At 64.5% G+C, this 113,468-nt stretch carries 102 protein-coding genes, 1 tRNA gene and 2 pseudogenes (1 of these 105 running past the window's edge); 63 read left to right on the top strand and 42 right to left on the bottom strand.

The annotated features are described in order from the left end of the window. Window positions 1-138, bottom strand: the start of a protein-coding gene (locus ACVWW6_RS11425; RefSeq protein ID WP_456680750.1) for a 3-hydroxyacyl-CoA dehydrogenase NAD-binding domain-containing protein. The gene continues 1,959 nt to the left of window position 1, outside the view; 138 of the gene's 2,097 nt are visible here — the first part of the coding sequence; it begins with the start codon at window positions 136-138; its stop codon lies off the left edge, out of view. A gap of 130 nt (window positions 139-268) precedes the next feature. On the opposite strand from ACVWW6_RS11425, the gene ACVWW6_RS11420 reads away from it, so the two are divergent. The 9 genes from ACVWW6_RS11420 (at window position 269) to ACVWW6_RS11380 (ending at window position 10,176) form a co-directional block, all read left to right on the top strand. Continuing rightward, the gene (locus ACVWW6_RS11420; RefSeq protein WP_028173799.1) at window positions 269-1,135 is read left to right on the top strand and encodes an IclR family transcriptional regulator; all 867 of its coding nucleotides are present in this window, start codon (window positions 269-271) and stop codon (window positions 1,133-1,135) included. Window positions 1,136-1,201: 66 nt separating this feature from the next. Further along, a complete protein-coding gene (locus tag ACVWW6_RS11415; RefSeq protein ID WP_011090547.1) occupies window positions 1,202-1,999 on the top strand; it encodes an ABC transporter ATP-binding protein in 798 nt (265 codons plus the stop codon). Then, window positions 1,996-2,709 carry an ABC transporter ATP-binding protein gene (locus ACVWW6_RS11410; protein ID WP_011090548.1) on the top strand — a complete coding sequence of 238 codons (714 nt, stop codon included), beginning with the start codon at window positions 1,996-1,998 and terminating at the stop codon, window positions 2,707-2,709. The genes ACVWW6_RS11415 and ACVWW6_RS11410 overlap by 4 nt, the downstream gene beginning before the upstream one ends. A gap of 12 nt (window positions 2,710-2,721) precedes the next feature. Next, entirely contained in the window at window positions 2,722-3,600 is an 879-nt protein-coding gene (locus tag ACVWW6_RS11405; protein ID WP_011090549.1) for a branched-chain amino acid ABC transporter permease, read from the top strand. Between the two features lie 2 nt (window positions 3,601-3,602). Then, entirely contained in the window at window positions 3,603-4,622 is a 1,020-nt protein-coding gene (locus ACVWW6_RS11400; RefSeq protein ID WP_011090550.1) for a branched-chain amino acid ABC transporter permease, read from the top strand. 25 nt (window positions 4,623-4,647) lie between these two features. Then, window positions 4,648-5,877, top strand: a complete 1,230-nt coding sequence (locus tag ACVWW6_RS11395) for an ABC transporter substrate-binding protein (RefSeq protein WP_211434044.1) — start codon at window positions 4,648-4,650, stop codon at window positions 5,875-5,877. 121 nt (window positions 5,878-5,998) lie between these two features. Then, on the top strand, window positions 5,999-7,225 hold the full coding sequence (locus ACVWW6_RS11390) for an ABC transporter substrate-binding protein (RefSeq protein ID WP_456680749.1): 1,227 nt from the start codon (window positions 5,999-6,001) through the stop codon (window positions 7,223-7,225). A 240-nt stretch (window positions 7,226-7,465) separates the two neighbouring features. Then, window positions 7,466-8,695, top strand: a complete 1,230-nt coding sequence (locus ACVWW6_RS11385) for an ABC transporter substrate-binding protein (RefSeq protein ID WP_011090553.1) — start codon at window positions 7,466-7,468, stop codon at window positions 8,693-8,695. 197 nt (window positions 8,696-8,892) lie between these two features. After that, entirely contained in the window at window positions 8,893-10,176 is a 1,284-nt protein-coding gene (locus tag ACVWW6_RS11380) for a glycerate kinase type-2 family protein (protein WP_456680748.1), read from the top strand. Window positions 10,177-10,530: 354 nt separating this feature from the next. Here ACVWW6_RS11380 and ACVWW6_RS11375 read toward each other — a convergent pair whose 3' ends face one another. Further along, window positions 10,531-11,064 carry a MarR family winged helix-turn-helix transcriptional regulator gene (locus ACVWW6_RS11375; RefSeq protein WP_011090555.1) on the bottom strand — a complete coding sequence of 178 codons (534 nt, stop codon included), beginning with the start codon at window positions 11,062-11,064 and terminating at the stop codon, window positions 10,531-10,533. A 177-nt stretch (window positions 11,065-11,241) separates the two neighbouring features. Between ACVWW6_RS11375 and ACVWW6_RS11370 the strand changes: the two genes are divergently transcribed. From ACVWW6_RS11370 to ACVWW6_RS11360, 3 genes are read left to right on the top strand one after another with little or no spacing between them, the layout of a single operon-like run. Beyond that, on the top strand, window positions 11,242-12,282 hold the full coding sequence (locus ACVWW6_RS11370) for a branched-chain amino acid ABC transporter permease (protein WP_028173794.1): 1,041 nt from the start codon (window positions 11,242-11,244) through the stop codon (window positions 12,280-12,282). 7 nt (window positions 12,283-12,289) lie between these two features. After that, a complete protein-coding gene (locus ACVWW6_RS11365; protein WP_011090557.1) occupies window positions 12,290-14,059 on the top strand; it encodes a branched-chain amino acid ABC transporter ATP-binding protein/permease in 1,770 nt (589 codons plus the stop codon). After that, a complete protein-coding gene (locus ACVWW6_RS11360; protein ID WP_011090558.1) occupies window positions 14,056-14,787 on the top strand; it encodes an ABC transporter ATP-binding protein in 732 nt (243 codons plus the stop codon). Before ACVWW6_RS11365 ends, ACVWW6_RS11360 begins: the two co-directional genes overlap by 4 nt. 153 nt (window positions 14,788-14,940) lie before the next feature. Here ACVWW6_RS11360 and ACVWW6_RS11355 read toward each other — a convergent pair whose 3' ends face one another. Beyond that, a complete protein-coding gene (locus tag ACVWW6_RS11355) occupies window positions 14,941-15,567 on the bottom strand; it encodes a pyridoxamine 5'-phosphate oxidase family protein (RefSeq protein WP_456680747.1) in 627 nt (208 codons plus the stop codon). Between the two features lie 121 nt (window positions 15,568-15,688). Between ACVWW6_RS11355 and ACVWW6_RS11350 the strand changes: the two genes are divergently transcribed. Then, the gene (locus tag ACVWW6_RS11350) at window positions 15,689-16,573 is read left to right on the top strand and encodes a LysR family transcriptional regulator (protein WP_161536847.1); all 885 of its coding nucleotides are present in this window, start codon (window positions 15,689-15,691) and stop codon (window positions 16,571-16,573) included. Window positions 16,574-16,659: 86 nt separating this feature from the next. On the opposite strand, the gene ACVWW6_RS11345 is transcribed toward ACVWW6_RS11350, so the two are convergent. Together ACVWW6_RS11345 and pobA are read right to left on the bottom strand one after the other, a co-directional pair. Further along, window positions 16,660-17,079, bottom strand: a complete 420-nt coding sequence (locus ACVWW6_RS11345) for a PaaI family thioesterase (RefSeq protein ID WP_271552628.1) — start codon at window positions 17,077-17,079, stop codon at window positions 16,660-16,662. Window positions 17,080-17,306: 227 nt separating this feature from the next. Further along, window positions 17,307-18,477, bottom strand: a pseudogene (gene pobA / locus ACVWW6_RS11340) (4-hydroxybenzoate 3-monooxygenase). A gap of 265 nt (window positions 18,478-18,742) precedes the next feature. On the opposite strand from pobA, the gene ACVWW6_RS11335 reads away from it, so the two are divergent. The 10 genes from ACVWW6_RS11335 (at window position 18,743) to ACVWW6_RS11290 (ending at window position 28,778) form a co-directional block, all read left to right on the top strand. Beyond that, on the top strand, window positions 18,743-19,759 hold the full coding sequence (locus ACVWW6_RS11335; protein WP_011090563.1) for a TRAP transporter substrate-binding protein: 1,017 nt from the start codon (window positions 18,743-18,745) through the stop codon (window positions 19,757-19,759). A gap of 284 nt (window positions 19,760-20,043) precedes the next feature. Continuing rightward, entirely contained in the window at window positions 20,044-20,553 is a 510-nt protein-coding gene (locus ACVWW6_RS11330; RefSeq protein ID WP_011090564.1) for a TRAP transporter small permease, read from the top strand. A gap of 2 nt (window positions 20,554-20,555) precedes the next feature. After that, on the top strand, window positions 20,556-21,875 hold the full coding sequence (locus tag ACVWW6_RS11325; protein ID WP_028173789.1) for a TRAP transporter large permease: 1,320 nt from the start codon (window positions 20,556-20,558) through the stop codon (window positions 21,873-21,875). 229 nt (window positions 21,876-22,104) lie between these two features. Beyond that, window positions 22,105-22,563 (top strand): DUF3237 domain-containing protein, encoded by a 459-nt coding sequence (locus ACVWW6_RS11320; protein ID WP_161536849.1) that lies wholly within the window; start codon window positions 22,105-22,107, stop codon window positions 22,561-22,563. Window positions 22,564-22,642: 79 nt separating this feature from the next. Further along, complete coding sequence (locus ACVWW6_RS11315; protein ID WP_456680746.1) at window positions 22,643-23,323, top strand: DUF2270 domain-containing protein; 681 nt, start codon at window positions 22,643-22,645, stop codon at window positions 23,321-23,323. A gap of 129 nt (window positions 23,324-23,452) precedes the next feature. Beyond that, entirely contained in the window at window positions 23,453-24,262 is an 810-nt protein-coding gene (locus ACVWW6_RS11310) for a crotonase/enoyl-CoA hydratase family protein (RefSeq protein ID WP_011090568.1), read from the top strand. Beyond that, window positions 24,259-26,142 (top strand): feruloyl-CoA synthase, encoded by a 1,884-nt coding sequence (locus ACVWW6_RS11305; RefSeq protein WP_456680745.1) that lies wholly within the window; start codon window positions 24,259-24,261, stop codon window positions 26,140-26,142. Before ACVWW6_RS11310 ends, ACVWW6_RS11305 begins: the two co-directional genes overlap by 4 nt. A gap of 25 nt (window positions 26,143-26,167) precedes the next feature. Continuing rightward, window positions 26,168-26,929, top strand: coding sequence for an SDR family NAD(P)-dependent oxidoreductase (locus ACVWW6_RS11300; RefSeq protein WP_011090570.1), 762 nt, complete (start codon window positions 26,168-26,170; stop codon window positions 26,927-26,929). Window positions 26,930-27,112: 183 nt separating this feature from the next. Continuing rightward, a complete protein-coding gene (locus ACVWW6_RS11295; protein ID WP_011090571.1) occupies window positions 27,113-27,532 on the top strand; it encodes an acyl-CoA thioesterase in 420 nt (139 codons plus the stop codon). 94 nt (window positions 27,533-27,626) lie between these two features. Continuing rightward, window positions 27,627-28,778, top strand: coding sequence for an ABC transporter substrate-binding protein (locus tag ACVWW6_RS11290; protein ID WP_011090572.1), 1,152 nt, complete (start codon window positions 27,627-27,629; stop codon window positions 28,776-28,778). Between the two features lie 76 nt (window positions 28,779-28,854). Here the strand turns inward: ACVWW6_RS11290 and ACVWW6_RS11285 are convergent, their stop codons facing one another. Next, window positions 28,855-29,583 (bottom strand): glutathione S-transferase family protein, encoded by a 729-nt coding sequence (locus ACVWW6_RS11285; protein WP_011090573.1) that lies wholly within the window; start codon window positions 29,581-29,583, stop codon window positions 28,855-28,857. Window positions 29,584-29,619: 36 nt separating this feature from the next. Further along, complete coding sequence (locus tag ACVWW6_RS11280) at window positions 29,620-29,883, bottom strand: hypothetical protein (protein ID WP_456680744.1); 264 nt, start codon at window positions 29,881-29,883, stop codon at window positions 29,620-29,622. Window positions 29,884-30,007: 124 nt separating this feature from the next. On the opposite strand from ACVWW6_RS11280, the gene ACVWW6_RS11275 reads away from it, so the two are divergent. Together ACVWW6_RS11275 and ACVWW6_RS11270 are read left to right on the top strand one after the other, a co-directional pair. Then, window positions 30,008-30,706: a helix-turn-helix transcriptional regulator gene (locus ACVWW6_RS11275; RefSeq protein ID WP_011090575.1), complete on the top strand. Its 699-nt coding sequence runs from the start codon at window positions 30,008-30,010 to the stop codon at window positions 30,704-30,706. A gap of 5 nt (window positions 30,707-30,711) precedes the next feature. Continuing rightward, window positions 30,712-31,035 carry a YkgJ family cysteine cluster protein gene (locus ACVWW6_RS11270; protein WP_028173786.1) on the top strand — a complete coding sequence of 108 codons (324 nt, stop codon included), beginning with the start codon at window positions 30,712-30,714 and terminating at the stop codon, window positions 31,033-31,035. Here the strand turns inward: ACVWW6_RS11270 and ACVWW6_RS11265 are convergent. Both ACVWW6_RS11265 and ACVWW6_RS11260 read right to left on the bottom strand, forming a co-directional pair. After that, entirely contained in the window at window positions 31,032-31,430 is a 399-nt protein-coding gene (locus ACVWW6_RS11265; RefSeq protein ID WP_028173785.1) for a hypothetical protein, read from the bottom strand. The two genes, ACVWW6_RS11270 and ACVWW6_RS11265, sit on opposite strands and share 4 nt — an antisense overlap. A gap of 221 nt (window positions 31,431-31,651) precedes the next feature. Next, the gene (locus ACVWW6_RS11260; protein WP_049832502.1) at window positions 31,652-31,999 is read right to left on the bottom strand and encodes a DUF3307 domain-containing protein; all 348 of its coding nucleotides are present in this window, start codon (window positions 31,997-31,999) and stop codon (window positions 31,652-31,654) included. A gap of 405 nt (window positions 32,000-32,404) precedes the next feature. On the opposite strand from ACVWW6_RS11260, the gene ACVWW6_RS11255 reads away from it, so the two are divergent. The 4 genes from ACVWW6_RS11255 to ACVWW6_RS11240 all read left to right on the top strand — a co-directional run bounded on the left by ACVWW6_RS11255 (window position 32,405) and on the right by ACVWW6_RS11240 (window position 36,289). After that, the gene (locus tag ACVWW6_RS11255) at window positions 32,405-33,850 is read left to right on the top strand and encodes a TAXI family TRAP transporter solute-binding subunit (RefSeq protein ID WP_456680743.1); all 1,446 of its coding nucleotides are present in this window, start codon (window positions 32,405-32,407) and stop codon (window positions 33,848-33,850) included. Window positions 33,851-33,973: 123 nt separating this feature from the next. Continuing rightward, entirely contained in the window at window positions 33,974-34,192 is a 219-nt protein-coding gene (locus tag ACVWW6_RS11250) for a hypothetical protein (protein WP_271552643.1), read from the top strand. 189 nt (window positions 34,193-34,381) lie between these two features. After that, window positions 34,382-35,491, top strand: a complete 1,110-nt coding sequence (locus tag ACVWW6_RS11245; protein WP_011090580.1) for a cyclic nucleotide-gated ion channel — start codon at window positions 34,382-34,384, stop codon at window positions 35,489-35,491. A gap of 12 nt (window positions 35,492-35,503) precedes the next feature. Next, window positions 35,504-36,289: an enoyl-CoA hydratase/isomerase family protein gene (locus tag ACVWW6_RS11240; RefSeq protein WP_456680742.1), complete on the top strand. Its 786-nt coding sequence runs from the start codon at window positions 35,504-35,506 to the stop codon at window positions 36,287-36,289. Here ACVWW6_RS11240 and ACVWW6_RS11235 read toward each other — a convergent pair whose 3' ends face one another. Both ACVWW6_RS11235 and ACVWW6_RS11230 read right to left on the bottom strand, forming a co-directional pair. Beyond that, entirely contained in the window at window positions 36,290-36,718 is a 429-nt protein-coding gene (locus ACVWW6_RS11235) for a DUF6157 family protein (protein ID WP_011090582.1), read from the bottom strand. Between the two features lie 17 nt (window positions 36,719-36,735). Further along, complete coding sequence (locus tag ACVWW6_RS11230; protein WP_456680741.1) at window positions 36,736-37,380, bottom strand: glutathione S-transferase family protein; 645 nt, start codon at window positions 37,378-37,380, stop codon at window positions 36,736-36,738. Window positions 37,381-37,466: 86 nt separating this feature from the next. Between ACVWW6_RS11230 and ACVWW6_RS11225 the strand changes: the two genes are divergently transcribed. Then, the gene (locus ACVWW6_RS11225; protein WP_456680740.1) at window positions 37,467-38,447 is read left to right on the top strand and encodes a helix-turn-helix transcriptional regulator; all 981 of its coding nucleotides are present in this window, start codon (window positions 37,467-37,469) and stop codon (window positions 38,445-38,447) included. 136 nt (window positions 38,448-38,583) lie between these two features. Continuing rightward, window positions 38,584-38,817 carry a hypothetical protein gene (locus tag ACVWW6_RS11220; protein WP_027543365.1) on the top strand — a complete coding sequence of 78 codons (234 nt, stop codon included), beginning with the start codon at window positions 38,584-38,586 and terminating at the stop codon, window positions 38,815-38,817. Window positions 38,818-38,873: 56 nt separating this feature from the next. Here the strand turns inward: ACVWW6_RS11220 and ACVWW6_RS11215 are convergent, their stop codons facing one another. From ACVWW6_RS11215 to ACVWW6_RS11200, 4 genes are all read right to left on the bottom strand, one after another. Continuing rightward, window positions 38,874-39,821 carry a fatty acid desaturase gene (locus tag ACVWW6_RS11215; protein WP_060908893.1) on the bottom strand — a complete coding sequence of 316 codons (948 nt, stop codon included), beginning with the start codon at window positions 39,819-39,821 and terminating at the stop codon, window positions 38,874-38,876. Between the two features lie 15 nt (window positions 39,822-39,836). Then, window positions 39,837-40,853 (bottom strand): alpha/beta fold hydrolase, encoded by a 1,017-nt coding sequence (locus ACVWW6_RS11210; RefSeq protein ID WP_456680739.1) that lies wholly within the window; start codon window positions 40,851-40,853, stop codon window positions 39,837-39,839. Between the two features lie 157 nt (window positions 40,854-41,010). Next, window positions 41,011-41,814, bottom strand: coding sequence for an MBL fold metallo-hydrolase (locus tag ACVWW6_RS11205; protein WP_456680738.1), 804 nt, complete (start codon window positions 41,812-41,814; stop codon window positions 41,011-41,013). Window positions 41,815-41,901: 87 nt separating this feature from the next. Next, a complete protein-coding gene (locus tag ACVWW6_RS11200; protein ID WP_456680737.1) occupies window positions 41,902-43,515 on the bottom strand; it encodes an acyl-CoA synthetase in 1,614 nt (537 codons plus the stop codon). 153 nt (window positions 43,516-43,668) lie between these two features. Between ACVWW6_RS11200 and ACVWW6_RS11195 the strand changes: the two genes are divergently transcribed. From ACVWW6_RS11195 to ACVWW6_RS11150, 10 genes are all read left to right on the top strand, one after another. Beyond that, window positions 43,669-44,874 carry an ABC transporter substrate-binding protein gene (locus ACVWW6_RS11195; protein WP_011090589.1) on the top strand — a complete coding sequence of 402 codons (1,206 nt, stop codon included), beginning with the start codon at window positions 43,669-43,671 and terminating at the stop codon, window positions 44,872-44,874. Between the two features lie 216 nt (window positions 44,875-45,090). Further along, entirely contained in the window at window positions 45,091-45,843 is a 753-nt protein-coding gene (locus ACVWW6_RS11190; protein ID WP_456680736.1) for a TetR/AcrR family transcriptional regulator, read from the top strand. A gap of 20 nt (window positions 45,844-45,863) precedes the next feature. Next, window positions 45,864-46,835 (top strand): ABC transporter permease, encoded by a 972-nt coding sequence (locus ACVWW6_RS11185; RefSeq protein WP_011090591.1) that lies wholly within the window; start codon window positions 45,864-45,866, stop codon window positions 46,833-46,835. A gap of 43 nt (window positions 46,836-46,878) precedes the next feature. Then, complete coding sequence (locus ACVWW6_RS11180) at window positions 46,879-47,895, top strand: sugar ABC transporter substrate-binding protein (RefSeq protein WP_011090592.1); 1,017 nt, start codon at window positions 46,879-46,881, stop codon at window positions 47,893-47,895. Between the two features lie 80 nt (window positions 47,896-47,975). Then, window positions 47,976-50,099, top strand: a complete 2,124-nt coding sequence (locus ACVWW6_RS11175; RefSeq protein WP_456680735.1) for an ABC transporter permease — start codon at window positions 47,976-47,978, stop codon at window positions 50,097-50,099. Further along, window positions 50,096-51,193 (top strand): hypothetical protein, encoded by a 1,098-nt coding sequence (locus tag ACVWW6_RS11170; protein ID WP_456680734.1) that lies wholly within the window; start codon window positions 50,096-50,098, stop codon window positions 51,191-51,193. The genes ACVWW6_RS11175 and ACVWW6_RS11170 overlap by 4 nt, the downstream gene beginning before the upstream one ends. Then, complete coding sequence (locus tag ACVWW6_RS11165; RefSeq protein ID WP_456680733.1) at window positions 51,190-52,686, top strand: sugar ABC transporter ATP-binding protein; 1,497 nt, start codon at window positions 51,190-51,192, stop codon at window positions 52,684-52,686. The genes ACVWW6_RS11170 and ACVWW6_RS11165 overlap by 4 nt, the downstream gene beginning before the upstream one ends. A 208-nt stretch (window positions 52,687-52,894) precedes the next feature. Next, entirely contained in the window at window positions 52,895-53,962 is a 1,068-nt protein-coding gene (locus tag ACVWW6_RS11160) for an HlyD family secretion protein (RefSeq protein ID WP_456680732.1), read from the top strand. Further along, complete coding sequence (gene rbbA / locus ACVWW6_RS11155) at window positions 53,959-56,733, top strand: ribosome-associated ATPase/putative transporter RbbA (RefSeq protein ID WP_456680731.1); 2,775 nt, start codon at window positions 53,959-53,961, stop codon at window positions 56,731-56,733. Before ACVWW6_RS11160 ends, rbbA begins: the two co-directional genes overlap by 4 nt. Window positions 56,734-56,735: 2 nt before the next feature. Further along, entirely contained in the window at window positions 56,736-57,848 is a 1,113-nt protein-coding gene (locus ACVWW6_RS11150) for an ABC transporter permease (protein WP_011090598.1), read from the top strand. Window positions 57,849-57,881: 33 nt separating this feature from the next. On the opposite strand, the gene ACVWW6_RS11145 is transcribed toward ACVWW6_RS11150, so the two are convergent. The 3 genes from ACVWW6_RS11145 to ACVWW6_RS11135 all read right to left on the bottom strand — a co-directional run bounded on the left by ACVWW6_RS11145 (window position 57,882) and on the right by ACVWW6_RS11135 (window position 63,012). Continuing rightward, window positions 57,882-58,370 carry a DUF2059 domain-containing protein gene (locus tag ACVWW6_RS11145; RefSeq protein ID WP_028173764.1) on the bottom strand — a complete coding sequence of 163 codons (489 nt, stop codon included), beginning with the start codon at window positions 58,368-58,370 and terminating at the stop codon, window positions 57,882-57,884. A gap of 40 nt (window positions 58,371-58,410) precedes the next feature. Beyond that, window positions 58,411-59,616, bottom strand: a complete 1,206-nt coding sequence (locus ACVWW6_RS11140) for an OpgC domain-containing protein (protein ID WP_161536864.1) — start codon at window positions 59,614-59,616, stop codon at window positions 58,411-58,413. 339 nt (window positions 59,617-59,955) lie between these two features. Next, window positions 59,956-63,012 carry an ATP-binding protein gene (locus ACVWW6_RS11135; protein WP_456683149.1) on the bottom strand — a complete coding sequence of 1,019 codons (3,057 nt, stop codon included), beginning with the start codon at window positions 63,010-63,012 and terminating at the stop codon, window positions 59,956-59,958. Window positions 63,013-63,296: 284 nt separating this feature from the next. Here ACVWW6_RS11135 and ACVWW6_RS11130 point away from each other — a divergent pair, with 284 nt between their 5' ends. The 3 genes from ACVWW6_RS11130 (at window position 63,297) to ACVWW6_RS11120 (ending at window position 69,264) form a co-directional block, all read left to right on the top strand. Next, window positions 63,297-63,791: a hypothetical protein gene (locus tag ACVWW6_RS11130; protein ID WP_028173761.1), complete on the top strand. Its 495-nt coding sequence runs from the start codon at window positions 63,297-63,299 to the stop codon at window positions 63,789-63,791. Window positions 63,792-64,026: 235 nt separating this feature from the next. Next, a complete protein-coding gene (locus ACVWW6_RS11125) occupies window positions 64,027-65,064 on the top strand; it encodes a thermonuclease family protein (RefSeq protein WP_456680730.1) in 1,038 nt (345 codons plus the stop codon). Window positions 65,065-65,376: 312 nt separating this feature from the next. After that, entirely contained in the window at window positions 65,377-69,264 is a 3,888-nt protein-coding gene (locus ACVWW6_RS11120) for an AAA family ATPase (protein ID WP_456680729.1), read from the top strand. A 195-nt stretch (window positions 69,265-69,459) separates the two neighbouring features. Here ACVWW6_RS11120 and ACVWW6_RS11115 read toward each other — a convergent pair whose 3' ends face one another. Next, window positions 69,460-70,212 carry an SDR family NAD(P)-dependent oxidoreductase gene (locus tag ACVWW6_RS11115; protein WP_456680728.1) on the bottom strand — a complete coding sequence of 251 codons (753 nt, stop codon included), beginning with the start codon at window positions 70,210-70,212 and terminating at the stop codon, window positions 69,460-69,462. A gap of 95 nt (window positions 70,213-70,307) precedes the next feature. Here ACVWW6_RS11115 and ACVWW6_RS11110 point away from each other — a divergent pair, with 95 nt between their 5' ends. Further along, window positions 70,308-70,619, top strand: coding sequence for an ArsR/SmtB family transcription factor (locus ACVWW6_RS11110; RefSeq protein WP_456680727.1), 312 nt, complete (start codon window positions 70,308-70,310; stop codon window positions 70,617-70,619). 9 nt (window positions 70,620-70,628) lie between these two features. On the opposite strand, the gene ACVWW6_RS11105 is transcribed toward ACVWW6_RS11110, so the two are convergent. Then, window positions 70,629-73,592 carry an autotransporter domain-containing protein gene (locus ACVWW6_RS11105; RefSeq protein ID WP_456680726.1) on the bottom strand — a complete coding sequence of 988 codons (2,964 nt, stop codon included), beginning with the start codon at window positions 73,590-73,592 and terminating at the stop codon, window positions 70,629-70,631. A 244-nt stretch (window positions 73,593-73,836) separates the two neighbouring features. Here ACVWW6_RS11105 and ACVWW6_RS11100 point away from each other — a divergent pair, with 244 nt between their 5' ends. Beyond that, window positions 73,837-74,097 (top strand): hypothetical protein, encoded by a 261-nt coding sequence (locus ACVWW6_RS11100; protein WP_456680725.1) that lies wholly within the window; start codon window positions 73,837-73,839, stop codon window positions 74,095-74,097. A gap of 142 nt (window positions 74,098-74,239) precedes the next feature. Here ACVWW6_RS11100 and ACVWW6_RS11095 read toward each other — a convergent pair. Continuing rightward, window positions 74,240-74,316 (bottom strand) — tRNA-Met (locus ACVWW6_RS11095). A 311-nt stretch (window positions 74,317-74,627) separates the two neighbouring features. Here ACVWW6_RS11095 and ACVWW6_RS11090 point away from each other — a divergent pair. Continuing rightward, window positions 74,628-76,097 (top strand): coniferyl aldehyde dehydrogenase, encoded by a 1,470-nt coding sequence (locus tag ACVWW6_RS11090; protein ID WP_456680724.1) that lies wholly within the window; start codon window positions 74,628-74,630, stop codon window positions 76,095-76,097. A 96-nt stretch (window positions 76,098-76,193) separates the two neighbouring features. After that, window positions 76,194-77,792, top strand: a complete 1,599-nt coding sequence (locus ACVWW6_RS11085; protein WP_456680723.1) for a GMC family oxidoreductase — start codon at window positions 76,194-76,196, stop codon at window positions 77,790-77,792. A gap of 78 nt (window positions 77,793-77,870) precedes the next feature. Here the strand turns inward: ACVWW6_RS11085 and ACVWW6_RS11080 are convergent, their stop codons facing one another. Next, a complete protein-coding gene (locus ACVWW6_RS11080; RefSeq protein ID WP_011090610.1) occupies window positions 77,871-78,632 on the bottom strand; it encodes an SDR family oxidoreductase in 762 nt (253 codons plus the stop codon). 121 nt (window positions 78,633-78,753) lie between these two features. On the opposite strand from ACVWW6_RS11080, the gene ACVWW6_RS11075 reads away from it, so the two are divergent. After that, window positions 78,754-79,266 carry a CvpA family protein gene (locus tag ACVWW6_RS11075; RefSeq protein WP_011090611.1) on the top strand — a complete coding sequence of 171 codons (513 nt, stop codon included), beginning with the start codon at window positions 78,754-78,756 and terminating at the stop codon, window positions 79,264-79,266. 128 nt (window positions 79,267-79,394) lie between these two features. Beyond that, window positions 79,395-80,177: an SDR family oxidoreductase gene (locus tag ACVWW6_RS11070; RefSeq protein WP_456680722.1), complete on the top strand. Its 783-nt coding sequence runs from the start codon at window positions 79,395-79,397 to the stop codon at window positions 80,175-80,177. Between the two features lie 119 nt (window positions 80,178-80,296). Here the strand turns inward: ACVWW6_RS11070 and ACVWW6_RS11065 are convergent. Beyond that, window positions 80,297-80,772, bottom strand: a pseudogene (locus tag ACVWW6_RS11065) (DUF3775 domain-containing protein). Between the two features lie 255 nt (window positions 80,773-81,027). On the opposite strand from ACVWW6_RS11065, the gene ACVWW6_RS11060 reads away from it, so the two are divergent. From ACVWW6_RS11060 to ACVWW6_RS11025, 8 genes are all read left to right on the top strand, one after another. Further along, window positions 81,028-81,876 (top strand): MBL fold metallo-hydrolase, encoded by an 849-nt coding sequence (locus ACVWW6_RS11060; protein ID WP_456680721.1) that lies wholly within the window; start codon window positions 81,028-81,030, stop codon window positions 81,874-81,876. A gap of 201 nt (window positions 81,877-82,077) precedes the next feature. Next, window positions 82,078-82,920 (top strand): fumarylacetoacetate hydrolase family protein, encoded by an 843-nt coding sequence (locus ACVWW6_RS11055; protein ID WP_060908911.1) that lies wholly within the window; start codon window positions 82,078-82,080, stop codon window positions 82,918-82,920. Window positions 82,921-83,033: 113 nt separating this feature from the next. Then, window positions 83,034-83,645 (top strand): glutathione S-transferase family protein, encoded by a 612-nt coding sequence (locus tag ACVWW6_RS11050; RefSeq protein WP_028173749.1) that lies wholly within the window; start codon window positions 83,034-83,036, stop codon window positions 83,643-83,645. Between the two features lie 16 nt (window positions 83,646-83,661). Then, window positions 83,662-84,531 carry an MBL fold metallo-hydrolase gene (locus ACVWW6_RS11045; RefSeq protein ID WP_456680720.1) on the top strand — a complete coding sequence of 290 codons (870 nt, stop codon included), beginning with the start codon at window positions 83,662-83,664 and terminating at the stop codon, window positions 84,529-84,531. A 114-nt stretch (window positions 84,532-84,645) separates the two neighbouring features. After that, the gene (locus tag ACVWW6_RS11040; protein ID WP_161532372.1) at window positions 84,646-85,788 is read left to right on the top strand and encodes an alpha/beta hydrolase; all 1,143 of its coding nucleotides are present in this window, start codon (window positions 84,646-84,648) and stop codon (window positions 85,786-85,788) included. A gap of 87 nt (window positions 85,789-85,875) precedes the next feature. Further along, window positions 85,876-86,847, top strand: coding sequence for an iron exporter MbfA (gene mbfA / locus ACVWW6_RS11035; RefSeq protein WP_011090619.1), 972 nt, complete (start codon window positions 85,876-85,878; stop codon window positions 86,845-86,847). A gap of 163 nt (window positions 86,848-87,010) precedes the next feature. Next, window positions 87,011-88,483 carry an amidase gene (locus ACVWW6_RS11030; RefSeq protein WP_456680719.1) on the top strand — a complete coding sequence of 491 codons (1,473 nt, stop codon included), beginning with the start codon at window positions 87,011-87,013 and terminating at the stop codon, window positions 88,481-88,483. Between the two features lie 34 nt (window positions 88,484-88,517). Further along, entirely contained in the window at window positions 88,518-88,871 is a 354-nt protein-coding gene (locus tag ACVWW6_RS11025) for a nuclear transport factor 2 family protein (protein WP_456680718.1), read from the top strand. Between the two features lie 146 nt (window positions 88,872-89,017). Here ACVWW6_RS11025 and ACVWW6_RS11020 read toward each other — a convergent pair whose 3' ends face one another. Both ACVWW6_RS11020 and ACVWW6_RS11015 read right to left on the bottom strand, forming a co-directional pair. Continuing rightward, entirely contained in the window at window positions 89,018-90,106 is a 1,089-nt protein-coding gene (locus ACVWW6_RS11020) for a Zn-dependent alcohol dehydrogenase (protein ID WP_028173744.1), read from the bottom strand. Window positions 90,107-90,150: 44 nt separating this feature from the next. Beyond that, window positions 90,151-91,935: an acyl-CoA dehydrogenase family protein gene (locus ACVWW6_RS11015; RefSeq protein WP_161532374.1), complete on the bottom strand. Its 1,785-nt coding sequence runs from the start codon at window positions 91,933-91,935 to the stop codon at window positions 90,151-90,153. A gap of 233 nt (window positions 91,936-92,168) precedes the next feature. Here ACVWW6_RS11015 and ACVWW6_RS11010 point away from each other — a divergent pair, with 233 nt between their 5' ends. Together ACVWW6_RS11010 and ACVWW6_RS11005 are read left to right on the top strand one after the other, a co-directional pair. After that, on the top strand, window positions 92,169-92,870 hold the full coding sequence (locus ACVWW6_RS11010) for an SDR family oxidoreductase (RefSeq protein WP_456680717.1): 702 nt from the start codon (window positions 92,169-92,171) through the stop codon (window positions 92,868-92,870). A 129-nt stretch (window positions 92,871-92,999) separates the two neighbouring features. After that, window positions 93,000-93,830 (top strand): enoyl-CoA hydratase, encoded by an 831-nt coding sequence (locus ACVWW6_RS11005; protein ID WP_456680716.1) that lies wholly within the window; start codon window positions 93,000-93,002, stop codon window positions 93,828-93,830. 233 nt (window positions 93,831-94,063) lie between these two features. Here ACVWW6_RS11005 and ACVWW6_RS11000 read toward each other — a convergent pair whose 3' ends face one another. Further along, a complete protein-coding gene (locus ACVWW6_RS11000) occupies window positions 94,064-94,687 on the bottom strand; it encodes a GNAT family N-acetyltransferase (protein ID WP_011090626.1) in 624 nt (207 codons plus the stop codon). Between the two features lie 68 nt (window positions 94,688-94,755). Then, the gene (locus tag ACVWW6_RS10995) at window positions 94,756-94,959 is read right to left on the bottom strand and encodes a DUF1127 domain-containing protein (RefSeq protein WP_027543408.1); all 204 of its coding nucleotides are present in this window, start codon (window positions 94,957-94,959) and stop codon (window positions 94,756-94,758) included. A gap of 110 nt (window positions 94,960-95,069) precedes the next feature. On the opposite strand from ACVWW6_RS10995, the gene ACVWW6_RS10990 reads away from it, so the two are divergent. Continuing rightward, the gene (locus ACVWW6_RS10990; protein WP_011090628.1) at window positions 95,070-95,969 is read left to right on the top strand and encodes a transcriptional regulator GcvA; all 900 of its coding nucleotides are present in this window, start codon (window positions 95,070-95,072) and stop codon (window positions 95,967-95,969) included. Window positions 95,970-96,112: 143 nt separating this feature from the next. Further along, window positions 96,113-97,444: an MFS transporter gene (gene tcuC, locus ACVWW6_RS10985; RefSeq protein WP_011090629.1), complete on the top strand. Its 1,332-nt coding sequence runs from the start codon at window positions 96,113-96,115 to the stop codon at window positions 97,442-97,444. 113 nt (window positions 97,445-97,557) lie between these two features. Here the strand turns inward: tcuC and ACVWW6_RS10980 are convergent, their stop codons facing one another. Genes ACVWW6_RS10980 through ACVWW6_RS10970 form a run of 3 tightly spaced genes read right to left on the bottom strand, consistent with a single transcriptional unit; the run spans window position 97,558 to window position 100,162 of the window. After that, on the bottom strand, window positions 97,558-97,971 hold the full coding sequence (locus ACVWW6_RS10980; protein ID WP_011090630.1) for a Rieske (2Fe-2S) protein: 414 nt from the start codon (window positions 97,969-97,971) through the stop codon (window positions 97,558-97,560). Then, window positions 97,971-99,080 (bottom strand): amidohydrolase family protein, encoded by a 1,110-nt coding sequence (locus ACVWW6_RS10975; protein ID WP_028173738.1) that lies wholly within the window; start codon window positions 99,078-99,080, stop codon window positions 97,971-97,973. Before ACVWW6_RS10975 ends, ACVWW6_RS10980 begins: the two co-directional genes overlap by 1 nt. 23 nt (window positions 99,081-99,103) lie before the next feature. Beyond that, entirely contained in the window at window positions 99,104-100,162 is a 1,059-nt protein-coding gene (locus ACVWW6_RS10970) for an amidohydrolase family protein (RefSeq protein WP_038966124.1), read from the bottom strand. Between the two features lie 167 nt (window positions 100,163-100,329). Between ACVWW6_RS10970 and ACVWW6_RS10965 the strand changes: the two genes are divergently transcribed. Continuing rightward, entirely contained in the window at window positions 100,330-100,812 is a 483-nt protein-coding gene (locus ACVWW6_RS10965; protein ID WP_011090633.1) for a CinA family protein, read from the top strand. Between the two features lie 187 nt (window positions 100,813-100,999). On the opposite strand, the gene ACVWW6_RS10960 is transcribed toward ACVWW6_RS10965, so the two are convergent. From ACVWW6_RS10960 to ACVWW6_RS10905, 12 genes are all read right to left on the bottom strand, one after another. Beyond that, complete coding sequence (locus tag ACVWW6_RS10960) at window positions 101,000-101,275, bottom strand: DUF1488 family protein (protein ID WP_028173735.1); 276 nt, start codon at window positions 101,273-101,275, stop codon at window positions 101,000-101,002. Between the two features lie 135 nt (window positions 101,276-101,410). Further along, window positions 101,411-102,031: a tetratricopeptide repeat protein gene (locus tag ACVWW6_RS10955; protein WP_456680715.1), complete on the bottom strand. Its 621-nt coding sequence runs from the start codon at window positions 102,029-102,031 to the stop codon at window positions 101,411-101,413. A gap of 120 nt (window positions 102,032-102,151) precedes the next feature. After that, on the bottom strand, window positions 102,152-103,621 hold the full coding sequence (locus ACVWW6_RS10950) for an AMP nucleosidase (RefSeq protein ID WP_456680714.1): 1,470 nt from the start codon (window positions 103,619-103,621) through the stop codon (window positions 102,152-102,154). Window positions 103,622-103,726: 105 nt separating this feature from the next. Beyond that, entirely contained in the window at window positions 103,727-105,061 is a 1,335-nt protein-coding gene (locus ACVWW6_RS10945; RefSeq protein WP_028173732.1) for an HlyD family type I secretion periplasmic adaptor subunit, read from the bottom strand. A 24-nt stretch (window positions 105,062-105,085) separates the two neighbouring features. Further along, the gene (locus ACVWW6_RS10940) at window positions 105,086-106,834 is read right to left on the bottom strand and encodes a type I secretion system permease/ATPase (protein WP_456680713.1); all 1,749 of its coding nucleotides are present in this window, start codon (window positions 106,832-106,834) and stop codon (window positions 105,086-105,088) included. Window positions 106,835-107,087: 253 nt separating this feature from the next. After that, entirely contained in the window at window positions 107,088-107,357 is a 270-nt protein-coding gene (locus ACVWW6_RS10935) for a GlsB/YeaQ/YmgE family stress response membrane protein (RefSeq protein WP_011090639.1), read from the bottom strand. A gap of 471 nt (window positions 107,358-107,828) precedes the next feature. Next, complete coding sequence (locus ACVWW6_RS10930) at window positions 107,829-108,803, bottom strand: ABC transporter ATP-binding protein (RefSeq protein ID WP_456680712.1); 975 nt, start codon at window positions 108,801-108,803, stop codon at window positions 107,829-107,831. After that, entirely contained in the window at window positions 108,800-110,215 is a 1,416-nt protein-coding gene (locus ACVWW6_RS10925; protein ID WP_456680711.1) for an amidase, read from the bottom strand. Before ACVWW6_RS10925 ends, ACVWW6_RS10930 begins: the two co-directional genes overlap by 4 nt. Further along, complete coding sequence (locus ACVWW6_RS10920) at window positions 110,212-110,409, bottom strand: hypothetical protein (RefSeq protein WP_028173728.1); 198 nt, start codon at window positions 110,407-110,409, stop codon at window positions 110,212-110,214. The genes ACVWW6_RS10925 and ACVWW6_RS10920 overlap by 4 nt, the downstream gene beginning before the upstream one ends. Next, on the bottom strand, window positions 110,406-111,467 hold the full coding sequence (locus ACVWW6_RS10915) for an ABC transporter ATP-binding protein (protein WP_456680710.1): 1,062 nt from the start codon (window positions 111,465-111,467) through the stop codon (window positions 110,406-110,408). The genes ACVWW6_RS10920 and ACVWW6_RS10915 overlap by 4 nt, the downstream gene beginning before the upstream one ends. A 3-nt stretch (window positions 111,468-111,470) precedes the next feature. After that, the gene (locus ACVWW6_RS10910) at window positions 111,471-112,373 is read right to left on the bottom strand and encodes an ABC transporter permease (protein ID WP_011090643.1); all 903 of its coding nucleotides are present in this window, start codon (window positions 112,371-112,373) and stop codon (window positions 111,471-111,473) included. Between the two features lie 3 nt (window positions 112,374-112,376). After that, the gene (locus ACVWW6_RS10905; RefSeq protein ID WP_456680709.1) at window positions 112,377-113,330 is read right to left on the bottom strand and encodes an ABC transporter permease; all 954 of its coding nucleotides are present in this window, start codon (window positions 113,328-113,330) and stop codon (window positions 112,377-112,379) included. Window positions 113,331-113,468 lie beyond the last annotated feature (138 nt).

Raw genomic sequence — 113,468 nt, 5'->3', positions numbered from 1 at the left:
CGCGGGATCGGCGACCGCGGCCTTGATGCACTCCAAAATGCCACCGCGGACTGCGGCACTCAGCGCATTGACCGGAGGGCTGTCGACCGTGACGATCCCGACTTCGTCATGACGCTCAAGCTTGACCACTTCGCTCACGGTTTCCCTCCTTGGTGGGGATTTACTTTTGTTCGATTTCGCGGTGCGGAATTTAATTCCGCATCTTGACGGCAGGGTTATTTTGAAGCACGGACGTTGTCAACGACTCCGCGCAAGAAGCAGATCAGGGATGAAGCGTACAGGAAAGAAGACTGCGACCGATCGGAATTTCGTCGTCGCGCTTTCCCGCGGACTTGATGTATTGCGCGCATTCCAACCCAGCGACGGCCTTCTCGGCAACCAGGAGATCGCGGCCCGCACCAATCTGCCCAAGCCGACCGTTTCGCGCCTGACCTACACGTTGACGAAGCTCGGTTATCTGACGCCGGTTCCCCGTTTCGAGAAGTACCAGCTCGCGCCGGCCGCGATGGCGCTCGGCTATGCGGCGTTATCCAATCTCGGCGTTCGGCATTTGTCCGAACCGTTTCGCGAGGAAGTGATGCGCGCGACCGGCGGCGCGGTCGCGATCGGGGGCCGCGACCGTCACAGCATGATCTATTTCGGGCAGAGCCGCGGCAGCGAGACGGTCGGCGTTCAACTTGACGTCGGCTCCCGCGTGCCGATTGCAACCAGCGCCATGGGCCGCGCCTATTTCTGGGCGCTGGCTGACGAAGATCGCGCCGAGCTGTCGCGCGTCCTGCGCGAGCATTACGGCAGCCGCTGGCCGAAGATGCGCGATGGCCTCGAACGTTCCGGCGAGACCGTCGCGAAATACGGCTTTGCGATTTCCGTCGGCGACTGGCACGACGACATCGGCGCCGCCGGCGTCGCGCTCAAGCTCAACGATGGAACCGGACCTTACGCATTCAATTGCGGCGCGCCCGCATTCCGCTTCACGGAAGAGCGTTTGATCAACGACATTGGACCGCGTCTCTTAGCGATGGTAAGGAACATCGAAGCGGCACTCGGGGGTCTGATGCCGCATTCCAAAAAAGAAGTCAGCAAAAAGCTGAAATCAGGAGGAAAAGTTGCGCGTGTGGCCGAGGGGTTCAGATAGCCTTTGTCATGATCGGGAGCGGTTCGCATCGCCCCGTCGCCCACTGAAATTTGTGGGCGAGACGAGATGACGCAGGCACAGCTCGCGCAGGGGACATCGCCCCTGCTCGCGGTTCGCGACGTCAGCGTCGTGTTCGGCGGCATCATCGCGCTCAACGGTGTGTCCTTCGACATGCACAAGGGCCAGATCCTCGGATTGATCGGCCCCAACGGCGCCGGCAAGACGACGCTCTTCAACTGCCTCTCGCGGCTCTACCAGCCGTCGTCCGGCGACATCCTGATGGAGGGCGCGAGCATCCTGTCGCGGCCGCCGCACCGGATCGCCGAGATCGGCATCGGCCGCACCTTCCAGAACGTGGCGCTGTTTCCGAACCTCTCGGTGATGGACAACGTCCGCGTCGGCGCCCATTCGAAGACCTCCAGCGACATCATCAGCGACTCCCTGAGACTGGCCTGGGTCCGGCGCAGCGAGAACGACGTGAACAAGAAGGTGTACGAGATCCTCGCCTATCTCGACCTCGAGGAGGTCGCGCACACCGTCGTGTCCGGCCTGCCCTTCGGCACGCAGAAGCGCGTCGAGCTGGCGCGCGCACTGGCGGCCGATCCGAAGATCCTGCTGCTCGACGAGCCGGCCGGCGGCCTCAATCACGAGGAAGTCTACGTGCTTGGCGACCTCATCCGCCGCATCCGCGACGACCGCCACATGACCGTGCTGCTGGTGGAGCACCACATGGGCCTCGTGATGTCGATCGCCGACCACGTCGTCGCGCTCAATTTCGGCAAGAAGCTCGCGGAAGGCACCCCCGCCCAGGTGCAGGCGGACCCCGACGTCATCAAGGCCTATCTCGGGAGCAAGGACCAATGACGACACTGCTCAACGTCAAGGACCTGCGCGCCTATTACGGCCAGGTCCAGGCGCTCCATGGCCTGTCCTTCTCGCTCAACGAGGGCTCGCTGACGACGCTGCTGGGCGCCAACGGCGCCGGCAAGACCACCACGTTGCGCGCGATCTGCAACATGGTGCGCTCGACCGGCGGAATCGAGTTCGACGGCAAGCCGCTCAACAACCGCTCCACCGAGAGCATCGTGCGGTTCGGCATCGCCCATGTGCCGCAGGGCCGCGGCACCTTCACCAACATGACGGTGGAGGAGAACCTCCAGCTGGGAGCGATCACCCGCAAGGACGGCGCCGGCATCGTCTCCGACATCGAGCGCATGTATGCGCATTTCCCGGTGCTCAAGCAGCGCCACACCCAGCAGGCCGGCACCCTCTCGGGCGGCGAGCAGCAGATGCTCGCGGTCGCCCGCGCCCTGATGCTGCGGCCGCGCCTGATGCTGCTGGACGAGCCGTCCTTCGGCCTCGCCCCTCTCGTCGTGCGCGACCTGTTCGGCATCCTCGGCAAGATCAACCGCGAGGACAAGGTGTCGATCCTGGTGGTCGAGCAGAACGCCCAGCTCGCGCTCGAACTCGCCGACCAGGCCTACGTGATCGAGACCGGCCGCATCGTGATGTCGGGCAACGCCAAGGACATCGCGAACAACGAAGAAATCCGCAAATCCTATCTGGGTTACTGAGGAGCCGGCACGATGGAGCTTTTCACCAATCAAGTGCTGGCCGGCATCGCCACGGGCGCGATCTATGCCTGCATGGCGCTCGCCGTGGTCATGATCTACCAGGCCATCGACCATCTCAACTTCGCGCAGGGCGAGATGGCGATGTTCTCGACCTTCATCTCCTGGCAGCTGATGCAGTGGGGCATCCCCTACTGGGCCGCTTTCGTCATCACGCTGGCGCTCTCCTTCGTCGGCGGCATCGCGATCGAGCGCATCCTGTTCAAGCCGCTGGCGAAGGCGCCCGTGCTGACCAACGTCGCCGGCTTCATCGCGCTGTTCGCGATCATCAACTCCTCGGCCGGCCTGATCTGGGACTTCACCATCAAGCAATATCCGACCCCGTTCGGCTCTTCGCCGTTCCTCGGCAGCCAGCTGATCTCGACCCACCAGGCCGGCATGATCGGCGTCACCGTGCTGCTGCTGCTCGGCCTGTATTTCTTCTTCCAGTACACGCGGATCGGCCTTGCCATGCGCGCGGCCGCCTCGGTGCCTGAATCGGCGCGCCTCGTCGGCATCAACACGAGCTGGATGATCGCGCTCGGCTGGGGCATGGCGTCCGCGATCGGCTCGATCGCCGGCATGCTGATCGCGCCCGTGGTGTTTCTCGAGCCCAACATGATGGGCGGCGTGTTGATCTACGGCTTTGCCGCCGCGGTGCTGGGCGGACTGACCAGCCCGTTCGGCGCCGTGGTCGGCGGCTTCCTGGTCGGCATCTTCGAGAATCTCGCCGGCACCTACATCCCCGGCGTCGGCAACGAGCTGAAACTCCCGATCGCGCTCGCGCTGATCATCTCCGTCCTGGTCGTCAAACCCGCTGGTCTGTTCGGCCGGCACATCGTCAAGCGAGTTTGATCATGAGCGCAGCAGAAGAAGTCGTCGCCGAAGGCCATCAGGCGGTCGAGGCCGTTCCGAAGCGCGCCATGACGCTGGGCACCGGCACCTCGCTGGTGGTGCTGGCTGCGCTGCTGATCGCACCCGTCTTCGTCAAGAACTTCATCATCTTCCAGATGACGATGCTCCTGATCTACGGGCTCGCGGTGCTGGCGCTGAACATCCTGACCGGCGGCTCGGGCCAGTTCTCGCTCGGCCAGAGCGCCTTCTACGCCGTCGGCGCCTATACGACGGCGGTGCTGATGGAGCACTTCAACATCAACTATGCGCTGACACTGCCGGTCGCCGGCGTGGTCTGCTTCGGCTTCGGCTTCCTGTTCGGACAGCCGGCACTGCGGCTCTCCGGCGTCTATCTGGCGCTCGCGACCTTCGCGCTCGCCACCGCCATGCCGCAGCTTCTGAAGCTGAACTTCCTCGAGCACTGGACCGGCGGCGTGCAGGGCCTCGTCGTCACCAAGCCCGACGCGCCGTTCGGCCTGCCGATGTCGCAGGACATGTGGCTGTACTACTTCACGCTCGTCGTCGTGATCGCGATCTACATCTTCTCGGTGAACCTGCTGCGCTCCCGTTCGGGCCGCGCCTTCATGGCGATCCGCGACAACGAGATCGCGGCCTCCGCCATGGGCGTGGACGTCGCGCTGTACAAGACCCTGGCCTTCGGCGTCTCCGCGGCCATCACCGGTATCGCCGGCTCGCTCGGTGCCATCGCGGTGCAGTTCGTGGCGCCCGACAGCTACACCATCACGCTCGCGATTTCGCTGTTCCTCGGCATGGTCGTCGGCGGCGTCGGCTGGCTGCCCGGCTCGATCGTCGGCGCCGCCTTCATCATCTTCGTGCCGAACATCGCGGAAGGCATCTCGAAGGGCCTCTCCGGCGCCGTGTTCGGCGTGCTCCTGTTCGCCGTCATCTACCTCGTGCCGCATGGCGCAAGGCAAATCGCAATCCTGGGCCAGCAACTCGCCGGAAGGCTCAGAAAGAACTGAAACCCTCTTAAGGAAGGAGACCAAATTGTTTCTTGGAAGAATATTGCGAACCACCGCGCTCGTAACGGCGGTCGCGACCCTCAGCTCCGGCGCAGCACTTGCTCAGAAGAAATACGACACCGGCGCGTCCGATACCGAGATCAAGATCGGCAACATCATGCCGTACAGCGGTCCGGCGTCGGCCTATGGCATCATCGGCAAGACCGAAGAAGCCTATTTCAAGATGATCAACGACAAGGGCGGCATCAACGGCCGCAAGATCAACTTCGTCACCTATGACGACGGCTATTCGCCGCCGAAGGCCGTGGAGCAGGTCCGCAAGCTGGTCGAGAGCGACGAGGTGCTGGCCGTGTTCAACCCGCTCGGCACGCCCTCGAACAGCGCGATCCAGAAATACCTGAACGCCAAGAAGATCCCGCAGCTGTTCGTCGCCACCGGCGCCACCAAGTGGAACGACCCGAAGAACTTCCCCTGGACCATGGGCTGGCAGCCCTCCTACCAGAGCGAAGCGCAGATCTACGCGAAATGGCTGACGAAGGAAAAGCCCGACGCCAAGGTCGCGATCCTCTACCAGAACGACGATTTCGGCAAAGACTACCTCAAGGGCACCAAGGACGGGCTCGGCGCCAAGGCGGCGTCGACCATCATCATGGAGGAGAGCTACGAGGTATCCGAGCCGTCGATCGACGGTCACATCGTCAAGATCAAGGCCGCCAATCCCGACGTGCTGCTGATCTATGCGACCCCGAAGTTCGCGGCCCAGACCATCAAGAAGACCGCCGAGCTCAACTGGAAGCCGCTCCAGATCCTCACCAACGTGTCGATCTCGGTCGGCAGCGTGATGAAGCCGGCCGGCTTCGAGAACGCGCAGGGCGTGCTGTCGGCGGCCTATGCCAAGGACTCGACGGATCCGCAGTGGGCCAACGACCCCGGCATGAAGAAGTGGAACGAGTTCGTCGACAAGTACATGCCGGGTGCCGACAAGTCCGACACCAGCATGGTCTACGGCTATGGCGCCGCGTCGACCCTGGCCAAGGCGCTGGAAATGTGCGGTGACGATCTCACCCGCGCCAACCTCATGAAGCAGGCGGCGAGCATGAAGGATTTTGTACCGGACACGCTGCTGCCCGGCGTCAAGATCAACACCAGCGCCACCGACTTCGCCCCGATCGCGCAGCTCCAGATGCAGCGCTTCAAGGGCGAGAGGTGGGAACTGTTCGGCGAGATCATCAGCGGCGACGTCGCCTCCGAGTGACACGCTGACGCAATAAGCCGACCGTAAAGAAGCCCCCGCGGGCGACCGCGGGGGCTTTTTGTTGACGGCGGGCGTCAATCTTGTTCAATGCGGCGCTGATCCAGCCCGGGGTAGGAGAACAATGACTGCGGTTCGTTTTCAGGTTGCGGCCCTCGCGGCCGCACTCGCGTTGTGCACTGCGATGACTGGCCCGGTGCTGGCGCAAAAGAAATACGACAGCGGCGCTTCCGATACCGAGATCAAGATCGGCAACATCATGCCCTATAGCGGGCCGGCCTCCGCCTATGCCGTGATCGGCAAGACCGAGGAAGCCTATTTCAACAAGATCAATGCCGAGGGGGGCATCAACGGCCGCAAGATCAAGTTCATCTCCTATGACGACGGCTATTCGCCGCCGAAGACGGTGGAGCAGGCGCGCAAGCTGGTCGAGAGCGACGGGGTGCTCCTGATCTTCGGCCCGCTCGGCACCTCGACCAACGGCGCGATCCGCAAATACATGAACGAGAAAAAGGTGCCGCAATTATTCGTGGCGAGCGGCGCCTCGAAGTGGAACGATCCCAGGCAATATCCCTGGACCATGGGCTGGCAGCCGAGCTACGCGAGCGAGGCGCGCATCTATGCCAAATACGTCATGAAGGAGAAGCCGGACGCGAAGATCGGAGTGCTCTACCAGAACGACGATTTCGGCAAGGACTATCTGAAGGGGCTGAAGGGCGGCCTGGGGGCCAAGGCGTCGATGATCGTGGTGGAAGAGGCCTACGACACCTCGGAGCCGGCCGTCGACGAACACGTCGTGAAGCTGAAGGCCTCGGGCGCCGACGTCTTCATCAGTATCACCACGCCGAAATTCGCCGCGCAGGCGATCAAGAAGGCGGCCGAGATCAACTGGCATCCGATGCAGATCATCTCCAACGTCTCGGCCTCGGTCGGCGGCGTGCTGGAGCCGGCGGGAATCGAGATCTCGCAAGGCATCCTCTCGGCCAGCTACACCAAGGACGGCTCGGACCCGCAATGGAACGCCGATGAGGGCATGAAGAAGTTCTATAACTTCCTCGCGCAATTCGATCCCAAGGCGAACAAGCTCGATGCCGGCGTGGTGTTCGGCTATGCCGCCGCCCAGACCATGGTGAAGGTGCTGCACATGTGCGGCGACGACCTCACCCGCGAGAACGTCATGAAGCAGGCCGCTTCCTTGAAGGATTTCGAGCCGGACACGCTGCTGCCCGGCATCAGGATCAACACCGCGCCGGACAATTTCGCCCCGATCGAACAGCTCCAGATGATGCGGTTCAAGGGCAAGAAATGGGAGCTGTTCGGCGACATCATCTCGAGCGATACGGGCCACTGAGCCAAATCAACTCAAAATCGCTTGGTACGCGTTAAGCAACTCAGAGCAGTCGCGCTGTCTCGCACTCGCACACGAAACCGCGCCCGTCCCTGACTACTAAAGAAGCAGCCCCTGCGACGCCGTCGCGGGGGCTTTCTGTTGAAGGCACAGGACAAATCGTATTGAATTGCGGCGGCGTCGCCAAAAACAATCAAGACAAGAAACGGGACGCACACACACCAAGAAAATAGGGAGATAGGAATGCCCGCTGTCACCGGCAAACTTGCGGCCGCGTCACTGGCGCTTGCGCTCGTTGCGGCCTCGGCCTCCACTGCATCGGCCCAGAAGAAATACGATACCGGCGCGACCGACACCGAGATCAAGATCGGCAACATCATGCCCTACAGCGGACCGGCCTCCGCCTACGGCATCATCGGGCGGACCGAAGCCGCCTATTTCAAGAAGATCAACGAAGAGGGCGGGATCAACGGCCGCAAGATCAACTACATCAGCTATGACGACGCCTATTCGCCGCCGAAGACGGTCGAGCAGGCGCGCAAGCTGGTCGAGAGCGACGAGGTGCTGTTCATCTTCAACTCGCTCGGCACGCCGCCCAACTCGGCGATCCAGAAGTACATGAATTCGAAGAAGGTGCCGCAGCTGTTCGTCGCCACCGGCGCCACCAAGTGGAACGATCCGCAGAACTTCCCCTGGACCATGGGCTGGCAGCCCAACTACCAGAGCGAGACGCAGATCTACGCGAAGTGGCTCTTGAAGAACAAGCCGGACGCCAAGATCGCCGTGCTCTACCAGAACGACGATTACGGCAAGGACTACCTCAAGGGCCTGAAGGACGGCCTGGGAGCCAAGGCTGCCTCGATGATCGTGATCGAGGAGAGCTACGAGACCTCCGAGCCGACCATCGACAACCACATCGTCAAGCTGAAATCGACCGGCGCCGACGTGTTCATGAACATCACGACGCCGAAATTCGCGGCGCAGGCGATCAAGAAGAATTCCGAGATCGGCTGGAAGCCGCTGCACTTCCTCAACAACGTCTCCGCCTCCGTCGGCAGCGTGATGAAGCCCGCCGGCTTCGAGAACGGCCAGGACATCATCTCGGCCGATTATCTCAAGGACGTGTCCGATCCGGCATGGAACAATGACGCGGGCATGAAGGAATTTCTCGCCTTCATGACCAAGTACTTCCCGGAAGGCGACAAGCTCGACAAGGGCACCATCGTCGGCTTCGCCGTGGCGCAGACGGTGGTTCAGGTCCTCAAGCAGTGCGGTGACAATCTCACGCGCGAGAACATCATGAAGGAGGCCGCCAACCTAAAGAACTTCCGCACCGAGGCGCTGCTGCCCGGCATCCAGATCAACACCGGGCCGAACGACTTCGCGCCGATCAGCCAGCTCCAGCTCGAAAAGTTCAAGGGCGAACGCTGGGAGCTGTTCGGCGACGTGATCAGCGCCGACGCCGGCGGCTAGCCGTCCAGCAACATCCAGTTGCGCGAAAGGCCCCCCGCGAGACCATCGCGGGGGGCCTTTTTGTCGCGCGGCGATTATGATCACGCGATTGCACAATCGAATGATGGTAAACCCTGCTTACGCTTTCGCGCATGATACGGTAGGCAGGTGAACGGCGAGTTCGCCGCCATCGCTTCAGTCTGCTCAAGGCCATCGTCATGACCGACCGACGTCCCCTGCTCCGCGCGCTCTACGACGCCGCCGTTGCCGCCGCGCATCCGAGTACAATTCTGGCGCCGCATCTGCGGCCGGCCCCAAAAGGACGCGTGATCTGCCTCGCCGCCGGCAAGGGCGCCGGCGCGATGGCCGCGGCCGCCGAGCGGCATTATCTCGACACGCTGAAGCTCGCGCCGGAGCGGCTGGTTGGCATCGCCACCACGCGCCACGGCTACGGCGTGCCGACACGCCGCATCCGCGTGGTCGAAGCCGGCCATCCCGTGCCCGATGAAGCCGGCCTCAAGGGCGCGGCCGACACGCTCGCGCTCGCGGGCGAGGCCGGGCCCGACGACCTGCTTCTGGTCCTGCTCACCGGCGGCGGCTCGGCGAACTGGATCGCGCCGGTGGACGGCATCAGTTTCGCGCAGAAGCAGGCGGTCAACAAGGCGCTGCTGCGTTCGGGCGCGCCGATCGGCGAGATGAACGTCGTGCGCAAGCATCTCTCGCTCATCAAGGGCGGGCGGCTGGCGCGCGCCGGCAGGAACGCCGCCGAGATCGTCACGCTCGCGATCTCCGACGTGCCGCATGACGATCCCTCCGCGATCGCCTCCGGCCCTACCGTGCCCGATCCGACCACGCTGGCGGATGCGCGCGCGATCGTGGCCAGGTACAAGCTCGATATCGACGATGCCGTGCGCCGCGCGCTCGACAATCCCGATAACGAAAGCTGCAAGCCGGATGATGCCGCCTTTGCGCGCGCATCATTCGAATTGATCGCGCGGCCCAAGCAGTCGCTCGACGCCGCGGTGAAGCTCGCGAAAGAGGCCGGCTACGAGACGATCGATCTCGGTGCCGATCTCGAAGGCGAGGCGCGCGAGGTCGCCGCCCATCATGCCGGACTCGCGTTGCAGGCGCGTGCGCAGGGCAAGCGCATCGCGATCCTCTCCGGCGGCGAGCTCACGGTCACCGTGCGCGGCCAGGGGCGCGGCGGTCCGAACCAGGAATACGCGCTGGCGCTCGCCGGCCTCTTGAAGGACACGGCCGGCATCTCCGCGCTCGCGGGCGACACCGACGGCGCCGACGGCGGCGCCGGCCACCCTACCGACCCCGCAGGCGCGCTGATCGACGCGGCCACGTTTGCGAAGATGAAGGCGCTGGCACTCCAGCCGCAGGCCTATCTCGACAACAACGACGCGACGACGTTCTTCGAGGCAACCGGCGATCTGCTGATGCCCGGCCCGACGCTGACCAACGTGAACGACATCCGGGTGATTTTGGTGGATTGAACGAGCGCTTCTCGCTCCGCTGCGTTCCCTCCCCCCTTGCGGCAGGGCTATCGCATGTGGTGTGCATGATGCGGCGGCATCGGCACTCGGCTCCCTCTCCCGCTTGCGGGGGAGGGCTGGGGTGGGGGTGTCTCCGCGTCGGGATTGCCAGGGATTACGGAGAACGTCCCTGCGTGGCGAGAGCCCTCACCCGCCGCGCTCGGGACGATGCTTCGCATCGCCCGGGGCGCGTCGGCCTCTCCCGCAAGCGGGAGAGGCGGAGCAAACCCGCGGACAATCCTCGTGAAATTCACATGCGATAGCCCTGCCCCGCAAGGGGGGAGGGAGCGGAGAGAGCGTGCGGTTAAGCCCAGCTCAAAACTCGTTGGCGATCTTCGAGAGCATCTCGATCAGGGCTTCGCGGTTGGCCTGGCCGAGCAGGTCGTTCAGCCGCGCCTCGTGCTTGGTGGCGACGAGCTTTTTCGCCCGCGTCAGCACAGCCTTGCCCTTGTCGGTCAGGACCAGGATATGCGAGCGGCGGTCGTTGGTGGAACGGATCCGCGCACAAAGGTCGCGGCTTTCGAGATTGTCGAGCATGGCCACGAAATTCGGGCGCAGGATGCCGAGGGTGGAGGCGATCTCGGTCTGGTTACGCCCCGGGTTCTTCTCGACCAGCAGCAGCACCGAGAACTGCGCGGGGGTGAGCTGGAGCGAGGCCATGCAGCGCAGGAAGTTCTCGAACACCTTGAGCTGCGCCCGCTTCAGCACATAGCCGAGCTGTTCGGAGAGCTCGCCGAGCTGGAGGGCATCGGTAGAGCCCTGGCCCTGGGCCTCGGCCGCGTCCTTGCGGCCCTTGGCCGAGTCAGCCGGTTTTTCTGAAGACTTTTCAGCGGTTTTGGAAACGGTCATCGCCTCGTGCTCGTAATCCCGCTAAATTCGGGGCGGGTCGCCCGCCACCCTTGAAGTTATATTTGATAATTGTTATGCACCATATCAAATATCGTCAGCGTATTTCAATGGCTGTGAGGGACCATCCACCGCGATTGCGGAGACCGGTCCTTAATCTTTGAGGGGGAGCGTCCGGTCTTGAACACCACTATCATGCTGTTCCTGGTGCAGGACGGCATCACCAATGGCGCGATCTATGCGCTGCTCGGCCTCGCGCTGGTGCTGGTGTTCGCCGTTACCCGCGTGATCCTCATTCCCCAGGGCGAGTTCGTTACCTATGGCGCGCTGACCTATGCCTCGCTGGCCGCGGGCCAGATGCCGGGCACGGCAAAGCTCGCGCTCGCCCTCGGCATCGGCGCCTTCGGCTTCGACCTGTTCGTGGCCCGCAAGGCGCTGCATGGCCGGCTGATCCTGCGCAGCGTCCTCACCAATATCGTGCTGCCGGCCATCGTGCTGGCGCTGACAATCTACTTCGCCGCCCAGAAGCCGCCGGTGGCGGTCTGCATCGCGCTGTCGCTGGTGATCGTGGCGATGATCGGCCTGTATCTCTACCGCATCGCGTTCCAGCCGCTGGCGCACACCTCGGTGCTGGTGCTGCTGATCGCCTCCGTGGGCGTCCACCTCGCGCTGCAGGGACTGGGCCTGCTGTTCTTCGGCGCCGAGGGCCAGCGCGGACCTGCCGTGCTGTCCGGCTCTTTCACCGCCGGCGCGCTGCGCTTCACCGGCCAGAGCATCACCGTCTACGCCATCACCATCGCCTTCATCGTCGGGCTCTGGCTGTTCTTCGGCCTGACGCTCTACGGCAAGGCGCTGCGCGCGACCGCCGTGAACCGGCTAGGGGCGCGGCTCGCTGGCATCCGCACCACGCTGTCGGGGCAGATCGCCTTCCTGCTGGCGTCCGTCATCGGCGCGCTGTCGGGCATCATGATCGTGCCGATCACGACGCTCTATTACGACAGCGGCTTCCTGATCGGGCTGAAGGGTTTCGTTGCCGCGATCATCGGCGGTCTCGTCAGCTACCCCCTCACCGCCGTCGCCGCGCTGGTCGTCGGCATCGTCGAGGCGTTCTCGTCCTTCTACGCCTCCAACTACAAGGAAGTGATCGTCTTCATGCTGCTGATCCCCGTGCTGCTGCTGCGCTCGCTCGCCGCGCCCGCGGTCGAGGAAGAGAAGGACTGACGCTAAGATGCAGAGCCGGCTCCCCATCCTCGTCTTCGCGCTTGTCATGGCGGCGATCCCGTTTGTCCCGGGCATGCCGCCGTTCTGGATCGTGCTGCTCGACAATATCGGCCTTGCCGCCCTCGTCGCGATGGGCCTCGTGCTGCTGACGGGCGTCGGCGGCCTGACCTCGTTCGGACAAGCCGCCTTCGTCGGCTTTGGCGCCTACACCACCGCGGTGCTGTCGACGAGCTACGGCCTGTCGCCCTGGCTGACGCTGCCGTTGTCGCTCGTGGTCAGCGGATCGCTGGCGGTGCTGCTTGGCCTCGTCACCGTCCGCCTCTCCGGCCACTATCTGCCGCTCGGCACGCTCGCCTGGGGGCTCGGCCTGTTCTATCTCTTCAGCAAGCTGGAGTTTTTGGGCCGCAACGACGGCATCTCGGCGATCCCGCCGCTGTCGATCGGCGCGTTCAAGATGCTCTCGCCCGGCTCGATCTACTACGCGATCTGGGTCGCCGTGATCCTCTCGGCCCTGCTCACGATGAACCTGCTGGACTCCCGCACCGGCCGCGCCATCCGCGCGCTCAGGCGCGGCCATGTCGCCGCCGAGGCGTTCGGCGTGCACACGCCGCGGGCAAAGCTGCTGGTGTTCATCCACGCCGCGGTGCTAGCCGGTCTCTCCGGCTGGCTCTATGCCCACCTTCAGCGCGCGGTGAACCCGACGCCGTTCGGCGCACAGGCCGGTATCGAATATCTCTTCATCGCGGTGGTCGGCGGCGCCGGCTATGTCTGGGGCGGCGTGCTGGGCGCGGCGATCGTCGTGGTCCTGAAAGAGGTGCTGCAAAGCTATCTGCCGCTGCTCCTGCCGGGTTCCGGCCAGGTCGAGACCATCGTGTTCGGCATCATGCTGGTGGCGCTGTTGCAACTCGCGCCCGGCGGCGTCTGGCCCTGGCTGATGTCGTTCCTGCCCGAGCCTACTCGCGGCAGGAAGCCGGACACCTCGCTGAAGCTGGAGCAGCGCACCCGCGCGCCCGGCGAAGCCAGCGTCCTGCTCCAGGTCGAGAAGGCACGCAAGCAATTCGGCGGCGTGATCGCGGTCAACAACGTTTCCTTCGAGGTCCAGGCCCGCGAGATCGTCGCGCTGATCGGGCCGAACGGCGCCGGCAAGAGCACGACGTTCAACCTGATCACCGGCGTGCTGTCGGCGACCTCGGGCTCGATCTCGGTGCTCGGCAAGAGGCTCGACAACGCGCCGCCGCAGGAGATCGTCAAGCTCGGCATCTCCCGCACCTTCCAGCACGTGAAGCTGGTCCCCGACATGACCGTGCTGGAGAACGTCGCTATCGGCGCGCATCTGCGCGGTCATTCGGGGCCGATCTCCTCCATGCTGCGGCTCGACCGCGCCGACGAGGCAAAGCTGCTCGCCGAGGCCGCACGCCAGATCGAGCGCGTCGGGCTTGCCGACCAGATGCACCAGCTCGCAGGTTCGCTCTCGCTCGGCCAGCAGCGCATCGTCGAGATCGCGCGCGCGCTGTGCGTCGATCCGATGCTGCTGCTGCTCGACGAGCCGGCCGCCGGCTTGCGCCACATGGAGAAGCAGCAGCTTGCCAGGCTGCTGCGCGAATTGCGCGACGGCGGCATGAGCGTGCTGCTGGTCGAGCACGACATGGGCTTTGTCATGAACCTCGCCGACCGCATCGTCGTGCTCGATTTCGGCACCAAGATCGCGGAGGGCACGCCCGCCACGATCAAGACCAATCCCGAAGTGATCAAGGCCTATCTCGGAGTGGCGGCATGAGCGCGCTGTTGTCCGTCACCGACGCGCATGTCGCCTACGGCAAGGTCGAGGCCGTGCGTTCGGTCTCGCTCGAGGTCGGGGCGAACCAGATCGTCACCATCGTCGGCGCCAACGGCGCCGGCAAGACCACGCTGCTGTCCGCCATCATGGGCATTCTGCCGCTGAAGGGCCGCGTCGCCTTCGCAGGCCAGGACCTCGCCCGGCTCGACATCGAGGACCGCGTCGCGATGGGCCTCGGCCTCGTCCCGGAGCACCGCGAATTGTTCGTGACCATGAATGTCGAGGACAATCTCGAGCTCGGGGCCTTCCGCATCGAGCGGAGCAAGTCGAAGGCCTCGATGGAGCGGGTCTACACGCTGTTCCCGCGGCTGAAGGAGCGGCGCAAGCAGCTCGCCGGCACGCTCTCCGGCGGCGAGCAGCAGATGCTCGCGATGGGCCGCGCGCTGATGGGCGAGCCGAAGCTCCTGATGCTGGACGAGCCGAGCCTCGGTCTCGCCCCGATCATCGTCGCCGACATCTTCCGCATCGTCACCGAGCTGCGCACCGCCGGCGTCTCGGTGCTGCTGGTCGAGCAGAACGCGCAGGCCGCGCTCAAGATCGCGGACCAAGCCTATGTGATGGAGCTCGGCGAGTTCGTGCTCAGCGGCAAGGCCAGCGACATCGCCGCGAACGAACGCGTTGCGGCGAGCTATCTCGGCTTCCAGCACGAAGGCGCGAGCGTTCTGTAGGTCCGAGGCGTCGCCACGAACTCAACTGTCATCGTCCGCGAAGGCGGACGATCCAGTACTCCGAGAAGACTGTGGTCGAATCGATAGGTCGCGGCGTACTGGATGCCCCGCCTCCGCGGGGCAGGACACCGAAGAATACGACGAGATTCGCACCTAGATGCTCGCCACCTTCTCACCCCTCAACGCCGCCACCTCCGCTTCCAACTCGGCGATCCGCTGATCCCTCGCCGCCAGCGCGGCCGCGACATCCGTCGCATCGAACTTCTGCGGAATGTGCTGCGGGCAGTTGGTGTCCCAGGCCGCGATCTTGAACAGGATCACCTGCTCCGGCCGCGCGCGATATCCCTTCGGCATCAGCGACGTCGTCAGCGCATCGTCGTCCTCCACCACGCGCGCCTCTCCCCAGATCTTCACCCGGCGGCGGTGGGCGTAGTCCATCACGAAGATGTAGGCCTTGGGATTTTCGGACAGGTTGCCTTGCGTGATGTACTGCCGGTTGCCGGCGTAGTCCGTGAAAGCCAGCGTCTGCTTATCCAGCACCTTCAAAAACCCCTTCGGGCCGCCGCGGTGCTGGATGTAGGGCTGGCCACCGGCCGAGGCGGTGGCGAAATAAAAGCTGTTGGCGTCGGCCAGGAACCCCGCGAGGTTCTCATCGACCTCGGTGCGCCAGCCGCGCTGCTCGGCATGGGCATAGCCTTCGCGCGATCCCTTTCGGGTCTGGATCGATTTCACCGCCGGCGTGAACGCCACGTCGCTGGCGTAGGTGAGGGTTGCCGTCATCGGAACATCTCCTGGAATCCCGGCGCATTTCTGCGTCTTTCGGCGATTAAATTGGACCTTTCGGCGTCTAAAACAATCCGCCGGCTTGACACTTCATCATTGCAATATATGCAATAATGCCATGGACCGCCTGGAAGCCATGCACGTCTTCGTCACCGTTGCCGATCTGCGCGGCTTTGCGCCGGCGGCGCGCAAGCTGCACCTGTCGCCCTCGGCGGTGACGCGGCTGATCGCGGCGCTGGAAGAGCATCTCGGCGCCCGGCTGTTGCAGCGGACCACGCGGCAGGTGACGCTGACCGATGTCGGCACACGCTATCTGGAGCGCGCGCGGCGCATTCTCGCCGATGTCGAGGAGGCCGACGGCTCGGCGCGGGAAGAGCGTAACCGGCCGAGCGGACGTCTGGTGGTGTCGGCGCCGGTCGGCTTCGGCCGGCTGCATGTCGGGCCGGTCATGACCGCCTATCTCAAGCGCTATCCCGAGGTTGCCGGCGAATTGCGGCTGTCCGACCATCTCGTCAATCTCGTGGAAGACGCCGTCGATGTGGCGGTGCGGATCGGCCATCTCGCCGATTCGTCCCTCGTCGCGCGCCAGGTCGGCGAGATGCGGCGGATCGTGGTGGCCGCGCCCGGCTATCTGAAGCGCCATGGCGAACCGAAGACGCCGGAAGCGCTCGCCTCGCACCAGACCATCCAGTTCGGACCATCCGCCAGCTGGCATTTCATGCAGGACGGCCGCGACATCGAGGTGACGACGAACCCGCGCTTCACCAGCAATAGCGCTGACGCCGCCCTGCAATATGCCGAGGCCGGCGGCGGCGTCACGCGGGTGCTGGCCTATCAGGCCGCCGAGGGCTTGAAGCGCGGGCGGCTGAAGGTCGTGCTGGCGAAATACGAGCAGCCGGCGCTGCCCATCCATGTCGTCTACCCGACCTCGCGCCTGCTCTCGGCCAAGGTGCGCGCGTTCGTCGATCTCGTGGTGGAGACGGCGGAGTGGAGGTTTGGGTAAAGGCGGTCATTCCGGGGCTCGCAAAGCGAGAACCCGGAATCTCGAGATTCCGGGTTCGATGCTTTCGCATCGCCCCGGAATGACAGCTAGCCCTTCTTCGGCACCACCCGAAACGTTCCGCTGGCGCGCGCGATCACGGTGGCGTCGGCCTTGACCAGGCACTGCGCGAAACAGATCGTGCTGCCGGTCTTGATCGCCTCGCCCTCGACCGCGAGCCATTGGCCGATTTCGGCGGCGCCGACAAAGTCGACCGACAGCGAGATCGTGACGAAGGACGTCGTCCAGCCGGTCGCCTGTGCGCAGCTGTAACCCATGGCGGCATCGGCGAGCGCCGCGATCAGTCCGCCATGGATGAGCCCGCGCGCGTTGGTGTGCGGCTTGGCCAGGCGCAGGCCGATGATCACGGCCTTGTCGGCCTTCTTCGAGTAGAGCGGCTCCCAGGGATCGGTGAGCGGGGCTTTGCGGAAATGCGGCTCGAAGCCGGCGGGAATGTCGGTGGCGGTCATGGCTGTCTCGCGTTGCTGGTTGCCAGCATTGAACGCGATGGGCGTGGCGGACGCATCACCTACAAAGTTTTAAACGGAATTTGCGGGGGTGTTTGAAACGGGCGGCGGCGTTGCGAGAAATGCAACGCCCGTAGGGTGGGCAAAGGCGCAACGCGCCGTGCCCACCATCTCCCCACAAACACAAAGCTGGTGGGCACGCTTCGCTTTGCCCACCCTACGGCACTTCTCTAAAACGGCAGCCCCACATAATTCTCCGACAGCGACGACATCGCGGCCTGCGACTGCGTGACGTAGTCGAGTTCGGCGAGTTGGATGCGGGCGCCGATGGCGCCGGTGTCGGGGAATTTGTGCAGCATCGAGGTCATCCACCAGGAGAAGCGCACCGCCTTCCAGACGCGCGCCAGTGCCTTGGCGGAATAGGCGTCGATGCCGGCGCTGGACTTCTCGTCGTAGAATTCGCGCAGCGCGCTCGACAGATAATGCGCGTCGCTGGCCGCAAGGTTCAGTCCCTTGGCGCCGGTCGGCGGCACGATGTGGGCGGCATCGCCGCACAGGAACATTTTGCCGAAGCGCATCGGCTCGGCGACGAAGCTGCGCAAGGGGGCGATGCTCTTCTCGATCGAGGGACCGGTGACGAGGCTGTCGGCGGCCTCCTGGTCGAGCCGACGCTTCAATTCGTCCCAGAAGCGGTCGTCGGGCCATTGGTCGACATGGTCGTCCAGCGAGCACTGCACATAGTAGCGGCTGCGCTTCATCGAGCGCATGGTGCAGAGCGCAAAGCCGAGGGCGTGGTTGGAGTAGATCAGCTCGTGGCTGACCGGCGGCGTCTCGGAGAGAATGCCGAGCCAACCGAACGGATAGACCCGCTCGAACTCCTCGATCGCCGAGGCCGGAACGCTGGCGCGGCTGACGCCATGAAAACCGTCGCAGCCGGCGATGAAATCGCAATCGAGCGTGTGGGTGACGCCGTCCCTGACCCAGGTTACGCGCGGGTGACTGCCGTCGAAATCATGCGGTCGCACGTCCTTGGCCTCGTAGACCGTATCGAGGCCGGCCGCCTTGCGCGCGTTCATCAGGTCGAGCGTGACCTCGGTCTGGCCGTAGATCATGACCGTCTTGCCGGTCGCGGCCTTCATGTCGATGCGATGACGGCGGCCGGAAAAGGCCAGTTCGATGCCCTCATGCACCAGGCCTTCCGCGTGCGCCCGCGCGCCGGCGCGCGACCTGGTCGAGCAGCGCGACCGTTCCCTCCTCCAGAAGACCGGCGCGGATGCGGCCGAGCACGTAGTCCGGGCTCTGCCGCTCCAGGATGAAATTGTCGATGCCGTAATCGTGCAGCAGTTGCCCAAGCAACAATCCAGCCGGCCCGGCCCCGATGATTGCGACTTTTGTCCGCAATACTTGTTCCTCCCGATCCTATAGGCTTTCGTCGCGGCTCGCTTGTCGCGATGATCCGCGCAAGTTAATTATATCATATAACGGTTGGGCAAAAGGGGAGTGCTGGTCGCGCTAGCAGCGACAAATCCATGCAACATGGCTGACGTACAGGACGCGACAACGTGCGCGCCAATTCCGGCTTGAACGCGCCGGCCAATTAGATAACATGTTAAATAACGAGACCGGGCCATCGAAGCCCGCCGTCGAAAACAGGGAGAGACGTGTGATGAGGAAAGCCTGTCTGGCTTTGTTGCTCGCAGCAAGCGTGACGCCGGCGTTGGCGCAGGACAAGACCTTCGACTTGAAGATCTCGCACTGGGTGCCGGCATCGCACCCGCTGCAAAAATCGCTGGAAGACTGGGTGGCCGCGGTGAACAAGGATTCCGGCGGCACCATTACGGGCAAGGTGTTTCCGGCCCAGCAGCTCGGCAAGGCGTTCGATCATTACGACATGGCGCGCGATGGCATCGCCGATGTCACCTATGTCAATCCCGGCTATCAGCCCGGCCGCTTCCCGATCGTCGGTGCCGGCGAATTGCCGTTCCTGATCTCGGATGCCAAGGGCGGCTCGATGGGGCTCGACGCCTGGTATCGCAAATATGCCGAGAAGGAGATGAAGGACGTCAAATACTGCCTCGCCTTCGTCCACTCGCCCTCCTCCTTCCACTCCAAGACCAAGAAGATCGTGATGCCGGAGGACGTGAAGGGCCTGAAGATCCGTCCCGCGCACGCCACCATGGCGAACTTCGTCACCTCGCTCGGCGGCACCAATGTGCAGTCCTCCGCGCCCGAAGTGCGCGACATCATCGAGCGCGGCGTCGCCGACGGCGTCACTTTCCCATGGGGTTCCCTCGTGCTGTTCGGCATCGACAAGGTGACCAAGTACGACATGGAGGCGCCGCTCTACACCACGACCTTCGTGTTCGTGATCAACAAGGACAAGTACAATGCGATGTCCGACAAGCAGAAGGCCGCAATCGACAAGAACTGCTCGGTCGAGATGGCCGGCGTGGTCGGCGAGCACTGGGGCAAGTTCGAGGACGCGGGCGTCGACAAGGTGAAGGCGGAAGAGGGGCACGAGGTCTACAAGCTGACACAAGAGCAGACCGCGGCCTGGAAGAAAGCCGCCGAGCCGCTGGTCAAGACCTGGGGCGACGGCGCCAAGAAAGCGGGCGCCGATCCGGACGCCGCGCTGGCCGATTTGAAGGCCTCGCTGAAGAAGTACAACGCGCTGGCGGAGTAGCGCTTCGTTGAAACAGATGCGGCGGCGAAAGACATCTCGCCGCCGTCATTCTGCAAGTGCGCTGTTAGGAGCGCACGACGCTTCCTCCCCCTCTCCCCGCCTGCGGGGAGAGGGTTGGGGTGAGGGGGAGTCTCCGCGGGGACGGTGAAAGTTGGACTCGCGGAGAGCCCCCTCACCCGGAATCCGCGCTTGCGCGCGCATTCCGGCCTCTCCCCGCAAGCGGGGAGAGGCGAACGACCGCCTTCTGAGCCGAGAGCGAGAATGACATCACACAGGACACACCCATGAAGCGCGCCTGGATGGATCGCTTTATCGACACGATCGAATGGATCGCGGCCGGCTTCGTCGGCCTCGTCGCGCTCGACATCTTCGTGTCGGTTCTGCTGCGCAACACGCTGAACTATTCGATCCCCGACAGCTTCGACATCGGCCGCATGCTGCTCGGCATCCTGATCTTCTGGGGCATCGCCGCGACCTCCTATCGCGGCACCCACATCACGGTCGACCTGGTCTGGGGCAATGTCGAGCCGCGCTATCAGCGCTGGATCGACGTGTTCGCCACCCTGGTGCTGCTTTTCGTCGTCACGGTGCAGACCTGGACCCTGTTCGACAAGGTGCGCGGCACCTACAACGACAATGTCCAGACCTTCGACATGCACATGCCGACCTGGCCGTTCTTCGCGATCGCCTGGATCGGCGACGTCTCCGCCGTGCTGCTGATCGCGATCCGCACCTACCGGCTGATCTTCCATCCCGAAGAAATGCACGACCCCAAGCTGAAGGCGACGGAGTAATCATGAGCACCGATGCCGTCGCCGTAATCGGCTTCGTTTCCCTGTTTGCGTTGATGCTGCTGCGCGTGCCCGTCGGCATGGCCATGGGCCTCGTCGGCGTCTCCGGCTTCTCCTATCTGGTCGGCGCCACGCCGGCGCTGAAACTGGTCGGCCAGACCTCGATGCGCACGGTCACCGACTACACGTTCGGCGTCATCCCGATGTTCCTGCTGATGGGCTCCTTCGTCAGCAATTCCGGCATGAGCCGCGAGCTGTTCCGCGCCGCCAACGGCTTTGTCGGACATTTGCGCGGCGGGCTCGGCATCGCCACCGTCGGCGCCTGCGGCGGCTTTGCCGCGATCTGCGGCTCCTCGGTTGCGACCGCCGCGACCTTCTCCGCCGTCGCCTACCCCGAGATGCGCCGCTTCGGCTATCCGCAGTCATTCGCCACCGGCGTGATCGCGGCCGGCGGCACGCTCGGCGCGATGCTGCCGCCCTCCACCGTGCTGGCGGTCTACGGCATCATCACCGAGCAGGACATCGGAAAACTCTTCATCGCCGGCATCATTCCGGGCCTGCTGGCGATGACCATGTACATGATCACGATCGCCCTGATCGGCTATTTCCGGCCGGACTTCCTGCCCAAGGGCAAGGTGCTGCCGTGGCGCGAGCGCTTTGCCGGCCTGAAGGAGATCTGGGCCCCGGTCCTGCTGTTCGTCTTCGTCATCGGCGGCCTTTACGGCTTGCCCTTCCTGCCGCGCTTCACGCCGACGGAAGCCGGCGGCGTCGGGGCCACCGGCGCCTTCATCATCGGCGTCGTCACCGGCCGGCTCGACCGCGAGAAGATCCTGGCCTCGCTGCTCCAGGCGACGCGCACCGCCGCCGCGGTGTTCACCGTGCTGATCGGCGCGCTGATCTTCGGCTATTTCCTCACGGTGACGCAGACGCCGCAGAAGGTGACGGAATTCCTGACCGGCCTCGGCCTCGGCCCCTACGGCGTGCTGGCACTGATCATGGTGATGTATCTCGTGCTCGGCTGCCTGATGGACGCCATGGCGATGATCATCCTCACCGTGCCGATCATCTTCCCCGTCATCATGCATCTCGGCTTCGACCCGATCTGGTTCGGCGTCATCATCGTGATGACCGTCGAGCTCGGCCTGATCCACCCGCCGGTCGGCATGAACGTCTTCGTCATAAAAAGCGTGGTGAAGGACGTCTCGTTCTCCACCATCTTCAAGGGCGTGATCCCGTTCGTGGCGACGGACCTGGTGCGGCTGGTGATCCTGATCGCCTTCCCGCTGCTGGCGACGTGGCTGCCGACGCGGATGATGGCGCACTGATGATGGATTGAATGCGGGCTCTCGCCGCAACGGCGGTGATCTCCCTCGCCCCGCTTGTGGGGAGAGGGCTGGGGTGAGGGGGAGTCTCCACGGGGACGGTGACAGTCGGGCTCGCGGAGACTCCCCCTCACCCGGAATCCGCGCTACGCGCGCATTCCGGCCTCTCCCCGCAGGCGGGGAGAGGCGAAGACACCGGCGCCTTCTGACCGTGTGACCGTTGGAGTGACACATGACCCCCACCCTCGACACCAAATACGTCTTCACCATCACCGCCCGCATCGGCGACGTCGTCACCGCCGGCGAGACCGGCGTCGGCGTGCGCCGCATCATTCCGATCATCGGCGGCGAGGTGAAGGGCGCGGTCACCGGCAAGGTGCTGCCGTTCGGCGCCGACTTCCAGACCATCCGTCCCAACGAGCTGATCGACCTCGAAGCGAAATACGCCTTCGAGACCGCCGACGGCGCCATCGTCTATGTCGAGAACAAGGGCATCCGCTTCGGCCCGGTCGAGCTGCTGCAAAAGCTCAAGCGCGGCGAGCCGGTCGATCCGAAACTGATCTATTTCCGGACCGTGCCGCGATTCGAGACCGGGCATGAAAAGTATCGCTGGCTGATGGAGCACATTTTTGTAGCTTCAGCCGCACGCCACGCGGACCGCGTCGTGATCGACGTCCATCAGGTGATGTGAGGAATCGGTCTTTGACCCGGGGCGAACCTGGTTCAGAATGTGATCTGCACCAAGTTGTGCAGACCACGGGAGTCCCACCATGTCTCTTATGGCTTCCAGCGAACCAGCCCCCCAACACACCTTCGACTCCGCCGAAATGGGCGCCATCGCTCATCTCTACCGCGGCGAGGTCTATCGATCGACGATCTGGCGAACGCGGCTCGACAACACGACCAATTGGGCGATCGTCACGATGGGCATCGCGCTGTCGACGACATTTTCGAGCCCGGAGGCTTCGCCTCTACCACTCGTGCTCGTCGGACTGCTCCTTGCCGTGTTCCTTGGTATGGAGGCGCGGCGTTATCGCTATTTCAATGTCTGGCGTGCCCGGGCTCGTTGGCTGGAGAGGAATTTCTATGCGCCAATCTTCACCGGTGAAGCGCACGACGATAGCTGGAAGGCCGTTCTCGCGCGCGACTACACTGCGCCTCGCCATCACATTTCATTTGTCCGCGCTACCGGACGGCGGTTGCGTCGCAACTACGTCTGGATATTCGCCATCCAGGCGACAGCCTATTACGGCAAGATTGCAATCCATCCGACGCCTGCAATGACCTTGACGGAACTTATCGATCGCGCCGCCGTCGGACCGATTCCCGGCTGGGTCGTTCTGATCGTAGGCTTTGCCTACAATTTCGGGTGGCTGGCGTTTGCGCTTGGCACGATGTGGCTCGACCGACGCGAGCATGGGACCAAGGGCGACCAGGTGGCGATGGGCTGATGACATCGGCGGCTACCCGTTCCCCGGGGGAGCCGAGACGAGCGTAGCTGCCCCGACGCCAGGGAGGACCTCCCTTGTTGACTCCTTGTAAATTCGTTATACAACATAACTATTCTGATAAGGACGCAAATGACACAGGGAAACGCCGAGACCGCTGACGCGGGTGCCTCCGGGCTGTTGAGGATCGAGCGGGCGGACAGGGTTCTGACCGTGGGCCTGAACCGGCCCGCCAAGCGCAATGCGCTCAATGACGGCATCATCCTGGAAATCGGCGAGTGCTTTGCGTCCCTGCCCGAGGATATCGGCGCGGTCGTCATCCACGGCATCGGCGACCATTTCTCCTCCGGCCTCGACCTGTCCGAACTGACGGAGCACGACGCGACCGGCGGGCTGCTCCATTCGCAGATGTGGCACCGGGTGTTCGACCGCATCCAGTATAGCCGCGTGCCCGTGATCGCCGCGCTCCGGGGTGCCGTGATCGGCGGCGGGCTGGAGCTCGCCTGCGCCGCCCATATTCGCGTCGCCGAGCCCTCGACCTATTTCGCGCTGCCGGAGGGGCAGCGCGGCATCTTCGTCGGCGGCGGCGGCTCGGTGCGGCTGCCGCGGCTGATCGGCGTTGCCAGGATGATGGACATGATGCTGACCGGCCGCGTCTATAGCGCGACCGAAGGCGCCTCCTACGGCTTTGCGCAATATCTGACCGAAGCCGGCAACGGGCTCGGCAAGGCACTTGAGCTTGCGACCAAGATCGCCTCCAACGCGCCGCTGACGAATTTCGCCGTGCTCCAGGCGCTGCCAATGATCGCGGAAGCCAATCCGCAGACCGGCCTGTTGATGGAATCGCTGATGGCCACCGTCGCCCAGAGCGACAAGGAAGCAAAGCGCAGGATCCGCGAATTCCTCGAGCACAAGACCGCCAAGGTGAAGCCAAAGTCATGAGTGCACAGCCGTCCTCTTCCGGCACGGAGCGCGGCGCAAGCACTTTCCCGCTGCGGCCCATTTCGTTCGGCGATCCCGTCGTCAATATCGAACGGCGTGAGGACGGGACGATCTACCTGCGGCCGAAGCAGCCGCTCGGCGACTATCCCGTCCGCATCACCGACCGCCTGCATCATTGGGCGACGACGACACCGGACCGCGTCTTCATGGCGGAGCGCGAAGGCGGCCGCGGCTGGCGCAAGATCACCTATGCCGAGCTGCTCACCGCGAGCCGGCACATCGCCTCGGCGCTGATCCAGCGCGGCTTGTCGGCGGACCGGCCGGTGGTCATCCTCTCCGGCAATTCGATCGACCATGCGCTTTTGGCTTTCGGCGCGTTCTATGCCGGCGTTCCATTCTGCCCGGTATCGCCGGCCTATTCGCTGGTGTCGAAGGATTACGGCAAGCTCTCCTATCTGATGAAGCTCTTGACGCCCGGCCTCGTCTTCGCCGAGGACGCCGACAAGTTCTCAGATGCGCTCGCGGCCAATGTTTCGCTCGGCACCGAGATCGCCGCCTCCTACGGCCATGTGACGGGCCGCGACGTCACGCTGCTCGCCGACCTCATGGCGACGCCGATCCGCGGCGATCTCGACGGCGTCCACGGCAAGATCGGCCCCGATACGATCGCGAAATTCCTGCTGACGTCGGGCTCGACCGGCAATCCCAAGGCCGTCATCAACACCCAGCGCATGATCTGCGCCAACCAGGTGATGCTGCGCGAGACCCTCGCCTTCCTCAAGGACGAGCCGCCCGTCATCATCGACTGGCTGCCCTGGAATCACACTTTTGGCGGCAACCACAATATCGGCCTGACGCTCTACAATGGCGGCTCGATGTATCTGGACGCCGGCAAGCCGATGCCCGGCGGCATCGAGGAAACCGTGCGCAATCTCCAGGAGATTTCGCCGACGGTCTATTTCAACGTGCCGAAGGGCTATGAGTCGCTGCTGCCCTATCTGCGCGACGACCAGGGCCTGCGCGCGAAATTCTTCGACCGGCTGCATGCGATGTTCTTCTCGGGCGCGGCGCTATCGTCGTTCGTCTGGGACAGCCTCGACGAGCTCGCGGTGAAGGAAAAAGGCTATCGCGTGCCGATGCTGACCGGCCTTGGCGCGACCGAGACCGCGCCGTTCTTCATGTCGGTCAATCCGCGCACCAGCCGCTCCGGTCATGTCGGCCTCCCCGTCTCCGGCAACGACGCCAAGCTGGTGCCGAACAACGGCAAGCTCGAGGTCCGCGCCAAGGGGCCGAACGTGATGCCCGGCTACTGGCGCCAGGCGGATATCACCGCAAAATCCTTCGACGAGGAAGGATTCTACAAGTTGGGCGACGCGCTCAAGCCTGCCGATCCCGATGATCTCAACGCCGGCTTCGATTTCGACGGCCGCGTCAGCGAGGACTTCAAGCTCGCGAGCGGTACCTGGGTCAGTGTCGGCCCCTTGCGCGCGCGCTTCGTTGCGGCCTGCGCACCGCTGGTGCGCGACGTCGTCATCGCCGGCATCAACCGCGACGAGGTCTCCGCGCTGGTCGTGCTCGACCTCGACGGCTGTAGGCTGGTCAACCCGACGCTGCCGGCCGACGACCTCGTCGTCGCGACGCGCGACCGGCTGGTGCGCGAGGCCTTTCGCGAGCGCCTGACCCGTTTCCTCGGCTCGGCCACCGGCTCCTCGACGCGGATCACGCGGGCGATCCTGATGGATACGCCGCTCTCGATCGACAAGGGCGAGGTCACCGACAAGGGCTCGATCAACCAGCGCGCGGTGCTGGAGCATCGCGGCGCGCTGATCGACGAGCTCTACGCTGCCAATCCATCGGACCGTGTGATATCGGTCGGCTAAGAAACCATCGCTACAGGAGAACGCCATGTTGTTGAAGGATCAGGCAGCCATCGTCACCGGCGGCGCATCGGGGCTGGGCGCGGCGACCGCGCGAAAACTGGCGGCGCAGGGCGCCAAGGTCGCGGTGTGCGACCTCAATGCCAAGCTCGCCGAAACCGTCGCCGCCGAGATCAAGGGCGTGGCGGTGACCTGCGACGTCTCCGACGCCGCTTCCGCTGAAGCTGCGATCGCGCAGGCGACCAAGGCCCACGGCCCCGCGCGCGTGCTGGTCAACTGCGCCGGCATCGGCGTGGCAAAACGCGTTGTCGGCCGCGACGGCCCGATGGCGCTCGCCGATTTCGACAAGGTGATCAAGGTCAACCTGATCGGCACCTTCAACATGCTCCGCCTCGCCGCAACCGAGATGTCCAAGCTCGAGCCGCAGGCGACCGGCGAGCGCGGCGTCATCATCAACACCGCCTCCGTGGCCGCCTATGACGGCCAGATCGGCCAGTCGGCCTATTCGGCCTCGAAGGGCGGCATCGTCGGCATGACGCTGCCGATCGCGCGCGAGCTCGCACAGTTCGGCATCCGCGTGCTGACGATCGCGCCCGGCCTGTTCCTCACCCCGCTGCTCGCGAACCTGCCGCAGGAAGCCCAGGATTCGCTCGCGGCCGCGATCCCCTTCCCGCGCCGGCTCGGCAATGCCGACGAGTTCGCCGCGCTCGCGCTGCACATGGTCGAGAATTCGTACCTCAACGGCGAGGTGGTGCGCCTCGACGGCTCGCTGCGCATGGCGCCGAAGTAAATTCATGAGCGATATTGCAGCAGCGTCCTCGACCTTACCTCTCCCATTGGGAGAGGTCGGCGCGCAGCGCCGGGTGAGGGGCTTTGCACTATCGAGAGACCGGACCCCCTCACCCGAATTGCTGCGCAATTCGACCTCTCCCTACGGGAGAGGTGAGAGCCGGCCCCAACGAGTACCAACCACATGTTCGTGAACCGGCGCGACGTACAGATCCAATGGGGCGATTGCGACCCCGCCAACATCGTCTATTACCCGCGCTATTTCAGCATGTTCGACGATTCGACCTCGGTCCTGTTCGAGAAGGCCGGCTTCTCGAAGCAGGACCTGGTCCACAAATACGGCCTGGTCGGTATCCCCATGGTCGACACGCGGGCCAAGTTCTACATCCCCTCGACCCATGGCGACTGGATCACCATCGAGACGAAGATCGAGAGCATCAAGCGCTCGAGCTTCGAGGTGAAGCACAACGTCTACAAGACCGCCGATCTCGCCATCGAGGCATTCGAGACCCGCGTCCTGGTCGGCCGCGACCCGGCCAATCCGGAGAAGCTGAAATCGGCACCGTTTCCGGCGGAAATGGTGACCAAGTTCACGGGAAGTTAGATCGGGGAGCTAAATCGCCGCATCACCAAAAGAGGGGGCTGAATTACCCCCCGATTTCTGCTTTCAAAGAAACACGTCAAGGGAGGAACAATAGATGAAACGCTTTTACCTGACCGCCGCGATCGCCGCGGCGACGCTTGCCCTGCCGGCCCTGCCCGCGCTGGCGCAGACCAGCGAAATCACCATCGGCATCACCACCACCACGACCGGCCCGGGCGCCGCCCTCGGCATTCCCGAGCGCAATGCGCTGGAATTCGTGCCGAAGGAGATCGGCGGCGTGCCGCTGAAGGTGATCGTGCTCGACGACGGCGGCGATCCCACCACCGCGACCACCAACGCCCGCCGCTTCGTCACCGAATCCAAGGCCGACATCATCATGGGCTCGGCGCTGACGCCGCCGACCATCGCGGTCTCCAACGTCGCCAACGAAGCCGGCATTCCGCATTTCGGCCTCGCGCCGTTCCCGATCACGCCCGAGCGCATGAAGTGGTCGGTGGCGATGCCGCAGCCGATCCCGATCGTGGGCAAGGTGCTGTACGACCACATGAAGTCGAAGGGTGTGAAGACCCTCGGCTATATCGGCTACTCCGATTCCTACGGCGACCTCTGGTTCAACGACCTGAAGGCGCAGGCCGTGCCGATGGGCATGACCATCGTGGACGAGGAGCGCTTCGCCCGTCCCGATACGTCGGTGACCGGACAGGTGCTCAAGCTCGTCGCCGCCAATCCCGACGCGATCCTGGTCGGCGCCTCCGGCACCGCGGCCGCGCTGCCGCAGACCGAGCTGCGCGAGCGTGGCTATCAGGGCCTGATCTACCAGACCCATGGCGCCGCCAGCATGGACTTCATCCGCATCGCCGGCAAAGCGGCCGAAGGCGTGCTGATGGCCTCGGGCCCCGTCATGGACCCCGAGGACCAGCCGGACGAAGCCGCCACCAAGAAGCCGGGCCTCGCGCTCAACTCGGCCTATGAAGGCAAGTACGGCCCGAACAGCCGCAGCCAGTTCGCCGGCCATTCCTATGACGCGTTCGAGATCCTGAAGCGAGTCATCCCGACCGCGCTGAAGACGGCCAAGCCCGGCACGCCGGAATTCCGCGAAGCAATCCGCCAGGCGCTGCTGTCAGAGAAGGAATTGGCGGCGAGCCAGGGCGTCTACAACTTCACCGAAAAGGACCGCTACGGCCTCGACGAGCGCTCGCGCATCCTGCTCACGGTGAAGAACGGCAAGTACACGCTGGTGAAGTAAGCGCTGCGACAGTTTCGAGACGACGAGAGCCGGCCCGATGGGCCGGCTCTTTTCTTTTGGCTTCCTTGAGGCGACGCTAAGCCGCCTGCCGCAGCGGGGTCCAGGCGAACTCCGGATAGTAATTGTCCATCATGCGGTCGACATAGGCGGTGAGGTTCGGGAAGCCCTCGGCCCGCTGCCGCAAACCGGATTCGAAGAACGGCGTCAGGATCCCGGCGAGTGCGCCGAAGGCGGTGGCATCGACACCGCAGGGCTTGTTGCCCATCAGATAAGCCTTGTCGCCGAGCTGCACCGAAAGCGCGAACAGCGAGCGCACCGCGAGATCGACGTCGTCGTCCGGTGCGTGGCGGCCGAGCCCGGAGAGCAGATAGTTCTCGGCGACACGGAATTGCGCATCCTCGCGCAATTTTTCGCGATTGTGTTCCGGCGCGCCGTCGAAGAAATGCGACGGGCCCTTGGCGAAGTTGATCGGATCGACCCAGCGCGCGCCGACCAGCGCCCAATAGACGTGATGCTCGATCATGCGCTCGAACGCCCAGGCCTGTGCGCGCTCCTGCAACGAGAGCCCGGCGTCGAAATCGAAGCCGTAACGGCGCTCGATATGGGCGCGGATGAAGGTGGAATCGGCCACCGCCTCGCCGCCGTCGTCGATGAACGGCAGCTGCCCCTTGGGGGAGGCGGGCGGCATCGCGCGCTCCTTCCGGTAGGGCAGTCCCGCCATCTTGAGCTGCACCTCCGTCTTGGTGACGAAGGGGCTGATTTCCGGCAGGCCGAAGCCGGTGCCAAAGCCGTAAAGCGTGATCATAAAGCTCTCCTGAACCACCGAAAGAGTTGACGGAACCTAACTGCGGGCTGCTGCCACCATGGTGGCAGCAGCCGTGATATCTTCTGCGAAACGGGCCCCTCGCCAGGCGCGGCCCATGATGTGGCGGACCAGCGCGTCCGCAGCCTGGATCAGCGAGCGTGTCACCATGGTCGCGAGCGCAACGCGGAGGTCGACGACGGTGAGATCGAAAAACATGAGCCGGCTGAAGGCCAAAGCGTGCAGCACGGCCTGCGCCCGCCACAGCGGACCGGCCAGGCTGAAATGGGTTGGGATGATCATGGACAAATCCTCTTCAGTCGATGTGTTGTCCCGGTATAGAACCCCCCTGCTGCCAACATCCTGTCAGCATCCACGCGCCGGATTTTGAGCGGGCTGCGGTCAGGAATTTGGAAAGAGAATTGTCATGAGACGCGCCGACCGGCTGTTTCAGATCATCCAGGTGCTGAGGCGCACGCGTAAGCCGCTGACGGCGGATGCGATTGCGGCCGAGCTCGAGACCTCCAAGCGCACGATCTATCGCGACATCGCGACACTGATCGGCCAGCGCGTGCCGATCCGCGGCGAAGCCGGCATGGGCTACATCCTGGAAAAGGGTTTTGACCTGCCGCCCCTGATGCTGACACCCGACGAGATCGAGGCGGCGGTGCTGGGCGCGCAATGGGTCGCGGGCCATGCCGATTCCACACTAGCGCGCGCGGCCGAAGATCTGATGGCGAAGATCGCCGACACCGTGCCTGAGCGTCTGCGCCCCTTCGTGCTGGAGCCCGCGAGCCGCGCACGGCCAAGCTGGAACAGGGAGCCGGACCGCCTCGACATGGCGCGCACGCGCACCCAGATCCACGAAGGCAAGAAGATCATGCTGCGCTATCGCGACGAGCAGGGCCGCCCCAGCGAGCGCATGATCTGGCCGATCTCGGTCGGCTATCTCGAAGCCGTGCGCCTGCTCGCGGCCTGGTGCGAGCTACGCAGCGACTTCCGCAGCTTCCGCACCGACCGCGTCGTGGAGGCGACCTATCTCGACGAGAAATATCCGGAGCGGCGCGACGTGCTGCGCGCAAAATGGCGGCAGAGCCTGGTCTGGGGCCCGCCAAAGGACACGTGACGACGATGGAAGAGCCATCCCCCATCGACCTGTCGAGCTGCTGCCAGAGCTGCGGCGCCTGCTGCGGCTATTCGGAGAACTGGCCCCGCTTCTCGATCGAGAGCGACGAGGAGCTTGCGGCGATCCCGGAGGCGCTCGTCAATGCGCGACAGTCCGGCATGCGCTGCGAAGGCGATCGCTGCTCGGCGTTGCGTGGGGAGATCGGGAAAGAGACCGCCTGCGGCATCTACGCCGTGCGGCCGGAAGTCTGTCGCACCTGCATGCCGGGCGACGCCGAATGCGCAATGGCGCGGCGGAAGTTCGGGCTGCCGATGATCGCGAACCCTTAGGCGGGGACAGCTTCGCTGATCTCGTCGTCGAGCTCGTCATCGAGCGGTGCAAGCACCGAGAGCGGCTTGGTCGACAGCGTGATCGGCTTGCGGCCGCCCGACAGCGACGGTGAGGATTTGGCGACGCCTTCGCGCGACAGCGCGTAGAGCGTCGAGCCGACACGGCCGCCGTTCTCGATCAGGTCGCGCTCGCTGCAGCTGCCCGCGATCGCGACCGCCAGCGAATGCAAATGGCTGCGGCGATAGCAGAACAGCGCCAGCTTCGCGCGTGCGTCAGGGGAAACACTCTCAACCAACCTCGGCAGGCCACTCTCGCTGGCGCGATACATCTCGCCAAGGAGCTCGTCGCGAACCGGGCAGAAATCGCTTTCAAAGGCGTCGCGGCTTGAAAACATTGCAGTTCTCCCTCGTGTGGGGAAGATGCAGCGCAATTCTCTAACGGAAGGTTAACCACCCCTGACGGTAGTCACCCGGGGTTCCTTGCGCCCTCCCCGCGAATCGGAGGCGGCGGGAATTGCCACTTGCCGTCATTCCGGGGCTCGCGAAGCGAGAACCCGGAATCTCGAGATTCCGGGTTCGGTCCTGCGGACCGCCCCGGAATGACGGGTGCAAGCAATCAGTTCGCCGCCATGAAGATGGAGAGGCCGAAGCCGGTCAGGTGATGGAGCGCCTGGTCGACGCCGATCAGGGTCCAGAACCAGGGGTGCGCAAGGTCGACCCCGAAATTGGCGGAGACGAACCCCTTGGCGCGGTCGATCGTGATGTGGATCACGAAATCGATGAAGGCCACGAACCAGAATTTCGGCGCGACGATCAGGATCAGCGGCAGCGCAACCGCAAGGTGAATCAGGCAATGCACCAGGAGCGGCAGGGCCCAGCCGTGCTTCTGGTCCTTGCCATGCGCCATCCAGGCGGTCTGCAGGACGAAATCAGCGATGATGTGCTTGAACGTGAGCAACAACATCCAGCCAATAAGCGCCTCAACCGGAACCGCCGATGACATGGGTGGAAACGACAAAGCTGACGCCCTCATTGAGGTGACAAGAAAAGATTGGAGCGTTCAGCGCAACTTCTTCTTGGACCGGTCAAATCGCCGGGACCTCTGATTTATGACACCTCCCGCACCGGAATGCAGCCGGGGGGAACCGGAAAATCGCCAACTGTGGCTAACTGGTGATAGGATGACCAATCGCCGCGTCGGCGTGGAGTAAGGTTACCTCCGGCTCGAAATTTGCATTCCGGTACCGGCAAGCTATCATTGACGATAGAGAATATCGTTCTTTTTTCAGGCGTTTAAGAATTGCAGGGGCGCACGCAGCGATCGGATCCGCGAGCCGCCCGCGACCCAGAATAAGGCCAGAGTGCTGCCATGAGTACTGAAGGCCCGACCACATCGTCGGTCGAACCGCCGCCCCGGCGCCCCAAGGTGATCAAGACCAATCAGCAGCAGGTCCTGCTGTACGTCGTGCTGACCCTGCTGCTGTCGCTTGCCACCGTCTGGGCCGGCCGCGCGCTGGTGCACAATTCGGAGACGCTGACCTTTGCCGTCGGCGCACCCAACAGCGACGAGGCGCTGTTCGCGGCCAAGCTCGCCGCACTCCTGAAGAACAACGCCTCGCGCTTCCGCATCAAGATCGTCAACAACCCTGACAATGCCAAGGCGCTTGCCCAGTTCGACCGCAAGCAGGCCGACCTCGCCGTGCTGCGCACCGACGCCAAGGTCCCGCTGCGGGCGCGCACGCTCGCGATCCTCGAGCACGACCTCGTGCTCCTGCTTGGACCCGGCAACAAGAAGATCAAGTCGCTTGCCGAGCTGAAGAAGAAGAAGGTCGCAGTCCTCGCCGAGAACGAGTCCTCGCTTGCCTTCGTCCGCGGCATCCTCGACATCCCCGACGGTCCGGACGCCGCCAGGATACAGATGGCGCCGCAGGGCGCAACACTCGACAAGCTGCTTGCGCCGGGAAACGGCTTCGGTGCGGTGATCGCCATCGTCCACGCCTCGAAAGCGGTGCGGGACAAGGCCTATGAGCAGGTCGCCAAACGCGGCGGCTTCACGCTCAACGCAATCGACGAGACCAAGGCGCTGGCGCGCAAATTCCCCGGCATTGCCGACGAGACGCTGACGGCAGGGACGCTGTCGGTCTCGCCTGAAATTCCCGACGACGATCTCGAAACGATCGGGCTGGAATGGCTGCTGGTCGCGCAATCCAGGATGTCGGCGGCCACGGCGGGCGAACTCGCGCGCACCGTCTACGAGAACAAACCGGCCCTCGGGCTCGACAGCGGCTTCGCCAGCAGGATCGAGCCGGCCTCGGTCGAGAAGGACGCCTATGTGATGGCGCATCAGGGCGCGGCCGATTATATCAACGACGACACCAAGTCGTTCATGGATAAATACAGCGACCTGATGTATCTCGGCGCCGCGGCGCTCAGCGTCATCGGCTCGATCTTCGCCGCCATCTACGCCAAGATCACCCGGATCGCACCGGAGAAGGCCAGCGAGCTCTCCACCGCCATTCTCGACATCGGCGAGCGCATCGAGCACGCCCACTCGCTGGATCAGCTCGAATGTCTCCAGGACGAGCTGGAAGGTATCCTGCGCGGCGCGGTCATCGGCCTCCGGGACGGCACGATCAGTACCGACGGGCTCGACACCTTCAAGCTCGGCTACGAATTCGTCCGCGACGAGATCGGCATGCGTCGCGACTACCTGAAGCGCCATGCGGGCGAGATCGATGAAACCGCCCCGGATGCCGGCCCTCCCCAGCACGACGACAGCAACGTTGTGGTGGTCAAGACCGCGCAGAGCGCTTGACCCGCCCACCTGGCACTCTCGGGGCAGGGCGGGCGGACGTCTTCCGGGAGGATCAACCGCCGGAACTCGGGAACCCTCCCCATCCGCAACCATTGGTTTCCGGATACAACCGGAGAACGCGCCATGCGTATACTCCTCATGATCTTCCTCGTGGGAATGCTGGCAGCGGTTGGCTATTTCGCTTATTCCGCGATGGCGGTCGAAGGCGAGCCGATCCCGACGGAAGGCTATGTGGCTCTCGCGCTGGGGGCGGGATTTTCCGTCGTCGTGGGCATCGGCCTGATGGTCCTGCTGTTCTTCAGCAGCCGCCGCGGCTACGACGAGCCGCCGCATTTCAGGTAGCGGCGGGACCGGCTGCCGCCCCCGCCTTCGTCTTCCCATTTGCCGCGGCCCGCGCCCGTCGTTGACGGCCTCGGCCCGGGCAGGCACTTTGACACCGAGGTCCCAGCCGGGACCGCAAAAGCCAAGACTGCTGAAGCGAAGACCGCTAAAGCCAAGACCGCTAAAGCCAAGACCGAGCCACCTTCCCGCATGTTCAAGCCGCTGATCTCCGCTCTGGCCCAGTTCGTGGCCGCCACGGCCGGCCGCAACATGACCAAGGCGGCCTATGTTGCGGTCGGCGTCGGCCTGCTCAGCATGGTGCTGCTGACGGTTGGCCCGGCCTATGAGACGGCGCCCCGCTGGGTCGATGCCCTGCTCTGGGCCTGCCTCGCCTATTTCGTGTTCGAATGGGTCGTCCGGCTGCGCCACATGAGGCGAACCGAGCGCCTTGCGCTCTACATGTCCTCCTCCGCCGGCATCGTCGATGCGATCGGAGCGCTGGCCGTGCCGGTCGCGCTGGTTCTCGGCGTCGAGCTTCGGACGGCCTGGCTGCTCAGCGTGCTCTGGGTGCTGAAGGTGGTGCCGGGCATTCCGGGCCTGCGCCAGCTCCGCCGCGTCCTGGTGCTGGAATCGGGGCCGCTGGTCAGCGTGCTCGTGATCTTCCTGATGGTGGTTTTCCTCGCCTCCGTCGCCGAATATTTCCTGGAGCGGGACGTGCAGCCTCAGACCTTCGGCAGCGTGCCGGCGGCGCTGTGGTGGGCGGTGGTCACCTTGACGACGACCGGCTATGGCGACGTCGTGCCGGTGACGCCTCTGGGGCGCATGGTGGCGGCGCTGGTGATGATCTCCGGCCTCGGCGTGTTCGGTCTCTGGACCGGTATCCTGGCAACCGGCTTTGCCGCGGAGACCCGGCGCGACAATTTCCTCAAGACCTGGGAATCCGTCAGCAAGGTGCCGTTCTTTGCGGCGCTTGGACCGGCGGCCATCGCCGACGTCACCCACATGCTGCGGACCATGGAGCTGCCGGCGCGCACCATGATCATCCGCAAGGGCACGCAGGGCGACTGCATGTATTTCATCGCCGCCGGCGCGGTCGAGGTCGACCTGCCCGGCAAGAAGGTTCAGCTCGGCGAAGGCGCCTTCTTCGGCGAAATGGCGCTGCTCGGCAACAACATGCGCGGCGCCAACGTCTCGACCACGAAGGTGTCGCGGCTCCTGGTGCTCGATCTCGTCGATTTCCGCGTGCTGATGGCGCGGCATCCCGACCTCGCCGAGACCATCGACGCCGAGGCGAAACGGCGCACGCTCGAAAACAGGTAAAGGGAGACAAGAATGTCGGATATAGCCGACGCAGCCTCTGGCCCCGTGCTCGAACGCGACGGCGCGCGGGCCACCATCCGCCTCAACCGCCCCAAGCATCTCAACCGGCTCCAGGCCGAAGATCTCGGCGAACTCGTCAAACTGTTCGACCGGATCGAGGCTGATCCCGCGATCCGCGTGCTGGTGCTGACCGGCACCGGGCGTGCCTTCTCGGCGGGCTATGATCTGAATTCGGTCGCCGAGCGCGCGGTGAGCGCAAGCGAGCAGCAGAGCGCGGGCTCGGCCTTCGAAGCGGTCGTCAACCGGCTGGAGGATCTCGGCGTGCCGACCATCTGCCGGCTCAATGGCGGCGTCTATGGCGGCTCGACCGACCTCGCGCTCGCCTGCGATTTCCGCATCGGCGTCGACACCGCCGAGATGTTCATGCCGGCGGCGCGGCTCGGGCTGCACTATTACCGGAGCGGCATCAAACGCTACGTGACGCGGCTCGGCGTCGACAATACGAAAAGGCTGTTTTTGACCGCGCAAAAGATCAGCGCGCCGGAGATGCTGCGGATCGGCTATCTCACCGCCATGGTGGCGGTGGAATTCCTCGACGAGGAGGTCGACAAGCTCGCCGGCGTCCTGGCCGGCAACGCGCCACAGGCGATGCGCGGCATGAAGCGCGCCATCAACGAATTCGCCCGCGGCGAATTGGATGAACAAGCCGCCGACCAGCGCCACCGCGACAGCATGCGCGGCGACGAGATCAAGGAAGGCATCAAGGCGTTCGCAGAAAAGCGGCCGCCAAAATTCTGATCACGCCCGCTTCGACCGCATCGCGCGCACCTGCGTGAGCTTGGGATCGCGGACGAGCGCCTGGTAGCGTTTGCTGTCGACGGCGTAAATCGCGATCCGGCCCTCACTGTCGGCATGAACGCCCCAGCCAAAACGCTTGCCCAGGCTCGACGCCCTCATGCACGCCTGCCCCCGGGAGAAGAACGCTTCACGAGCCGCACGCTTCTCCGTCTTCGTCGCCTTCACATCGAGCTCGCGTCCCGGCGCAGATGTCGCGAAGATCACGTCGTCGGACGTGTGTTTGTAGGGTGCCTTGGCGATCATCTCGTATTGCAGGGACGCCACCGTCGGCTTTCCCGCGCGCAGCGGCGGCTCCTCGCCAGTATGCGCCGGACAGTCTTCAGCGACCCGGATGAAGGTGTTGAAGCAGTTGGTCGTGTGAATTGTCATCTGCAACCCTGGATCATTCAACCGCCAGCAGCCGCAGCATGCTGCGCCGCCATCTCGTCATCCGCCGCATTGATCCGCTGGAACGCAGGCCGTGACGTCATCCGCTCGGCATAGCGGACGAAGACGTCCTTTTTCGGCACGATGCCGAACATCATCGTCCAGCTGAACGCGACGCCCCATAGCACGTCTGCTGCTGTCATGCGCTCGCCGAGCAGATACGGCCCCTTCGACAATTGCGCCTCGAGCGCACCCAGCATGGTGTCGTAATCGGCATAGGGCGATTGCGTGATCGGTGCCGGCTCGCGCTGCATGGACTTGTCGATTAAAGCCGGCTCGAACGACGCCCCGTAATAGGCGATCCAGCGCAGATAGGGGCCGCGCAGCGGATCGTTCAGCGCGGGCGTGAGACCGGCCTGCGGAAACAGATCGGCGAGATAAATGGTGATGGCGACCTGCTCGGTGACGAGCGCCTCGCCGTGGCGGATCGCCGGCACCTTGCCGAGCGGATTGATGGCGCGATAGGCGGGCTGGCGCTGCTCGCCCGCCTTCATGTTGAGGACATGGAGATCGTAGGGGGCGCCAAGCTCCTCCAGCAGCACCCGGGTGCCGGTGGCGCGCGTCTGCGGCGAATAATACAGAGTGATGCGGTTCGGATCGGTCATGGCAGGTCTCCATCTGGCCGTCTGGCGATGCGCGCCTTGTAGCGGACCATACCTGACATCCTGTGTCAGGTATGGTTTAAGGGGTCATGCGCGCGAGCCGGATGCTGTCGATCCTCACCACCCTCCAGGCCAGGGGGCAAGTCACCGCGCCCGAGCTCGCGCAAGCCTGCGAGGTATCGGTGCGCACGATCTATCGCGACATCGACGCGCTCGCGGCATCGGGCGTCCCTGTTTATGCCGACCGCGGCGCGGAGGGCGGCTACCGCCTGCTCGACGGCTATCGCGTGCGGCTGAACGGCCTGTCGCAGAACGAGGCGGAAGCGCTGTTCCTGACCGGTTTGCCGGGGCCGGCGGCAGCACTCGGGCTGGATGCAGCAATGATCGCCGCGCAGAACAAGCTGATGGCGGCACTGCCCGCCAACCTGCGCGCGGACGCCGGGCGGATGCAGGAGCGTTTTCACCTGGACGCTCCCGGCTGGTTCGGCGAGGCGGAAGAACCAAAGCACCTGCGCACGATTGCCGGTGCGGCCCTGCGCGGGACGCTGATCAAGATCCGCTACCAGAGCTGGCGCGCCGAAAAGCAGCGCCGCGTGGCGCCGCTCGGGCTCGTGCTGAAGGGCGGCGGCTGGTATCTCGCAGGGCAGGTCGACGGCAGCGTGCGCACCTATCGTGTCGCGCGCGTGCTCGATTGCACGGCGCTCGACGAGCGCTTCGATCATCCCGCCGATTTCGATCTCGCCGCCTATTGGCAGGCCGCCACGCTGCGCCTCGAGGCCGAGATGCATCCAAATGTCGCGATCGTGCGGCTGTCGCCGTTCGGCGTGAAACTGCTCGACGCGCTGAGCCAGCCTTACGTCCGGGCGCGCACTCAGATCGAGGACGCCGCCGACGCGGACGGCTGGCGCGTTGCCAGGGTGCCGACCGGCAAGACGTCATGGCACGCCGCGGCCGAATTGCTCCGGCTCGGTCCGGAGGCCGAGGTGCTGGAGCCCGCCGATCTCCGCGAAAAGATGGCCGAGCTGACGCAGGCCATGGCCGCGCGCTATCGCGCGGCGCGGAAAGCATGACGGCGGCGCGACTCGCCGCAGTCGACGAAACAATCCTGAAACACGATTCTCCCCTCGCCCCGTGAACGCATTCGCGTTTCGACCCGACCGAGATGCAGGGACACAACAACGGCCTCGCGCCAACTGGAGAATGAAGATGTTTCGTAAGCTTGCACTCGGTCTGATCGCTGCCGGCTCGCTCGGTGTTGCCGCTCTCGCCCCCACCGCCGCTTCGGCCCACGGCTTCCACCATCACTGGGGTCCCGGCTGGGGCTTTGGCGGAATCTACGTCAACACCGGCGTCAACAACTGCTACCAGGAGCGCGTCGTCCAGACCCGCCACGGCCTGCGCGTCCGCGTCGTGAATGTCTGCGCCTACGGAATCTACTGATATCTCGCGCCGTCGACAAAACCCCGATCGCTCCGCGATCGGGGTTCTGCATTTGCCTAGCCGGCCTGCCGCTGCCGGCGAAACCAGGCCCAGGTCTCGCGCGTCGTCGCGATATAGCCGCGGCCGCGATGGACGATCTCGCCGTCGACGATCTCGTTCAGCTTCGGCAGCGCGTGGAAGGGTATGGAGGGATAGGCGTGATGCTCGACGTGGTAAGGCATGTTCCACGCGAACCATTTGACGAGCGCGCCGGTGTAGGTGGTACGCGTGTTCTGGAAGGCGCTGCGGGTGCGGTCGCAGCCGGTGTGCTCGGCATAGAGATAGGGCCGCAGGAAGAACTGCCCGATGACAAGCGGCACGATCCAGACCCAGAGCAGCAGCGCCGAGGAGAACCACAGCGAGAGCGCGAGCAGTAGCGCATAGAGCGCAGCATAGGCGCGCGCCTCGCGCACGATGGTGGCGCGCTTGTTTTCGGGAATCCAGGGCACCGTGACCTTGCCGGTCACGGCGTGGCCGAGCATCAGCCAGAGGCGGCCGGCGACCTGGAGCAGGCCGCTATAAGCGAGCGCCAGCTGCGTATCGGATTTCGGCTTCACGCCGACGATCAGCTCCGGGTCCTTCTCAGGATCCTGGGTGTAGCGATGATGGTCCCAGTGAAACAGGCAGTAATATTCGTAAGGTTGTCCGATGATGAAGCCCGAAGGATAGCCGACCGCAAGGTTGAGGCCACGGCTCCTGAACGCGGTCTTGTGCGCGGTCTCGTGCAACGCCATGAACAGGAAGGCGACGAAATAGCCCTGCACCGCCATCAGCGGCAGGGCCCATAACACGCCCCAGGCCGAAGAGACCTTCCAAACCAGCGCGCCGACCAGCACGACCAGGCCGTAATGGCTGAGGCTTTTCGCGGCCCCCCTGAGATTGGAGCGCACCGACAATTCACGCAGCATCGCCGGCGTGAGCGGCTTCAGGCGGTGGCCCGGCTCTGAAACGGTTGCGTCAGTCATGATCGGATGCCTGTCTTACTTGCTGAGGAGCTGTGCGATCTCGGCCTTGATGAAGGCCTGGTCGGGTGGATTGTTGACGGGATTTCCGGCGCGATGGCCGTGCAGCGACGGGATCGGATGCAGCACCGCCGACTTTGCGTTGACCAGCCGACCGAGTTCGTCCTCGTTGTCGCGGACGTCGAAATAGCGATCGGTGGCGCCCGGCATCAGCAGCATGTGCGCCTTGATCGCGGCGAGCGCCCGATCGAGATCGCCGCCGAATGCGGCGCAGCGGCTGATATCGCCGCTCTGCCAGATGCCAATCTGCGCCAGCAGGTCGTTGGCATCGCGCCGCGCGAACGTCGCGTCCCAGCCACGGACGAGATAGTCCTCAAGCGAGCTGAAACCGGCCTCGCGCCAGAGCTCGTCGCGATAGAAGCCGTGCGACATCGCCCAGCCGGCATAGACGCGCCCCATCGCGCGGTAGCCGACGGTGGGCTTCTCGACGAAACGGCCGTTACGGAAGGCGGGATCGCCGGTCAGCGCGGCCTTCACGCTTTCGAGGAAAACATGATTATAGGGCGCGCAGCGCGCACTGCCGCAGACCACCGCGGCGCGCTCGACCATATCGGGATGAGATGCCGCCCAGTGATAGGCCTGCATGCCGCCCATCGACCAGCCATAGACCAGCGCGAGCTTCGAGATGCCGAAGCGCCCGGTGAGAAGGCGGTGCTGGACCGCGATGGCGTCGTGGTAGGTCGGCTCAGGGAACGGGCCAGCCGTGTTCGAGGGCGAGGACGACAGGCCGTTGCCGAACAGATTCGGGATGACGATGAAGTAGCGTTCGGGATCGAGCACGCCGCCGGCCCCGATCAGCCATTCGGTGTCGTAATGCTGCGCGCTGAACGAGGTCGGGTAGAGGATGACGTTGTCTTTGGCCGGGCTCAGCGCGCCGTACGTCTTGTAGGCGAGCGTCATCGAGGGGAAGATGGCCCCGGACTGGAGTGTGACGTCGCCGGCCTCGAAGGTCTCATAGTCGCGCTGCGCCGTCATGCGTTCAACTCCGCTCACGCGGTCGCAGAACGCGCCGCTGAAATGGCGATGCATCGATCATGCCGGGCCGCTCACGCATCATTGCGTCACGCTTAATAACTGTACGAATAGTACATATATTAGCAGGTGGCAAGATGTATCTGGCCGGTTCGCCGGCTCAAGCGATGGCCGCCAGATAGCGCGCGACCGACGCCGCGAATGCGGCCTTGGCCCCCGCGGCGATGTTGCGCCCCCACCAGGCGCCGTAGATGCGATCGAAGGCGAGCGGCTCGACCGCGGCCGCGATCCGCCGCACCGCAGCGGCATTGAGCGGCATGTAGTTCGGATACGAATACATGAAGCTGACGAAGCGGCGGTCCATCGTCACCTGCGCGATGTCGCCGGTGAGCAGCGCGCCCCTGCCGTCCGCGCCCTGCCGCCAGTGCAGCATGGTGGCGCCGGCGAAATGGCCGCCGCTGCGCAGCAGCACCACGTCGTCGGAGATGCGATGGCTGTCGCCGGTCCAGTGCACGATCGAGGCATGCGGCCGCGTCACCCATTGGCGGTCATCCGCGTGCAGATAGACCGGGATGCCGCCAAAAGCCTCGCTCCAGTCGGCGAGCGCGCCATAATAATGCGGATGTGAGATCGCGATTGCCTGCAGTCCACCGAGCGAGCGGACCTGCGCGATCGCCTCCGGCGTTGCAAGCGGCACGCAGTCCCACATCACGCAGCCGTCTGCGAGCGGCACGAGCAAGGCGCGCTGGCCGATGGCGAAGCTCGGCTCGAGTGCAAGGCCGGTCAGGCCGAGATCGTCGCGACAGATCAGGCGATGGCTTTCCGCCAACGCCTCGCGGGTGAGGAAGGTCTGCCCTTTCCAGTTCACGAATTGCCGTTCGTCCTCGCAGATCGGACAGGACGCAGGAGGTCTTTCGCTGGCCGGGAATTGCGCGCCGCAGGTTTCGCAGGTCCAGAGGGACATGGCTCGTGATCCAGGATGTCACGCTTCAAATATGGACGGGAGATCGACGACGGCAAGAACCCCGCAAGCGGGAAAGGCGAAGCCCCCTCACGTCCCGAAATTCTTCTGGATCGCCTTGTCGAGGGTCTCGCCGCCGACGAAGCGCTGGCGCAGCTCGCGCTTGAGCAGCTTGCCGCTCGGATTCTTGGGCAGGCTATCGACGAAGATGACCCGCTTGGGCACCTTGAAATGCGCCATCTGGCCGGCGCAGTGCTTGATGACGGATTCTTCGTCGAGCGTCTCGCCGCTCTTGACCACGACGATCGCGGTGACCGCCTCGATCCAGCGCGGATCGGGCAGCCCGACGACGGCAACCTCCGACACCGCCGGGATACGATACACCATCTCCTCGACCTCGCGGCTCGCGACGTTCTCGCCGCCGGTCTTGATCATGTCCTTGACGCGGTCGACCACGGTGATGTGACCCTCGCCATCGACGGTAGCGAGATCGCCGGAGTGAAACCAGCCGCCAGAGAACGCGGCCGCCGTCTTGACGGGATCGTTGTAATAGCCGGACAACAGGTGCGGCGAGCGGTGCACGATCTCGCCGACCTCGCCGACCTTGACGTCCTCCATCGCCGTATTGACCACGCGCGTCTCGACGTTCAGCACCGGCTTGCCGGCCGAGCCGGCCTTGCGCAGCTGGTCCTCGGGCCGCAGCACGGTCGCGAGCGGCGCGATCTCGGTCTGGCCGTAGAAATTCCAGAACTTTACAGCGGGCAGACGGCGCTGGAGCTCGAGCAAGACTTCCACCGGCATGATCGAGGCGCCGTAATAGCCCTTCTGCAAGGTCGACAGGTCGGTCTTGTCGAAATTGGGTGAGCGCAGCATCGCGATCCAGATCGTTGGCGGCGCGAAGAACGACGTGATCCTGTGCGCCTGGATCAGCGCCAGGATGTTGTCGGCAGTCGGCTTGCCCGTAATCACGCCGGAGGCGCCGAGATAGACTTGCGGGCCAAGGAACACGTCGAGCTGGGCGCAATGATAGAGCGGCAGCGCGTGCAGGAATTTATCGTCCACACTCATGCCGCCGTCGATGATGCAGCTGACATACTGCCACATCACGGCTTCATGGGTCAGCATCGCCCCCTTGGGCAGCGACTCCGTACCGCTGGTGTAGACGATCTGCGCGAGGTCGCGGCTGTCGACGGACGCCTCCAGGAACGAGCCGTCGGCATGAAGCAGATCGTCGAAGGTGGTGAGGCCGGCGGGCGCGGTGGCGGGATCCTCGCCCGGGAGCCAGATCATCTTCTCGACCGCACAGTCCTTGGCCGAGGCCGCGCGCGCGGGCTCGACGAAATCAGGCCCGGTCGCAAGCAGCTTTGCGCCGGAGCTCTTCAGGATGAAATTGATCTCATCCGGATTGAGCATGAAGTTGATCGGCACCAGCACCGCGCCGATCCGCGCCACTGCGAAGCGGAGCGCGGCAAAGGCATGGGAGTTGCGCGAGAGCACGGCGAGACGATCGCCCTTCTTGACGCCGAGGCCGAGCAGGCCGCGGCCGAGCCGGTTGCAGATCGCGTCCATCTCGGCGAACGTCCAGCTCACGCCGCCGCAGCTTATCGCGAGCTTACCCGGATCGCGGCCCGCCGAACGGCGCAGGAGATCGCCGATGGAATGCTCGCGCGCTTTCGAGATGGTGGCTGCGGTGTCGCTGGACATTTCCATTCCCCAAGATTTGCAATCTGCGCGAAGCGTAGTCGGCGCTGTCGACTGCGTCAAATTGCCTGCGCGCCGGCGTCATGACGCAAGAATTGCCCCTTCGCCGGGGCAATCTAATCTGGCGCGCCAACTACAAAGATCGGGGGAAATGTCATGTATCGGATCGCACGCGCCGCCCTTGCGGCCGGGCTGTTGTCTGCGCTTTTCATCAATCCGTCGCCCGCCCAGCAGACCCCGCTCAAGATCGGCGTGCTCTCCGACTTCTCCTCGGTCTATTCCGACATCGGCGGTATGGGGAACGTCGAGGCCACCAGGATGGCCATCGAGGATTTTGGCGGGCAGATGTTCGGCAAGCCGATCGACATGGTCTCGGCCGACGTGCTCAACAAGCCCGACGTCGCCTCCACCATCGCCCGCAAATGGTGGGAGACCGAGGGCGTCGACATGATCATCGACCTGCCGACCTCGGCCACCGCGCTCGCCGTGATGGAGCTGTCGAAGCAGTACGAGAAGATCATGATCGTGACGGATGCGGCGAGCTCCGACATCACCGGGAAATCCTGCTCGCCCTACACCGCGCACTGGACCTACGACACCTATGCCAACGCCCACACCGTCGGCAGCGCCATCGTCAAGAACGGCGGCGACACCTGGTTCTTCCTCACCGCCGACTACGTGTTCGGCCATTCGGTCGAGCGCGACACCGGCGACGTGGTGAAGGCCGCCGGCGGCAAGGTGCTCGGCAGCGTCAAGCATCCGCTCAACACCGCCGACTTCTCGTCCTTCCTGCTCCAGGCCCAGGCCTCCAAGGCCAAGATCATCGGGCTTGCCAATGGCGGCGGCGACACCATCAACGCGATCAAGCAGGCCGGCGAGTTCGGCATCGTCGCCGGCGGCCAGAACCTGGCGGCGATCGTGATGTTCATCTCCGACGTGCACAGCCTGGGACTGAAGCTCGCACAGGGGCTGATCATCACCGAGGCCTATTACTGGGACCTCAACGACAAGACCCGTGCCTTCGGCAAGCGCTTCCTTGAGCGCGTCAAGCGGATGCCGACGATGAACCAGGCCGCGACCTACAGCGCGACGCTGCATTACCTCAAGGCCGTGCAGGCCGCCGGCACCAGGGACACCAAGACCGTGATGGCCAAGATGCGCGAGCTGCCGGTGAGGGATGCCTTCACCGACAACGGCAGCTTGCGCGAGGACGGCCGCATGGTCCACAGCATGTACCTGTTCCAGGTTAAGAAGCCCGAGGAATCCAGGGGTCCGTGGGACTATTACAAGCTGCTCGCCGAAGTCCCGGCCGATCAGGCCTTCCGGCCGCTGAAGGACGGCGGCTGCCCGCTGCTGAAGTAGCGCTTTGCGCGCATCGGGGACCTGCCTTCCGTCGCGGGGCGGACCCACGACATTGCATTGCACGGAAAAAACGAGCGAGCGCTCTCTCAGAAAATTCTGGTCCGCCCCCTTTCCCGACGGCCACTCTCTGCGCTAGGAATGACGACAAGGGTGTAAAGCCCACGCCTGGATCAACAACAACGCCAAAAGACCCGGGAAGAAATTTGGGGAGGCAGCGTGAATCTCGCGCGCCGACGACCTTGGACGAACGCGTTCTCGACGGAAGCGCTGTGCACGCGCATTCTGGAACGTCACCGCGACTCCATTCGCGTCCAGAAGCCACGTCTTGCCGTCGCAAATCTCGCGCGCATCATCGGCGCAACCCTCACCCTCTCCAACAAGCAGGGCTTTCACGCCACGACGCTGCGCCAGCTCGCGGAGGCCTCCGGCCTCAGCATGGGCGGCCTCTATACGTATATCGACAGCAAGCCCAGGCTCCTGTCGATGATCCTCGGCGAGGTCGCGGCAACGGCGACCGAGGTTCTGACGGCGCCTCCCGACGACGTCAGAAATGACGCCCACAGGCACCTCGACTGGATCATCGCGACCCATATCCGCATGAGCGAGGCGATGCAGCCCTGGTTCGTCTTCGCCTTCATGGAGGCGAAGTCCTTTCCGCCGGCGGAACGTCAGCGCGCCATCGACATGGAGGCCATGACCGAGAAGATCATCGCCGACGTCCTCAGGCAGGGCGTCGCCAGCGGCGCCTTCACGATCGACCATGTCAGGCTCACGGCGTCGTTGATCAAGCCGCTGCTGCAGGACTGGTACGTCAAGCGCGCCAAGTACCGCAAACGCGGCACGTCGATCGACGGATACATCGATGGCGTCGGCAACTTCGTGAGCGCCGCCTTGTCGAGTGGCAACCGCGCCAACGCGCGCACGTCCGCCAGGGCACGCTCGCGGCCAAAGCAGATGGCGCACCCATAGTCCGCAGGAAGGGCCAGGCGATGAAGCGTTTCCGGTTCAATCAGCAAGAGATCGTCTTCGCCGTCTTCGCGCTGCTGTTCCTGGTATTCTCGATCTTCCTGCGCGGCTTTCTCACCCCGGAGAACATGCTGACGCTGCTCCAGAACGTCTCCGTGCTCGGCATCCTCGGCCTTGCCATGGCGATCGTCGTGATCGGACGCGGCATCGACATCTCGCTGATCGCCGCGCTCGCCGTGCCGCCGGGGCTGGTCTTGCAGATGGTGCAGAACGGCCACTCGCTGCCGGCCTCGCTCCTGACCGCCGTGCTGCTGACGATCGCCTTCGGACTCGTCAATGGCTGGCTGATCGCCTACGCCGAGGTTCCCTCGTTGTTCGCGACGCTCGCGACCGGCTTGCTCCTCGCCGGTCTCGGGCAGGCCGCATTGTTCCAGCTCGACGTCGTGCAGTGGAGCCCCGGCATGGACGGCTTCGAGCGGCTCGGACAGGGCACGATCCTCGGCATCCCGACGTCGATCATCATGTTCGCGATCGCCTGCATCGTGGTGGCTTTCCTGCTGCGCCAGACGCGCTGGGGCGCCTATATCTATGCGATCGGCGACAACCCTTTCGCCGCGCGCGTCACCGGCATTCCCTCCCGCCCGATCATCGTCCTGCAATATGTGATCGCCGCCCTGATCGGCTGCTTCGCCGGCCTCGTGTTGGCTGCATCCGTCAACTCGATGCCGACCCGCATCTTCAACTCCACGCTCATCTACGACGTCATTCTGGTCGTCGTGCTCGGCGGCATCGGGCTATCGGGCGGCCGCGGCGGCGTCCTGAACGTCGTGATCGGCACGCTCCTGATCGGCACGATGCTCAACGGCATGACCATCATGGACATCTCCTACGCCGGGCAGAATCTCATCAAGGGCGTGGTTCTGCTGCTCGCCGTCATCACCGATTCCTTCCTCAATCCGCGCAACGAGGAGACGGCGCAGCAGGGCGACATCTGACCGACCCAACGAGATAACGACAACCACAACCAAGGAGGAAGCAATGAAGCATCTCGGCAGCCCGACAAAGGCCATCGTTGCAGCACTGGGCCTTGCGGCCATGACCGCACCGGCTTTGGCCCAGCAGGGCCTGGACGAGCCGTTCCAGAAGCCGTTCAAGGAAGCGCTGGCCGGCAAGACCGTGGCCTATGTTCCGGTCGCGATGAACTTCGACCTCACCGAGGGCTGGTATGCCGGCCTGAAGAAGGAGCTCGAGCCGCTCGGCGTCAAGTTCGTGATCCGCGACGCCAACTGGAACACCAATGCCGGCGCGCAGGCCGTCACCTCGCTGATCTCGGAGAAGCCGGCGGTGATGGTGGTGCATAATCCGGACGTGCAGACCTATGCCAAATTGCTCCAGCGCGCCGAGAACGAAGGCATCTACGTCATCCAGATCAACATGGGCTCTGCCTATCGGAGCTCCGCCTTCGTCGGTGCCAACTGGGTCGAGATCGGCGAACGCCAGACCGAAGGCGTGGTCAAGGCCTGCGAGGGCAAATCGAACAAGATCGCGATCATCCAGGGCGCGCTGTCGGCGGCCGCCAGCGCCTATACGCTCAAAGGCGTCGAGAACGTGCTCGCCAAGCATCCCGAGATCAAGGTGGTGTCGAGCCAGGCCGCCGATTGGGACGCCGCCAAGGCCAAGGCGATCACGCAAACGGTGCTGAAGCAGAACCCCGATCTCTGCGGCATCGTCGGCTTCTGGGACGGCATGGATATCGGCACGGCGGCGGCCGTGAAGGAAGCCGGGCTCACCGGCAAGGTATTCCTGGCCACCTCGGGCGGCGGCGAACGCAAGGGCGCGTGCGAACTGGTGAAGTCGGGCGCGTTCGATCTCAACATGAGCTACGACGTGCCGACCCAGGCGGCACAGATGGCAGGCACGATCAAATGGCTGCTCTCGTCGGGCGTCAAGCCCGGCTCCGTCAAGGGCTCGGAATACACCACGCTGATTCCGATCACCAAGGAGAACGCCGACAGCCAGACCGCCTGCTGGAATCTCAGCGATCTCAAGAAATAGTTCGACGCTGACGCTCGAGGTTCCCTGGGCCATTGCGGTCTCGGGGACCTCGCTCCCAACATTTTCCATGCCCCGCTGGAATGCCGATGCGCGACACCCTGACAAGCCTGCGTTACCGCTACTGGCCCGATCATCTGCTCGGCGAAATCCTGTCCAAGCGATGGACCGAGACGGCCATCCCGGTCATCCTGCTGCTGATCGTCGGCCTCGCGCTCAGCCGGTCCATCGACAATTTCCTGTCGCCGGCGAGCCTTGCCGACACCGCGCGCCAGGCCGGAGAGATCGGCTTCATCGCGCTCGGGCTGGCGCTGGTCGTCATCGTCGGCGGCATCGATCTGTCCGTCGGTTCGATCTTCGCACTGACGGATTTCTGCGCGCTCTATCTGCTCGACGTGCTGGGCTGGCCGGTCCCGGCGGTGGTGGCCGCCACGCTGCTCTGCGGTGCGCTGCTCGGCGCCGTCAACGGCGTCCTGATCGGTTATCTGCGGCTGCGCGCCTTCATCACCACGCTGATCACCCTGATCATCTACCGCTCGGCCTACGACCTCCTGATCCAGCGCTACTCCAACGCCATCGCGTCGGCCTTCCCCGACATCCCGTCCTGGGACTTCATCGGCGGCGGCAGCATCTTCGGCATCCCGACCGTAGCGCTGGTCTATATCGTCATCGCCATCTTCGGCCATATCTTCATGACGCGGCTGCGGCCCGGCTGGCACATCACCGCGATCGGCGGCTCGCGCCGCTCGGCGTACAATTCCGGCATTCCCGTCCGTCGCACGATCGCGCTCTGCTACGTCGCAAGCGGCGTGCTGACCAGCATCGGCGCGCTGTTCTTCGCCTCCCGGCTCGGCACCGTCGGCGGCGACATCGGCGGCGGCCTCGAGGTGATCGTGCTGACCGCGACGGTGCTGGGCGGCATCACGCTCGGCGGCGGCAAGGGTTCGGTCGCCAAATCCGCGGTCGGGGTCCTGATCGTGCTCCTGATCACCAATGGTCTCACGACCATGAACGCGCGCGGCGGCGTCAACCGGATGGCGCTCGCCGGCATCCTGCTCGTCGCCGCGATGGTCGACATCCGCTGGCAGAAGAATCGGACGCGCATCATCAGCAAGGTCTACGTCGCCCCGACCTACCACGCGCTGCCGCCGCCTCCCCCGACCGAGATCGGGCAGGGCGGCCCGTTCGAGCAGAACGACAAGCTGCGCGATGTCGAATTGATCGGCCTTGGCCGCATCGAGGCGCCGGAGGACGTCATCCTCGATCGCCACGACAACCTCTATGCGGGCTCGCGCCACGGCGACATCATCCGCTTCCTCGCGCCCGACTATCAGAAGATGGAAGTATTCGCCCATATCGGCGGCCAGCCGCTCGGCATGGCCTTCGATCGCGAGGACAATCTCTACATCTGCATCGGCGGCATGGGGCTCTATCGCATCAAGCCCGATGGCACCGTGGAAAAGGCGACCGACGAGACCAACCGCAGCATGCGTTCGGTCAACGACGACAGCCGCCTTCGGCTCGCCGACGACCTCGACATCACCGACGACGGCCTCATTTTCTTCTCCGAGGCGACCGTGCGCTACGAGATGGACGAGTGGCCGATCGATGGCCTCGAGGCGCGGGGCAACGGCCGCATCATCTGTTACGACACCAGGACCGGCGCGACACGGACGGAATTGCGCGGCCTCAAATTTCCCAACGGCATCTGCGTGGCCAGCGACGGCCAGTCGATCCTGTTCGCCGAGACCTTTGGCTGCTCGATCAAGCGCTATTGGTTCGCAGGACCGAAGAAGGGCGCGGTCGAGGTGGTGATGGACAACCTCCCCGGCTACCCCGACAACATCAACCTCGCCTCCGACGGCAATTACTGGCTGGCGCTGGTCGGCATGCGCAGCCCTTCGCTCGACCTCGCCTGGAAGATGCCCGGCTTCCGGCGCCGCATGGCCAAGCGTGTGCCGGTCGACGAGTGGCTGTTCCCGAACATCAACACAGGCTGCGTTGTCAAGTTCAACGAGCAGGGCAAGATCCTCGAATCGTTCTGGGACCTGCGCGGCGAAAACCATCCGATGATCACCTCGATGCGCGAGCATCGCGGCTACCTCTATCTCGGCGGCATCGCCAACAACCGGATCGGCCGCTACAAGCTCGACAACGCCGATCCCGACTTCGTCCAGTATGACAAGCGGTGGGGGAAGCTGTCGTGATCGCAGCCGTCAGGGAATTCGCCAACCGCTTTCTCGGGCGCGGCGAAGCCACCATCACGGTGCCGTCCTTCGACGGTGCCTTGAAGCCCAACCAGAAGCTGGAAGCCGCCGACACCTTGCTGACGTGCGAGGCGCCGGAGGACCTCGCCACCGATGGCCGCAACCTCTTCATTGCGGACGGTCCGCGGCTGATGTGCCTGAATGGCGGCTCGCCCTCGGAGATCCGCACCTTCGATCGGCCGATCTCGGCGTTGTGTGTCCTTCCCGAAGGCGGCCTTGCCGTGGCGCTCGGGGGACGCGAGGTGCGCCTTTACGCAAGCCCTTTGGCCGAACAGCCAAGCGTGACGTTTGCCGACGCCGCCTTCAATGCCGTCAACGCGCTCGCGCCGGCGGGCGACAACACGCTGATTGCGACGGACGGCTCGGCGACATGCGGCGTCGACGACTGGGCGCGCGACCTGATGGAGCTGAACCGGAGCGGCCGCGTGTTCAGGCTGGATCCCGGCAGCAAATCCGTGACGGCGCTGGCCCAGGGGCTCGGCCATGCCTTCGGCGCCTGCGCGCATGGCAACGGCGTGCTTGTCAGCGAGAGCTGGCGCCACCGCCTCGTTCTGGTGACGCCGGGCGCATCGCCCCGGATCGTGCTCGCCCACCTGCCCGTCTATCCGTCGCGACTGACAAGAGCCGCGGGCGGCGGCTACTGGCTCACCGCCTTCACCGCGCGCACCCAGCTCATCGAGTTCGTGCTGCGTGAGCCGGCCTATCGCCGCCGCATGATGACGGAGATCGATCCGGCGTATTGGGTTGCCCCGCGCCTGCGCTCAGGCCTCTCGTTCAAGGAGCCGATGCAGGGCGCGCACATCAAGACCATGGGCGTCATCAAGCCGTGGGCGCCGCCGCGATCCTACGGACTCGTCATCCGTCTCAACCCCGATGGCCAGCCGCTCTATTCGCTGCACAGCCGGGTTGACGGCGTCAATCACGGAATCGTTGCGGCCATCGAGATGGGCGACGACCTCGTCCTGATCGCCAAAGGACCTGGCCGTGTCCTGCGACTGCCGCTGGCCGGCCTTGCCGAGGAGTTTTGCCAATGAGCGACATCATGCTCTCGCTGCGCAAGGCGACAAAACTCTACGCCGGCGTTCCCGCCATCGACGGGGTCGACTTCGACCTGCGCCGCGGCGAGATCCACGCGCTGGTCGGCGAGAACGGTGCCGGCAAGTCGACGCTCACCAAGGTCATGGCCGGCGTGGTGACGCTGACCTCGGGCGCCATGACGGTCGACGGCGCGGACGTCGCACCGAGGACGCCGCTGGAGGCACGCAATCTCGGCATCGCCATGGTGTTTCAGGAGAACAGCCTGGTGCCGACCATGACGGTGGCGCAGAATTTATTCCTCGGGCAGGAGAAGTTCTATAACCGCTTGCGCGGAATCTACATCGCCGCGCAGCAGTTTTTGCAATCGCTCAACTTCGACGTCACGCCGACCGCCACGGTCAGCGGTCTCGGCGCGGCCAAGAAGCAGATGGTGGAAATCGCGCGCGCGGTTCTGCACCGCGCCAAGGTCATCATCTTCGACGAGCCGACCGCGTCGCTGACGCCGGAGGAGAAGAAATACTTCTTCGACCTCGTCCGCGACCTCAGGAGGCGCGGGGTCTCGATCGTCTTCATCTCGCATGCCCTGGAAGAGGCCCTGCTGCTCGCCGACCGCATCACGGTCCTGCGCGACGGCAAGCATGTCGTGACCGACGACGCCGCCAAATTCGACCGCGCCGCGATCGTACAGGCCATGGTCGGCCGCGACCTGTCGAACACGCTCTACGGCGCACGCAAGCGCAGCGTGCGGCCGGCCGGCCCGCGCGTGCTCACGGTGCAGAATTTGAAGATGGCGCCGATGGTGAAGAACAATTCGCTGTCGGTGTTCGCAGGGCAGATCACCGGCGTATTCGGCCTCGTCGGGGCCGGCCGCACCGAGACGTTCAAGATCGTCTCCGGCGTGCTGAAGCGCGACTTCTTCCACGGCGGCGAGATCCTGCTGCACGACAAGCCGGTGCGCTACCGGGTGCCGGCGCCGGCGGTCAAGGCCGGCATCGCCTATGTCACCGAGGATCGCAAGGTCGAGGGCTTCTTCGAGACGTCCTCGATCGCGCGCAACATCTATCTCGGGCTTCTGTCGAAGTTTCCCAAGGGCCGCATGATGCTGTCGCGGCGGGAAACCGCGACCATCGGCAAGACCTGGATCGAGAAGCTCGGGGTTCGCGCCATCGGCGACCACGGCAAGGTGGTCGAGCTGTCCGGCGGCAATCAGCAGAAGGTCGTGATCGCCAAATCGCTGGTGCAGGAGCCCGACCTGATCATCTTCGACGAGCCGACCCGCGGCGTCGACGTCGGCGCCATCGTCGAGATCCACGAGCTGATCAACCAGCTCGCCGACGAGGGCAAGGCCGTCGTGGTCATCTCGTCCTATTTGCCCGAGATCATGGCGCTCTCCGACCGCATCCTGGTCTCACGCCAGGGCAAGGTCGTGGAGGAATTCTCCGCGCTGGACGCGACTGAGGAAAGGATCATGTACGCGGCGATCCACTAGGCGTCGCCAGAGCGCTCGGGGCCAGCCGACTGCCTGAACCTTGGGCAGAGGCAACGGTCGCGCAATCTGATCTGCATCAAGTTGCGCTGCAAAAATCGCGGCAATGTTGGACCAACTTCGGCTGCGCGGCTTCCACCTCGGAGATATCCGTAGCGGCCGGCCATTCGTGTCTCAACATGTGGGCGCCGCGGCGCGGCGTTATGAACAGATGAACTTCACTCCGGGCCGCGTCATCGCCGCGATCGCCATCCTGCTTGCAGGCGGCGGCTATTACTACTGGCAGCACCGCGATTCCAACACGCTGCCGGCAGGCTTTGCCCGCGGCAACGGCCGCATCGAAGCGGTCGAGATCGACATCGCCACCAAGACGCCTGGCCGGATTCGCGAAATCCTGGTCAACGAAGGTGATTTCGTGAACGCCGGCCAGGTTCTGGCGCGGATGGACACCGAGCAATTGCAGGCGCAGCGCCGCCAGGCCGAAGCGCAGCTCCAGCGCGCATCCATCAATGTCGAGACCGCGAAGAGCCTGGTGAACCAGCGCGAGGCCGAACGCAGGGCTGCGGAGGCCGTGGTCGACCAGCGCATCGCCCAGCTCGACACCACCAGCCGCAAGCTTGATCGCTCCGAGCAATTGATCAGGACGAATGCGGTGTCGCAGCAGGTGCTGGACGACGACCGCTCGGCCAACGCCACGGCTAAGGCAGCGCTTGCCGCCTCCCAGGCCCAGGTCGCAGCCTCCGAGGCCGCGATCAGCTCCGCCCGCGCCATGGTGATCGATGCCGGCGCCTCGGTCGACGCCGCCAAGGCCGCGATCGAAAGCATCAACGCCGACCTCAACGACAGTGTGCTGAAGGCGCCGCGCGAAGGCCGCGTCCAGTATCGCGTGTCGCAGCCGGGCGAGGTGCTCGCGGCCGGCGGCCGCGTCCTCAACATGGTCGATCTCGGCGACGTCTACATGACATTCTTCCTGCCGACCGCGGATGCCGGCCGCGTCGCGATCGGCTCCGAGGTCCGCCTCGTGCTCGACGCCATCCCGCAATACGTGATCCCGGCCAAGGCCACCTTCGTCGCCGACGTCGCGCAATTCACGCCCAAGACCGTCGAGACCGAGGAGGAACGCCAGAAGCTGATGTTCCGCATCAAGGCGCATATCGCGCCCGAGCTGCTGCGCCAGCACATCGAGCATGTGAAGACCGGCCTGCCCGGCATGGCCTATGTGCAGCTCGATGCGGCCGCGCAATGGCCCGACAATCTCAAGATCAAAGTGACCCGATGAGCGCGACTGCCGCAGCCGACGCACCGGCCGAGCCCGGCAGCGTGGTGCATCTCGAAGGCGTAGGCCTGAGCTACGGCAAGACCCGCGCGCTGGATGGCATTACCCTCGACCTGCCGTCCGGCTGCATGATCGGATTGATCGGACCCGACGGCGTCGGCAAATCCAGCCTGCTCGCGCTGATCGCCGGCGCACGCGAGATCCAAGAGGGACGCATCCATGTGCTTGGCGGCGACATGGCGAGCTCGCGCCATCGCCGTACGGTCTGCCCTGATATCGCCTATATGCCGCAGGGGCTGGGCAAGAATCTGTATCCAACGTTGTCGGTGTTCGAGAACATCGACTTCTTCGGCCGCTTGTTCGGACACGACAAGGCGGAACGAAGCAGACGGATCGCTGGCCTTTTGCGCGACACCGGGCTCACCCCCTTCGCCGACCGCCCGGCCGCAAAGCTCTCCGGCGGCATGAAGCAGAAGGTGGGCCTGTGCTGCGCCCTGATCCACGATCCCGAGTTGCTGATCCTGGACGAGCCGACCACCGGCGTCGATCCCTTGTCGCGGCGCCAGTTCTGGGAGCTGATCGCCTCGATCCGGAGCAGCCGGCCCGGCATGAGCGTGATCGTCTCGACCGCCTATATGGAGGAGGCCGCGCAGTTCGACTTCCTGATCGCGATGAACGCCGGCCGCGTGCTGGCGACGGGAACGCCTGCCGCGCTCAAGCGTCAGACCGGCGCCGACACGCTCGACGAGGCCTTCATCCGTCTCTTGCCGGAGGCCGATCGCGGCAATCACACCGGCGTCGTCATCCCGCCGCGCAGCGCGGACCATGACGAGATCGCGATCGAGGCGGACCACCTGACCCGGCGCTTCAATGACTTCGTCGCTGTCGACGATGTCAGCTTCCGCATCAGGAAGGGCGAGATCTTCGGCTTCCTCGGTTCGAACGGATGCGGCAAGACCACGACCATGAAGATGCTCACCGGCCTGTTGCCCGTGAGCGAGGGCAATGCGCGACTGTTCGGCAATGCGATCGATGCCGGCGATATGTCCGTGCGCCGCCGCATCGGCTACATGTCGCAGGGCTTCTCGCTCTATTCGGAGCTGACGGTCGCCCAGAATCTCGATCTGCATGCGCGGCTGTTCGGGCTGCCGGCGGAGACTATCGCCGCGCGCATCCGCGAGATGATCACCCGGTTCGATCTTGCGGAGGTGGCCGACGCCCTGCCCGACGCGCTGCCGCTCGGCCTGCGGCAGCGGCTGTCGCTGGCGGTCGCCATGATCCATGCGCCGGACATCCTCATTCTCGACGAGCCGACCTCCGGCGTCGATCCCGTCGCCCGCGACCGCTTCTGGCAGATTCTCGCCGAGCTCTCGCGCAAGGACAACGTCACCATCTTCGTCTCGACCCATTTCATGAACGAGGCCGAACGCTGCGACCGGATCTCGCTGATGCACGCGGGCAAGGTGCTGACGTCGGACACGCCTGCCGCGATCGTGGCCGCGCGCGGCACCGCCACGCTGGAGCAGGCCTTCATCGCCTGCCTCGAAGAGGCGATCGCTGACACGGCGGATGCAGCCGGCCCGCCTGCGGCCGCATCGCCCGCGCCGGCTGCGACCGCTACGCCGCCGCGCAAGCGCAGCAGCGCGACGTTCAATCCGATCCGCATGCTGGCCTATTCCCGGCGCGAGGCGCTCGAGCTGCGCCGCGACCCGATCCGCGCGACGCTCGCGATCCTCGGCAGTGTGCTGCTGCTGTTCGTGCTCGGCTACGGCATCAGCATGGACGTCGAGAACCTGACCTTCGCCGTGCTCGACCGCGACGACAGCGCCATCAGCCGCGACTACAGCCTGCAGATCGCGGGGTCGCGCTACTTCACCGAAAAGCCTCCGATCACGGATTACGCCGATCTCGACCGCCGCATGCGCGCCGGCGAGATTGGCCTCGCCATCGAGCTGCCGCCCGGCTTCGGCCGCGACGTCAGCCGCGGTCGCCATGTCGAGATCGGCGCCTGGGTCGACGGCGCTAACCCCACCCGCGCCGAAACGCTGCGCTCCTACGCCCAGGCGATCCACGCCACCTGGCTCGCGCAGAAGGGCCGCGAGCTTTATGGCGAGGCGGCGATCGCCGGCTCCTACAGGCTCGAGCTCCGCTACCGCTACAATCCCGACGTCAGAAGCGTCGTCGCCATGGCGCCCGGAATCATTCCGCTGCTCCTGATCATGATTCCGGCGGTGCTCGCCGCGCTCGCGGTGGTGCGCGAGAAGGAGCTCGGCTCGATCGTCAATTTCTACGTGACGCCGGTGACGCGGCTGGAATTCCTGCTCGGCACGCAACTGCCCTATGTCGTGCTTGCATTCGGCAACTTCCTGCTCCTGGTCGGCTTCGCGCTCGCCGTCTTCGGCGTGCCCTTCACCGGCAGCTTTCCGACCTATGCGCTCGCCGCCCTGCTCTATGTCACCGCCACGACCGGCATGGGGCTGGTGATCTCGGCCTTCATGAACAGCCAGATCGCGGCGCTGTTCGGCACGGTGCTGATCACGCTGATTCCGGCCATCCAGTATTCCGGGCTGATCGATCCGGTTTCATCGCTCCAGGGACTGGGCGCGCTGGTCGGGCGGCTCTATCCCACCACCTATTTCGTCACGATCTCGCGCGGCACCTTCTCCAAGGGCCTCGGTTTCGAGACTCTCCACAACGATCTCCTGGCGCTCGCCGTCATGATCCCGGTGCTGGTGGCAGCCGGCACAATGCTGCTGAAGAAACAGGCCCGCTGACCATGCGCATCGACAACGTGCTTCAGCTCGGCATCAAGGAATTGCGCGGCCTCGTGCGCGACCCGATGCTGCTCGTGCTCATCGTCTACTCCTTCACGCTGGCGGTCTATGCAGGTGCCAAGGCACTGCCGGAAACGTTGAACCGCGCCGCGATCGCCATCGTCGACGAAGACCATTCGCCGATATCGACCCGCATCGAGATGGCGTTCACGCCACCCTACTTTTCCGAGCCGCGCCTGATTTCGCAATACGAGATGGACCGGCGGATGGACGCGGGTCTCGACACCTTCGCACTCGACATACCGCCGGACTTCCAGCGCGACCTGCTGGCGCGGAGATCGCCCGCGATCCAGCTCAACGTCGATGCGACGCGGATCTCGCAGGCCTTCAACGGCGGCGGCTATGTCGAGCAGATCGTCAGCGCGGAGATCGCGGAATTTCTGGCGCACACGCGCAATGCACAGGCCGCACCGATCGAGCTGGCACTGCGGGCGCGGTTCAACCCGGAACTGAAGAAGTCCTGGTTCGGCGCCATCGACCACGTGATCACCTCGATCACCATGCTCTCGATCATCCTGACCGGCGCAGCGCTGATCCGCGAGCGCGAGCACGGCACGATCGAGCACCTGCTGGTGATGCCGGTCACGCCATTGGAAATCATGGTGAGCAAGATCTGGTCGATGGGAGCGGTGGTGCTGATCGCCTCCGCCTTGTCGATCATCTTCGTGGTCAAGGGGTGGCTGGCGGTTACCATCGATGGCTCGGTGGCGCTGTTCCTCGTCGGCGCGGCGCTTCAGCTCTTCGCCACCACCAGCATGGGCATCTTCCTCGCCACCGTCGCCGGGTCGATGCCGCAGTTCGGGCTGCTGCTGATCATGATCCTGCTGCCGCTGCAAACCCTGTCGGGCAGCATGACGCCGCGGGAGAGCATGCCGCAATTCGTCCAGGACATCATGCTGGCGGCGCCCAACACGCATTTCGTGATGCTCGCGCAGGCGATCCTGTTCCGCGGCGCGGGCCTGGAGGCCGTCTGGCCGCAGCTCGTCGCGCTCACGCTGATCGGCGTCGTCTTCTTCCTGATCGCGCAGCGCCGGTTTCGCGCGTTTCTGGCCTAGGCACGACGCGCGGCCCGAGCGTATTGCCCGGCCTCAAAGCTTGTGCCCCTTCTGCCGCAGCGCCTCGATCAGGCGCTGCTTCAGCTCGTCGGCCGCCTTCTGACCGACGTCCTGGCCGATCTGCATGCTCGCCTGCGCCAGCGCATCCGACTTCTCCAGGAATTTTCGTCCCACGGGCTGGGCGTAGAACGCCTCGATCTGGCGCAGCTCATCGACGGTGAAGCTGGCGGCGTAGAGAGCCGCGATCTGATCGATCATCGAGGCGACGAACGGAGCGTAGATCTCGGCGCCGGGCGCCGTCAGCGCATCATAGTCGCGCTCGATCTCCGGCCTGTCCTGGGCGACCACCGGCCTGAGCTTGAGCAGGAGCTGCGGCAGCAGCGCACGATACTGGTCCGCAATCTTCAGCGTGACGACGAGCTTGCGCGCCGCATTCATCGCCTCCGGCGGCGGCGCCTGCGCCGACGCGCCGCAGACCAGGAACAGGAGCGTGCCGGCGATCGTCAACAAACGTCTGGACATGAACCTCTCCGTGAGAAGGCGGGCTGGCGCCACGATGCTTTCAACGGCTCGCGGGCGCCCCGGCCGCGGCCGGAGCGCTTTCGGGCTCGGAATCCTCGACCTCCGTCACCTTCACGAACAGGCTGGGCACGCGTTCGGCACGATCGAGCAGCCAGGCGGCGCCGATCATGATGACGATGCCGACGACGGAGACGGCGAGCTGCTCCCAGACGCCCTTGGTGTATTGCGTCAGGATCCAGTGCGCGGAGAACGACAGGAACACCCCGAGGCAGAAGATCGGCAGCGAATGCTGGCCGCAGAGGATGACCGGGCGCAGCCAGGGTGTGTGCAGCGACCGCCATTTGCGCGAGATGAAATGGGTGACCCAGATCGCCAGCGCCAGGAAATGCGTGAAGCGCAGCATGTCGAGATCGGTCTTGTCGATCGGGTAGATCGCCTTGATCATCCATTTCGGGATCAGGGCCTCGAGCGCGGGAACGTGCCAGGTCATCACGATCAGGAGCGCGAAGGCGAGCCAGGCCGCCGCGAGCGTCATCGCCGCCTTCGACCACACCCATTTCGCGATCTTCCCGATCTGGCCGATGCCGCACCAGGCCGCGAACACGAACATCAGCTGCCAGCAGAACGGGTTGAAGTACCATTTCGTGCCGGGCGGATAGGAGGCGACGTTCCAGTCGAACCAGCGCGACAGCACATAGAGCACCACGGAGGCGGCGAGGGTCAGGTTCGGCCGCCGCACCAGGCACCAGACGATGAAGGGCGAGGCGAACACCAGCGCGATGTAGAGCGGCAGCACGTCGAGATTGACCGGCTTGTATTTCAGGACGATCGCCTGCCCGATCAGCTCGTCCGGATGCGACAGGAAGTTGAACACGTTGAACTCGTGCTCGTACATCGGATTGTCGAAGCGGCGCGCGGTGCGCGCGATCTGCGCCGTGAACAGTAGGAACAACATGATGTGGGCGACGTACATCTCGGCCGCGCGACGCCACAGCCGCTTGAGCGCGGCGAGAAACCAGCCGCCCGCGATGATCGGCCCGTAGATCCAGCCGACCAGGTAGCCGGAGATGAAGACGAAGAACTCGGCGGCGTCGCTGAAGCCGTAATTGCGCAGCGTCAGCCAGGCCACGACGTCGTGCGGGATGTGGTCGAGGAAGATCATCCACAGGCCGATGCCGCGGAAGAGGTCGAGCCGCAGGTCGCGCTCGACCGGCGCCAACAGTGCTGACTGGTCCCGTGTGATCATGGCCCCGCCTCTTCCGGTGGGCGTCGCGCCGTGGCGGCGCCGACAAAATGCAATGCTAAAAAACGCGAATCAAAAGATCACCTGGCCCTGCGGCTAGCTTCCCGCCAACGGTAGCCGACCCAGGTGCCCGCGCAAGGGACTTCGTCATCACGGGCGGCGGGGACCACCGCCGGGCCGCGCCGAACCGGCGGCCATCCCACTAAAACATCGAAAACAACCCCATGCACAGTAGAAGTGGCACGATAAGCCATTGTGATTACTACGAAATAAAACGATATGTCGGGCAAGAAGGTCACCCCGGCGGTACGATCGCACGGCAGGCGGATTGAGAGTCAGGGGTCAGGCGATCTCGTCGCCCCGGGCGAGCATCCCGGTCAGCATCGCCTCGGCCTTCTGCTTCAGCGGCAGCGCGCCGCTGTCGGAGGCGATCGCGATCGCCGCGCGCAGGGCGGCAAGGATCGCGGCCTTGTTCTCCTCGCTGGAGGGCGGCGTCACCACGGCTTCGCCGAACAGGGCTTCGGCCTCGAGGCCGGCAAACCCCTGCTGCCGCGCGGTGTTGCGCGCCTCGCGCAGCATGTTCTGCGCGGCCTGGACGTCGCCGAGCCGGCAGGTTGCCAGCGCCAGGTAGATCGAGCTGCGCAGCACCGCCGAGGTATAGCCGACCGCCTTCGCCTCCTCCCGCGCCTCGCCGAGCATGCCGCGCGCCCGGTCGAACAGACCCTGCTCGAGATAGGCGATGCCGAGGTGGCAGGCGAGCACCGGCACGAACAGCCGAATGCCATGCTTCTGCGCGAGGACGAAACCCTCTTCGAGGATGGCGGCGGCCGCCGCCGGATCGTTGCGGCCGAGCTTCAGCCACCCGCCGCTATAGGCCGCCGCGACGCGGTCATAGGGACGGCCGGTCTCCTCCGCAATCGCCGCGGCCTGCTGCTGGAGCTGTTCGGCGGCATCGAGCTCGCCCATCACGGTGTGGGTGAAGCTCTTCATCATGCAGCAGAGGAGGAGCGTGTATTTTGGGGGCGTACCGAAGGGCGCGCTTGCCTCCGGTCCCATGAGATTAGCGCGGCCTCGCGCCAACGTCTGCTCCGCTTCGCGATATCGACCGGCGAGAAAATAGGCCTGTCCCAGATTGTATTGTGCAAGGTTGCGCCAACCCGGGTTGCCTGACTTCTCGGCGAGGCCAACGACCTCCCGGCCGAGCGCAACCGCTTCAGTTGGCGTTCCGTAGAAATTCTGTCCACCCGCCATGACGGTCATGGCGGCGACCTTTCTTCCGATGTCGTCAATTCCACTGGCCCGGCGTTCGGCCTCTTTTCCGAGATCGATCCACTCGGCAACCTGACCGGACCAGATGAATGCCATTCGCGCCTCCATCCGGAGGTCAATTGCATCTGCCTCCCGCGAAGGAGTCATCGGTGTTTTGTCGAGCGAACTCATCGCGATCCCGAAATAGTCGACCGCATCGGCATATGCCGAGCGCACAAGACATTTCCGCGCGGCCCCCCTCCCGTACCCGAACGCTTTCAGCCAATCCTTCGCGCGCATTGCGTGGTAGCAAAGCGTGTCAGGACCGTCGCTCCATGTCTCGTCGCTTTCGAAGGCCGCAAGAATTCGCGCATGTATATTTTCGCGCACCTTTTCGACCATCGACTCGTAGGTCACTTGGCGGACCATCTCGTGCTGGAACTCGATCGAGTCCTCAAGTTCACTATCGATCCTGACGAGGAGCTCGGCTCGGTCGAGCGCTCCAAGGCAATCCTGGAAAACGTCTTCGGGCAGCGCCGCGACGTTCCGCAGCATCATCACGCTTGAGCGCGGCCCCAGCGCCGCCGCTATTTGGAGAACCGAGCGCTCCTGCCTTGAAATGCGATCGAGCCGCGCCGCAATCACGCCCTGAATGCTGGTGGGGATGCCGAGCTCATCAATGGGTCGAACGAGCGCAAGGTCACCCCACTGACCGCGAAGCGTGCCACTATCTTTCAGTCCGCGGCAGACTTCCTCGAGAAACAGGGGAACGTTGGCCGTATGAGAGATGATACGGTTCTTCAAATCGGTGTTCGTCGCCGACGGTCCGAGCATATCGGCCAACATGGCCAATCCCGAATCGTCATCCAGGGGGCGCATTGCAATCACTTCCGCGTGGCAGCGCGCGATCCACTCAGGCATGCCGTTCGGCCTGCTCGTGAGAAAAACCATCAGGTTGGGGCTCTGCAACGACGCGATTGCAGCAACAACCGCATCGCTGGCTCGGTCGATCCAGTGCAGGTCCTCGATGAGAAGAACGGTGCGCTGCTGGAAGGCCAAGCCTTGAACGATGGCGCAACTTGCATCGGAAATGGCACGCGCGCGCGCGTAAGGCTCCAACTCGCTCCAGCGAGGATCCTCGACCGGAATATCCAATATGGAATCGATCGCGAGTTGATGGATTGCCTGCAACTCCTGTCGGATGTCGACCAGACCATCCGAATCTCTGGCGGTAACTTCGGAGATCGAAAGTATAATGCGCTTGAGCGCGCTGAACGGCACGCCCTGAAGGTTCGGGCTGCACTCGGCGTCGATCAACCGCCAGCCATCGGCCTTGAGCTCCTGGGCGAACTCATGTGCGAGCCGCGATTTTCCGATGCCTGCATCGCCGATCAGAAGGACCGTCTGCCGGCTTGCACTGGACCTCTCCGCGGCACGTCCCAACAGGGCCCGCTCGGTCGTTCGATCGACAAACCGCGAAACGCTCCGCGCACGTCGCACCCGCCAGCTTGAAAGGTCGCTCGCTCCGACGACACGGTAGACCGGCAGCGGCTCGTTGAAGCCGCGCAGCACCTTGAGGCCCAGGGATTCGAATCGGACATGTCCATCCGCGAGTTTCTGGCAGGCTTCCGACACGTAGATCTGATTGGCCTCGGCCGCTGCCTCCAGCCGCGCGGCAAGATGCTGAGCGGCGCCTCCGATCTCGTAGACCTTGGAAAACTCGCTGGCGACCATATAGGCGACGACGTGCCCCGAATGGAGGCCGACCCGAACCTGAAGTCCGGGATCGCCAAGACGGCCAACGCGCCGGACAAGCTCGATGGCCGCATGGCAGGCCAGCGGCGCATGGTTGTCGTCGGCGATCGGGGCACCAAAGACAGCCGCCAAGCCGTCCCCCAACTCCTTGCTGACGATGCCGCCAAACTGGCGTACCGCGCCCCTCATGGCCGCCAGCGCAGGCTCCAGGCGCGAGACGGCCTCCTCCGGCTCCAGTTCGGCAACAAGCCCTGTGGAGTCGATGACGTCGGCTCGGAGAATTGTCACAAACCGCCGCTCGCTGTCGGGATCAGCACGCCGACGTACCGCCGCCCCACACTTGGAGCACCAGCTATCGTCGGGATCAATCGCCGACTGACACGCGAAGCAATGCATTCCTGCGCCTTCAAGGATCGCGGCGTCGCTGTCGTCCAGCGCCCGCGAGCAACTCGTGGTAAGAATACCTATCAAGAACCGCTTAGCAATCGGACTTGCCCATCGCCGTTTAGCGGGGCACGGTGCGGTTGGCGATCTGGACGAAACACAGTCCTGAGTGGTAGCGTACGCAAATCCCAGCAAAGATGGGGCATATATCGGCGAGGCCGGGTTGGCAAAACGAACCGGCGTCGTGGAGCTGTATGTATTTTCGCAAAGCCAAGGACATATTGAGGGAAAAGACGATGGGGTCGAGAACTTACACCGGGGCTTCATTCAAAGATTTGATGAACGACAATTATTTCCCTCTGGAAAACATGCAGAGGAGCGTGGACATCCTCAAGGCGTCGCCGGACATCCATCTGCCGACCCTGGAGTACGGCCAGTACCACCTGATCCTGACGCCGGCGGACAAATGGCCGGACGGGAGTGCGGCGTACTGGCACAAGGAGAAGGGCCGGGCTCGCGTCGACCTCACCACGCAGCTGAATACGGTCCCGCTGTCCAAGGACGAGCCCGGCGTGATCCCGCTGACGCGATGCGCGCTGCTCGATGCCTGCGTGCGGAAATGCTTCAATTCCGAGCCGCCGATCCCGATGAAGACGAATATCATCACCCACGCGGCGAGCGACGCCTATGCCGACCGGCACGAAATCCGGCTGGAGTGGGAGTACGACAATGGTGAGGACCAGGCGCCGACGTTGCTCCACCTGACGATGGTCTGTCCGTACCGACCCTGATTCCGAGCGGGAGCAGCGCGGAGGCTTCCGCACCAATCGAAGGTGGTCCGTCGTCGCCACAGCATACGTTGCGCGACGGACCAATCATGCCCCGCCCGCTCGGCCCGAAGGCCGCGGCGCACTGTCTCGCTGCCGCCCCGTCATGGGCCTGTCGCACGAAAATGATCCGCTCCAGCTGTGCGCGTGCGAGTCGCCTGCTTGAGGCAACCGTCGCGTCCGTTGACAGGAGCGGCCGATGCCGGTGGAACTGCTGGAGGTCGAAGGCACGATCGAGGTCAGCCAGTTCTGGCCGGAGGGGAGGTCTGACGCCGACACCACCAAGGTCGTGGTGAACGTCGCGCCCGATGCGATCCGCTTCCGCAAGAACGACACCTCGCCGTTCCAGCCGACCCATGTCTTCGACAACGCCAAGGTCAAGGGCCGGACCAACACGGCGCCGATCAAGAACGGCAAGCTGACCGTGCGCCTTCAGGGCATCGACGCGCCGGAGCTGCACTATCAGCCGTCGCCGCTGTCGCCGGCCGAGAAGAAGGGCCTGGCGGATGCCAAGCGGCAGGCCTATCACGAGGTCACTCATCCTTACCGGCAATTCCTCGGCGCGACGTCGAGCAAGGCGCTGCATGATTTCCTCAGCCGTGCCGGCGAGGCGACGCTGGCCTGCCGGGTGTTCACCCATGTCGATGCGCCGAACGAGGTGTTCGACACCTATGGACGGCTGGTCGGCGACATCGAGGTGGCGGTCACGAACAAGACGGTCGACATCAACCACTGGCTGGTCGAGCAGGGCTTTGCCTATCCGACGTTCTACTCCTCGATGAACGACGACGAGATCAAGGCCTTCCTCGTGCTCGCCAAGGCCGCGCGGACGAAGAAACTGCCGGTCTGGAAACATCTCGCCAAAACCGTTCCGGCCTTCGACTTCGACCTGCGCGAGCCGAAAAAGAACGAGACCGACGTGCTCGCGACCGACAAGGGCCCGGTGATCCTGCCAAAGCTCTACCGCCGCTATACCAACTGGTCGGCGCGCAAGAAGGCCAAGGTGACCAGCCAGAACTTCCAGAAATTCCTGGGTGAAGGATCAGGCGGCAAGCCGGACACCTGCTACGAGATCGACGACTTCCTGACCAACGGCGTTCACTCGGCGACGCCGCGGAATTTCGCCGAGTTCGTCGAGGGCGGGAAGGTGATCAAGTTTCAGCCGGAAGGGCTGGTGTTCGGCGAGGCGCCGTCGAGCCTGGTCGGGGCGGACGGGAAGGCGATTGCGGGGTTTTGAGGTTCGCACCGTCTCTAAAAAAGCGGCAGAAGCCGGCTCGATAACCGCGATCCCAAGCCGCCGATTATCGAGCCCGCACGAGCCCGATCGTCAAATTGATGCGCTCGATAGCATACAGCCTCTACCGCCCTATCCAAATACCCTTTCACAACTCGAATAAGTTGTGGCTTGCCCTTGATCTACCTGGCCTATACGCTCGTTCTCAGACATATTTTTCTATTACACAACCAATTTTAGCCTCCGAGTGCTTGGTCAGACTTCGACCGAGCCCCACGCCGGGCGCAAAACTCTATTGCATAGCTGGAAATTGAGATGCCGATATCGTTAAGCGAAGCAAGAGCCCAGTTGCTCAACGGCTCGCCTCTTTCCTGGACTAAGTTTGATAACCACAAGGCGGGTTCAATCTCGCTCAATACGCCCGGCGCAAGGCGGCTTTTCAAGTTTCTCGTCGAGCAAAGCCCTTCAAAGGTCGCTGAGGCGAACGAAACACTCTTCCCGGGTCTTATCGCAGCATGGGAAGCCACGAATGATCCCGCCTCATCGACTGCAGCCACAACGGATGTCGTCGCTGGTGGCGTTTGGAGGCTAGCTCGCATCGAAGCCAAGAATTTCGCGGGCTTAACGACTTGGGATGGTCCATCTTTCGACATGACCATCGGCGGCGAAAACTGGTGCCTGGAAGGGCAAAACGGATGTGGAAAGACGTCTCTAAGCAACGCCATCCTATGGGCGATGACAGGAAAGCGCGTTCGTGAGCAGGATGGACTTATCGATGAATTGGGAGAACGATCACCAGTCAACAGTCCCGGAGGAAAAGAGGTCGGCTCTTGGCCGTCTGTCGTTTCTTACCCCAAAACTGTCGCAGAACTCGCGAAAGAGGCCGTTGCTTGGGTACGGCTTACTTTTGAGAACGAACACGAACAGAATGCGGTCGCGGAACGCAAACTCACGTCGCCTAAAGACGGCGCTGCCTCAATTGACGTATCAGTAGACGCGAGGCTGACGACGATCCCCCAATTGCTTGAAACCGGGCTCTTAATGCCCGCGCGAATCCCTCGCATAGGTTTTGGCGACAAAAGTCAGTCGCTGTATGAGGGCGTAAAGCTTCTAACGGGCCTCGATCAGCTCGGAGACATCGCAGAGGGCGCAGCAAAACTGGGAAACAAAGCCCAGCGCTTCTACAAATATGCCAAGGATCAAGGTATTGAAGCGATCGTAGGTTCGTTCACAACGAACATAGGCAAGGCGGAGATCCACGCCGGAGCCTTGGCGATCGACCTTTCCAAACTCCGAACACTCGGAGAGAAGGACCATCACAAATCGCTTGTTGACGCTGCAACATCGGCTGCGGCCCAAGCCGCCGAACACATTGCAACGCTTAAGAGCGAGATCGCAGACATCTTGGACACACGCGTTGCTGCAGTTCGAACCCGCGTAAAACAAGCGGTAGAGAACGCTCGCGCCATAACGAAGTTGGGCATTAATGGCATCGTACAGTTCGAGGCCTGGGCGGCTCTGAAAGCCGCTCTCAGCGATGAGAATTTTAAGTCCATTCCCAAGGCTATAGAGGAATCAAAAAAGCAACTCGCAGAAGCGATGCATTGGCACGAGCGCCAGAAGAAGGACGCCAAGTTGAGGCTCAAGGCGTTAGCAGCCCAATATTTCGTTGAGCCTGAAGGCGACACTCTCGCGATATGTCCGCTCTGCGAAGGACAGCTTACAAATGAACAGCAAAGGAGCCTTGCCGCCGAGCTCGCGGAACTGCGGGCGCATGCGTCCGCGGCGGAACGTAAGATCGACGACGCCTGCGGTGCCATCGATCGGGAATTGAGGGCACTATTGACTCCAGAGATCCGAAAGCACTTTGACCTTCTTCGCACGATGGCACCGAAAGAAGCGTACTCGGAAGCTACGCGCTCCCGTTTCGCGGCGAATCACGCCTTCAGCGACGTTCTCACTGGTATCGCCCAACTCACGAACGAGATTGTCGATGAACAGGCGACTACCCTCCCAGATTTTACGGGCCCAGCCGTGGGGACTTTATCGCCAGATGCTCCTCAGTCCGCGATCGACCTTTGTCAGTCCATGCATTCTTTTCAGGTCGTCTCCGACCTCGCGCTATGGTGGGAAAGCAATGAAAGTTCTTTTCTTGAAGCATGGTCGCAGCTCATCGGCAAAACCACGGGAAAGGATGAGCCGCCGTCCACGCGGTCGATCGCCGGCCAACTACACACGCTTCAGCAAGCGATCGAGAAAGCTGAACCTCTAGATCAGCTTGCCGTCAATCTACTCGCCGCGGCAGAAGCCGTTGAAAAATGGGAGGGAGTACAGAAACATCAGCGCGTTCGCGAAGCGATCATTGAGGCGCTAGAACCTCTCAAAGAATTAAAGCACCTGGTCGGAGCTGAAACAGCAAGATCGATAACGACACTTTCCGGTCGCATTCGCTCGGTCCTCGACAAGATTCGACTGAAAGAGCGTTTCTTATTTCAGGATGCATCGCTCGAACGCAAGTCAATCAAGGTGGAGGGTAGCTTCGAACCTGGCCTTCAAATCGATGCGTTATTGGTCGCGAACACATCTTGGCTGCGTGCAATCCTGTGGGCATTTGTATTTGCACTGCGCGAAGAGACAATCGAAGCGGCAGGATCCAACCCCGTGCCACTTGTCCTTATGGACGACCCCCAAGTTACTTTCGATCCCCGCAACAAGCGAAAGTGGGCGCAAGAAATCACCCGTCTTGCTAACGCAGATCCGACAGACCCACTCGGAATGCAACTGATCATTACGACGCATGAACGCCAGTTCTTTCAATTTCTCGTCGACGAGCATCTGTTGAGCGGGCAACAAGGTCTAGTTGCTCCTCTCAACAAGGCGTCGCCCGTTGTGACGATAGTCAACGGCACCAACGTCGATCGGCTGTACGAAGAAGCCGAAGCCGAAAATGACGACGCCGTAGCTAGGCAATTCATTGCCGCTGTAAGAGTCTACAGCGAAGATTTGCTGAAGTGCATGATGCGGGCGGAAAGCCCGGAGATTGCGGATATGAGTCTCGATTCATTGCGAAACGAGCTGAAGCGCTTGCGCGAAGCGCACGTCCCTCCTTTTAACCGCAACACCTTTAAAGAGCTCGTTGGCATGCTTATGGGGGGCGGCGGCAAAGAAATGAACATAATTAATGACCCTCACCACAAAGATAACGAAACAATGGGGGTGGCGCAGGCAGCCGACATAAAGAAGTTTTGGGACAGCCAACTTCGCCCCAAGCTACATCAAGCGTTCCATGTTTGTGCGCAGTTCGAAGCGTTTTCCGGCGAGCCACGAATGTTCGCATGGACGGACAATGTTGTGACGTTCCCGATTGGTCATAAGGACGCGCTGAAGTCACTTACGCTCATGAAGACCGGAGTTGCCGCCGCGGCGAAGACGGATGGGAAAGCGGGAGACGGAATTATCACCCTCAAGGAATGGAACTCCGCGCAACCAATAAAGCTCGTTAATCACGAAATCTACCAACTAGCTGCCGGCACGCTCGATCCGGTCGTAGGAATTGGTGACTTCCTAGTCGTTTCGAACTTTGCCCCTGTGACCAAACACAGCCTGGTCGTCGCGACCTTTGGTGAACAAGTACTGGCCCGCCGACATAGCGAGACAGATCTTCACCCGACTATGACCATCTTGACAGGACAAACGCTTGAACCCCACCAACTCCCTCAGCCGGTGATCGCGCCGAAGGAAAAAGTACAGCAGAAAAAAATCGTGGGAACATTGTTCGTCTCCCACATTGCGTCCCCACCACCTCATATCGTCAACCAAGAGGTAGTTGCGGTAAACGACTTTTCTTTGGCCGAGAAGGCTTTAGCGAATGCGCGCTTGTTCGAGGTACAGGGTCGAAGTGCCGAGCCTATAGCGTTGGACGGACAATTTCTCGTCACTCATCCTACGAAATTTAATTCTGACACGTTAAAGCGGCTCGAAGGGCGACTTGTCGTGGCAGTGGACGAGACGGGCGAAAGGTATTTCAAACGTTTGCGCGTCCGCAATAAGCTGGTCGTGTTGGAAAGCCTCAACCCCGACGGTACCACGCCAGCCCAGTTGCTTAGTTTGGATGGGTCGCAAGGTCTGTCTGTGCTAAACGATTTGCTGGAAGTGGTTGGCGTTCTCTTTGAGCTCCCGGGCCAAGGCTCAAAGGCATCCTAAAGCCGCCCGCGGATTAGTGTTCAGCGAGGCGCCTTCGACGCTGGTCGGGGGCCGGACGGGAGGCGATTAGGAAGTTTTGGGGAGCGCTGCCCCCCAAACAAAAATGGCCCGCGTCGCGCGGGCCATTTTCTCATCCAAAGCTGCGAAGTCCGAACTTGGCCTTCAGCGACGTCGGACCACCAGAGCACCTGCTCGTTAGCGAAGGCCGCCGGTGACGTGAAGTGTCTCGCCGGTGACGTAGGACGCGTCGTCCGATGCGAAGAAGGCCACCGCGGCAGCGATCTCCTCGACCTTGCCGATGCGGCCAAGCGGGGTGGTGGATTCGATCCAGTTGCGCATGTCGCCCTCGTGCAGGCCGGCCGACACGACGCCTTCGGTGGCGATCATGCCTGGATTGACAGCGTTGACGCGAATCTTGCGCGGCGCGAGCTCCTTCGACAGCACGGAGGAGATCGCATCCACCGAGGCTTTGGTCGCAGTGTAGACGGCGGTGTTCGCCGGCGCGATGGTCGATACCCCGGAGCTGATGTTGATGATGCTTCCGCCATTGGCGTTGAAGTGCTTCGCCGCTTCACCCGAGACCAGCAGCAGGCCAAGCACGTTGAGGTCGAAATGCTTGTGGAAATGCTCGGGCGTGATGGCCTCGAGCGAGGCGAACTCGTAGACGCCCGCGTTGTTGACGAGGATGTCGATCGCACCGAACGCCTTCACGGTCTCCGCGACGACGCTCTTCACGTCCTTGGCGTCGGCCAAGTTGCCATGGACCGCGACGGCTTTGCCCCCCTTGGCGATGATGGCGGCGACCACGCGGTCGGCGGCCTGCTTGCTGGAGCTGTAATTGACGGCAACCGCCGCACCCTCAGCCGCAAGCCGGGCGGAGATTTCGGCGCCAATGCCTTTGGATGCGCCGGTCACGAGCGCAACTTTGCCTTCGAGTCTATTGGTCATCGCATGTCTTCCGTTGTTCGGCGGGATGCCGATATTCAATAGTTCAATACTAGTGAACTATTGAATGAGTTCAAGGGGCATGCTATATTTTGGGCATGGTGCAGTTTGTTCACCCATCGCGGGACGAGATTACGCTGGCCGGAGTGCTCGGAGCCCTCGCGGATCCCATGCGGCTGCGGATCGTCAAAAGCCTGGTCGCGCAGAACGCTTGCATGTCGTGTACCGATGCGGCGCCTTGCCCTGACATGGCGAAATCGACCCTGTCGAACCATTTTCGCATTCTGCGGGAGGCCGGCCTGATCCGGACGTCAAAGCAAGGTGTCCAGCACCGCAATGTCGTGCGCGAGGAGGACATCAATGCGCGATTTCCAAAACTGTTGAAAATGATCCTGAGCTTTCCTGAGTGAGTGTCGCCACTACCAGGCATAGCGGATGATACCCTTGCCGGCGTAGCTGCTTGTGACGTTCGAAAACTCGCCCTCGAAGGAAGCGCCGAACGAGACGCCGCCGCGCCATTTCACCTCGGCCGAGGCCGCGACGAGCGCGGAGTCGCGCGCCTGCGCCGCGCCGTTGACCACGAATGATGCGCCCGGGAGCGCCTGGAAGGTGGCCGCGATAGCGCGATCGGGATCGAAGTCGTGCGCCCAGGCGGCGCGGCCGCGCAAGACCAGGACGGCATCGCTCAGCGCAAACGACCTGTCCGCGCGCAGACCGAGCTCGCTGCGCGTGTCGGTGACGCTCCGCGAACCGTAACTCAGGGCGAAGGCATTGCTGCCCGCGAGCACCTGTTCGGCATAGGCCGGCAGATCAAAGATGGTCGACTGGCCGGCGGCGTAAGGCGTGAGCCCCATCCACGGCGTCACGAAGCGATAGCCGGCCTCGACGCGGCCGGAATAGGCGTTGGCGTTGAAGCGGGCTCGCAACTGATCGCTGCCGGCGATGGTGACGGTGCGGGTGGTGGTAATGTCCTGCCAGCCATACGCCAGCGCGGCGGAGACGTAGGCCGCGCCGACGCCGTGGCGAAGGAAGGCGCCGGCCTGAAACAAATCCGACCGGCCGCTGCCGCCGTTGGCGACGCCAAAGCTCGTGCCGCCGCCGGCCAGCGCGAAGCCGGCGACGGTGTCGGGTGAAAAGCGATAATCGGCGCCGACCGCCGTGCCGGCGATGCGACTGGTCGCCGTGTTCGATCCCGTCGTGGCATTGCCGTCGGTGGTCTGCGAACCGCCATAGCCCGCGGCCCATACGCTCCAGCGTTGCATTACGATGTCGAACGCCGCCGGGGCCTTGCGGGAGAGCGCGGCATAGGCGTCGCGCTCCGCGGCGGAACGTCCGCGACCGGTGGAGGCGTAGGCACGGGAGCCATCCTCGTCGGCGAATTGCGACGCACCGGCCGGCGACGATCCGCCATCGCCCCGGCCGGCCATGAACGGATCGGTGAGGACGCCGATGAACTGCGTCATCGCGTCGAACGTGGTCTGCTGCGACCCGGTGGCGGTTTCGCCGGAGGCCTGCGTCAGGCCCGCTTGCGACAGCGTGCCGTACACGGCGGGAATGCCGCCGGTGAGGTTGAAGAAAGTCGACAACGCATTTCCAACATTCTGCTGATTGACGTTGAGCCCGCCGGGAATGGAAAAGTTCAGCGCCAGATCGAGATAGGCATTGTTGGCATCATAGCTCAGGCTGGTGTGAAAGGTGGCCGGCAGGTTGGTATCGACCAGCGCGCCGAACGTGCCGGTCACCCCGCCGCCGGCATTGACGATCGTGTATTGCTTCGCCACGTAGCTGCCGGCCGCGAACACGGCACTGACGGTGGCCCCGCCCAGGGTCGCGGTGCCGGTCACGTTGACGCGATCGGCATTGGCGGGCGAAACCTCGACCACGTAAGTCGACGGCGCCGTGAAGACGAGATTGCCGTTCACGGTCAGGAGGCCGATCGAATTGCCCGGCGCCAGCACGCCGCCATTGATCGTAGTGTTGCCGACCGTGCCGTTGCCGCCGAGCGTGCCGCCGGTGTTGACGGTGGTCAGCGACGCCGAGGCGAGCGAGCCGTTGACGGAGAGAATGCCGGCATCGACACTGACCGCGCCTGTGAATGAACTCGATCCCGTCAGCGTCCAGTTGCTGCTGCCGGTCTTCACGAAGCTGCCGAAGCCGCGGTACTGGGCGGAGTCGCCGAGCGTCGACAGGTCGAACGAGCTGTTGGCGGCTCCGCCCAGCCGGAGCGTGTCAGCGGAGCTGAAGGCCATGACGTTGCCGGTGACGGTCGACCCGGCCTGAAGCTCCAGACTGTTGACGCCGCCGGTGAATGTGATGGCGTTGGCGCGGGCCCCCGTGCCGGCATTTCCGAGCCCGCCGCTGATGATCCCCGCATTCTGCACGACGAGGCCGGCGCCGCTGATTCCCGCGCCGCCGGCGACGGGCGGAAAAAAGGCCGGATACCTGGGATCACCTTGGGGGCCACCGGTGCCTCCCGAAATCATGCCGGTATTGATGACGATGCCCCCGGCCGCGAGAACAAGACCATCGCCGCCGCCGCCGCCGCTTCCAGAACCGATTGCGCTTCCGCCGCCAGAACCGCCGCTTCCTCCCGTGATCGAACCGGCATTGGTCACGGTTGCAGTGGTGCCGACGACGACACCCTTTCCACCTCCACCGGCGCCGCCATTGCCATCGGCGGAAGTTGTGCCTGCATCGCCGCCCGAACCACCCCTGATGAAGACGCCGGCATTGACCTGCAGATCGCCGCCGGACAGGTACAAGCCATCGCCGCCGCCACCGCCCCCGCCGGCCGACCCGTTGTAGGGGCCAGGACCGCCTGCTCCGCCATTTCCGCCGGTCAGGTTGACCACCGCGGCGTAGTTGCCGCTGACGGTCGCGGCCCGGCCACCACCCCCGCCGCCGCCCCCGGCGTTGATGCCCCCCTGGAATCCACCCCCGCCTCCGCTGCCGCTGCCGCCGCCACCGCCGCCTGAATAACCCGCGCCCCCGGTTCCTCCGCCTGGCGCAACGCTGTTTCCGGCTGCGCCCCCGTACGGACCGCTTCCCGCAGTGTCCGGGCCACCGCCGCTTGCGCCATTCCCCGCTGCATTCCCGTCGCCCGCCAGACCACCGGCGCCGCCGGCTCCGGGGACACTGTCGGAGTAGGCGCCGCCAGTGCCGCCGTTGCCGCCGACCAGCTGCGCATGCGCCGGCATCATTTGCGCCGCAAGGCCGACAAGAACACCGACGCTCGCAAGCAGAGCCCTGCGCAACAGCCATCCAAGGCCGGCGCATCGCGAAGGCGCCGTCGTGCGCGGACCGGAGCGATGCCGGTCGCGCGACGGGTCGATCTCATCGGGAGAAAGCGGCAAGGACCTGTTGTTCATCATCATCTGCGACATCAAGGAGGAGGCCGCCCGCGATCAGTGCTGGGCGGCGGCGCGAAAATCCGTAACAGGTCGCCCGCCGCCGTGATGTGCCGTGTGTCTCACGCGCGGATTCCGACGGACGGTGATGCAGAGACGGCACAGTCACGCGAACCGTCGATGCTCGCTTCAACGGGAAGCGGAAAGAATTGCCGACAGTCGGCAGAATGGTCCGGCGGTTGATCGGGCCTGCGGCCTCGCGAGCGACGAAGCGTCGGACTTGTCTCGATCCATCAATCAACAATCGCAGCGCGCAGGATTGGTACGGATCGTGCAATTCCTCGTCGTGCAGACGAACGAGGATCGGACAATGAATATCTCGGGCGCGAATGCCTACGCGTATTTGCAAGACGCTTCATCGGCAAAGCGAGCGAATGCCGGCACGACGTCATCCGCCGGCAGTGCGCCGGTCTCATCGAGCGGCTCCGGTCAGGCCAGCGACGGAAGCGCCCAGAGCACCGAACGACTGGCGTCGATCTGACGGTCTGATCGTCCGCCGATCCGGATCAGCCGTCGTGGCCTTTCGGACGATTGAAGCGCCCATGGCAAAACAAAAATGGCAAAACAAAAATGGCCCGCGCGATGCGGGCCATTTTCGTATCGGAACCGGTGAAGTCCGAATTTGGTTGCGGGGATAGGATTTGAACCTATGACCTTCAGGTTATGAGCCTGACGAGCTACCGGGCTGCTCCACCCCGCGTTAAACCGTTGCGCGCCTTCGTTAAAATGCCGGGGACGGGGGATGAGGGCCGGCGCTGTTCGCGTGGCTTGCTTCTTCCGTCCCAAAGGCTTCCTTGGAAGGCAACCCCGGGGCAAAGCCCGTCGGTTGCGGGGGGTATGTACCAACCCGGGCTGCCTTTGGAAAGGGCTGCGAGGACGTTTTTTTCGACTTTATGACAGGTGGATGGACCGGATTCCGGCCCGCCAGCCGCGCTCTTGCCAGAAGTTCCGCAAAGGGCCAGCTTGCCGCAACAAAACCAGGGGCGAAACGCCAGTTTAGGGAGCAACGCCATGGACCATATCCGGGACCAGATCTTGGACAGATCTTTGGACCGATCCCTGACGAGCGCCCCGCTGCGGGCCCTCGACGACGCCTTCCACGCCATGGTCGCGCGGTCGCGGGCGGAGCCGGCCGCTGACCTGGCCGAGCGGCTCGACCGGCTGGCGCGGCTGCGCGCCGTCGTCGCCGACAATGAAGAGCGCTTCCGCCAGGCGATCTCGGCCGATTTCGGCCACCGCTCGGCGGTCGAGACCACCATCGCCGAGACCATGATGGTCTACAGCGAGATACGCCATGCGACAAAACACCTGAAGAGCTGGATGGCGCCGCAGCGAATCGCCACCGCGCTGCAATTCCTGCCGGCGCGCAACCGGCTGATCCCGCAGCCGCTCGGCGTCGTCGGCATCATCGCCCCCTGGAATTATCCGCTCCAGCTGACGCTGGCGCCCGCGATCGGCGCGATTGCCGCCGGCAACCTGGTCATGATCAAGCCGAGCGAGCTCGTCCCGCATTTCGCAGGCCTGCTGAAAGAGACGGTTGCCGCAAGGTTCGACGCGACCGAGCTGCTCGTCACCGGCGTCGAGGACGAGATCGCCAAGACCTTTGCGTCGCTCCCCTTCGATCATCTGGTGTTCACCGGCTCGACCCGGGTCGGACGGCTGGTCGCGGAGGCCGCGGGGCGCAATCTGACGCCTGTGACGCTCGAACTCGGCGGCAAGTCGCCTGCTATCATCGACGCCTCCGCCGATCTCGATGAGGCGGCCGAGCGCATCGCCTACGGCAAGCTGCTCAATGCCGGGCAGACCTGCATCGCGCCGGACTACGTGCTGGTGCCGGAGCGCTCGCTGCAGGCCTTCGCCGAGAAGCTGCGCGCGCAGATGCGGCGCATGTTCGGCACCGATCCCGCGAACAAGGACTACACCTCCGTCATCTCCGACCGGCACTACGCGCGGCTCGAAGGTCTCGTCGCGGATGCCGTAGAGCGCGGCGCAAGAATCCTGCAACCGGCAAGGGCCGACGATCCCAACTGGAAGGCGCACCGCAAATTCCCGCCGACGCTGATCCTTGGCGCCACCGAAGACATGGCGGTGATGCAGGAGGAGATATTTGGGCCGGTGCTGCCGGTGCTGGGCTATCGCGAGCCGGCCGATGCCATCGCCTTCGTCAACCGTCGCGACCGGCCGCTCGCGCTCTACTGGTTCGGCAAGGACCGCGACGCCCGCGACGCGGTGCTGTCGCGCACCGTCTCCGGCGGCGTCACCGTCAACGACTGCCTGTTCCACTTCGCGCAGGTGAACCAGCCGATGGGCGGCGTCGGCGCATCCGGCACCGGCGCCTATCACGGCGAATGGGGTTTTCGCACGTTCAGCAAGCTGAAGCCGGTGTTCTACCGCTCGAAATTCAACCGCCTCGCCGATCTCTACCCGCCCTACGGCGGCAAGATCGCGCGGCTGGAGAAGATGATGCGGTTCATGTCGTAGGGGCAGTCGTTCCGGGGCGCGAAGCGAACCCGGAACCTCGAGATTCCGGGTTCGCGCTACGCGCGCCCCGGAATGACGATAAGGGGAGAAACAGCATTGACTGACACATTCGATTTTGTCGTCGTGGGCGCGGGCTCCGGCGGCTGCACCGTTGCGGGGCGGCTGTCGGAGGATGCGGCGACATCAGTGGCGCTGCTCGATGCGGGCGGGCGGAACGACAGTTGGCGGATCACCACGCCATTCGGGCTCGCTTTGCCATACCGCGCGGCCAACTGGGCGTTCGATACTGTGCCGCAGAAGGGATTGAACGGCCGCATCGGCTATCAACCGCGCGGCAAGGGCCTCGGCGGTTCCTCGGCGATCAACGCGATGGTCTACATCCGCGGCAACAAATGGGACTACGACCACTGGGCCGCGCTCGGCAATGCCGGCTGGTCGTATGCGGATGTGCTGCCCTACTTCAAGCGCTCGGAGAACAACGCCGATTTCGACGGCGAATATCATGGCAAGGGCGGCCCGCTGCATGTCAACAAGCTGCGCTCGGACAATCCGATCCATGACGTCTTCCATCAGGCCGCGCGCGAGGCGCAGTTTCGTATCCGCGAGGACTTCAATGAAGAGGACCATGAAGGGCTCGGCAGCTACCAGGTGACGCAGCACGGTGGCGAGCGCTGGAGCGCGGCGCGCGCCTATGTGGATCCCCACATGGGCAAGCGGGCGAATCTGCGCGTCGAGACGCAAGCGCATGCCACGCGCATCCTGTTCGAAGGTAGGCGCGCAGTGGGCGTCGAGTACCGGCAGGGCAAGGAGCTGAAGCAGCTCCGCGCCCGCCGCGAGGTGATCCTCGCCTCCGGCGCCTTCCAGTCGCCGCAGTTGCTGATGCTGTCGGGCGTCGGCGACGGCGATGCGCTTGCCGCGCACGGCATCGGCGTCGTGCATCATTTGCCGGGCGTCGGGCGCAATCTGCAGGACCATCCGGATTTCGTGTTCGTCTACGCCTCCGACTATCCGCACTTCGTTCACGCGTCACTCGGCCGGCTGCCATCCCTGCTGCGCGCGATCCAGCGGTACCGCCGCGAGCGACGCGGCCTGATGACCACCAATTTCGCCGAGTGTGGCGGCTTCCTGAAGACGCAGGCCCACCTCGACGTGCCGGACATTCAACTGCACTTCATCATCGCGATGCTCGACGACCACGGCCGCAAGAAGCACAAGGAAGCGGGCTTCTCGTGCCATGTCTGCCTGCTCAGACCGAAGAGCCGCGGCAGCGTCTGGCTGAAGAGCGCCGATCCGCTCGCCGCCCCCATGATCGATCCGAATTTTTTGGGCGAGGCGGAGGATCTCGAGACGATGGTCGCAGGCTTCAAGACCACGCGACGGCTGATGGAGACGCCTGCGATGCGCGCGTTGCAGAAGAAGGACATGTTCACGTCCGATGTGAAGACGGACGACGATATCCGCGCCATCCTGCGCAATCGCGTCGACACCGTCTATCACCCCGTCGGCACCTGCAAGATGGGCACGGACGCGATGGCCGTGGTCGATCCGCATTTGAAGGTGCACGGCGTCGAGGCCTTGCGCGTCGTCGATGCCTCGATCATGCCGACGCTGATCGGCGGTAACACCAATGCGCCGACGATCATGATCGGGGAGAAGGCGGCGGATATGATCAGGGCGGAAGTGCGGGCGAATTAGCGACGCTGTCGCGTCACTCTCCACTGTCGTCCCGGCCTAGTGCGCAATTGCGCATGGGGGCCGGGACGACGGAAGCAATCAATTCAACAAGAACCCGCCGTCCACCGTCACCACGCTCCCCGTCATGTAGCGCGAGGCCTTCGAGGCCAGCAGCAGGATCGCGCCGTCGAGATCGGACTCGGCGCCGACGCGGCGCTGGGGGATGCGTTTTGCCAGGCGCTCGCCTGCCGGCGTCGACCAGAAGGCGTGGTTCATCTCGGTGTCGATATAGCCGGGCGCCAGCGCGTTGATGCGGATGTTCTGCCCCGCAAGCTCCAGCGCCATCGCCTTCGTCGCCTGGATGATGCCGGCCTTGGAGATCGCGTAGGGCGACACCGCTTTCAAGACGCCGGTGCCGAGCACCGAGGCGATGTTGACGATGTTGCCTTCCTGCTTGCGCGCGATCATGCGCCGCGCGACTTCCGTCGCGAGGAAATAGGCGCCCTTGAGATTGGCGCCGATCACCGTGTCCCAATCGGCCTCGGTCTGCTCGGTCGCCAGCTTCTCGATGGCGATGCCGGCATTGTTGATCAGCACCGTGACGGGACCGAGCGCGGCTTCCGTGGCATCGACGGCCTTCGCGATCGAGGCGATGTCGGTGACGTCGAGCGCGACGGCGGCGGCGCGGCCGCCGTTGCCGCGGATCTCCTGTTCCAGATTCTTCAACTTGTCCGTTTGCCGTGCCGCGAGCGCGACGGCCGCGCCATGCGCCGCCAGCAGCCGGGCAAACTGCCGCCCCAGCCCCTGGCTCGCGCCGGTGACGAGGATGGTTTCTTTACTGACGTCGAATAGGCCTGACATGACGATTTCCTTGGGCGTAACCCTTGAGCTTCCGGAGCCAAAAATACAGACGATTTTAGCGGTCTGAAACCAGAATGATCGGTTCGGCGTTCATTCGTTCCATCGAGGCAGGGCTCTGCTCATGAACAGTTTCGATCTCGCGGTCTATGCGGCGCTCGCCATCGCCATCGGCTTCGGATTCAGGACCGGCCTGCTGCGCAGCGCCATGACCATCCTCGCCTATCTGCTCGCCGCGCCCATCGCGGTCGCGCTGATGCCGCTGATCGTGCCGCAGGTCGCAAGCAATCCGAACGCGCCGCTGCTCCAGAACTGGATCTGGTTCTTCGGCATCTTTCTCGTCGTCGGCATGTTGTTCGGACATATCGGCCGCCTCGCGGTGAACGACACGGTCCGTGAGGCCGGGATCGGCGACCGCCTTGGCGGCGCCGCGCTCGGCGCCATCAGGGTCGGCCTCGTCGCCACCACGCTGGTGCTGGTGTTCGACCAGATCGTGCCGGCCAACCGCCAGCCGCCCTTCCTGGCCGGCTCGCATCTGCGGCCGCTGTTCTCGGCGGCCGGGCAGATGGGCTTCAAGTCGCTGCCGCCGGAAGCCGCTGCCGCGATCGACCGCCTCAAGCAGGAGCGGCACATCTGATCAGGCGCATTTGCATCGCCGCGCGGATGCGCATGCATTTTGGTGCGAGCCCGTCCCTTATCAGCGGCACCACGATTGGCTAGAGTGCCGCCCGTCCAAAACCTGCCTGACATTACGGGAGTGAAACAGTGGATCTTGGGATCAAAGGTCGCCGCGCCATCGTCTGCGCATCCAGCAAGGGCCTCGGCCGCGCCTGCGCCATCTCGCTGGCCGAAGCCGGCGTTGACGTCACGCTGACCGCGCGCGGCGCCGAGGCCCTGAAGAAAACCGCCGACGACATCCGCAAACTCTATCCGGCCGTCACGGTCACCGAGATCGTCGGCGACATCACGACGCCGGCGGGCCGCGAGGCCGTGCTGAAGGCCTGCCCGGAGCCGGATATCCTGATCAACAATGCCGGCGGCCCGCCGCCCGGCGATTTCCGCAACTGGACCCGCGACGACTGGATCAAGGCGATCGACGCCAACATGCTGACCCCGATCGAGCTGATCAAGGCGACCGTGGACGGCATGATGGCGCGCAAGTTCGGCCGCATCGTCAACATCACCTCGGCCGCGGTGAAGGCGCCGATCGACATCCTCGGCCTCTCCAACGGCGCGCGCGCCGGCCTCACCGGCTTCATCGCCGGCCTGTCGCGCAAGACCGTGATCAACAACGTCACCATCAACGGCCTCCTGCCGGGGCCGTTCGAGACCGACCGCCTGACCGGCACCGCCAAGGCCGAGGCCGACAAGCGCGGCACAACGCCGGAGCAGATCCTGGCCGAGCGCGCCAAGCTCAACCCGGCGGGCCGCTTCGGCCAGCCGGACGAGTTCGGCTATGCCTGCGCTTTTCTCTGCGGCGCCAAGGCCGGCTTCATCACCGGGCAGAACATCCTGCTCGACGGTGGCGCGTTCCCGGGCACGCTGTGAGCCATCGCGCCTGAGACGGCGCAATCCACGAAAGACCATCATGCCCGGGCTTGCCCCGGGCATGATGATGTGGAGGCGTCAGAGCCCAATCATTTCCGGCTCACTGCGAGCCCGGCTACTCATCGCCGTTTCGTCGGCTCATCCTCGTCCCGTTCGCTGGGACCGGAGGAATCGGCAGTGAGGCGCTCATCGGTCCAGTCGATGCCGAGTTCGTCGAGACCGTCGGCCAACAGATCGCCCAGCATCGGCTCGCCCAGCAGATATTGCACAGCTTCACGCCGGGGCGCCTTGTATTCGGCGCGGCCTCGGCGGCGCGGGCGCGCAGGTCGTCCCACTCGTCGACGGAGCCGTCGCCGCGGCCAATCCACATCAGCGTCACGAGGTCGAGCTGCTCGTCCTCGTTCAGCGCCCCGATGAAGCCGGTCAACTCGCTTGCGACCGGATCGGACGCCGTGTCCTCCAGAACGTCGATCCCGTCATCGTCGGAGGGGTTCGAGCCCGAGTCCGGATCGGATGCTGCTTCCTTGACGTCGAATTCGCGGGCCTTCTCGATGATGAAAGCGACCTTCTCGGCGGAAATTGCAAGCTCTGGCATCGTCTTCCCCTCTCGCTCTTCTCTGGTTTTTCCTGGGTTCCGGCGATAACGCGGCGCGCCACCAGATGATCCATTGCGCTTCATGGCGGAAACCCGCATGTTTCGGCGCCAAAGCGTCCTCTCTCGTCATTCCGGGGCGCGACGTAGGCGCGAACCCGGAATCTCACGCAACGATCTCGAGATTCCGGGTTCGATGCTTGCGCATCGCCCCGGAATGACAGCGAGGCGCAAAGCAAGAACATGGGGATGCGCCGGATGTCGTGGAAGGTGGGCAAGGTCAAGATCACGAAACTCGTCGAGATGGAGACAGTCGGCTCGACCCGCTTCATCCTGCCGGCCGCGACCAACGATGAAATCCAGAAGCTGCCCTGGCTGATCCCGCATTTCGCCACCGAAGAGGGCCGACTGAAAATGTCGATCCACTCGCTGGTGGTCGAGACGCCGACGCGCCGCATCGTGGTCGACACCGGTCTCGGCAACGACAAGCAGGGCCGCGGCGTCCCCGTCTGGAACAACCGCAGCACGCCGTTTCTGGAGACCATGGCGGCGGCGGGCTTTCCCCCTGACAGCATCGACACCGTGCTGTGCACACATCTTCATGTCGACCATGTCGGCTGGAATACGAAACTGGTCGACGGCAAATGGGTGCCGACCTTCCCGAAGGCGCGCTACCTGTTCGGCGAGACCGAATACGAGTATTGGCGCGATTATACGGCCGAGCCGGACAAGGTCGCGGTGTTCAACGATTCCGTGAATCCGGTCGTCGATGCCGGCCAGGTCGAGCTGATCCCAGGCGATCACCGGCTCTGCGAGGAGATCAGCGTGATCCCGACCCCCGGCCACAGCCCCGGTCACATGAGCGTCCTGATCGAGTCCGGCGGTGAGCAGGGGCTGCTCACCGGCGACGTTGCCCATCATCCCTGCCAGATGTCGCATCTCGACTGGTGCTCGGTCATCGATACCGATCCCGCCCAATCGGCGGCAACGCGGCACAAGGTGTTCTCGCGCTTTGCCGACACCCCGACGCTGGTGATCGGCGGGCATTATTCGGCCGGACACATCGGGCGGGATGGGGACGCGTTCAGGTTCGTGGCGCTGGGATGAGACGCAATCGTAGGGTGGGCACAGCGCGGCGTGTCCACCCTCCCGGGCAAGGAAAAGATTTGGTGGGCACGGCGCTCCGCACCTTTGCCCACCCTACAAAGGAGGGGCTGCAATGCGCCCCGTTTTGAGCGGTTGAATTTCCCGCCGCCCTGTTCCATGAAGCTATTTAACCGATCGGTCCATCTCCAGGGAGAAACGAGAATGAAGCTTGTTCGTTACGGCGAAAAGAGTGCGGAAAAGCCCGGCCTGATCGACAAATCCGGCCAGTTGCGCGACCTGTCGGCGCATGTGAAGGACCTGACCGGCGAGGCCTATTCGCCGGAAAGCCTGAAGAAGCTCGCCGCGCTCGACCCCGCCTCGCTGCCCGCCGTTTCCGGCAAGCCGCGGTTCGGCGCGCCCGTCACCGGCATCTCGAAATTCGTCGCCATCGGCCTCAACTACAGCGACCACGCCAAGGAAACGGGAGCCGCGATCCCGACCGAGCCGATCATCTTCATGAAGGCGAACACCTCGCTGTCCGGCCCGAACGATGCGGTCGAGAAGCCGCGCGGCTCGACCAAGCTCGACTGGGAAGTCGAGATCGCCGCCATCATCGGCACCCGCGCCAAGTACGTCTCCGAAGCCGACGCGCTGAACTACGTCGCCGGCTATTGCGTCTGCAACGACGTCTCCGAGCGCAACTTCCAGACCGAGCGCCTCGGCCAGTGGACCAAGGGCAAGTCGCACGACACCTTCGGTCCGGTCGGACCGTGGCTGGCCACCAAGGACGAGATCAAGGACGTGCAGAACCTGTCGATGTGGCTCGACGTCAACGGCCAGCGCCGCCAGACCGGCTCGACCAAGACCATGATCTTCTCCATGGCCAAGTGCATCTCCTATGTCTCGCAGTTCATGACGCTGCTGCCGGGCGACATCATCACCACGGGCACCCCGCCCGGCGTCGGCCTCGGCATGAAGCCGCCGACCTTCCTCAATGTCGGCGACGTCGTGACGCTGGGCATCGAGGGTCTCGGCGAGCAGCGGCAGGAGATCGTGGCAGCGTAAGCGGCAATCACCTCCTTCGTCATTCCGGGATGGCGCGAGAGCGCCAGACCCGGAATCTCGAGATTCCGGGTTCGATGCTTCGCATCGCCCCGGAATGACAACAAGGATCCAAAATGAAGCTCACCTTCTCCGCCGCCTCGCCCTTCGCCCGCAAGGTGCGCATCGCCGCGATCGAGCTTGGGCTGATCGACAAGATCGAGTTCACGCCGGCAACCGTCGCCCCGGGGCAAGCCAATGAGGACTATTCGCGCATCACGCCGCTGAAGAAGCTGCCGGTGCTGATCACCAATGACGGCGACGTCATCCTCGATTCCTACGTCATCGTCGAATACCTCAACGAAATGGCCGGCGGCAGCCTGATCCCGGATTATGGTCCGCGGCGCTGGAAGGCCAAGACCAATCACTCCCTGATCAACGGCATGCTCGATTCCATGCTGCTGTGCCGCTACGAGAGAATGGTGCGGCCACAGGGCCTGCAATGGCAGGCGTGGTCGGACGACCACTGGAACCGGGCCTGGACCGGCATGGCGCGCTTCGAGAACATGCCCGATGTCCTGAACGGCCCGTTCGACATTTCGCAGATCGGCCTCGTCTGCGTGCTCGGCTATGCCGATTTCCGCTTCGCCGATTGCGGCTGGCGCAAGGCCTATCCGAAGCTCGACGCCTTCCACCAGAAGATGCTGGAGCGGCCTTCCGTGAAGATCTCGGTGCCGCCAGCGGCGTAACCCGCTAGGAGTGTCCATGAGCCTGAAATACTCGGTCGGCGATCTCACCATCCATCGCGTCATCGAGCAGGAAACCTCGTTCGTCCCGGCGCTGGAGATGCTGCCGGGACTGACACCCGAGGTGCTGACCGAGAACCGGGCATGGATGCGGCAGGCCAAGGCACTCGACGACAACGATGTGCTGCTCTTGTGCTTCCAGTCCTATGTGGTGAAGACGCCGCACCACACCATTTTGATCGACAGCTGCATCGGCAATGACAAGCCGCGCCCCAATCGGCCGAAATGGAACATGAAGACCGACGACACGTACTTGGGTGCACTTAGCGCCGCCGGATTCTCGCCTGGCGACATCGACTTCGTGATGTGCACGCATCTGCACGTCGACCACGTCGGCTGGAACACACGGCTCGAAAACGGCCGCTGGGTGCCGACCTTCCCCAAGGCGCGCTACGTCTTCGCCAGGCAGGAGTTCGACCATTGGTCGGCTCAGAACGCGAAGACGGAGATCCCGCCTTTCGTGGACAGCGTGCTGCCGGTGGTCGAGGCCAAGCGCCACGAGCTCGTCGGCAACGACCACCAGATCGGCGATCACGTCCGGATCCTGCCGACACCCGGCCACACGCCGGGCCATATCGCAATCACGGTGGGCCGCGGCAAGGACGACGCGGTGTTCTCCGGCGATCTCATGCATTCGCCGCTGCAGACGCTCTATCCGGAGCTGTCGATCAAGTTCGACGTCGACCCGGCGAAGGCGGCTACGACGCGCCGCAGCTTCCTGGAGCGCTATTGCGACACCGAGACGCTGTGCTGCACGGCGCACTTCCCTTCGCCGTCGGTGGGCAAGATCCGGCGCAAGGGCAACGCGTTCGTGTGTGCGGCGGTTTAGCGAGATGCCGTAGGGTGGGCAAAGGCGAGCGCTTCGCGCGCCGTGCCCACCACTCCTTATGGTGGGCACGCTCCGCTTTTCCCACCCTACGATTCCACCCGTGTGGAGAAAGCAATGACAGCACTCCCCGACATCCCCCTGCCCGCCGGAATCCGCTCGCGTTATGTCGACGGCATCAACGGCTTGCGCATGCATGTGCTGGAGGCCGGCTTCGAGTCAAAGGGCCGCTCCTGCATCCTGTTGCTGCACGGCTTTCCCGAGCTGGCCTTCTCCTGGCGCAAGGTGATGCCGGCGCTCGCCGCCGCCGGTTATCACGTGATCGCCCCCGACCAGCGCGGCTACGGGCGCACCACGGGATGGACTGCCGACTACGATGGCGATCTCGCGCCGTTCTCGCTCCTCAACCTGGTGCGCGATGCGCTCTCCCTGGTGTCGGCCTTCGGCTACAAGCAGGTCGATCTCGCCGGGCATGATTTCGGGAGCCCAGTCGCGGCATGGTGTGCGCTGATCCGGCCCGACGTGTTTCGTTCGGTGACGCTGATGAGCGCGCCATTCGGCGGAGCGCCGCCGCTGCCATTCAACACAGTTGACCGTCCCGCAAAGCCTGCGGTCGAAGACCCCGTTCATCGCGAGCTTGCCGCGCTGCCGCGTCCGCGCAAGCACTATCAATGGTACTACGCGACACGCGAAGCCAACGCGGACATGCAGCACGCGCCGCAGGGCGTGCACGATTTCCTGCGCGCCTATTATCATCACAAGAGCGCGGACTGGACCGACAACAAACCCTATCCGCTCAAGGCGTGGTCGGCAGACGAACTGGCAAAGCTGCCAACCTATTACGTGATGGACGCCGGCGAGACCATGGCCGAGACGGTCGCGAAGGAGATGCCCTCGCCCGCCGCGATCGCCGCGAACCAATGGCTGCCGGACAGCGACCTCGCCTACTACAGCGCCGAATACGGCCGCACCGGATTTCAGGGCGGGCTGCAATGGTATCGCTACGGTACGTCGGGCATGCTCAACGACGAGATGCAGCTGTTCTCCGGCCGCAGCATCGACGTGCCCTCCTGCTTCATCTCCGGCAGGCAGGATTGGGGCACCTATCAGCGCCCTGGCGTGTTCGAGGCGATGCAGAAAAGCGCGTGCACCAAGATGCTCGGCTGCCATCTCGTCGACGGCGCCGGCCATTGGGTGCAGCAGGAGCAGCCGGCCGAGGTGAGCCGGTTGCTGCTCGACTTCCTGGCCAAGACTTCCTGACTAAGTCCCGCGCCGGCTGATTTGACCCAGGAACCACGGCGGCCTATATAATTTAGAATCATTCTAAACTAGTGGGACAGGGCCGTCGTGAAGAATTTTGCCGATCTGACCGAGCGCGAGGTGCTTGCGGTCGCGATCTCCTCCGAGGAGGAGGACAGCCGCATCTACATGACCTTCGCCGAAGATCTGAGAGAGCGTTACCCGGACTCAGCCAAGATCTTCGAACAGATGGCCGAGGAAGAGCGCGGACATCGCCACATGCTGCTGGAGACGTACGAGCAGCGGTTCGGTCCGCACCTGCCTCCCATCCGCCGCGAGGACGTCAAAGGCTTCCTGCGTCGCCGCCCGGTCTGGCTCACCAAGAACCTGTCGCTCGACACCATCCGCAGGGAAGTCGAGACCATGGAACTGCAGGCCGAGCGCTTTTACGTGAAGGCCGCCGAACAGGCGCAGGATGTCGGCGTGCGCCGTTTGCTCGGCGATCTCGCCGAAGCCGAGAAAGGCCACGAAGAGATGGCCGCAAAGCTCTCGGACCAGATCCTGAGCCCGGATGTGCGCGCGGAGGAAGATCGCACCAACCGCCGCATGTTCGTGCTGCAATATGTGCAGCCGGGCCTTGCCGGCCTGATGGACGGATCGGTCTCGACGCTGGCACCGCTGTTTGCCGCCGCGTTCGCCACCCACCAGAACTGGCAGACGTTTCTTGTCGGCCTCGCCGCCTCGATCGGCGCCGGCATCAGCATGGGATTTGCGGAAGCGCTGTCCGACGACGGATCGCTCACGGGGCGCGGCTCGCCATGGCTGCGCGGTCTCACCTGCGGCTTGATGACGACGCTCGGCGGGCTCGGCCACACCGCGCCCTATCTGGTGCCCGACAGCTGGGCCAACGCGTTCTGGATCGCGACGGCGATCGCTGGAGTCGTCGTGTTCTTCGAGCTATGGGCAATCGCCTTCATCCGCTCGCGCTACATGGACACGCCGTTCCTCCAGGCCGTTTTCCAGATCGTGCTCGGCGGCGCCATCGTGCTGGCGGTGGGGATATTGATCGGGGCGGCGTAGCGACCTCACACTCGCTGTCATCGCCCGCGAAAGCGGGCGATGACAGCGACTTTTTGGCACTGCCCGACGAGCCTCATCCACATATCAATCGCGATCAAACAGCGGTTGCAGCGTTCGGCTAAACTGCTCATCATCCGCAGACAACCAGAGCGGGAGAAGCGCCGTGGCCAAATCGGAATGGAGTTTCAAGAGCGCAGTCGAGCTGTCGGCCGCATTGAGCGCGAAGAAGGTCTCGGCGGTCGAGCTCACGCAGGACGCGATTGGCCGTATCGAGCGTCACGACGGCAAGATCAACGCGATCTGCGTGCCGGATTTCGATCGCGCGCTCGGCGCCGCGCGCGAGGCGGACGCTGCATTGGTCCGCGGCGAGCGCAAGCCGCTGCTCGGCCTGCCCCTGACGATCAAGGAATCCTTTAACATCGCCGGCCTGCCGACGACCTGGGGCTTCGTCCCGCAGAAGGATTTCAAGCCTGTCGAAGACGCGCTGCCGGTCGCACGCATCAAGCAGGCCGGCGGTGTGATCCTCGGCAAGACCAACGTGCCGGTCGGTCTCAGCGACTGGCAGAGCTACAACGACATCTACGGCACCACGAACAACCCCTATGATCTCGGCCGCACGCCGGGTGGATCATCCGGGGGATCTTCGGCAGCCCTCGCCGCAGGCTATTGCGCGCTCGCCACCGGCTCCGACATCGGCGGCTCCCTGCGTGTGCCGGCATTTCATTGCGGCATCTTCGCTCACAAGCCGACCATCAATCTCTGCGCAGCGCGCGGCGAGACTCCGCCGCCGTTTCCGGCCATTCCGCGCGAAGGCGACCTCGCCGTCATCGGTCCGATGGCGCGCACCGCTGCGGATCTCTCCTTGCTGCTCGACGTCATGGCCGGACCGGATCCGCTCGATGCCGGCGTCGCCTACAAACTCGATCTGCCTGTTGCGCGGCATCAGTCGCTGCGCGATTTTCGTGTCCTGGTGATCGAGAGCCATCCGCTGCTGCCGACTGACCGGGACGTGCGCGGCGCGATCGACAAGCTCGCCACCGACCTTGCGAAGGCCGGCGTGACGGTCGCGCGCGAGAGCCCGCTGCTTCCGGACTTCGCGGAGACGTCGCGGCTTTACATGCGCATGCTGCTGGGCTTCCTCGGCGCGTTCTTCCTGCCCGACGAGCTGGCGGATTCGCAGGCTCGGGCGAGCCAGTTGTCGCCGGAGGACCGAAGCCTCGAAGCGGAGCGGCTGCGCGGCACGATTGCAAGCCACCGCGCCTGGGTGCTCGACGCAGGTAGCCGCGCCGGCCTGCGGGCGCAATGGCGCGCGCTGTTCAAGAGCTTCGACGCGGTGATCTGCCCGATCATGCCGACGCCGGCCTTTCCGCACGATCATTCGCCCGAGCAGAGCCTGCGACGCATCAGCATCGACGGCAAGGATTATCCTTATTCCGACCAGCTCGCCTGGCCCGGCATCGCAACGCTTCCGGGCCTGCCTGCGACGGCCGTTCCGCTCGGCCTGTCGAAAGACGGCTTGCCCGTCGGCGTCCAGATCGTCGGCCCCTTCCTGGAGGACCGCACCCCCTTGAGGCTCGCCGAACTGATCGAGCGCGAGTTCGGCGGCTTCACACCGCCGCCATTGTTCGATGATTAGTCCTGTCGTCAACGTCCACAAGAGAGAGAACGTCATGAGCCAGGACATGGAACAGCTCACCGCGCTCAACCGCGACTACGTCGCCTCCGTGCAGAACTGCGACGTCAAGCGGTTCGACCAGATCCTGGCGCCGGAGTTTTACTGCTCCAATCCCGACAAGACGCTGGTCGACCGCGCCGCCTTCCTGGAGCAGACGGCACGGCCGATCGCGATCCGGAATCTCAGGGAGCACGACGTCATCATCCGCATCATGGGCGACTTCGCCATTATCCACGCGGCGACAAGCTACACCACGGGAGACGGCCAGCAGGCGACGGGCCGCTACACCGATTGCTGGGCGAAGAAGAACGGCAGATGGCTCGCGGTGTCGGCGCACGTGTCCCGGTGAGGCGGGCAAACCATCCTCACACTCCGCTGTCATGCCCCGGCTTGACCGGGGCATCCAGTACTCCGCGGCGACAGTTGGCTCACACAACTCCCGCTGCGGAGTACTGGATCGCCCGCCTTCGCGGGCGATGACACCATCAATGTGGATCAACTATCGAATACGATCACGCTCCGCAGCGTCTTGCCGGCCTTCATGTTGGCAAAGCCCTCGTTGATCTCCGACAGCTTCAGCTTGGCCGAGATCCAGTCCTCCAGGTGCAGCCGCCCTCGCAGATAGAAGTCGACCAGGCGCGGCATGTCGACGCGGAAATGGTTGGAGCCCATGGACGAGCCCTGGATCTTGCGTTCGCGCAGGAAGTCGAAACCGTGCAGCTCGATCTTCTGGCCGAACGGGATCATGCCGACGATGGTGGCGGTGCCGCCGGAGGCGAGCATGGCGAAGGCCTGCTCGGCGGTCTCCTTGCGACCGAGCACCTCGAAGGAGTGCTGCACGCCGCCATTGGTGAGATCGCGGACCTGCTTCACCACGTCGCCGTCGGCGGGGTTGATGATGTCGGTGGCGCCCAGCTTGGTCGCGAGCTGGAGTTTTGCGGGATTGGTGTCGATGGCAATGATGCGGCCGGCGCCGGCGATCTGCGCGCCGTTGATCGCGGCCATGCCGACGCCGCCGCAGCCGATCACCGCGACGGTTTCGCCCGCCGTCACCTTCGCCGTGTTCACCACCGCGCCGTAGCCGGTGATGACGCCGCAACCGATCAGCGCGGCGAGATCGAGCGGCATCTCCTTCCGGATTTTGACGATCGCGTTCTCGTGCACCAGCATCTGCTCGGCAAAGGACGAGAGGTTGAGGAACTGGTGCAGCTTTTCGGAGCGAGACCATTGCATGCGGTCGGAGACGCCCGGCAGCAGCTTCACCGTGGTGTCGGTGCAGAGCACCGTGCGGCCCGTGGTGCAGTTGTCGCAGGTGCCGCAGAACACGGACAGGCAGGTGACGACGTGATCGCCCGGCTTCACATAGGTGACGTCGGAGCCGACCTGCTCGACCACGCCGGCGGATTCATGCCCGAGCACCGCGGGCAGCGGATGCGGATACAGCCCTTCCATGAAGTGCAGGTCGGAGTGGCAGAGGCCGGCGACCGATGTGCGGATCAGGACCTCGCGCGGGCCGGGCTTCGGCAGGCTGACATCCTCGATGACCAGAGGCTTGTTGACTTCATAGAGGACGGCGGCCTTCATCGAGCACTCCCTGTCGCTTTTTTTGCTTTGAACGCGGGCGCAGCCTACGCTGCCAGAACCAGTTCGCCAACCTCGCTCATGCCGGCATCGCGCTCGCCGAGCAGCAGCGCGGCGATCTTCGCTTGCGTGGCATTTTCCGTCAGCCGGAACGGATCGCTTGGCGCGACCCGGTGATCGATCACGAGCCGCGACAGCAGCAGCCGGCGCGCATCGCCGCGCATGGCGTGGATGCGATGCGCCTCCCAGGCGAGCGCGACGGCGCTGGCGACATGATAGAGCAGGCTCGTCGCGCGGCGCGCGTCGGCCTCGTTCTCGGCCTTGCCCGCAACCTCGCGCGCGAAGCCGACCGCGCGATCGGTGAGCGTGTGCAAACGGTCGCGCCAGGCCTGCGGCACCGAGGCGCTGTCATCGAGCCGGGCGTGCAGATCCGCGGCCAGCGCGGATTCCGCGCCATGGCGACCGACCGCGCGCCTCAGCGCATCGATCGCGACGATATTGCCGGTGCCTTCCCAGACCGAGCCGAGATGGGCGTCGCGCAGCAGTCGTGCGGTGGCGAATTCCTCGATATAGCCGATGCCGCCGCGCATCTCGAGCGCATCGCCGCAGACTTTCCGTGCATCGCGCGTGGCGCGGAATTTCAATGTCGGGGTGAGGATGCGCAGCAGCGCCGCCGCGTCCTGGCTGCCGGCCTCGGCGCGGTCGAGCGCGTCCGCCGTGAGGAAGCTCATCGACAGCGCCTGCTCGACCGGCAGCATGATCTTCAGCATCTGCCGCCGGCCGAGCGGCAGGTCGATGATGCGGCTGCCGAACACCACGCGGTTCTTCGCGACCGTCATGGCGTCATGGTAGGCGCGGCGCATCAGCGCGGTGGATTTCACGCCGTTGGAGAGCCGCGACGAGTTCACCATCTCGGCCATCTGCACGAAGCCGCGGTCGAGCTTGCCGACCGCGTAGGCGATCGCGCCTTCGAGCTTGATCTCGCCCGAGGCCATCGAGCGCGTGCCGAGCTTGTCCTTCAGACGCACGATCCGGTAGTGGTTCTGCGACCCGTCGTCGAGGAAGCGCGGCATCAGGAACAGGCCGACGCCGCGGGTGCCGGGGCCGGCGCCTTCGGGGCGCGCCAGCAGCATCACGACTTTCGCATCGGCGTTCGAGCAGAACCATTTTTCGCCGTACAGGCGCCAATGATCGCCCTCCTGCACGGCGCGCGTCGTGAGCGTGCCGACGTCGGAGCCGCCCTCCTTCTCGGTCATGAACTGGCCGCCCTGGGTCAGCTTGGTCATGTCGGTCTGGGTGAGACCATCGAGATATTTCGCCTTCAGCGCCTCGCTGCCGAAATTCGCCAGGAGTTTTGCGCAGCCGTCGGTGACGTTGATCGGACAGCCCATACCGAATTCGGTCTGATTGAACAGGAAGGTGAAGGCGTGCTTTGCCACTACAGGATATTTGTCCGGCCAGCCCATGATGCCCTTGCGGATCGACAGCGCGTGGATGCCGAACTCGCCGAACGCGGCTTTCTCCAGTTCGCGATAGGCCGGGTGGTATTCGATCCACTGCACGTCGCGGCCGAACTTGTCGCGCTGGTGCAGCACCGGCGTGTGGCGGTCGGCCAGCCGCGCACATTCGTCGAGGGTTCCGCCGGCGAGCTCGCCGAGGCGATCGAGATGCGGCTCGATGTGACGGAACAGCGTCTCCGGCAGATGGATGCGCAAGAGATCCGTCAGCGCCTGATCGGCGCGGTAGAAATTCATGCCTGACGTATCGGGCGCCAGCAGGCCGGATGGTGCGGCCGCGGCATTTTTCGGCTGCGCTGTGACCGGCTTGTGCATGATCGTCCTCTTCGTTTCCGCCCGACGGCAATTCTTAGCGCTTGCCGCTTTGGATGATGTCGATCATGCTCCAGCCGCGGATGCGGATAAAGCCGCAAATTGTCAGGGAGGCATGATCGCCGTGAAGGAGCAATTCGCTCTGCGGAATTGTGATCGACCGGGCCTGCACCCCGGCTGGTTGTCCGGGTGGCGGATGCATAGATCAGCGGCTTCCCGTCCTAAGAGATCACGCCATGGAACATCCGAAATACAAGATCGCGCTCATCGTCGGCGCCGGCGAAGGCTTGAGCGCCTCGCTGGCGCGGCTGCTGTCCACGCAAGGCATTCGCGTGGCGCTTGCCGCGCGGAAGATCGAGAAGCTGGGCGCGCTCTGCACCGAGACCGGTGCCAAAGCCTATGCCTGCAACGCCACCGAGCCTGATGAGGTCGAGCGCCTGTTCGGCCTCGTCGAGCGCGAGATCGGCACGCCCGACCTCGTCGTCTACAACGCCAGCGGCCGCACGCGCGGGCCGTTCGTCGATCTCGTTCCGGCCGATGTCGCGCAGGCGATCGCGGTCAGCGCCTATGGCGGCTTCCTGGTGGCGCAGCAGGCGGCCAAGCGCATGCTGCCGAACAAGCACGGCGCGATCCTGTTCACCGGCGCTTCGGCCAGCGTCAAGGGCTATGCGCAGTCGGCCTCGTTCGCGATGGGCAAGTTCGCGCTGCGCGGGCTCGCCCAGAGCCTGGCACGGGAGCTGTCGCCGCAAGGCATCCATGTCGCGCATTTCGTGATCGATGGCGGCATCAGGAGCGCGGCGCGGAGGGAAACAGCCGACAATCCGGATTCCATGCTCGATCCCGACGCGATCGCGGAGAGCTACTGGAACGTGTTGCAGCAGCCGCGCAGCGCCTGGAGCTGGGAGCTGGAGCTACGGCCGTGGGTGGAGAAGTTTTAGTTGAGTTTGTCTTTCCGGGGCGGCTCGAAGAGCCGAACTATGGTGCGCATTTGCGCACCTGAGAATCTCGAGATTCCGGGTTCGATGCTTCGCATCGCCCCGGAATGACAACAATGAACGGGAAGCGACATGACCACCGAAACCACCGTCGATACCGGCACCAGCGAACTCCTCTGCGTCATCCGCGACCGCGTCGCAGTGATCACGCTGAACCGGCCGGAGGCGCGCAATTCGCTGTCGGACAGCCTGACGCCGGCGCTGCGGACGATGATCCGCACCTGCGGCGAGAGCCCCGATGTCGGCGCGCTACTGATCACCGGCGCGGGCGAAGCGTTCTGCGCCGGCGGCAACGTCAAGGGCATGGGCGCGCATCGCGATCCGAAGAAGCTGGAGATGTCGCTGGAAGATCGGGTCGCCGATCTCCAGGAGCGGCAGCGGCTGCTCACCGGCGCGCTGGTCTCGGTGCGCAAGCCGACGATCGCCGCGCTCCCCGGTCCCGCGGTCGGCGCAGGGCTTGCGATCGCCATGGCCTGCGACATCCGCATCGCCGCGCAATCGGCCTTCGTCGCCACCGGCTATGCCCGCATCGCGCTGAGCGGCGATTACGGCATCGCCTGGCTGCTCACCCGCCTCGTCGGCACCGCCCGGGCGCGCGAGCTGATGTTCACCGGCGACAGGGTCGATGCCGCGCGTTGTGAGGCCATCGGCCTCGTCAATCGCGTCGTGCCTGACGACAAGCTACAAGCCGAAGCCTTCGTGCTGGCAAAGTCGCTCGCCGAAGGCCCGCGCCTCGCGCTGCGCTACATGAAGGACAATCTCGACGAAGCCATCCAGTTCGATTTCGAGACCGCCCGCGACCACGAGGCCGAACGACTGATCCGCCTCACCACGACCACCGATCACAAGGAAGCGGTGCAGGCCTTCATCGAGAAGCGCAAGGCGGTGTTCACGGGGAAGTAACAGGCCCTTCACAGTCAGGAATCGAACCTGCATGGTGCAACGAGCCCTCATTCCGGGCGATGCGCAGCATCGAGCCCGGAATCCATTGGGCCGCAAGACACGCAGTTGAATGGGTTCCGGGTTCGCGTTACGCGCGCCCCGGAATGACGGCTTGGGAAGATCTACGCGACGACGACTGCTTAAGGCAAAAAAATGCCCGGCTCAGGTTGACCTGGGCCGGGCTTGCAGTGGTGTCAGGCCGAGGCTGAGGGGCTGTCGGCCTGACGGGAAAGGGCGGCGAGACGCCAGCTCGCGCAGGGAATGTCCTTCGGTGCGACCGCGATCTCCTTGTCGAAGCGCACCAGCTTCCAGTCATCAGGGTGATTGACGAAGGCAAATCCGGATTTGCGGGCGAGCGAGATCATGGTCTCGTTGGAGCGCAGCGTATCGCCGAACATGTGCTCGGCGCCGAGCGCGGCGGCGCGGCACTCGAGATTTTTCATGAGCGCAGTGGCGATGCCGTGGCCTTGCCAGCGATCGTCGACCGACAGGCCGAACTCGAGCGTCGCGGTTTCCGCATGCAGCGCGTAGCGCGCCTCGGCGACGATGGTCTCGAAGCCGTCGACCATCTTGGTCGCGACGACGGTGAAGCGCTCGCGCTCGCCCACCTGGAGGAAGTCGTGTAGCAGGCCCTTCGGCAATTCGCTGATCGCGCCGAAGAAACGGTTGTAGCGGGAGCGGGTCGAGAGCGAACGGAAATAGTGCTGAAGCTCCTCGGTGTCGCGCGGCTCGACGAAGCGAACGTTGATCGCCTCGCCCTGCCGGGTGCGCAGGGCGTCCGAATATTGCTTCAGATCTTCCAGGCGAAGAGTGCTCATGACACATGCCCTGAGAAAGAGGGACCGCCGGCGCCCCTGTAATCAGGCGGCGCCGGCCTGGCGGCCAATCAGGCCCGCCAGAAGGGTTTGTCGGCCTCATAGGCGATGTCGGACCAGGACAGGCCGACGTCGTGGAGGTCGCGGGCGGTCCAGTTGGTCAGCTCGCGGCGGGTCCGGTAGCGCTCGTGCCAGACATGAAGCGTCTCGCCGATCTGCTGGATCAGGCCGGGCGCATGATGATTTGTCATCGAATTCTGGGTCAAGGTAGACATTTTCAGCTCCTGGAGCTAACTTGGCCGCTAATATCTGCGCTCGATCGCACTGCGACAAACGACAATTTGTACCTCTTCGCATGAAATAACGTCATGTATCCTGCTGCCAGATGACTGCCAGATTGCCCTCCCTGAACGGATTGCGGGCGTTCGAGGCGGCCGCGCGCCATCTCAGCTTCACGCTGGCGGCGAGCGAGCTGAACGTGACGCAGACCGCGATCAGCCATCAGATCCGGCGATTGGAGGAGGAGCTCGGCATCCGCCTGTTCATCCGGCAGAACCGCGCGCTGGCGCTGACGCCGGAAGCGCGCGACTATCTGCCGGGCGTCCGCGCCGCCTTCAACGACCTCCGCCTCGCCACCGACCGCCTGCTGCGCAGGGACGACGACAAGGTGCTGACGCTCTCGACGCTGGCCTCGCTTGCCGCAAAATGGCTGCTGCCGCGGCTGACGGATTTCCAGGAGCAGCATCCCGGCATCGACGTGCGGATCACCACGTCGACCAGCCTCGTCGACTTCCAGCGCGACGATGTCGATGCCGCAATCCGCTACGGCCGCGGCCAGTGGCCGGGCCTGCGTGCCGACTGGCTGATGGCGGACGAGCTGTTTCCGGTGTGCAGTCCGTCACTGCTGCGCGGTGACAAGCCGCTGCAGCGTCCGGAGGATCTGCGAAATCATCCGCTGCTGCACACCTCCAACGCCAACAGCGACGACTGGCGGCTGTGGCTGACGGCGGCAGGCCTGCCGGCCGATATCGCCAAGCAGCCCGGCATCACCTTCGACATGATCTTCATGACCATCCAGGCCGCGATCGACGGCATCGGCGTGGCGATGGGGCGGACATCCTACGTGCAGGACGACATCGCCAAGGGCCGCCTCGTCGTCCCCTTCAAGATCGCGCTGCCGGCCGATGCGGGCTTCTACCTGGTCGCGCCGGAGGGTCGCCGCGAGGCGCCAAAGCTCGCCGCGTTCCGTCAATGGATCGTCGCTGCAACGCAAAATAAAGCCTGAAAAATCATCAGCTTCCTCTGGAAAACCGATTGACTCGCCGCGCCCTGCGCGGGAAGGGGTAGGACAGATTGTCGCAGCAACACAACCTGTCGCCTGCCGAGAAGTGAGTTCCGGTCCGGCCACACTTGAAGGGGAGTAACGTCATGGCTGGACCAGCCACCTCAACCAATCCGCCCGAGATCAAGTCGCGCATCGGCGCGATCCTGCGCGCCACATCCGGCAATTTCCTCGAGCAGTTCGACTTCTTCCTGTTCGGCTTCTACGCCGCCGCCATCGGCAAGGCGTTCTTCCCCTCCACCAACGAGACGGCCTCGCTGCTCAACACGTTCGGCGTGTTCTGGCTCGGCGCCCTGATGCGGCCCGTCGGCGCGATCGTGCTCGGGGCCTACATCGACCGCATCGGCCGCCGCCAGGGCCTGATCGTCACGCTCGGCATCATGGCCATCGGCACGGTCGTGATCGCGTTCTGCCCGAGCTACGCGACCATCGGCATCGCAGCACCCGTCATCGTGCTGATCGGCCGCCTGCTGCAGGGCTTCTCCGCCGGCGTCGAGCTCGGCGGCGTGTCGGTCTATCTCGCCGAGATCTCGACGCCCGGCAACCGCGGCTTCTACACCTCGTTCCAGTCGTCGAGCCAGCAGGTCGCGATCTTCGTGGCCTCGATCCTCGGCTATCTTCTCTCCGAGGTGATGCCCGCCGACACGGTGGCCGCCTGGGGCTGGCGTATTCCCTTCTTCGTCGGCTGCCTGATCATCCCCCTGATCTTCTTCCTGCGGCGCACGCTCGAGGAAACGCCGGCCTTCCTCGCCATGAAGAAGCATCCGACGGCGAGCGAGGTGTTCGCCTCCGCGCTCGCCAACTGGCGCATCGTCATCCTCGGCATGATGATCGCGATCCTGACCACGACGACGTTCTACTTCGTCACCGTGTACACGCCGACGTTCGGCAAGACCGTGCTGAAGCTGTCGACGCAGGACGCGCTGCTGGTGACGCTGCTGGTCGCCGTAACCAACTTCTTCTGGAATCCGGTCGGCGGCGCGCTGTCCGACCGCATCGGCCGCAAGCCGGTGCTGATCACCATCGCCTGCCTGTCGCTCGTCACCGCCTACCCCGCGCTGCACTGGCTGGTGGCGGCGCCGACCTTCGGGAAGCTGCTCGCGGTCGAGATGATGTTCTCGTTCTATTTCGGCGTCTACAGCGGCACCATGCTCGGCGCCCTCGTCGAGATCGTGCCGGCGCATGTCCGCACCACCTGCTTCTCGCTCGCCTTCGCGCTCGCAGCCGCGCTGTTCGGCACCTTCACGCCGTTCGCCTCGACCTGGTTGATCGAGCGGACCGGCGACAAGGCCTCGCCCGGCTTCTGGCTGATGTTCGCCGCCCTGCTCGGCATCATCGCGGCCTCGACCGTGTATCGCGGCGGCGGCAAGGCGGTGCCGACCTATGATGCGGTGGCGGAGCCGGTTGCGGGGCGTTGACGGTCATTCCGGGGCGCCTCGAAGAGGCGAGCCCGGAATCCATTTCTCCCAGCATTCCAGACGCACGATGATTCCGGGTTCAGCCTGCGGGCTGTCCCGGAATGACAGTGGGGCTACAGCTCCACCACCACGTAGTCGCTCTCGACCTTCACCGGGATCGTCTCGGCGACGTACGGCCCCTTCACGACGCTCGCGCCAGGCGCGACATGGGCCGGATAGGCTTTCACGCGGAAGCGGCGGGGGTCGCAATAGGACTGGCCGGTGCGGATGTCGAACTCCCAGCCGTGCCAGGGGCAACGAATGATCTCGCCAAGCCTGGTGTATTCGATCTCGCCGGGATCGCTCGATTGCGCGAGCCCGATCAGCGGGCCCTCGCACAGCGCCGCGCCCTGATGCGGGCAGCGGTTCATCAGGCCGAAATACTCGCCCTTGATGTTGAAGACCGCGATCGGCCGTCCCTCGATCTCCAGAAATTTTCGCGTGCCTGGCGGAAGCTCGTCCACTGGCGCGATCACGTGACGCGCCATCAATTGATTCCGTAGAGCTTCCGGGCATTGCCCAGGTAAAACGCCTCGCGGTTGGTATCGCTGACGCCCGCCGGCAAGACGCGCGACGGCTCGTCGTAGTCCCAGTGCGGATAATCGGTCGCGAACAGCAGGCGGTCCCAGCCGATCCACTTGATGACGTCGAACAGATCCTCGCGCCGCTCCGGATCCTCCATCGGCTGCGTCGTCCACCACACCTGCTCGCGGATATATTCCGACGGCGGACGCTTCACATGCGGCACTTCGCTCCTGAGCCGCTGCCAGGCCTTGTCCAATCGCCACGCAAGCGACGGCGCCCAGCCGAAGCCGGCCTCGATCATCACCATCTTCAGCTTCGGGAAGCGTTCGAACACGCCTTCAAGTACGAGGCTGGCCAGCGCCGATTGCTGGCACTGCGAATGTCCCACCATCTCCTCGATGTAATAGGAAGGCCAGCCCGACGGCGTGATCGGGTTGCCACCGAAGCCGAAGGCGTGGACGCCGACGGGAAGGCCGGCCTCTTCCGCGGCCTGATAGATCGGCCAGTAGCGACGCTGGCCGAGCGGCTCGACGTTGCGGCTGAGCAGCAACACCTGAACGAAATTCTTGTCGCCGGCGCGCTCGCGGATTTCGGCGGCCGCCGACAGGCCGTCCTCATTGCCGACGACGATGGACGCTTTCAGCCGTTTGTCCTTGCTGGTCCATTTGTCGATCTGCCAGTCGTTGATCGCCGAGCACAAAGCGGCCGAGAGCTCGTGATTGCGGATGCCCTGCCCGGCATTGAGCGGATTGAGCACGCCCAGCTGCACATTGTTGGGGTCGAGCAGCTGCTTCTGCATGAAGGAGAGCGAGGAGCCCTGCGGCCCGCCTTCCGGCGGATAGGCGTCGCGGCGCGAGGCGTTGGGCTGGGCCTTCGGATAGGGCGGGCCTTCCATCATGCCCTGATAGGCGTGCACGCCATAGACTTCGAGATGATGCTGCCAGCGTTTGGCGAGATAGGGATAGAGCTCGGTGCGGGTCGCGCGGGCCGGATGGATGTCACAATCCGCGATCGCGGTCTTGGTCGTCAGGGGGGAAGCGGCTTCGGTGCTCTCGCGGAATTGAATATTCATCGCCTTGCCTCCTTTTGCAGCGGCTAAGTCAGGCGGGGATAGGTCGCATGCGGATTGTCGATCATGATCTTGCGCACGAGATCGGGGGTGAGGCCCTGGGGGAGCGCGTCCTGGCCGTCGAACTGCCAGTGTGGATAGTCCGTGGAGAATAGGACCAATTCATCCGACTGCATATGATCAAACAGGCGAATTAATGTCTCGGGTTCCGGCGGCGCATCAAATGGCTGTAACGAGAAGCGGATGTTGCTGCGCACAAGTTCCAGCGGCGCGCGATCGACCCAGGGCGTCTCCATCCGCACCCCGCGCCAGAATTTGTGAAGCCGCCAGAGAAAGGGGGAGATCCAGGACACGCCGGACTCCAGCATCACCATTTTCAGCCGCGGATATTTGGCGAACACGCCCTCGACGATCACGCTGGTGAGCTGGGTCTGGAACGCCTGGGCCTGACCGACATAATCCTCGATGTGATAGGAACCCCAGCCCACCGCGGTCGGCGGATTGTGATAGGCGGAACCGGCATGAATGCCGACCGCGAGGTCCAGCCGCTCCGCGGCCTCGTAGATCGGCCACAGCGCGCGCTTGCCGAGCGGCACGTCGCCCATCACCAGCATCAACACCTGTACGAAACGGCGGTCGTGCGCGCAGCGTTCGATCTCGGCGACGGCCTTCTCGACGCTTTGCGTGGGGATCACGATCGAGCCGCGCAGCCGCTTGTCACGATCGAGCCATTCCTTCACCAGCCAGTCGTTCAGCGCACGGCAGAAGGCGGCCTGCATGTCCTCGGAAAACACCATCTGCACGGCGTAGAGCGGATTGCAGATGGCATGGCTGACCTGAAAAGGATCGAGCACATGGCGCTGCATGTCTTCCAGGCTCGCGCCCGGCTTGCCGCTCTCGGGACGCCAATCGGGGCGCGCCACGATCGGCGAGTTCTGCGGGTAGGATTGCGAGACGAGGTCCATCATGCCGCGCGTCGTCACCTGATCGCGCCAATAGTCGTTCAGGTACGGCAGCAGGCTGGTCAGATGCGGCACGGCCGGATGCACGTCGCAATCCACCCCGCCGGCGATCAGGGACGCCATCACGTCTCCTTCACGTTTCCTCGTCACGTCTTCTCGCGGTCGGCTTGGCCGCTCCGCCTTGTGTGCGCCATTCAAGCAGGCCTGACCGTCGCCCGCAACTCGGCCAAGGCAGCCAGCTTATGCTAGGAAGGCTGAGCTCGGTTGCGAGGGAATGAGAGGTCAAAGGGATGAAAGAGCTCGTCGGCATTGCTGAACAGGTTGCGGCGAAACTGATCGCGCGCAAACAGACCATTGCGGTCGCGGAATCCTCGACCGGCGGCCTGATTTCGGCCGGCCTGCTCGCGGTGCCCGGTGCATCCGCCTATTTCCTCGGTGGCGCGGTGGTCTACACCCGCGATGCCAGGCGCGTGCTGATGGATATTTCGGACGAAGGAATGAAGGGCTTCCGCTCCTCGTCGGAGCCATACGCAAAGCTGTTGGCCGAGCAGATGCGCAGCCGCTTCAATTGCGACTGGGGCCTGTCCGAGACCGGCGCCGCCGGCCCCACCGGCAACCGCTACGGCGACGCCGCCGGCCATAGCTGCATGGCGGTCGCGGGGCCGGCGGCGGAAGTGATCACGCTGGAGACGGGCGGCAATGACCGGCTTGCGAATATGCAAGTGTTTGCGACGACGGCGCTGAAGCTGCTGCTGAGGAAGCTATCGGAATAGCCGCATCGTCGTTTGCGGACGAGAGAGCGGCGCCGTCTTACATCTCGTGTCGTCCAGGCGAAAGCCAGGACCCATAACCCCAAATGGAAATTGTTGCGGTCGGCGGGGCCGCAGCTTCTTCCAACAACATTCGATGGTGGTAATGGGTCCTGGCCTTCGCCAGGACGACGTTGGGGAGGCACGGTGCCTACCGCCCTAAATGCCGCATGAAGATCCGCACCACATACCCCTTGAACCGCGGCGCTTCGTCGTAAAGGTCCGATGCGATCCGTTCGATGGTCTCGCGCAGGGACAGGAATTGCGCCTGCCGCGCGCTGCTCTCGGTGCCCTGCATGCCTGCAAGTTCGTCCATCGCGGCGTCGGAGATCTGGCAGTGCACGACCTCGCCATCGTTCAGCATGGTGAAGCGAAAGGCCAGACGTTCGAGGTCGTGGCCGATAATCCTGTCGCGCGTCAGCGGCATCCAATTGTCCCGTTCGCGCCCCCGAACGGGACAATGCTGAAAATCTGACGCGTTGTCACCACCCGCGCCAGAGTGCATGGCCGTCATACGACGCTCTTCAACAGCGCGCTCCCGTCAGTCGGCCACGCTCCGGCGTCAGTAGACGAGCGCCGTACCGGACGGCTTGTCCAGTGCCGCGGCCAGCGATCTGTACTCATCGCAATCCGTCCCGCAGATGGATGCGATCCGGCCGAGGTGATAGAGCGCCTGCTCGCGGTTGCCCCGCTCGAGCTGCCACAGTCCGTAATATTGCCACGTCAGCACGTGGTTCGGATCTGCCCGCAAGGCGCGCTCGTACCAGACCTGCGACTGCTCGTAGTCGCCGAGCTTGCGATAGGAGTAGCCGATGAGGTTGGCGACGTTCGGATGGTCGTCATGGCCGAGCGACTTCAACTGCGCGATCGCGGTCGCATAGTCGTTACGCTCGTAGATGGTGTCATAGGCCACGCGGTAACCGGCAGCGAAAGCGGGATCGCCTATGCTGGACTGGTTGCCTTGCTTCTTGCCCTTCTGGGTCGCCTTGGTGCCCGGCCGCTTCGGATAGGTTGGCTGCGGCTTCTGATCCGAATAGGCGCCGGCGTAGGGATCGGTAGAACTGATGCTGCCGCCGCCTCCACCGCCGCCGCCCCCGCCCCCGCCCGCGGCGAGCGCCGGCGAACTCAACAGGGCTGCAGCAAATGTGCCGAGTGTGACGAGCCTGATCATCCCAGTGAACATCTCCGTCTCCTGTCCTGCTTCAAGCGGCCCCGGACGAATTGATAACCCTGCCTCGGCAGCGATATTCCAGGTGCTGTGTTCACGGAGACGTCAGCGTTCGTACGACAGTTCTGTTGTCCTTTACTGGAATGCCACTTCGGCAAAGCTTCTCAGCTTTCGCGAATGCAGGCGCTCCGACTCCTGCTGCTTGAGCCGCTCCAGCGCCTTCAGGCCGATCTCGAGATGCTGGCCGACGCGGCGGCGGTAGAATTCGCTGGCCATGCCCGCGAGCTTGATCTCGCCGTGCAGCGGCTTGTCGGAGACGCAGAGCAGCGTGCCGTAGGGGACGCGGAAGCGATAGCCGTTGGCGGCGATCGCGGCCGATTCCATGTCGAGTGCGACCGCGCGCGATTGCGACAGGCGGCGGATCATCTCAGGGCCTGAGATCTCCCAGTTGCGGTTGTCGACGCTCGCGACCGTGCCGGTGCGCATCAGGCGCTTGAGCTCGAAGCCTTCGAGGCCCGTGACGTCCTCGACCGCCTCCTCGAGCGCGACCTGCATCTCGGCGAGCGCCGGGATCGGCACCCAGAGCGGCAGTTCGCGGTCGAGCACATGGTCCTCGCGCACGTAACCATGGGCGAGGACATAGTCGCCGAGCCGCTGCGTGTTGCGCAGGCCCGCGCAATGGCCGAGCATCAGCCAGGCGTGCGGGCGCAGCACCGCGACGTGGTCGGTGACGTTGCGCGCATTGGACGGGCCGGTGCCGATGTTGATCAGGCTGATGCCGCGATAGCCGGGCTCGACCAGATGGAAGGCCGGCATCTGCGGCATGCGTGTCGGCGCGTCCCCGCTCGTCGCGCCCCCGCTCCGCGTGATCACGTTGCCGGGCGCGACGAAGGCGTCGAGGCCGGCCTCGCCGGACTGAAGCCGCTGCTGGCAGAGCTGCGCGAAGGCATCGACATAGAACTGGTAGTTGGTGAAGATCACGAAGTTCTGGAAGTGCTCGGAATCGGTGCCGGTGTAGTGATAGAGCCGGCGCAGCGAGTAATCGACCCGGGCGGCCCGGAACAGGGACAGCGGCTCCGGCGCGCCGGGCTGGAGCTCGAAGGTGCCGTCCGCAATCGAATCGTCCATGGTGGCGAGATCGGGCACGTCGAACGCGTCGCGCAGCGATCGCGTCACAAGGGAATTCTCGCCGGTGGTGATGGCGGCTTCGATGTTGATGTCGCGGCGATAGGCGAAGTGGATCGGGATCGGCTCCGCCGACTCGCCGATCTCGACGGGTACGCCGTGGTTCTGGATCAACAGGCCGATCTGCTCGGTGAGATAACTGCGGAACAGATCCGGTCGCGTCACGCTGGTCTCGTGCACGCCGGGGCCGGCGACGAAGCCATAGGAGAGACGCGAATCCAGCCGCGCATATGTCGCGGTGGTGAGGCGGACGAAGGGGTAGTAGGCCCGCGCCCTTGTCGTGATCGCTTCGCCGCCGACATAGGCCTCGAACCGGTCGCGCAGGAATTTCGTATTGCGTTCGTAGATCTCCTCGAGCCGCGCGACGGCCGCGGACGCGTCGGAGAAGGATTCGGTGGCGATGGAGGGCGGGGATTGCATGGTTCGAACGCCGGGTTCGTGGGGCTTGAGTCGAACTATAGCAAGACGCAGCCAAGCCGTCATTGCGAGCGCAATGACGAGTTGGGGGTGACGCGCCGCCGCGCGTCACTTCTCCCGGAAGGCCCGCATCAACTGGTCGTGCAGCGGCTTCATCAGATAGGACAGCATGGTGCGGTCGCCGGTCTGGACGAAGGCTTCCACGGGCATGCCGGGGATCAGCTTGGAATCGCCGAGCCGGACGACCTCTTCGGCCGGCAGCGAGACGCGGATGGTGTAGTAGCTCTGGCCGGTACGCTGGTCGGTGGTGACGTCGGGCGAGACGCGGCTGACGACGCCGTTGAGCTCGGGCGTGGTGCGCTGGTTGAAGGCGGACAGGCGCAGCAGCGTCTTCTGGCCGATCTGGAGCTTGTCGATATCGACCGGATTGACCTTGGCCTCGACCTGGAGATCGTCGGCCTGCGGCACGATCAGCATCAGCGCATCACCGGCGGTGACGACGCCGCCGACGGTGTGCACGGTCGATTGCAGCACCATGCCGTCCTGCGGCGCGCGGATGTCGACGCGGCGGAGCTGGTCCTCGGCGGCGACCTTGCGCTCGATCAGCTCGCCGATCTTGTCGTTGGTCTCGCGCAAATCCTTGGAGACCTCGCTCACCATGTCCTTGTCGACCTGGATGATCTGAAGCTCGGTCTCGGTGATCTTGCCCTTGGCCTGCGCCCGCGAGGCGATGTACTGCGCCCGCTCGCCGTTGAGGCGAGCGCTGTCGCGCTCGAGCGTGGTCAGGCGCGAGATCTGCACGAGATGCTTCTCGTAGAGATCGCGCACGCCGGTGAGCTCCTGCTGCACCAGCGAGATTTCCTTGTCCTTGGCCCGCTCCTGCGCGGAGAGACCCTCGATCTCCTCGTTGAGCTGCTGGATGCGCTCGCGGAGCTGCGCCTTCTGGCCGGCACGGCCGTTGACGCGGACGTCGAACAGCTTGGTTTCGGCGGAGAGCAGCGTCTTGACGTCGTAATCGTTGCCGCGATCGAGCAGCGATTGCGGGAAGTCGATCCTGTCGATACCGCGCTGCTCGGCCTGGAGCCGTGCCGCGCGCGCCAGCGCGGCGTCGAGATTCTTGGTGACGATGGCGAGGTTCGCCTTGGTGACGGTGTCGTCGAGCCGCACCACCACGTCGCCGGCCTTGACCACGTCGCCGTCGCGGGCGCGCAGCTCGCCGACCACGCCGCCGGTCGGGTGCTGCACCTTCTTGACGTTGGATTCGACCACGACCTGGCCCGGTGCGATCAGCGCCCCCGAGATCTGCACCGTGGCCGCCCAGCCGCCGAGGCCGACGACCAGGACCAGCACGATCCCGAGCCCGAGCATCAAGTGAAACTTGATGGAATCCCGCACGGTCTTCTTGGCGGCGGGCTTGCCGCCACCGATCGCCATCGTGCTCATGACTTTGTGCTCATGACTTTGTACTCATGACTTGGCCACTCCGCCCTCACTGACGACCTTGATCGGTGCCGGCGGCGTCACGCGCGGCTGGAGCACCTGGGCGAGCACCTGCTCCTTCGGGCCGAAGGCCTGCATGCGGCCGTCGCGCAGCACCAGGATCTGGTCGACCGCCTCGACGCCGATCGGCCGATGCGCCACCACGACGACGATGGCGCCGCGCTCGCGGGCGGCGCGGATGGCGCGGGTCAGCGCCTCGTCGCCTTCGGTGTCGAGATTGGAATTGGGCTCATCGAGCACGATCAGGAACGGATTGCCGTACAGCGCGCGCGCCAGCGCCACGCGCTGCGCCTGGCCCGCGGACAGCGCGCCGCCCTGCTCGCCGACCTGCGTGTTGTAGCCCTCGCGCATCTTGATGATCATCTCGTGCACGCCGGCCTCCTTGGCCGCGGCGATGATGCCGTCGGAGGTAGCCTCGGGGTCGAAGCGGCTGATGTTCTGCGCGATGGTGCCGCCGAACAGTTCCACGTCCTGCGGCAGATAGCCGATGTGCCGACCGAGCATGTCGGATGACCATTGGTCGAGCGCCGCGCCGTCGAGCCGCACCTTGCCGCGCACCGGCTGCCAGACGCCGACCAGCGCGCGGATCAGCGAGGATTTGCCGGAGCCGCTCGGCCCGATCACGCCGAGGCCGTTGCCGGCGGCGAGCGCGAAGGTGATGTCCTGCACGATGAGGCGCTGATCGCCCGGCGGAACCATGGCGACGCCCTCGACCGAGAGCCGGCTGGTGGGCGCCTGCAACTGGGTCGGCATCGTCTGTGCCGGCATCTGCTCCAGCAGGCGTGTCAAGCGCTGCCAGCTCTGGCGGGCCGCGACGAAGGATTTCCAGTGCGCGATGGCGAGATCGACCGGCGCCAGCGCGCGGGCCGACAGGATCGAGCCCGCGATGATGATGCCGGCGGTCGCCTCCTGGTGGATGACGAGATAGGCGCCGACCGCGAGCACGGCGGATTGCAGCATCATGCGCAGCACCTTGGCGACCGCGCCGAGGCCGCCGGCGACGTCGCTCGCACGCTGATTGCCGGCGAGATATTTTTCGTTGGCCTCGCTCCAGCGCTGGTTCATCCGGCTGGTCATGCCCATCGACACCATCACTTCGGCATTGCGACGGCTGGAGGCGGCGAGATCGTTGCGCTGGGCCGCAAGCCCCATCGCATCCTTCGCCGGCTGGCGGGACATGAACTCGGTGACCACCGTCAGGCCGACCAGGATGATGGCGCCGACCAGCGCGGTCACGCCGATCATGACGTGGAAGGCGAAGCAGATGGCGAGATAGAGCGGCAGCCAGGGCAGATCGAAGAACGCGCTCGGTCCCATGCCGCCGAGGAAGGAGCGGACATTGTCGAGGTCGCGCAGCGGCTGGAGGCCCTCGTTGCGGCTGCCGATCAGCAGCGGCAGGCGCACGACGGTGTCGAACACGCGCTTGTTCAGGGCCTCGTCGAGCGCGGTGCCGATCCGCCCCAGGATCCGGTTGCGGATCATGTCGAGCACGCCCTGCGCCGCGTAGAGGAAGCTGGCGATGATGATCAGGCCGACCAGCGTCGGAATGCTGCGGCTCGGCAGCACCCGGTCGTAGACCTCCAGCATGAAGATCGACCCGGTCAGATAGAGCAGGTTGATCATGCAGCTCATCAGGCCGACGCCGACGAATGCCGTGCGACAAGCGCGCAGCGCGTCAGCGAGCTCCGAACGGCGAACGCCAGGGACGGCTGCCATCAGTCTGGTCTCTTTCGGGTAAGGGGCAAAGCCCCTGATTTCAAAGGCAATTTCAGGAGTATTTGATCCGGATTAACATCGCGTTTTCGCCCCTCGTCCAACGCGGCTGAATCAACCCGATCCCCTGTGGGGGCACATCACCCCCTGATGGCCTGGCGCGCAAGTCCGGAATCTCACAGTCTTGCGGCTTTTTCTTGCAGACATGTCACCTCTCCCCGGGCGGGGAGAGGTCGAAAGTTAGGTCAAGGCGCCGCTAGAACCGGCCGCCGCCGCGTACCAGCCGCACCACGAGCAGCAGGATGACCGCGCCGATGGCGGAATAGACGATTTCCGACACGAGCCCGGTGCCGATACGAATGCCGAGCTTCGGGAACAGGAAGCTGGCCACAAACGCGCCGGCGATGCCGATCACGATGTCGCCGATGATGCCGAAACCGGCGCCCCGCACCACCTTGCCGGCCAGCCAGCCGGCGACCAGGCCGACGAACAGAATGACGAGCAGGCCTTCATTGGAAATGTACATAAGTGAGGTCCCTCTCCGTGAACGGGGCCATGGAACCGGAACCGGGATGAATGGGGTCTGAATGCTGGTCGGCTCGCCCTCGGTGGGGCGTCTAAACAAAAAACTCGAAAACAACCCCATGCACAGTAGAACGGACCTTGGCCGAGCGCGCTCGGTGAATTGTGACAAGCCGGTGTTGCCGCAGAGGAATTCCGAAGTGGCGCGCGTTTGGAAAGTGAGGGACGCAAACTCTCTCATTCCCTCCCCCTTGCGGGCGAGGGGCAGAGAGAGGGGTAGCCGCGGGCGCGGGCGGCTTTTCACCTCTCCCCGCTTGCGGGGAGAGGTCGGATCGCATCGCAAGATGCGATCCGGGTGAGGGGGTACGGGTCTCTCGACATGGTCATGCGCGGAGAGAGGCCCCTCACCCCAACCCTCTCCCCGCAAGAGCGGGGCGAGGGAGCGCACCGTCCCGGGAGCGACAGCTCGCCAGCGCTACGACGCCGTCACCGACTCCGCCAGCACGCACCTTGCCGCCCGGCCCGGTCCCACCTCCACATTCGCAGGCAGTTGCTCCAGGCAGCGCGGCTGGGCGGCGGCGCAGCGGGGGGCGAAGGAGCAATTATGGGGCTTTTCGGCCAGCGACGGCGGGGTGCCGGGGATGGTTTCGAGGCGCTGCCCCCGCTTGGCGCCGTGGATTGTGGAGGCGAGCAGGCCCTTGGCATAGGGGTGCACCGGCGTGCGGACGATGTCGCGCAAGGTTCCCTGCTCCACGATCTGGCCGGCATACATCACCGCGACGCGGTCGCAGATCTCGATGGCGACGCCGATGTCGTGGGTGACGAAGATGACGGACATGCCGAACTCGCGCTGCAGCTCGCGCAGCAGCAGCAGGATCTGGATCTGCACGGTGGCATCGAGCGCGGTGGTCGGCTCGTCCGCGAGCAGGATTTTTGGCCGGCAGGCGAGCGCCAGCGCGATCATCGCGCGCTGACGCATGCCGCCGGACATTTCGTGCGGATAGGCATCGAGCCGCCGTTTTGCGGAAGGGATGCGCACGACCTCGAGCATTTCGAGCGCGCGTGCCCTGCCCTCCGCATAAGACTTGCCTTCGTGGCGCACCACGCTTTCGGCGATCTGCGCACCGATGGTGTAGACCGGATCGAGCGCGAGCGCCGGCTCCTGAAAGATCATCGAGACGGTCTGGCCGCGGAACGACGAGAGCTCCTCGTCGTTCATCGCGAGCACGTCGCGGCCCATCACGTTGACCTTGCCCGTGATCTGCGTGCGCTTCTTCGGCAGCAGCCGCATCAGCGCACGCAGGGTCACGCTCTTGCCGGAACCGGATTCGCCGAGCAGGCCCAGCACCTCGCCGTCTCCCAGCGAGAGGCTGAGATCGTTCACGGCATAGACCGTGCGCTCGCCGGTGAAGCGGATGTTGAGGCCTGAGATCTCGACGAGCTTTGTCATGACGGCAGTTTGGGTACCCGATCGTGATAGTCGGTGACGCGCTGGAACGCCGCGCCGATGGTGAGCAGGGTCGCTTCATCGAAGGAGCGGCCGATCAACTGCATGCCAACAGGCAGCCCGCTTTTGGTGAAGCCGGACGGTACGGTCAGCGACGGCAGGCCGAGGAAATTCACCGGGCGGGTGAACAGCGTCAGCCGCTGCACCATGGCCGGCGCATTCGGGCCGCCGCCGACATCGCTCTCCTCGATGGTCGGCGCCGGCACCGGCGAGGCCGGCGCGATGATCGCGTCGACACCAGCGGTCGCGGCGTTGTGGGCGGCAAGCGCGGGACCGCGCCAGCGCATCGCTTCGAGATAGGTGATGGCGGGAACGGCGAGACCGTTCTGCAGCCGCATCAAGACCTGCGGTCCATAATCCTGCGGACGCTCGATCATCCAGCGCTTGTGAAAGGCGGCGGCTTCCGCCGCGAGCACGAGCTGGCTCGCCGAAGACAATTGCCGCTGGTCCGGCAGCTCGACCTTGACGATGTCGGCGCCCTCGCGCTTGAGCACCGCGATGGTCTCGTCCAGCACGCGCGCGACCTCGCTGTCGAGATCGTCGACGTAGAACGACGCGGGCACGCCGATCTTGAGGCCTTTCAGCGAACCCTTGGTCGCGCCGACATAGTCGGACAGCGGCTCATGGCTCGCGGTCGAATCCTCGGGATCGGGACCGGCCATCAGCGCCAGCAGCAGCGCGCAGTCCTCGGCGGTGCGGGCGAGCGGCCCGACCGTGTCGAGCGATTGCGACAGCGGCATCGCGCCGGCGCGGCTGACGCGGCTCCAGGTGGTCTTGAGGCCGGTGACGCCGCAGAAATGTGCGGGCATGCGGATCGAACCGCCGGTATCGGAGCCCAGCGCCGCAAAGGTCAGCCGCGCGGCGACCGCCGAGCCGGAGCCCGACGACGAGCCGCCGGTGATATGCGCGACGTTCCAGGGATTGCGCACCGGACCGTAATGGGCGTTGTGGCCGGTCGGTCCATAGGCGAATTCGGCGAGATGCAGCGTGCCGAGCCGGACCTGGCCCGCATCCTTCAGCCGCTGCAAGGCGGTGGAGGTCGTCGTCGCGACGAAATCGCGGCGGATCAGCGAGCCGCAGGTCGAGACCTTGCCGGCATCGTAATACATGTCCTTGTGCGCGAGCGGCACGCCATGCAGCGGACCGCGCACTTCGCCCTCGGCCAGCTCGGCATCGGCAGCCTCGGCTGCTTTCAGCGCCGCCTCCGCCTCGATCGACATGAAGGCGTTGAGATGCGGCTGCCACTGCGCGATGCGGTGCAGCAGCGCGCGCGTCACCTCACGCGAGGACACCTGCTTCATCGCGATCGCACGCGCGACCTCGGTGAGCGTCATCAATGCCGGTTCGGTGCTCATTTCGACACCTTCGCCGTCTGCGCCAGCACGTAAGAAGCCGGCTCGAGGTCGAATGGCAGCGTGCCGGCGATGGCGGCAAAGCCTTCGAAGGCCGGCCCGATGGAATTGGAGATGCGTGTTGCGATCTCGTCATCCACGGCAACGCCGGCAACTAGCGCGATCGGCTTGATCTCTTTTGGTGTCGGTCTCGTCATGCGATTTCCCCTGCGGGCGCGCGGCTATGGCCTGACCCCGGAATGGCCATGTAGCACGCGGCCTCGTGGCCCATTGTATCGACCGCGGTGAGCTTTGGTGCTGCATTTGCGCAGAGCGGCTCCGCAAATGCGCAGCGCGTGTGGAAGCGGCAGCCCGACGGCGGATCGATCGGATTGGGCGGATCGCCGGTGATCGGCGGCTTTTCGGTACGCCTGTCAGGATCGGAGGACGGCATCGCCGCCAGCAGCGCGCGCGTATAGGGATGCGCCGGCTGGTCCCAGACCCGGTCGACCGGGCCGAGCTCGACGACCTCGCCGAGATACATCACCAGCACACGATCGCTGATGTAACGCACGACGTTGAGATCGTGGCTGATGAAAAGATAGGTCAGGCCGAATTCGCGCTTGAGATCGGCCAAGAGATTGAGCACCTGCGCCTCGACGGATTTGTCGAGCGCGGAGACGGCTTCGTCCAAAATCACCAACCGCGGCGACAGCGCCAGCGCCCGCGCGATATTGACGCGCTGGCGCTGGCCGCCGGAAATCTCGTGCGGATAGCGGTTGGCGAAGTTTTCCGGGCGGAGGCCGACCTTGCCGAGCAGCTCGCGCGCCAGCGCCCGCGCCGTGCCATCGGCCATGCCGTGGACTTTCGGGCCAAAGGCGATGGATTCCTCGATGGTGAGGCGCGGATTGAGCGAGGCATAAGAGTCCTGGAACACCATCTGCATGCCGCGGCGCAGCTCGCGCAGCGACAGCGCCTGACCGACGGTCATGCCGTCATAGATGATGTCGCCGGTATCGCGCGGCATCAGATGCATCAGGAGGCGCGCGGTGGTGGACTTGCCGCAGCCGGATTCACCGACGATGCCGACGGTCTCGCCCTTGGCGACAGAGAAGGAGACGTTGTCCACGGCGCGCACGGTGCGTTTCGCGGCGAACAACCCGCCGCGGACGGGGAAATGCTTGGTCAGGCCGTTGACCTGGAGCAGCGGCTGCGCGACGCCGCCAAGATCTTCGATCGGCTCAAGCATGGCGACGGAAGCGTTGGTTTCGCTCATGGCCTAGTTCCTGATGTCCATGGCGCTGCGCAGGCCGTCCGAGAGAAGGTTGAAGCAGATCGAGACCGCGAAGATCATCGCGCCGGGAAGCGCGGCGACCCAGGGATTGACGTAGATCGCGGTGCGCAGCGTGTTCAGCATCAGCCCCCATTCCGGCTCCGGCGGCTTGGTGCCGAGGCCAAGGAAGGAGAGGCCGGCGGCCAGGATCATCGAGACCGAGATCAGGCTGGTGGCATAGACGAAGATCGCGCCCAGCACGTTGCCCAGGATATGCACGCGCATGATGGTGAAGGCACCGGCACCGGAGGCGCGCGCGGCCTCGACGAAATCCATGTTGCGCACGCCGGTGGTGACGCTCTCGGCAACGCGGGTGATCTGCGGCACGAACACGATGGTCAGCGCCACGATGGAGTTGAGGATGCCGGCGCCGAGAGCGCCGGAGATCGCGATCGCGAGCAGCACCGACGGGAAAGCGTAGAACACGTCCACGGTGCGCATGATCGCGGTGTTGAGCTTGCCGCCGACATAGCCGGCAATGATGCCAAGCGAGGTGCCGATGCAGAAGGCAAGGATCACGGGCAGGATGCCGATGACCAGCGACAGGCGTCCGCCATAGATCAGCCGTGCCAGCATGTCGCGGCCGAGCTCGTCGGTGCCGAGCGGGTAGCCGACCGTGCCGATATGCCGAAGGCGGCGGATCATCGAGCCCTTGTAGGGGTCTTCCAGGCCGAGCCACGGCGCCAGGATCGCGGACAGGAAGATCAGCAGCAGCACCAGCGCGCAGGCCATGCTGACCTTGTCGCGCACGATGCGGCGGCCGACGGTGGCCCAATAGCCGCGCGCCTTGGTGGCGGGCGCGGCCTGCAGCGCGGCGTCGGCAGTGGCGGACAACGGAAGCTCGCTCATCGGCTAGCTCCGCTTGATGCGCGGGTCGATCGCGGCTTGCGCGATATCGACCAGCAGATTGAGGAAGACGAAGAACAGCGCGAGGATCAGGATCGTGCCCTGCAGCAGCGGCAGGTCGCGCTGGAAGATCGCCGAGTTGAGCAGGAAGCCCGAGCCCGGCCAGGAGAACACGGTTTCGATCAGGATCGAGCCGCCGAGCATGTAGCCGAGCTGAAGCCCCATCACCGCGAGCGCGGTGGGCGCGGCGTTCTTGATGACGTGGCGGAATACCCCTCGCTCGTGCAGGCCTTTTGCGCGCAGGGCCTCGACGAAGTCCTGGCTGAGGATGTCGCCGGTCAGCGCGCGCACGGTGCGGGTGACGATGCCCATCGGAATCACCGACGTGGTGATCGCCGGCAGCACGAGATATTTCAGGTGCGCCCAGTCCCACGCCCAGGAGTTGGAGCCGTTCGGTCCGGCGCCGACCGCGGGCAGCCAGTTCAGCTGCACCGAGAAGATAATGACCAGCACCATGCCGAGCCAGTAATGCGGCACCGAGACGCCGGCGATGGCAAAGGAGGTCGCGACCTTGTCGATCCAGGTCTCGCGGAAATAGCCCGCGATCAGGCCGAGCAGGATGCCCATGGTGAAGCCGATGATGGCGGCGGCAATCGCGAGCGTGACGGTGTTGCCGACCGCGCGCATGACCTCGGCGAGCACGGGGCGCCCCGTCGCGATGGAATTGCCGAGATCGCCATGAAGGGCACGGAGCAGCCAAAGCCCGAACTGCACCGGCAGCGGCCGGTCGAAGCCGTAGGCGGCGCGCAGCTGCGCCGCGAGCTCCTGCGAAGCGTCGGCCGGCAGCACGGCGACGAGCGGATCGCCCGGCGTGATGTGCACGAGCAGAAAGCACACCAGCGCGACGCTGATGACGATCGGGACGACATAGACGATGCGTCTGGCGGTATAGGCGAGCACGTCGGATTCTTTCTTCCCTTCTCCCCTTGTGGGAGAAGGTGGCGCGAAGCGCCGGATGAGGGGTTCTATCCGCGGTTACAGCATTATCGAACGAGAGAGAGGGTCACTCGCGGAGAGAGACCCCTCACCCGGCTTCGC

Source organism: Bradyrhizobium sp. USDA 3311 (genome assembly GCF_054062495.1).
The sequence above is the reverse complement of the archived record's forward strand: the minus strand, read 5'-3'. Positions and strand labels throughout refer to the sequence as shown.

Excerpts from the sequence above, each read along its gene's own strand:
- ACVWW6_RS11110 (WP_456680727.1), top strand. The coding sequence starts at position 70,308 with ATGGTGCAGTTTGTTCACCCATCGCGGGACGAGATTACGCTGGCCGGA.
- ACVWW6_RS11410 (WP_011090548.1), top strand. The coding sequence starts at position 1,996 with ATGACGACACTGCTCAACGTCAAGGACCTGCGCGCCTATTACGGCCAG.
- rbbA (WP_456680731.1), top strand. The coding sequence starts at position 53,959 with ATGAGCGCGACTGCCGCAGCCGACGCACCGGCCGAGCCCGGCAGCGTG.
- ACVWW6_RS11355 (WP_456680747.1), bottom strand. The coding sequence starts at position 15,567 with ATGACGGCAACCCTCACCTACGCCAGCGACGTGGCGTTCACGCCGGCG.
- ACVWW6_RS11160 (WP_456680732.1), top strand. The coding sequence starts at position 52,895 with ATGAACTTCACTCCGGGCCGCGTCATCGCCGCGATCGCCATCCTGCTT.
- ACVWW6_RS11040 (WP_161532372.1), top strand. The coding sequence starts at position 84,646 with ATGACAGCACTCCCCGACATCCCCCTGCCCGCCGGAATCCGCTCGCGT.
- ACVWW6_RS11400 (WP_011090550.1), top strand. The coding sequence starts at position 3,603 with ATGAGCGCAGCAGAAGAAGTCGTCGCCGAAGGCCATCAGGCGGTCGAG.
- ACVWW6_RS11145 (WP_028173764.1), bottom strand. The coding sequence starts at position 58,370 with ATGTCCAGACGTTTGTTGACGATCGCCGGCACGCTCCTGTTCCTGGTC.
- ACVWW6_RS11290 (WP_011090572.1), top strand. The coding sequence starts at position 27,627 with ATGAAACGCTTTTACCTGACCGCCGCGATCGCCGCGGCGACGCTTGCC.
- ACVWW6_RS11115 (WP_456680728.1), bottom strand. The coding sequence starts at position 70,212 with ATGACCAATAGACTCGAAGGCAAAGTTGCGCTCGTGACCGGCGCATCC.
- ACVWW6_RS11225 (WP_456680740.1), top strand. The coding sequence starts at position 37,467 with ATGCGCGCGAGCCGGATGCTGTCGATCCTCACCACCCTCCAGGCCAGG.
- ACVWW6_RS11175 (WP_456680735.1), top strand. The coding sequence starts at position 47,976 with ATGCCGATGCGCGACACCCTGACAAGCCTGCGTTACCGCTACTGGCCC.
- ACVWW6_RS11390 (WP_456680749.1), top strand. The coding sequence starts at position 5,999 with ATGACTGCGGTTCGTTTTCAGGTTGCGGCCCTCGCGGCCGCACTCGCG.
- ACVWW6_RS11045 (WP_456680720.1), top strand. The coding sequence starts at position 83,662 with ATGAGCCTGAAATACTCGGTCGGCGATCTCACCATCCATCGCGTCATC.
- ACVWW6_RS11230 (WP_456680741.1), bottom strand. The coding sequence starts at position 37,380 with ATGACCGATCCGAACCGCATCACTCTGTATTATTCGCCGCAGACGCGC.
- ACVWW6_RS11260 (WP_049832502.1), bottom strand. The coding sequence starts at position 31,999 with ATGTTGTTGCTCACGTTCAAGCACATCATCGCTGATTTCGTCCTGCAG.
- ACVWW6_RS11205 (WP_456680738.1), bottom strand. The coding sequence starts at position 41,814 with ATGTCCCTCTGGACCTGCGAAACCTGCGGCGCGCAATTCCCGGCCAGC.
- ACVWW6_RS11120 (WP_456680729.1), top strand. The coding sequence starts at position 65,377 with ATGCCGATATCGTTAAGCGAAGCAAGAGCCCAGTTGCTCAACGGCTCG.
- ACVWW6_RS10980 (WP_011090630.1), bottom strand. The coding sequence starts at position 97,971 with ATGGCGCGTCACGTGATCGCGCCAGTGGACGAGCTTCCGCCAGGCACG.
- ACVWW6_RS10975 (WP_028173738.1), bottom strand. The coding sequence starts at position 99,080 with ATGAATATTCAATTCCGCGAGAGCACCGAAGCCGCTTCCCCCCTGACG.
- ACVWW6_RS11050 (WP_028173749.1), top strand. The coding sequence starts at position 83,034 with ATGAAGCTCACCTTCTCCGCCGCCTCGCCCTTCGCCCGCAAGGTGCGC.
- ACVWW6_RS11060 (WP_456680721.1), top strand. The coding sequence starts at position 81,028 with ATGTCGTGGAAGGTGGGCAAGGTCAAGATCACGAAACTCGTCGAGATG.
- ACVWW6_RS11080 (WP_011090610.1), bottom strand. The coding sequence starts at position 78,632 with ATGTCAGGCCTATTCGACGTCAGTAAAGAAACCATCCTCGTCACCGGC.
- ACVWW6_RS11220 (WP_027543365.1), top strand. The coding sequence starts at position 38,584 with ATGTTTCGTAAGCTTGCACTCGGTCTGATCGCTGCCGGCTCGCTCGGT.
- ACVWW6_RS11090 (WP_456680724.1), top strand. The coding sequence starts at position 74,628 with ATGGACCATATCCGGGACCAGATCTTGGACAGATCTTTGGACCGATCC.
- ACVWW6_RS11280 (WP_456680744.1), bottom strand. The coding sequence starts at position 29,883 with ATGATCATCCCAACCCATTTCAGCCTGGCCGGTCCGCTGTGGCGGGCG.
- ACVWW6_RS11265 (WP_028173785.1), bottom strand. The coding sequence starts at position 31,430 with ATGTTTTCAAGCCGCGACGCCTTTGAAAGCGATTTCTGCCCGGTTCGC.
- ACVWW6_RS10925 (WP_456680711.1), bottom strand. The coding sequence starts at position 110,215 with ATGAGCACCGAACCGGCATTGATGACGCTCACCGAGGTCGCGCGTGCG.
- ACVWW6_RS10990 (WP_011090628.1), top strand. The coding sequence starts at position 95,070 with ATGACTGCCAGATTGCCCTCCCTGAACGGATTGCGGGCGTTCGAGGCG.
- ACVWW6_RS11150 (WP_011090598.1), top strand. The coding sequence starts at position 56,736 with ATGCGCATCGACAACGTGCTTCAGCTCGGCATCAAGGAATTGCGCGGC.
- ACVWW6_RS11235 (WP_011090582.1), bottom strand. The coding sequence starts at position 36,718 with ATGACAATTCACACGACCAACTGCTTCAACACCTTCATCCGGGTCGCT.
- ACVWW6_RS11165 (WP_456680733.1), top strand. The coding sequence starts at position 51,190 with ATGAGCGACATCATGCTCTCGCTGCGCAAGGCGACAAAACTCTACGCC.
- ACVWW6_RS11420 (WP_028173799.1), top strand. The coding sequence starts at position 269 with ATGAAGCGTACAGGAAAGAAGACTGCGACCGATCGGAATTTCGTCGTC.
- ACVWW6_RS10915 (WP_456680710.1), bottom strand. The coding sequence starts at position 111,467 with ATGAGCGAAACCAACGCTTCCGTCGCCATGCTTGAGCCGATCGAAGAT.
- ACVWW6_RS11000 (WP_011090626.1), bottom strand. The coding sequence starts at position 94,687 with ATGAGCACTCTTCGCCTGGAAGATCTGAAGCAATATTCGGACGCCCTG.
- ACVWW6_RS11250 (WP_271552643.1), top strand. The coding sequence starts at position 33,974 with ATGCGTATACTCCTCATGATCTTCCTCGTGGGAATGCTGGCAGCGGTT.
- ACVWW6_RS10965 (WP_011090633.1), top strand. The coding sequence starts at position 100,330 with ATGAAAGAGCTCGTCGGCATTGCTGAACAGGTTGCGGCGAAACTGATC.
- ACVWW6_RS11415 (WP_011090547.1), top strand. The coding sequence starts at position 1,202 with ATGACGCAGGCACAGCTCGCGCAGGGGACATCGCCCCTGCTCGCGGTT.
- ACVWW6_RS11005 (WP_456680716.1), top strand. The coding sequence starts at position 93,000 with ATGACCACCGAAACCACCGTCGATACCGGCACCAGCGAACTCCTCTGC.
- ACVWW6_RS11330 (WP_011090564.1), top strand. The coding sequence starts at position 20,044 with ATGAAGCGCGCCTGGATGGATCGCTTTATCGACACGATCGAATGGATC.
- ACVWW6_RS10950 (WP_456680714.1), bottom strand. The coding sequence starts at position 103,621 with ATGCAATCCCCGCCCTCCATCGCCACCGAATCCTTCTCCGACGCGTCC.
- ACVWW6_RS11185 (WP_011090591.1), top strand. The coding sequence starts at position 45,864 with ATGAAGCGTTTCCGGTTCAATCAGCAAGAGATCGTCTTCGCCGTCTTC.
- ACVWW6_RS11245 (WP_011090580.1), top strand. The coding sequence starts at position 34,382 with ATGTTCAAGCCGCTGATCTCCGCTCTGGCCCAGTTCGTGGCCGCCACG.
- ACVWW6_RS11295 (WP_011090571.1), top strand. The coding sequence starts at position 27,113 with ATGTTCGTGAACCGGCGCGACGTACAGATCCAATGGGGCGATTGCGAC.
- ACVWW6_RS11335 (WP_011090563.1), top strand. The coding sequence starts at position 18,743 with ATGAGGAAAGCCTGTCTGGCTTTGTTGCTCGCAGCAAGCGTGACGCCG.
- ACVWW6_RS11375 (WP_011090555.1), bottom strand. The coding sequence starts at position 11,064 with ATGACCGTTTCCAAAACCGCTGAAAAGTCTTCAGAAAAACCGGCTGAC.
- ACVWW6_RS11325 (WP_028173789.1), top strand. The coding sequence starts at position 20,556 with ATGAGCACCGATGCCGTCGCCGTAATCGGCTTCGTTTCCCTGTTTGCG.
- ACVWW6_RS11310 (WP_011090568.1), top strand. The coding sequence starts at position 23,453 with ATGACACAGGGAAACGCCGAGACCGCTGACGCGGGTGCCTCCGGGCTG.
- ACVWW6_RS10910 (WP_011090643.1), bottom strand. The coding sequence starts at position 112,373 with ATGAGCGAGCTTCCGTTGTCCGCCACTGCCGACGCCGCGCTGCAGGCC.
- ACVWW6_RS11380 (WP_456680748.1), top strand. The coding sequence starts at position 8,893 with ATGACCGACCGACGTCCCCTGCTCCGCGCGCTCTACGACGCCGCCGTT.
- ACVWW6_RS11200 (WP_456680737.1), bottom strand. The coding sequence starts at position 43,515 with ATGTCCAGCGACACCGCAGCCACCATCTCGAAAGCGCGCGAGCATTCC.
- ACVWW6_RS11345 (WP_271552628.1), bottom strand. The coding sequence starts at position 17,079 with ATGACCGCCACCGACATTCCCGCCGGCTTCGAGCCGCATTTCCGCAAA.
- ACVWW6_RS10955 (WP_456680715.1), bottom strand. The coding sequence starts at position 102,031 with ATGTTCACTGGGATGATCAGGCTCGTCACACTCGGCACATTTGCTGCA.
- ACVWW6_RS11365 (WP_011090557.1), top strand. The coding sequence starts at position 12,290 with ATGCAGAGCCGGCTCCCCATCCTCGTCTTCGCGCTTGTCATGGCGGCG.
- ACVWW6_RS11215 (WP_060908893.1), bottom strand. The coding sequence starts at position 39,821 with ATGACTGACGCAACCGTTTCAGAGCCGGGCCACCGCCTGAAGCCGCTC.
- ACVWW6_RS11305 (WP_456680745.1), top strand. The coding sequence starts at position 24,259 with ATGAGTGCACAGCCGTCCTCTTCCGGCACGGAGCGCGGCGCAAGCACT.
- ACVWW6_RS11385 (WP_011090553.1), top strand. The coding sequence starts at position 7,466 with ATGCCCGCTGTCACCGGCAAACTTGCGGCCGCGTCACTGGCGCTTGCG.
- ACVWW6_RS11315 (WP_456680746.1), top strand. The coding sequence starts at position 22,643 with ATGTCTCTTATGGCTTCCAGCGAACCAGCCCCCCAACACACCTTCGAC.
- ACVWW6_RS10945 (WP_028173732.1), bottom strand. The coding sequence starts at position 105,061 with ATGAGCACGATGGCGATCGGTGGCGGCAAGCCCGCCGCCAAGAAGACC.
- ACVWW6_RS11210 (WP_456680739.1), bottom strand. The coding sequence starts at position 40,853 with ATGACGGCGCAGCGCGACTATGAGACCTTCGAGGCCGGCGACGTCACA.
- ACVWW6_RS11285 (WP_011090573.1), bottom strand. The coding sequence starts at position 29,583 with ATGATCACGCTTTACGGCTTTGGCACCGGCTTCGGCCTGCCGGAAATC.
- ACVWW6_RS11105 (WP_456680726.1), bottom strand. The coding sequence starts at position 73,592 with ATGTCGCAGATGATGATGAACAACAGGTCCTTGCCGCTTTCTCCCGAT.
- ACVWW6_RS11055 (WP_060908911.1), top strand. The coding sequence starts at position 82,078 with ATGAAGCTTGTTCGTTACGGCGAAAAGAGTGCGGAAAAGCCCGGCCTG.
- ACVWW6_RS11320 (WP_161536849.1), top strand. The coding sequence starts at position 22,105 with ATGACCCCCACCCTCGACACCAAATACGTCTTCACCATCACCGCCCGC.
- ACVWW6_RS11240 (WP_456680742.1), top strand. The coding sequence starts at position 35,504 with ATGTCGGATATAGCCGACGCAGCCTCTGGCCCCGTGCTCGAACGCGAC.
- ACVWW6_RS10960 (WP_028173735.1), bottom strand. The coding sequence starts at position 101,275 with ATGCCGCTGACGCGCGACAGGATTATCGGCCACGACCTCGAACGTCTG.
- ACVWW6_RS11135 (WP_456683149.1), bottom strand. The coding sequence starts at position 63,012 with ATGCATTGCTTCGCGTGTCAGTCGGCGATTGATCCCGACGATAGCTGG.
- ACVWW6_RS11270 (WP_028173786.1), top strand. The coding sequence starts at position 30,712 with ATGGAAGAGCCATCCCCCATCGACCTGTCGAGCTGCTGCCAGAGCTGC.
- ACVWW6_RS11020 (WP_028173744.1), bottom strand. The coding sequence starts at position 90,106 with ATGAAGGCCGCCGTCCTCTATGAAGTCAACAAGCCTCTGGTCATCGAG.
- ACVWW6_RS10920 (WP_028173728.1), bottom strand. The coding sequence starts at position 110,409 with ATGACGAGACCGACACCAAAAGAGATCAAGCCGATCGCGCTAGTTGCC.
- ACVWW6_RS10935 (WP_011090639.1), bottom strand. The coding sequence starts at position 107,357 with ATGTACATTTCCAATGAAGGCCTGCTCGTCATTCTGTTCGTCGGCCTG.
- ACVWW6_RS11125 (WP_456680730.1), top strand. The coding sequence starts at position 64,027 with ATGCCGGTGGAACTGCTGGAGGTCGAAGGCACGATCGAGGTCAGCCAG.
- ACVWW6_RS11010 (WP_456680717.1), top strand. The coding sequence starts at position 92,169 with ATGGAACATCCGAAATACAAGATCGCGCTCATCGTCGGCGCCGGCGAA.
- tcuC (WP_011090629.1), top strand. The coding sequence starts at position 96,113 with ATGGCTGGACCAGCCACCTCAACCAATCCGCCCGAGATCAAGTCGCGC.
- ACVWW6_RS10995 (WP_027543408.1), bottom strand. The coding sequence starts at position 94,959 with ATGTCTACCTTGACCCAGAATTCGATGACAAATCATCATGCGCCCGGC.
- ACVWW6_RS11195 (WP_011090589.1), top strand. The coding sequence starts at position 43,669 with ATGTATCGGATCGCACGCGCCGCCCTTGCGGCCGGGCTGTTGTCTGCG.
- ACVWW6_RS11180 (WP_011090592.1), top strand. The coding sequence starts at position 46,879 with ATGAAGCATCTCGGCAGCCCGACAAAGGCCATCGTTGCAGCACTGGGC.
- ACVWW6_RS11140 (WP_161536864.1), bottom strand. The coding sequence starts at position 59,616 with ATGATCACACGGGACCAGTCAGCACTGTTGGCGCCGGTCGAGCGCGAC.
- ACVWW6_RS11075 (WP_011090611.1), top strand. The coding sequence starts at position 78,754 with ATGAACAGTTTCGATCTCGCGGTCTATGCGGCGCTCGCCATCGCCATC.
- ACVWW6_RS10930 (WP_456680712.1), bottom strand. The coding sequence starts at position 108,803 with ATGACAAAGCTCGTCGAGATCTCAGGCCTCAACATCCGCTTCACCGGC.
- ACVWW6_RS11275 (WP_011090575.1), top strand. The coding sequence starts at position 30,008 with ATGAGACGCGCCGACCGGCTGTTTCAGATCATCCAGGTGCTGAGGCGC.
- ACVWW6_RS11300 (WP_011090570.1), top strand. The coding sequence starts at position 26,168 with ATGTTGTTGAAGGATCAGGCAGCCATCGTCACCGGCGGCGCATCGGGG.
- ACVWW6_RS10970 (WP_038966124.1), bottom strand. The coding sequence starts at position 100,162 with ATGGCGTCCCTGATCGCCGGCGGGGTGGATTGCGACGTGCATCCGGCC.
- ACVWW6_RS11015 (WP_161532374.1), bottom strand. The coding sequence starts at position 91,935 with ATGCACAAGCCGGTCACAGCGCAGCCGAAAAATGCCGCGGCCGCACCA.
- ACVWW6_RS10940 (WP_456680713.1), bottom strand. The coding sequence starts at position 106,834 with ATGGCAGCCGTCCCTGGCGTTCGCCGTTCGGAGCTCGCTGACGCGCTG.
- ACVWW6_RS11350 (WP_161536847.1), top strand. The coding sequence starts at position 15,689 with ATGGACCGCCTGGAAGCCATGCACGTCTTCGTCACCGTTGCCGATCTG.
- ACVWW6_RS11025 (WP_456680718.1), top strand. The coding sequence starts at position 88,518 with ATGAGCCAGGACATGGAACAGCTCACCGCGCTCAACCGCGACTACGTC.
- ACVWW6_RS11405 (WP_011090549.1), top strand. The coding sequence starts at position 2,722 with ATGGAGCTTTTCACCAATCAAGTGCTGGCCGGCATCGCCACGGGCGCG.
- ACVWW6_RS11360 (WP_011090558.1), top strand. The coding sequence starts at position 14,056 with ATGAGCGCGCTGTTGTCCGTCACCGACGCGCATGTCGCCTACGGCAAG.
- ACVWW6_RS11255 (WP_456680743.1), top strand. The coding sequence starts at position 32,405 with ATGAGTACTGAAGGCCCGACCACATCGTCGGTCGAACCGCCGCCCCGG.
- ACVWW6_RS11130 (WP_028173761.1), top strand. The coding sequence starts at position 63,297 with ATGGGGTCGAGAACTTACACCGGGGCTTCATTCAAAGATTTGATGAAC.